The following is a 112,372-nucleotide window of genomic DNA, read 5'->3' as shown; positions in this document are numbered from 1 at the left end:
AGGCCATGCTGATCACGAGGGACGCGATGGCGAGGGTGGGGACGATCATCCCGGCCCACCGGATGAGGTGCACGGCCGTGGCCTCGTTGGGGGAGTTCTGGATGGCGCGGCTGAGCAGGACGATCGCGGTGAGCGCCATCATCAGGTAGACCCAGCCGCTCGGCCCCAGAGTGAGCGTCAGGCAGCTCGGTGTCGTTTCGATGACGTTCCCGGATGAGTCGATGTACTCGCCGTCCGCGTTGACGCCTCCGACGCACGCGATCTTGGTGGCGCGGGTGAACAGCCCGTAGATGAGCCCCGCGGCCACCGAGGCGACGAGCAGCCGCATGATGCGGTCCAGGATCTGCCCGCCGGGCAGGACAGTCGAGTGCTTCGACGGGCGGTTCTTCAGCTTCACGGGGTCCCCTCCGGTTGATGAACCCAGTGTGCCAGAAACCGGCATGGCCCCGCGAGCGTGCGCGGAGAGTCAAAAACTGTGCCGCACGTCACAATGCGAGGCTGCGGTGCGGGAGGAGAGTCGAGATGAGACTCGTCGACGCACGCAGAGAGGAGAGGACACGCATGCCCAGGACAACAGCCATCATCGTCGGGGCCGGCTCGGCCGGATCCGTCGTCGCCCGCCGGCTCGTCGACGCCGGAGTCGACGTCACCCTGTTCGAAGCCGGGGGAGAGGACTCCAATCCGGCCATCCACGACGTCGGCCGGCTCGGGGAACTCTGGCACAGCCCCGACGACTGGGACTACTACACCGTTCCCATGGCGGGCACTGCGAGCAAGCCGATGCACCTGCCGCGCGGCAAGGTCCTCGGCGGATCCCACGCACTCAACGCGACCATCTGGGTCCGTTGCGCGCCCGAGGACTTCGACGGGTGGGCCGAGACCTGCGGCGAGGACTGGGCGTGGAAGAACGTCCTGCCCGTCTACCAGGCCATGGAAGACTTCTCCGGCGGCGCCACCGAACTTCACGGGACCGGCGGGCCGATCCCGGTCGACAACGACTACCCGCTCGAGGAGATCCACCAGTCCATCCTCGACGCCGCCGTCGAAGCGGGCGTCCCGTTCAATCCGGACTACAACGGCGAGACGCTCGACGGCGTCTCCAAGGAGCAGGTCAACATCCGCGGCGGCGAGCGCATCAACACGTGGAAGGCCTACCTCAAACCGGTGCGCGAGAAGCTGCGGATCGTGACCGGAGCGGAAGTGCATTCGCTCATCGTGGAGGGCGACGCCGTCGTCGGAGTCCGCTACCGCGCCGACGGCGCGATGTTCAAGGCCCGCGCGGACCGTGTGGTCCTCGCCGCCGGCGCGCTCGGCAGCCCGCAGATCCTCCTGCGCTCGGGCATCGGCCCGGCGGGTGAACTCGCCGAGGCGGGCGTCGACGTCGTGCTCGATTCCCCGCAGGTCGGCAAGAACCTGCACGACCACCTGCTCGCACCCGTGATCGGCGCGACCGCGCGGGACATCCCGCTGCCACCAGCCGGCACCTCGGTGTCGCAGACGCACCTTTTCGCGAAGTCGTCCCCGGAGAAGACCGTGCCGGACACGCAGCCGATCTTCTTCTCGGTGCCGATGTACTCGCCGGGCATGGAGCCCGTGGACGGGCCCGCGTTCACGCTGCACTCGGGCATCGTGTCCCCGACGAGCCGCGGCGAGATCCGGCTCACGGGGCCCGGGCTCGACGACGCCGTCAGCATCGACCTTGGCGCGCTGACCGACCGGGAAGACATCGACGCGTTCCTCTTCACGCTCAAGCAGTGCCGCGACATCCTGGCCCGGCCGGCGCTCGCCGACGGGTGGGGCGCCGTCGAGGTGTACCCGGGACCGGAGGTGCGCAGCGACGAGGAGCTGGTCGAGTACATCCGCAACAACGCGGTGACCTATCACCACCAGGTCGGCACGTGCCGGATGGGTGCTGACGATGGCGCCGTCGTGGACCCGCGGCTGAACCTGAAAGGGTTGGACGGCCTGAGCATCATCGACGCGTCGATCATGCCGAAGATCACCACCGGCAACACGAATGCGCCGTCGATCCTCATCGGCGAGAAGGGTGCGGAGTTCCTGCTCGAGGACCTCGGGCTGGCCGCGGGAGCCGAGCGCGAAGCGGTGGCGCAGGCGTAGCGACGGCCTGCTCTCAGACCGCCCTGCGATCCGGTCCCGCGGGGCGGTGCCTCCGCGGCAGGGCGTACAGCCAGGGTGTCCACGGCCGGGCCCACACGAAGAACAAGGTGATCCCCAGCGTGGCCGCTGTCAGCACGAGCACGTGGGCCGCCTGCGGCAGCGTGACCGCGGACAGCACGGTGTCCCGCAGCAGCACCAATATCGGGAAGTGCGCCACGTAGACCACGATCGAGCTGCGCCCGCACCACGTCACGAAAGAGTAGAAGGCGGATCCGGGCAGGCGCGGGGCGAACCAGACGATCACGGCGATGCCCAGGAGGGACAGGCCCGCGCCGACGGGGCTGCCGAAGATCAGGTCGCCCCGCGGCACCGCTGCGATGGACGCGAAAGCCACGAGGACCAGTACCGGGACGGAGAGCAACGCGGGGGCGTTGATCCACCGTGGGATGTAGTGCCGGGCCCACGCGCCCAGGAAGAAGAACGCGCCGAACCAGAGCGTGTTGCCGACCAGACCCGGCTCGATGCCGCTCACGGCGCACACGGCGACGAGGCCCGCGAAGACGGCGAGATAGAGCCAGTGGTGGATGACGGGAAGGGCCGGGATCAGCGGCTTGAAAACGATCGCGGCGGCGTAGCAGGCCAGAAGCGCGATGAGGAACCAGAGGTAGTTGCCGTTGAGTATGTAGGCGCTGAGGTCCGCCGGAAGGCCGAACCCCTGGTCGACGAACACGCCGTAGAGAACCAGCCACACCAGCAGGGGCCAGCCGATGGCGGCGATCTTGCCCCACGCGTAGGTCGGAATCGGCTTGGCCAGGGAACGGTCCAACAGCACGCCTGAGAGGAACATGAGCAGGGGCATGCGGAAGGGCGCGAGGTACTCGTTGGCCTCCGCCCACCCTTCGAGTGGCACCCCGCTGTGCTCATTGGTGTGCATGACCACCACGAGCAGCACCGCGATGCCCCGGAGGAAGTCCATCCAGTGGAGTCGTGGGGCCGTCTCTGTTCCGTGCATCCAGTCCATCGTAGATGCCACGGCTTCCGGGTGCAGGTGCGGGCCCGGCTGCTCGGAGCGTCGCGAATGCCGCCGGGCGGCGGGACCCGGATGCGGGCGATGCGGGTACCATCGATGCAATCCGCACTTCAGACGCCGCCCCACGAAGCGGCCCCGAGCCTTCGAGGACCACGATGAATCTCGCCCACCACGCCGACTCCGCCGAACTGCCCACCAAGGAGGTCCTGACCTGGGACCTGTTCGGCACCGCGTCGCGCGAGCTCGCCCAGCAGATCGCTGACAGCGACTTCCGTCCTGAGATCGTGATTGCCGTCGCGCGCGGGGGGCTGCTCCCGGCCGGCTCCCTGTCCTACGCGCTGGGCCTGAAGCTGGCCGACGCCATCAACGTGGAGTTCTACACCGACGTCCACGAGACCCTCCCGGACCCGGTCTTGTTGGCGCCGATGCTCGACGAAGACGCGATCAAAGGCAAGCGCCTGCTGGTGGTCGACGACGTCGCAGACTCCGGTCGGACCCTCGCGCTCGTGTTGGATATTCTCCGCGGGCAGGGTGCTGAGGCTCGCAGCGCCGTGCTCTACTCGAAGTCCGCGTCGGTCGTCGACCCGGACTTCGTGTGGCGCCGTACCGACGAGTGGATCGTTTTCCCGTGGTCGGCCGAGCCGCCGGTCACCCCCAGCCGGGCCTGACCCGGGACGTCCGGGGGGCGGTATCCGCAGCTGCGGGATCTACCGGCACATGCCTGGTTCGCACGCTATCCATGAGGTGATGGCTAGGCGTTACTCAAAACGGAAGTGCACGGCATGATGAGTAAGTCAGTTACTCATAATGCGGAGGACGGTCGTTTTGGGCAGCGAACGAGTTTGGCGGGCCGAAGTCGCGTGGCCACCCATCGCCGCGCAAGAGCTGGGAGCCCGGACCCCGAGCATCTATCCCGCTCTGCAGGTCCTGACGCAGAGCGTGTGATCGTTACTCTGCGAGATTTTGTGGCTTTCGTCGGGGACAGCGAGTCGATTGGTGAAGCGTGGTCGTGTCGCCTACGACGGCGATGAGGCGCTGCAGTTGGCATCCGAGGCGATCGTTCACAAGTTGGGTGAGGCTGTCTCGCGCCTGCCGGACAGCTTCATTGTGGCTTACCCCGAAGTGCGCTGGCGTTCTATGAAAGGCATGCACAATCTCGTGGCGCATGAGTATCACGCTGTTGACTACAGCATCATCTGGCAGGCGCTCGAGGCGGAGATTCCCGCCGAGGCCGAACGCGTCCGCGACGTTCTACGAGAGCTCGACGCAGAGTAGAGAGCCTTCGGCGGCTACGGGGCAGTGTTTTCGATGAGGCCAAGTGCGCCAGGGTCGGCCTCTAGAAGTGTCGGGTGGGGTCCACACGTTGGTGGAGAATTCGGATGACGTCGATTCCGCCGGCGTTCTCGGTGAAGAACACCAGATGACTCCCTGCCGAGTAGCGAAGGTACCCCTGACGTATGTCATCTACGCGACGCGCCCGTGAGGGATCCTCGGCAACACGTTCGATCGCTACCCGGAGATCTTGGATGTCGATCTCGGCTTGGCGTGCATCCCAATGGTCCTCGCTGTAGTCCCAGATATTGGCGAGATCGTTTTGGGCGGCTGGAGTGAGTCGGTAGCGATTCACGATTTCTTGGAGGCGATGAATGCGTCGAAATCGAAGGTCTCGGCATCACCGCTCTGCTCGCCGGCAACGAGCGCTGCGCGCAGGGTGGCCATCTGAGTCTCCTGGTCTTCGAGGAGCCGGAGGCCGGCGCGAACAACCTCGCTCGCGGACCGGAAGCGCCCCGAGGCGACTTCGCGCGTGAGGAATTCTGTGAAGTGCTCATCGAGGCTGATGGATGTGTTTGACGCCATGGAGCAAGAGTACCAATTATTGGTAATGACCTGAAGAGTGCCACTAATCGGAGCGGGCCAGCGGATTGATACGCTGACGCACATGTCGCATCGTCGCATCCCACTCCTCGTTGCAGCTGCACTGGCCGTCTGCCTGGTGTCCTGCGCTTCGCCCGACGAGCCCGATTGGGAGACGGCCTCGGGCCAGGCGGGCGACTTCGTCGAGGCAGCAGAGGACGACGACGGGTACCTCGGGTCGGGTTGGCTGCGCGTGAGCCCGGAGGATTCGCCGCCGGGCGACGAGGACGGCGTGACGCTGGACTATCCGTCCGGGGCCACGATCGAGGGCCTGAACGTCGTCTGCTTCGGCAACGGAACGATCAGTTTCGACTTCACCACGCAGAGTGGATCTTCAGGAGACCGCGGCGCATCCGCAGATGTCGAATGCGACGGGACCGTGAAACCCGTGGAACTTGGCGAACCCCTCGAAGGCGTCGACGCCCTCCGGTTCAACGGCATCGTCGCGGACGGTACCGGGGCCGTCGTTGCGGCTTCGGTCACGGGCACGGCCGAGTAGTCGTGGCCGACCCTGCGCGCCCGGGATGGCGCGCAGGATCGGCGAGCGACGACGTCGTGCTCTCTTCGCCGTCCTGAGCGGCGGGCGCCTCAGCGCCAGCCGAGTTCCGGCGCGACGTGCTTGAGGATCGACTCGATGACGTGGGCGTTGTAGTCGACGCCCAGCTGGTTCGGGACCGTGAGCAGGAGGGTGTCGGCGGCGGCGACGGCCTCGTCCTCGGCCAGCGTGGCGACGAGCTCGTCCGGGGTGCCCGCGTAGGAGCGGCCGAAGATGGCACGCGTCTTCTCGTCGATGTTGCCCACCTGGTCCGAGCTGAACCGGTCGCGGCCGAAGTACTGCCAGTCGCGCTCGTCGGTGAGTGCGAAGATGCTGCGGCTGACCGAGACGCGCGGCGTGCGCTCGTGGCCGGCCTCCTTCCATGCCTGCCGGTAGACCTCGATCTGCTCAGCCTGCTGCACGTGGAAGGGCTTGCCGTTCTCGTCGTCCTTGAGGGTGGAGGACTGCAGGTTCATGCCCAGCTTCGCCGCCCACTTGGCGGTGGCCGTGGAGCCGGAGCCCCACCAGATGCGATCGCGCAGCCCAGGGGAGTGCGGTTCGACGCGGAGCAGCCCGGGCGGGTTCGGGAACATCGGCGACGGATTCGGCTCGGCGAAGCCCTTGCCGGTGAGTACCTCCAGCAGGCGCTCGGTGTGCGCGCGGCCCATGTCGGCGTCCGACTGACCCTCGGCCGGCTCGAAGCCGAAATAGCGCCAGCCGTCGATGACCTGCTCGGGTGAGCCGCGGCTGATGCCGAGCTGCAGGCGCCCGCCCGAGATCAGGTCCGCGGCGCCGGCGTCTTCGGCCATGTAGAGCGGGTTCTCGTAGCGCATGTCGATCACGCCCGTGCCGATCTCGATCCGGCTGGTCTTCGCACCGATCGCCGCGAGCAGCGGGAACGGGGAGGCGTACTGCTGCGCGAAGTGGTGGACGCGGAAGTACGCGCCGTCCGCGCCGAGCTCCTCAGCGGCGACCGCGAGATCGATCGCCTGCAGCAGCGCGTCCGAGGCGCTGCGCGTGCCGGATTGCGGGTGGTCGGTCCAGTGACCGAAGGACAGGAAGCCGATGTTCTTCACGCCTGCGTCAACTCCGGAGCCCGCCCCGATATTCCGAGAACGGTTCGACGGGTCGCGGGCGCATTCCGGCCGCTTCCGCAGCGGTCAGGCCGAGCGCTGGTCCCCACGTCTTCCCAAGGCGGTGACTGCGGCCGCTAGGCCGCACATGCCCGCCGCGGCGGTGAGCGGCAACCAAGCGGAACCTGTGATCAGGGTGCCGGCAACCGCGGTGCCGGCAGAACCCGCAGCGATCTTGAGCGCGCCCACCCAGATGAACACCTGGCCGCGCGAGAGCACCGGCGCGTACTCGCTGCGGGCGGCCAGGGTTGCAGCGAAGAACAAGGAGTTGGCGATCCCCGCCAGGGTGAAGACTGCGATGGCCGTCGCAAGGCTCTGGGCGGGGATGACGAGGAGTAGGGCGCATGCGACGGCGGCGGCGAGGAGCACGGTGAGCCGATCGGCGTCGCCGCGCAGGGGCCAGATCATCAGCAGCGCCGAGCCGGCGAGGCTGCCGACGCCGTAGCCGGCGACCAGTGTGCCCGCCAGTGCCGGCGCGCCGAGGTGCGGCGCGATGGACACGGCGTAGATCGGCAGCATGGCGACGGAGAATGCGACCACGACGGTCAGCCCGAGCGTGCGCCGCAGCGGCCCCGACCGCACGATCAGCCCGAGGGTCCGCAGGGGAGACGGGACATCGGTGGCGACGACGTGTTCCTGCTGCCGGGGCAGGGCCATGACCGCGCCGGCGCCGATCACTGCCGCGCCGGCGAGCATGAGCGTCGCCGGCAACGGCCCGCTCAACGCAGCGACGGATGCGACGGCCGCTGGCCCCAGCGTGCCGCTGATGCCGTAGCTGGCGACGTCCCAGCTCTGTGCCCTGCGTTGGCTCCTTTGCGATGGACCTGCGATCGACGGGAGCCGGCTGCTGACGCCTCCCGTAAGCATGGGGCCGAACAGCCCCGAGAGGACCAGCAACACCGCGGGGATTATCGGCCAGGTCACGGGCAGTGCAAGCGCTGCCGCACCGAGGAGGAGGCCGTGAGCCAGCGCAGAAACGGCGATGACTTTCCGCCCGTCGTGGGCGGTGTCGAGGCGGCGCGCGATGAAGGGGCCGAGCAGGTGGGGAGCGGTGATCGACGCGCCCAACAGGCCGGAGACCCAGCCTGGCTGACCCGCGGCATGCGAGAGGAGCACGATCGCCACCACCGCGCCACCGTCGGCAGAGCGCACTAGAGTCGCGGCGAAGACGTAGCGCACCACCGCCCACGACCGCCCGCGGGAACCGGGCGGTGTCCCGTCGCTACCCAAGACCGAGCTCGTCGAGCACGTCGATGACTCGTGCACGTTGGGTGCTCGTGAGGCCCTGAATCGGCAACGGCAGGCACTGCGCGGATGCGAGACCGAGGTGTTCGGCGATCGCGGCGACGACGCGGAGGGAACCGCCGAGTTCAGCGAACAAACCCCACAACGGCGCGAGGCGCTCCGATGTGGTCCTCGCCTCGTCCGCCCGGCCTTCACGCGCGGCGCGGGCGATCGCCACGGCTGGATGCGGGAGGGTTCCGCCGATGACCGAATACCAGGCGTCGCAGCCGGCGTTCAGCCCCGCAGCAGCGGACGCGTCCCCGGAGATGCCGATCGTGACGTGGTTCGGTAGCGCGGACCGGATGGCGGCGACATGTTCGCGTGCCTGCCCGGGGTCGGCGGGGCAGGCGGGGATCTTGATCGACGCCACACCGGCGAGTTGCGCGATCCGGGTGTAGAGCTCGGTGGTGAACGTGAAGTGCGTGGTACCGGGATTGTCGTAGACGATGACGGGCAGGTCGGTGCGCTCGGTGACGGTGCGGAACAACTCGAACACGTCGTCGTCCGTGAGCGGCTGATAGCTCATGGGCGCCAGCAGGACGCCTGCGGCGCCCGCCGCCTCCGCACTTTCAACGTGCGTGAGGACGTGTGCGGTGCGCAGGGCCCCGACGCCCACGAACACCGGCGTATCTCCGGCGTGCTCGACGGCGAGGCGGGCGACCCGGGCCCGCTCTTCGGACGTGAGATAGGCGTAAGAGCCCGTTGATCCAAGCGCGGTGATCGAGTCCACTCCGGCTGAGGCGAGGTGCTGGACCAGGTGGACGAACGCGGCCTCATCGACGACGTCGTGGTGCAGCGGGGTAAGCGGGAAGGCGCTGAGGCCAGTGAAGAGGCTGTTCATGAGTGTTCCTGTTCAGTTTTCTGGGGGCGCGTGCACGACGACGTGCCTGGTGGGAGGAGTGGGCAGGAGTTAGTGAATGGCGTGCTCGCGCAGCCAGCGCAGGACCTGCCGCGCGTGCTCGTTCGGCGGGAAGATCGGGTAGAAGACATGCTCGATCACCCCGTCGCGAACGATCAGCGTGAGGCGTGCGTACAGGCGCTCGTGCCCGGCAGCGGCGAACGTTGGCAGATCGAGCGCATCGGCGAGGGCGAAGTCCTCGTCGGAGATCATGGCGAATGGCAGCCGCAACCTCTCCACGACCTCGGCCTGGTAGTCGGCGTCCTGGCTGGACAGGCCGAAGACCTGGTCCACTCCGGCTGCACGCAGCTCATCGAAGTGGTCGCGGAAATCGCAGGCCTCGGTGGAGCAGCCGCGAGCTCCAGGGATCGCGTCCCACCCGTCCGGCAGGTCGACCCCCGGCCGGCCCGTCAGGGGGTACAGATAGATCACGGACCGCCCCGCGCCCAGCGTGCTTAGCGGCGCGCTGCGGCCGTCGCTGGTGGGGAGCGTCAGATCGGGCAGCAGCATCCCCGGCAGGTGGGCCGCGCCGCCGTCGTCGTCGGGAACCGGGAGACCAGTGGGAAGAGTCGGAATGTCGGTCACCGGAGCGTTGTCCCGAAAGCCCAGCCCTGCACTGCGGTCGAGGCGTTGCTGCAACGCGTCACGACGCCGCGCCAGGGCGCCGATCATCTGGTTGAGGTCAGCGATCGTGTCGCGGTACACCGCCAGTGAACTCACACATTCATCGCCGCGCTCGTGCCCGAGGTCCAAGCACTCGAGGAACGGTCCGGCTTTCTGCGGTGGGATCCCGAGAGCGGAGAGCTCGCGGATCTCGGTGACCGCACGTAGATGGTCCTGGTCGAACGAGCGGTACCCGTTGACCATGCGAGCCGGTTCCAACAGACCGATGCTCTCGTAATAACGGACGGCTTTCACCGTCACCTGCGCCCGACGCGCCAGTTCTCCGATCAGCATGTCCACCTCCTGCTGCCAACGCTAAACCTTGCCCTGGGGGTCAAGGTCAAGTTCGGGGTCAGGGTCACGTCCCGGGGCGCGCTGACGTCGCGGATGTGGACACCGCAAAAAAACTTTGCGAATTCTCCAATCCGATTCCCCGTCCGCTCCGAATTGTTCATGTGACCGCGCAACGGCGGTGACAACACATCGACAAAGGAGCACACGATGAACAGTTCCGCAGCTCAGGTGACGCGACGGTCCGCAGTTGCACTCGCAGCTCGCACGGTCGGCGTGGTCTTCCTGCTGGTGGGCGTTCTGGGATTCGTTCCCGGCATCACGAGCAACATCGGCGACCTCACGTTCGCCTCCCACCACTCCGAGGCCATGCTTCTGGGCCTCTTCCAGGTCTCCGTGCTCCACAACGTGGTGCACCTGCTCTTCGGTGTTCTCGGCATCGCCGCAGGGCGCGGAAACGCGGGGGCCATTCGCTACCTCGTCTGGGGCGGCGTCGTCTACCTGGTCCTCGGCGTCTACGGCGTCCTGGTGCCGCACGGCAGCCCCGCAAACTTCGTTCCGGTCAATGGTGCCGACAACGTCCTGCACTTCGGACTCGGCATCGGCATGGTCGCCCTAGGACTGATCCTCGGGCGCCGGAAGAACCTCCACGCCGCTACGGCCTGAGGTCCCAAGCTCGGGTACCGGCCACAGCACGGTCGGTACCCGTCGAGAAATTCGCACACGCCATTGTTTGGCACACAACCAAGGAGAAATGTCATGAAGAACAATCGCTTCCTTCCCGTCTTCGGCGTCCTCGCCACCGCTGCTTTCGCCCTCGCCGCCTGTTCCTCGGGCGACACTCCGGACGACATGTCGTCCTCCAGCCCGATGGCGGAGGACATGAGCTCTTCGGCTCCCGCCACGGAGGAGGCCGAGGAGATGGATCCGGCGGCCAACCTGGTCGGCCCCGGCTGTGCGGCCTACGCCGAGCAGGTTCCCGAGGGTGACGGCTCGGTTGCCGGCATGGCTCAGGACCCGGTGGCCGTCGCGGCCTCGAACAACCCGCTGCTGACGACCCTGACCGCGGCCGTCTCCGGCGAGCTGAACGAGGATGTCAACCTGGTTGACACGCTCAACAGCGACGAGTTCACCGTGTTCGCCCCGGTCGATGACGCCTTCGCGGCCATCCCCGAGGACGACCTGAACGGTGTTGTCAGCGACGCCGACACCCTCACCACGATCCTGACCTACCACGTGGTCCCCGGGCAGATCGCTCCGGACGACATCGTCGGCGAGCAGACCACGGTTCAGGGCGGCACCGTCGAGGTCGCCGGAGAGGGTGACGAACTCACCGTCAACGGCGCCAACGTCATCTGCGGCGGAGTCCAGACCGCCAACGCGACCGTCTACCTGGTCGACGAAGTCCTGATGCCGGCCTCGGACGACATGTAGGAACTCGCGAGCGGCACGGGTCCCGGGGTGCATGCTCCGGGACCCGTGGTCTCCGCCCAGTCAGTACGTGACGTGGGCGACACGGACAGAAGTGGAGAGGGGTCGGAGCGGTCATGAACGCCTCATATGAAACTATGGGGGTAATGAAACTGCCCGGTACTGCGCGGAACGACTCCGAGCCCGCGACGTTGAACGATCTTCTCGCCCGCGTTTCGCTCGGCGACGAAGACGCCTTCGAAGCGCTCTACGACGACTCCGCCGCTCTGGTCTTCGGTCTCATCAAACGGGTCGTCCGCGACCCGGATCTCAGCGAAGAAGTCCTCCAGGAAGTCTTCGTCGAGGTTTGGCAGCACGCGACGCGCTACGACGCCGACCGGGGCTCCGCGAGATCCTGGATCTGCACGGTGGCCCATCGCCGGGCCGTCGACAAGGTCCGCGCGACGGTCTCGAGCAACAAGCGGGACCTCGCCCAGGGCATCAAGGAATTCCAGGAGACCACGGACGATGTCGCAGATGTCGCCGTGTTGAGGGCCGACGTCGACCGCGTGCTCAAAGCGCTGGAGACGCTGACTGAAATGCAGCGGGACGCGATCCGGCTGGCCTATTACGGGGGTTACACGCACCGGGAGGTGGCGACCCTGCTTCAGGTACCGCTGGGAACCGTAAAAACTCGCATACGCGACGGAATGATCATACTGAGAGACAGGTTGGGGGTGGCGTAATGAGCGATCACAAGCATTCATCGACGGGCGCCTGGGCCCTCAACGCCCTCGAGGACGCCGAGCGGGCAGAGGTTGAGGCCTACCTCGACGAGAACCCTGAGGCCGCCGAAGAAGCGCGGAGTCTCGCCGAGACCGCCACGCATCTCGCGGCTGCCGCTGGTTCCGAGACCCCGCCGCCGCGTCTCAAGAAAGACATCATGTCCGCGATCAAGCAGACGCGGCAGCTGCCGCCGATGCCGAAGCAGGACGACGGCGTGGACGAACCGGCGGCGGCAGAACACGCCGCTCCCGCCGCCTCGCCAGCGCCCCTGGAACAGCGGGAGATCGCGCCCGAGCAGGAATCGCCCGGGGACGACGTGGTCTCACTCGACGCTTTCCGTCGCAAGCAGCAGTCCACGCGGATTCTCGCCGCGGCGGCCACGGTACTCCTGCTCTCGAGCGGGGTCCTGACCGGAGTCGTCATGGTCCAGCAGAACGAGCTGGACGAGACGAAGCAGCTGCTGGCGGACACGGCCCGCTACCAGGAGATGGTCGGCCAGATCATGACCGCCTCCGACGCCAAGATGACCAACGCCCCGTCCTCGAGCGGCGGCATGATTCATCTGAGCTACTCCGCTGAAGAGGGCGTCATGGTCCTTGCGTCATCCAACCTGCCAGAACTCCCTGAAGGCCGCGCCTACGAGCTGTGGCTGATCTCGGACGACGGGGCAGCACCCGCCGGCATGCTATCCGAAGCGGAAGCATCCGGCGCTGAAAGCAAGATCCTCGAGGGCCCCATGGAGGGCATCACCCACATCGGCATCACTGTCGAGCCAGCGACCGGGTCAGAGCAACCGACCACCGATCCGATCGTGCTCAGCGAACTCTAGTCCGCACCGGTGCCGACCCACTGACATCGCAAGGGGTCATCGACATGGCACACGTATTTCGCTCCGGATGGCGTTACATGCTCTCGGGCATCGCCGCCGCCCTCGTCCTCCTCGGTACGGCCGAGGCACTCTCCGTCTTCTTCGCCGCGGCGTCGGCGCCGCTCGTCTCCATCGGCGGGGCCTTCATCGACATCATCCCGCCGTGGGTCAAGGACGCCGCGATCGCGCTGTTCGGCATCTACGACAAGATCGCGCTCTTCGCGACGATGTTCCTGGTGGTGCTGATCCTGGCCGCCGGGATCGGTCTGCTCGCGCGCAAGCACCGCTCGGCGGCGCTCGGCGCCGTCGTGATCCTCGGCATCGGGTCCTCCCTGGTGGTCGTCTCCCGCTCCGGCACCACGCTGATCGACGTCGTCCCGACCTTGGTCGGCACCGTCGCCGGTGCGGTCGTCCTCTGGGCCCTCGCGCGCCTCGCGCAGCGGGCAGCTGGCGGGAGCGTCGAGGCAGCCGCCGACGACGCGACCGGCCGTCGCCGCTTCCTGCTCGGCACCGCCGGCGCCGCCGTCGTGGGTGTGGCACTTCTCGTCGCCGGGCGCGCCGCCTCGAGCGCCCGCAGCGGCATCGCCGCGGTTCGCGACGCGATCCGGTTGCCCGCGCCGGCGGTCGCGGCCCCGGCGCTGCCGGACGGGGTCTCCAGTCCGGTGCCCGGCATGCCGCCGTTCGTCTCCCCGAACGACGACTTCTACCGCATCGACACGGCCCTGTCCGTGCCGCGGATCGACCCGTCCACGTGGCGCCTGCGGATCCATGGGCTCGTGGAGCAGGAGATCGAGATCGGCTTCGACGAACTTCTCGCCGAGGACCTTGTCGAAGCAGACGTCACGCTCACCTGTGTCTCGAACCCCGTCGGCGGCGACCTCGCCGGCAACGCGCGGTGGCTCGGCGTGCCGGTGAGACGGCTGCTCGAGCGGGCCGGCGTCGACCCGTCCGCCGACATGGTGCTCTCCCGCAGCGTGGATGGCTTCACCGCAGGGACCCCGATCGAGGCGCTGACGGATGAGAGGAACTCCCTGCTCGCCGTGGGCATGAACGGCGAGCCGCTCCCGGCCCAGCACGGCTTCCCCGTGCGGATGGTGGTGCCCGGGCTCTACGGCTACGTCTCCGCGACCAAGTGGCTCGAAGACCTCAAGGTCACCCGCTTCGCCGACGATTCGGCCTACTGGACGGATCGCGGGTGGTCGGCGGAGGGGCCCATCAAGCTGGCCTCGCGCGTAGACGTCCCGCGTTCCTTCGCCTCGGTTCCGGCCGGGGAGGTCATGATCGGCGGGACGGCGTGGGCCCAGCAGCGGGGGATCTCCGCGGTGGAGGTCCAGATCGACGACGGCGAGTGGCAGGCCGCGACGCTGGCCGCCGACGGCGGCGCCGACTCGTGGCGGCAGTGGTCCTTCGCGTGGGACGGCGCGACACCGGGGCGGCACAGCGTCACGGTGCGCGCGACCGACGGCGACGGGGAGCTGCAGACGAGCGAACGCGCCGACCCCGTGCCGGACGGTGCCAGCGGCTGGCACCGGATCGAGTTCACCGTCCAGGACGGCTGACCCGGACCGACGCCGGCTCGGGCTACTCGGCGGCCGCCTGCTCGCTCCTGACCTTGTCGCTGATCTGGCGGGCGTCCGGCGCGAACGCGTAGAGGTTGCCGTCCTCCTGCGACACCCACCAGCGTCCGCACAAGTGGGTCGTCTTGGCTTCCTGACCGGCGGGCCACCAGTCGGCGGTCAGCGTCGGCTTCGTGTCCAGGTCCGCGAGGTCAATGTCCTTCACGCGGTTGTCGGTGCCGTAGCTGGCCTCGAGCTCGGCGTCGGTCGGCTCACCCGCGGTCGCGATCGCGGCGCACGTGTTGGGCAGGTCGCCGTCGTACGCCATGGTCATGAGCCGTTCGTGGCCGGTGGAGCGCTGTTCGACCTTCACGTCGGTGCCGCCGTCCGGGACCCAGCCGGCGAGCAGCCCGTCGGACTTGCCCTCCTCGCTCGTGGGGGCTGTCTTGGAGGCGGCGTCGTCGTACTTGTCGTTCAGATCGAACGATCCGCACGCCGAAAGCGCGAGCGGCAGGACGGCCGCCAGCGCGAGCAGCGGCAGCACTCGGCGCGGACGACGCCGGCCCGTGCCGGCGGGGTGGGCGGCGCGGGCGCTGATGTCGGAAGCGGTGGTGGTCTGGGTCGAGGACTGGTTTTTCATCATGCCTCAACGCTATGGAAGCGCACCGGGTGTGCGCGTCCTCCGGTGGGCTCGAATGCCGGGCTCCGGTTGTCAGCCCGCCGGTCGTGCCGGTGACGCGCGGCTCATCCCGGGGGAGGGGCTGACCCTGAGGCCGGCCTGGGGGATCGCCCGGAGCTGGCGGGATCAGGCCTCGCTCGGCAGGCCTGCCTCGACGCCGGCGAGGAGCCGTTCCAGCCCCCAGTCGAAGCTCGCGTCCGCAGAAGGCGTGCCCGTGGCGGCCTGGGCCCGGCGCGCCTCGTCGAAGGACGGAGTGGGCCGGGGATGCCCGGAGGTGTCGAAGATCGTCTCGGGGGCGTTGGTATCCATCGCCGAGCCGAAGACGAGGGATTCGAACGCGACGATCGTGGGCATGACGTCGGCCGCCGGGAATCCCGCGGCGATGAGATGCTCGGCGACGAGCTCGTACATGTCCACCGTGCGCGGGGAGCCGGTGACCGGCAGGACCGCGATGATCGGCACCATCGCCTCGTGCCGGGCGAAGACCTGCCGGTAGCTCTCCGCCCAGCGGCGCAGTGCCACGACGACGTGGCTCGTGCCGAACCCGGAGACGTCCACGTGGCCCATGAGCTCGTCCTGGACGAGTGTGAGCAGCCCGTCACGCCCGGCCACGTGGTTGTAGAGGGCCGACGGGGCGACGCCGAGCGCGCGCCCGAGCGCCGTCATGCTGAACTCGGCGCCCTGCACCTCGATCAGCCGGATCGCAGCGGCGGTGATGCCCGCCGGGGTGAGCACCGCCGTCGTCGGGCGCCCGGCCCGGCGCGCAGGCTCGACGCCGGGCGCCCGCCCCGCCCCGGCGGGTCGCGGCGAATCCTTCGACGGCGTCATTAAAACTCCCTACGATGGCGTGAACGGGTTCACAAGCGGCCGGTGGACACGGTACATTCGTATCAGTAAATGAATAGGCTTCATTTTAGTGGCCCGGCCACCCCGGATGGCAAGGGGGCGGCGCAGTACCCGCCCGGGCCGGCCCCCAGCAGCGAGAAAGGAACTCTCATGACGGACTCCACCGCCTTGCAGTACAAGATCCTGAACCCGGCCACCGGCCAGGTCGAGGAAACCTTCGAGACCGCGACCGACGCCGACGTCGCCGCCGCTCTCGAGACCACCCAGGCCGCCTACGTCGAGTGGGCCGCGCGCCCCATGGCGGAGCGCGTCGCGATCGCGCACAAGATCGCCGAACTCTTCTACGAGCGCAAGGAAGAACTCGGCCGCATCGCGACCCGCGAGATGGGCAAGCCGCTCTCCGAGAGCATCGGCGAGGCCGAGTTCTGCGGCGACATCTTCAAGTACTTCGCGGACAACGGCGAGAAGTTCACGGCCGATCAGGAGATCGAGTCCTTCATCGGCGGCAAGGCGATCATCCAGCGCCGCGCGGTCGGCCCCCTGCTGGGCATCATGCCGTGGAACTACCCGTACTACCAGATCGCCCGCTTCGCGGCGCCGAACCTGGTGCTCGGCAACACCATCCTGCTCAAGCACGCCGAGACGGTCCCGGGCTCCGCCCTGGCCATGCAGAAGCTGCTCGACGACGCCGGCGTCCCGGCCGGCGTCTACCAGAACCTGTTCGCGACGCACGAGCAGATCGCCGACATCATCGCCGACCCGCGCATCCAGGGCGTCTCGGTCACCGGCTCCGAGCGCGCCGGTTCCGCCGTCGCCTCGCTGGCCGGCAAGCACCTGAAGAAGTCCGTCATGGAGCTCGGCGGGTCCGACCCGTTCGTGGTGCTCGACAGCAACAACGTCTCCGAGATCGTCGACACCGCGTGGGCCACGCGCATCGAGAACACGGGCCAGGCCTGCAATTCGAACAAGCGCATGATCGTCGCCGAGGGCATCTTCGACGACTTCGTCGCCGGCCTCGTGGCCAAGGCCAAGGGCCTGACCCCGGGCGACCCGGCCGACGAGGCCGAGGGCACGTTCGCCCCGCTGTCCTCCCGTGCCGCCGCCGAGAAGCTGCACGAGCAGGTCCAGGACGCCGTCTCCAAGGGCGCCACGCTGCACGTCGGCGGCGAGCTGCACGACGGCCCGGCCTCCTACTACTCGCCGGCTGTGCTCACGGGGATCACCCCGGAGATGCGCGCCTATAGCGAGGAGCTGTTCGGTCCCGTCGCCGCGGTCTACAAGGTCGCCGACGACGCCGAGGCGCTCAAGCTCGCCAACGACACCGAGTTCGGCCTCGGCGGCAGCGTCTTCTCCGCTGATACCGAGCGCGCCCGGAAGATTGCCGAGCAGCTCGAGGTCGGCATGACCAACGTCAACGCCCCGGGTGCGGAGTCCTTCGAGATGCCGTTCGGCGGCGTCAAGCGCTCCGGCTTCGGCCGCGAGCTCGGACCGCTGGGCATGGACGAGTTCGTCAACAAGCGCCTGCTCTACATCGCCGACTAATCCGTTCCGACGGAAAAGCCTGAGTTGCAGACCTGAGCCTAGAGATCATCCTCCGGCTCACGTCAGTAGCTCAGGCTTTTCTGCGTCGCCGCCGGGCGCGTGCGCCTCAGGCGTCGTCGACCACCGAATGGCCGTCGACGGCGTCCACGAAGATCCGCACGTCGCGGCCGCCGACGACGCCGTCGAGCACCCAGCCCGGCTTCCATACCGTGGGGTGCCCGAGGCGCTCGTCGACCGGTCGCGAGGAAGCGGCGGGTGCCTGCCGGGGCGGGGCTGCAGCGGCGAGGGCCTTCAGTGCCCGTCGGCGGGCCTCCGCGAAGGAGAGCGAGCCCCACTGGGGCTCATCGAGCCTGCGGCCGCGAGGATCCAGGGCTGCGGCGGTCTGCCACGGGCCGGTCACGGAGGCCTTGCCGTTGAAGCGGTCGACAAGCGTGTGGACCCGGCGGGAGCGGCCCCGCGGAAGGTCGAGGCGGTGCACGAAACCGCTGTAGGGGCGGTACGTCAGCTCCGAGCGCACCAGCCGGAAGGACGGGGCCTTCGTGCGCACCAGTCTCTGGGCATCGGACTCGCCGATCATCGTCTCGAGGACCACTTCGGTCATCTCTCAATCCTTCCTGCGGTTGCGGCGCGGCCGGGGCCGGACCTGGTGTGGAATCACGCCCGGCGAAGCTCGACGCGCCCGCCCGGCGGGCGCACAACGGCCCGGAAGGAGAACGCCACCTCGTCGTGGCAGAGGAAAAGCATCCCATACGGGACGACGCCGGCCGAAACGACACGGTCGCAGATCTTCGGGAGCGCTCAACCCGGCGTCTCAGGCCACGCTAGCGGGGCGAGGAAGCGGCGGGCTGAACCGCGGATTAACTGCGTGCGACGGCCCCGCCGGAAGACTCCGGTGGGGCCGCCGCACGCCGCGTCTCAGGAGTCGAAACCCATCCCGACCTTGTCCATCGTGCGCAGCCAGAGCCCGCGCCGGCCCTTGTTCCGATCGGAGCGGATCATGGCGGCCGTGGTGGCCTTCACGCCCAGCCAGGCCAGCGGTTCCGGCGGGAACGGCAGCGGTTTCTTCTTCACGATCTCCAGCTCCGTGAGCTCGGTGCGCTCGCCCGAGAGCTGATCCAGCATGACGTTCGCCGCGAAGCGCGTCGCCGCCACGCCGAGGCCCGTGAACCCGGCCGCCGACGCGACCCGGCCCCCGTGGGACAGGTCGAAGAAGCTGAAGAACCGGCTGCACGTGTCGATCGCCCCGCCCCAGCTGTGCGAGAACCGCACGTCGGAAAGCTGCGGGAAGATCGCCGCGAAGTGCTGAGCCAGCCGCCGCGCGGTCTCCGGTGAGTGCTCGTACCGCTCGCTCATGTTCCGGCCGAAGTGGTAGAGCGCGTCGTACCCGCCGACCAGGATGCGCAGGCCCTCCGGGGTGTCGATCGGGCGGATGTAGTGGAACCGGCTGTTCATGTCCGCCAGTCCTTCGCGCCCCGCCCACCCGATCGACGCTTCCTGCTCCGGAGTCAGCGGCTCGGTCACGATCGCGTGGTCGTAGACCGGGACCGTGTACCAGCGCAGCCGCTTGATCAGCGCGGGGAAGACGTTGGTGGCCAGCACCACCTGGCGTGCGACGACGTCGCCCCCGTCCGTGCGCAGCCGCACCGGCTGGTTCCCCCGCCCCGTCGAGGCCTCGAGCGCGCGCACCGGCGTGTGCTCGACGATCCGCACGCCCGCCTCGAGCGCGGCGCGCCGCAGCCCCCAGGCCAGCCGGGTCGGGTGCACGATCGCCGACCCGTCCGGGTCGAAGAGCCCCGCCCGGTAGAGCGGCGTGTCGAGCCGGGAGCGCAGGGCTCCGCCCGTGAGCAGCTCGCCCCCGGTCGCGGCGGCCTCGGCCGCCAGTTCGTCGACCTGATGCGGTTCGGAGGCGAGGATCAGCTCGCCCGTGGGCTGGTAGTCGGCGTCGATCCCGTAGCGCTCGATCGTCTCGGCGATCTCGCGTGCGTTGATCGCGCCGAGCTCGGCGAGCCGGGCGTTCTCCGCCGGCGCGTGCTGTTCGCCGTTGGACTCGCCATGCGTCAGCGATGGTTCGAGGAACCCGCCGTTGCGTCCGGAGGCCGCCCAGCCGCAGCGGTGCCCCTCCAGCAGCAGCACGTCCTTCTCCGGGTCGCGCTCCTTGGCCATGAGCGCGGCCCAGAGGCCCGTGTAACCGCCGCCGACGACGGCGAGGTCCGCCGTGTTCGCCGCCGGGGACGCCATGGCACCGGGCTTACCGAAGCCCGGCAGCGCGTCGGGCGCCTCGGCCGTGTCCCACCAGTAGACGTCCTCGCGCGCGCCGGCCAGATTGCGCTCGGCCACCGCGGCCGGCACGTCCCGCTCGGCGGCGTCGAACGCGGTCACGTGCGGCCCGCGCAGCCAGCCGCCCAGCCTCGCGCGCACCCCGGTGCGGGGCGCGCGCGAGGCGCGGGCGACGTCGTCGTGTTCCGAAGTCACGGTCACGGCAGGCCTACAACCGTGCCCAGGCTTCGGTGAGCACGCCGCGCAGGATCTGCTCGATCTCGTCGAACTGCGGCTGGCCGATCGTCAGCGGCGGCGCGAGCTGGATGACGGGGTCGCCGCGGTCGTCGGCGCGGCAGTACAGTCCGGCGTCGAAGAGCGCGTGGGAGAGGAACCCGGCGAGCAGGTGCTCCGACTCGGCCTCGTTAAAGGTCTCCTTGGTCTTCTTGTCCTTGACCAGCTCGATGCCGTAGAAGTAGCCGGTGCCGCGCACGTCGCCGACGATCGGCAGGTCGTTGAGCTTCGAGAGCGTGGCCTTGAAGGCGGGGCCGTTGTCCTTAACGCGCTGGTTCAGGCCCTCGCGCTCCATGATGTCCAGGTTGGCCATCGCGACGGCGGCCGAGACCGGGTGCCCGCCGAACGTGTAGCCGTGCAGGAACGTCGTGTCGCCCTTGGAGAACGGCTCGAAGAGGCGGTCGGAAGCGATCATCGCGCCGATCGGCGAGTAGCCGCTCGTCATGCCCTTGGCACACGTGATGATGTCCGGCGTGTAGCCGAAGTCCTCGCACGCGAACATCGAGCCGATGCGGCCGAAGGCGCAGATGACCTCGTCGGAGACCATGAGCACGTTGTGCTCGTCGCAGATCTCGCGCACACGCTGGAAGTAGCCGGGCGGGGGCGTGAAGCAGCCGCCGGCGTTCTGGACCGGCTCCATGAACACGGCTGCCACGGACTCGGGGCCCTCGAACTCGATCGCCTCGCGCACGCGCTCGGCCGCCCAGAGGCCGAACGCCTCCTCGTCGTCGGCGAACTGCTCGGGGCCGCGGTAGTGGTTGGTGTTCGGGACGCGGAACGTGCCGGGGACGAGCGGCTCGAACGGCGTCTTCATGCCCGGGAGCGAGGTGATGGCCAGGGCGCCCTGCGGGGTGCCGTGGTAGGCGAGTGCGCGGGAGATGACCTTGTACTTGCCGGGGTTGCCGGTGAGCTTGTGGTACTGCTTGGCCAGCTTGAAGGCCGACTCGACGGCCTCGCCGCCGCCAGTCGTGAAGAAGACGCGGTTCAGGTCCCCGGGCGCGTAGTTCGCCAGGCGTTCGGCGAGATCGATCGCGGGCTCGTGCGCGTAGGACCACAGCGGGAAGAAGGCCAGCTTCTCCGCCTGCTTGCGCGCGGCCTCGGCGAGCTCCTCGCGGCCGTGGCCGACCTGGGCGACGAACAGCCCGGCCAGTCCGTCGATGTAGCGTCGGCCGCTGTCGTCGAAGACATGGTGGCCCTCGCCGCGCACGATCGTCGGCACGGACCCGCCTTCGATGAGCGGGGAGTGCTTGGCGAAGTGCATCCAGAGATGGTCGCGAGCGGCCTGCTGGCGGTTGGTCCCGCGTGGAGTGGTGTTGGTGGCAGTGTCTGCGATGGTCATTTGGTACCCCAGTCGTATTCCTGTTTGCGGAGGGAGAGGTACGTCAGCGTCTCCGATGACGCGACGCCCTCGATCTGTCGGATGGTGTTGATGGTTTCGAGCAGGTCCTCGTCGTCCGTGCAGACGACCTCGGCGAGGATGTCGGTACGGCCGGCGGTGACGACGCAGTAGTCCACGTTGGGCAGTTCTGCGACGCGGTCCGCGGTGGCCGTGAGATCGCCGTGGCTCCGGATGAGGACCATGGCCTGCCGCGTGAAGCCCAGCTGCATCGGGTCCGTGACGGCGACGATCTTCATGACCTGCGCTTCGATGAGTTTCTGGATTCGCTGTCGTACCGCGGCCTCGCTCAGCCCGACCTCTTTGGCTACGGCGGCGTAGGACTGCCGGCCGTTGCGCTGGAGCTCCTCGATGATGGCGCGGGAGATCCCGTCCTGGACCAGGAGCTCGGCGTGGGACTGCGTGGCGTCGCGATTCACGTCTTTATCACCTTCTCGTCAGTTCGACGGCGGGCGCGGACGCCGCGGTGGTCGCACCGGGCGGGCCTGCCGGCCGTCGAGGTTCATGTACCGACCATAAGCACTGACGAGGCCGTTTGGGAAGGGAAAACGATAGTTAATCCCAGATACACGACTGAATCAGTCGTGAAATACAAAGTTTACGAGCGAAACCCTTGTCCTCAGAGCGGGGTGCTGGCATGATGTGTGTCACGTCACATTGCACCGCAACTACGTATTACAGAGGAGCCGCATCATGGCACCGAACGCCAATCGCCGCCGCAAGCCAGCCGACCCGCGACTGCAGAGCCTCATCTCCGCGCAGGTGAGCCGCCGTCGTCTCCTGGGAGGAGCGGGCGGCCTCGGCCTCGCCGGACTCCTGGCCGCCTGCGGCACCTCCGGCACGGGTGCCGGCTCTAGTGGTTCCGCCGCCGCGCTGACTCCGGCCGAAGACGTCTCCGCCGACGAGGCCGTGGTCAACTGGGCCAACTGGACGCTCTACCTCGACTACGACGACGCGACGAAGAAGTACCCGAGCCTCGAGGCGTTCATGGACGATTCCGGGATCAAGGTCAACTACTCCGAAGACGTCGACGGCAACGACTCCTACTACGGCAAGGTCCAGGCGCAGCTCTCCCGCGGCCAGGACATCGGACAGGACATCGTGACCCTGACCGACTACATGGCCTCGCGCCTCATCCGGCAGGGCTACACGCAGGAACTCGATCGGGCCAACATCCCCAATGCCGAGAACCTGCTGGCCAACCTGAAGGACGTCGACTTCGATCCGGGCCGGACGCACTCCCTGACCTGGCAGTCCGGCTTCGCCGGCATCGCCTGGAACAAGGAGAAGGTCCCCGGCGGGCTGGCCTCGGTCTCCGACCTGTGGAAGCCCGAGCTCAAGGGCCGCGTGGCGGTCCTCGACGAGATGCGCGACACCATGGGCCTGCTCATGCTCGAGCAGGGCGTCGACATCTCGGGCGACTGGGGCGCCGACGAGTTCGGCAATGCCGCGGACGTGCTGGCCGAGCAGATCGCCAACGGGCAGATCCGGCAGGTCAAGGGCAACTCCTACAAGGAGGACCTGGTCTCTGAGGACGCGCTGGCCGTCATCGGCTGGTCCGGCGACATCACCCAGCTCAACTTCGAGGAGGGCGACAAGTGGGAGTTCGCCATCCCGGAGGCCGGCGGAACGCTCTGGAGCGACAACATGCTGGTTCCGATCGGGGCCACGCACAAGTCCAACGCGGAGCAGCTCATGAACTACTACTACGACCCCGAGGTCGCCGCGACCGTCGCCGCGTACGTGAACTACATCTGCCCCGTCGAAGGCGCGCGCGAGGCCATGGAGGGCATCGATCCGTCGCTTGTCGACAACCCGCTGATCTTCCCGACCGACGAGTTCCTGTCCAACGTCAGCATCTTCCGCACCCTCGACTCGGGTGAGGAGAACGAGTTCTCCTCGATCTTCTCCGGGGCGATCGGAGTCTGAGCGTGATCACGACGCCGGAATCGTTGAACCAGCAGAACACCCAAGACGCGGGAGGCGGCCACATGAGCACCGAAGCAACCAGGCCGGAAGCGGCCGACGAGCGGGGCGGCCGCGCCGGCGTCGTCCCCGGGGCGACCGGCGGAGCCGATCTGATCATCGAGAACGTGAGCAAGCGGTTCGCGACGTTCACCGCCGTCGACGACCTGTCGCTGACGATCCCCTCCGGCTCCTTCTTCGCCCTCCTCGGCCCCTCCGGCTGCGGCAAGTCCACGACCCTGCGCATCGTCGCCGGGCTCGAGCAGCCCTCCGAGGGCACGCTGCGCATCGGGACCGAGGACGTCACCGATCTGCCCTCGCACCGGCGGCCGGTCAACACGGTCTTCCAGTCCTACGCGCTGTTCCCGCACATGACCGTGCTGGACAACGTGGCGTTCGGGCTCAAGCAGCGCAAGGTGGCCGACGCCGTCGCCCGCGCCAAGGAGGCCCTCGAGCTCGTCGAGCTCGCGCACCTGGCCAACCGGAAGCCCGCCCAGCTCTCGGGCGGTCAGCAGCAGCGCGTTGCGCTGGCCCGCGCCGTGGTGAATCGCCCGCAGGTCCTGCTGCTCGATGAGCCGCTCGGCGCCCTCGACATGAAGTTGCGCCGGCAGATGCAGGTCGAGCTCAAGCAGATTCAGACCGAGCTGGGGCTCACGTTCGTGCACGTCACCCACGATCAGGAGGAGGCCATGACCATGGCCGACGTCGTGGCCGTCATGAACAAGGGCCGGATCGAGCAGATGGGCGCCCCGCGCGAGCTCTACGAGCTGCCGAAGACGGCGTTCGTCGCCAACTTCCTCGGCAAGTCGAACCTCATGCGCGGGAAGGTCGTCGGCCGCGATGGCGAGTACCTGCTCGTCGAGGCTGCCGGGGGCGTGCAGCGCCTACGCGCCGACCGCGCCGTCGCCGATTCGGGTGAGGTCGTGCTCGGTGTGCGCCCGGAGAAGATGCGCATCTTCACCGCGGGTGAGGAGTCCGTGCCTGAGGGGCACAACCGGCTCGACGGCACGATCGTCGACGCCTCCTTCACGGGCGTGTCGACCGAGTACCTCATCGATGTGCCCGGAGTGGGCATCGTGGGCACGTTCACGCAGAACATGGGCCAGGTCACCGGCGAAGCCGGCGATTCGGCGGTCATGTGCTGGGATCCGGATTTCACGTTCGGTCTGGCCGGGGACGACGACGTCGCCGCCGGCGCCGCGGAGCGAGAATCATGAGCGCGGCCGCCACCCGGCGCCCCGAGCCGGCCGAGGACCTGTCCGCGGCCGAGCAGCAGGCGGAGAAGGCCCGCGGGCGCGTCGGCGTCGGACTCATCGTCCCCGGGTTCGTGTTCCTGCTGCTCTTCTTCGCGGCCCCGGTGTTCGTGCTGTTGGCGATGTCGCTGTACGCGCGGCCACCCGGAGCTGAAACCGGCGTGTTCGTGCCCGCGTTCGAGGTCTCCAACTACGTCGTGGCCCTCAGCGAGTACTGGGTGCCGCTGCTGCGGTCGTTCCTCTTCGCGGCCATCGCGACCGTCCTAGCGCTGTTCATCGGCTACACGATGGCGTACCTGGTTGCAGTGCGGCTGCGCCAGCAGAAGCTGCTCGCCTCGATCCTGCTGGTCATCCTCATCGCCCCGTTCTTCTCCAGCTTCGTGCTGCGCACGCAGGCGTGGAAGCAGATCCTTTCCGACGAGGGCTTCGTCGTCGAGGTCCTGCGGTTCGTGGCGATCCTGCCGGAGGACGGGCGGCTGACCGCGACGGCGTTCGCCGTCGTCGCCGGCTTGACCTACAACTTCCTGCCCTTCATGGCGCTGCCGATCTACGCGAGTCTCGAACGTCTCGACACGCGCCTGCTGGAGGCGGCCGGTGACCTCTACGCCTCGCCCATGACCGCGTTCCGCAAGGTCACGCTGCCGCTGTCGATGCCGGGAGTCTTCGCCGGGACGCTGCTGACATTCATCCCCGCCTCCGGCGACTACATCAATGCCACGATCCTCGGCAACAACCGGGACACCGCCATGATCGGCCAGGTCATCGACTCGCGCTTCTTCAAGATCGTCGACTACCCGACGGCTGCGGCGCTCTCCGCGGTGCTGATGGTCATTATCCTGATCCTGGTCATGGCCTACATCCGCAAGTTCGGGACGAAGGAGCTGTTCTAGATGCGCCTCAAGCAGCACATGGGCCGCTGGCTGGTCCCCGTCCTCGGCGGGCTGGCGTTCGTGTACCTTCTGGTCCCGATCGCCTACATCTTCGTCTTCTCCTTCAACGACGCCGGCCGCACCAACCTGACGTGGCAGGGCTTCACGTTCTCCAACTGGCAGAACCCGTGCGGGGCGCCGAACATCTGCGACGCGCTCGGCAACTCGCTGTCGATCGCGTTCGTCGCCACGATCATCGCGACCGTGCTCGGCACCGCGATCGCGCTCGGACTGGCCCGGTACAAGTTCCGCTTCCGCAAGCTCGCCGACATCCTCATCATCCTGCCGCTCGCGACCCCCGAGGTAGTGCTCGGCGCCTCGCTGCTCGCGCAGTTCCTGAACCTCGGGTGGCAGCTCGGTTACTGGACCGTGGTCATCTCGCACGTCACGTTCTGCATGGCGTTCGTCGTCGTCACGGTCCGGGCCCGCGTCTCCTCGCTCGACGGGCGGCTCGAGGAGGCCGCCGGCGACCTGTACGCCTCCCCGCGCACGACGTTCTGGAAGGTGACGTTCCCGCTGCTGCTGCCCGGCATCATGGCGGCGGCCCTGCTGAGCTTTGCGATGAGCTTCGACGATTTCATCATCGCGAACTTCAACTCGGGCACGTTCGACACGTTCCCGAAGTTCATCTACGTCGCGGCCACCCGCGGCATCCCGGCGCAGGCCAACGTGATCGGGTCCGGCATCTTCCTCATCGCTTTGGCGATCGTGGTAGTCGGCACCGTGATCTCCTACCGGCGGCAGAAGGCGCTCGCCGCACGGTAGGAGACCGGGCGTCCCGGAACGACGACGGCGGGGAGCCGTCCGCGGCCTCAGATGCGGACGCGGACGGCGACCTCCTGCAGGTTCTGTTCCACGCGCGTGTACGCGTCGGTGGCCACGGCCTTCCACAAGGCCAGCGCGAGCGCGGTGTTGTCGCGCTCGATCTTCTCGATCGCGTCCGCCGTCAGGACCAGGAGGTTCACCTGGCCCTCGGCGCGGACCCGGACGGGAGCGCCGCCGCCCAGAGCGATCTCGCCGAACGTCATGCCCGGGCCGAGCGTCGCATGGCGGACGTGGTGTCCGCCGTGCGCGGTGCTCGCGGCCACGTGGCCCGAGGTGATGAAGTAGATTCCGCCGAACTTCTGGCCCGACCGGCGGATCAGGTCGCCGTCCTCGTAGACGCGCCGCTCCATGGCCGCGTCGAGGTCGGCGATCTGCTCGTCCGTCAGGGGCGCCAGCGCCACGAAGTCGGGCAGGGCCACGGTCTCGGGCACCAGCGAGCTGCAGCCGTGCTTGCGCAGCAGCAGCTCCTCGGCCCACTCGATCGCCTCGGTGCTGCCGGAGAACAACGGTGTCCCGTCGGTGCACAGGACCTCGGAGATCCGGCCGGGGCTGTCGATCACGGCCACTCGCCGGCCGCTCTCCTCGAAGCCGTCGCACAGCTCGTCCATGAGCCGCAGGGCGACGTCGTTGACCTCGTCCACTTTGCGCACGTCCAGCAGCAGGATCTCGACCTCGTCGGGCATCGAACTGACGTGCCGGGACGCTGACTCGGCGCCCGCGAACAGCAGATCCCCGTGCAGCTCCACCAGCTGGGCCCGGTGCCCGTGTTCGGTGAGGACGTCGGTGGCCTCCTGGTTGCGGCGGACGCCGGAGGGAGAATCGGTGATGGGGTAGTGCTCGCGGATGGCTGAGCGGCCGATCCGCGCGGCCTGGACGAAGTGCAGCCCCATCTCGGCGGCGAGGCGTCGGACGGCGGCGATGCCGCGCACCGACGAGCCGTGCTGGTCGAGCGGCGGGGAGTACACGGAGATGCCGAGCTGGCCGGGGAGCACCGCCATGAGCCCGCCGCCCACTCCCGATTTCGCAGGGAGGCCGACGGCGCTCGTCCACGCGCCGGCGTCGTCGTACATCCCGCACGTGAGCATGACCGAGAGCATGCGCTGGACCGTTTCCAGGCCCACGACCTGCTGACCGGTCACGGGCTGCTGGCCGCCGTTGGCCAGCGTGGCGCCCATGAGGGCCAGATCGCGCGCGGTGACCTGGACCGAGCACTGGCGGAAGTAGTTCTCGACCGGCCCGTCCGGATCGTCCTCGATGATGCCGAAGCTGCGCAGCAGGTCGGCCAGGGCGCGGTTGCGGAATCCCGTGGCCGATTCGGACGCGAAGACGTGCTCGGAGACAGAGAGCGGGCGGCCCGCGAACTTCGAGTAGACGTCGAGGATCCGGGCGAAGCCGTCGCGGCCCCCCGAGCCCTTGATGAGCGAGGTCGCCGCGATCGCGCCGGCGTTGATCATGGGGTTGGCGGGCCGGCCGGTGTCGTGGGCCAGGGAGATCTCGTTGAACGCGTCGCCGGAAGGTTCGACATCGATCTTCCGGTCGACGGCGTCCAAGCCGTGGTCTTCAAGGGCGAGCCCGTAGGTGAAAGGTTTGGAGATGGACTGGATGGTGAACTCGGTCTGGGAGTCCCCGACTTCGTAGACGTAGCCGTCCACGGTGGCAAGGCAGATGGCGAAATCATCGGGGTCTGCACTCGCCATGGCCGGGATGCCCTGGAAGGGAAGACCCTCCGTCAGGCCCGACAGTTCGCGATGCAGATCCCGCAAGTACTGTTCGATCGGTGAACGCATGGGGACGAGCCTACTGCGAGGGCGCGGAGTCGCGGATTCGGTGAAGGAACCGCACAGCGCGAGCGTCTACTCTGGGTCGGTGATGACAGGATTAGAGACGTGGTGGGACGCGCTGCGGGACGGCTTCGACCGGGCAGCTCCGGTGCATTTGGACGCGCAGTTGGTGGTGCTCGTGATCGGGGCGGCCGTGGCTCTCTCCGTGCCCCGGGTGACGAGGCGGTGGTTCGGGCTGTACGTGACGTTCGTGCACGAGCTCGGGCACGCCCTCGCGGCGCTCATGACCGGCCGGGTCGTGCGCGGGATCCGGCTGCGGCTGGACCATTCCGGCGAAATGGTCAGCGCCGGTCGCGGGCGTGCCGGGAGCATCTGGTCGGGTTTCTGGGGCTATCCGGCGCCCGCCGTGGCCGGGGCGCTGATGATCTGGTCGGCTTCGGCTGGGTGGGCCGGCGCCGCGCTCTCGCTCGGTGCCGCGATGCTGCTCGTCTCGCTGCTCTTCATCCGCAACTGGCTGGGGGTCCTGATCGCGCTCGTGTGCGCCGGCGTCGCGCAGGGCCTGGTCGTATTCGTCCCGCAACGGGGCGTGGGTGTGGTCGTGCTGGTCCTCGGGATCGGTCTGCTCGTTGGCGCGGTACGCGACTGGTTCAAGGTGGCCGCGGTGCACCGCGGCCGCGGCGACCGGAGGAACTCGGACGCCTACCTGCTCGCGCGGATGAGCGGCGTGCCGGCCCTCGTGTGGCTGAGCGGCTTCGCGCTGGTCATCGGGGCGTCGTCGTACTGGGCCCTGCTCGCGCTCGCGCGCATCGCGACCTGACCCGCCGCGGCCGGGCTACCGCACCGGAGCCAGGCCCGAGGATTCGCGCAGGATGAGTTCCGTCGGCAGCGTGATCCTCTCGTTGGGCGGGTCGGTCAGCGTGCCGCGCCGCTCGGGTTCCTCCGCGATCGACCGCAGCAGCAGGTCCACGCCGCGTCCGCCCACCTCCGCGCCGGGGCCGTCGAGGGTCGTGAGGGGCGTCGAGACGAGCGCGGCGGCGAAATTGTTGTCGAATCCGACGAGGCTCATGTCATCGGGCAGGGTGACCCCGCGGCCCTTGAGTCGCTGCATGATGCCCAGGGCGAGCATGTCGTTGTGCGCGACGAGCGCCGTCGGCTTCGAGCGGAGAGCCGCGTCCGCGGCGACCCCGCCGGCGGCGACGGTGGGGGCGTACGGGCCGATGCGGTGCGGCTCGAGCCCGTAGTCGGCCGCCCCGTCGCGCAGGGCGGCCCAGCGCGTGGCGCCCATCCAGGAACCGGGCGGCCCCGCACAGTAGGTGAACTCCGTGTGGCCGAGCGAGGCGAGGTGCTCGAGGATCTGCCGGCAGCCCATCTGCATGTCCAGGACGATGCTGGAGAGCCCCTCGACCTCGCGGTTGAGCAGGACCGTCTTGTGTTCGCGTGCGACGTGGAGCAGCTCGTGGTCCGGAAGGCGGCTGGAGGCGATCACGAAGCCGTCGACCTTCTGCGCCAGCCCGCGGATCTGCGTCAGCTCGATCTGGGCGGATTCCTCCCCGTTGACTACCACCAGCGTGAACTGAGAGGACTTGGCCCGCAGCTCCGCGCCGCGGATGATCTTGATGAAGTGCGGATTGGCGATGTCCGGCAGCACCATGGCGATCGTCTGCCGCGGCTCGCTGCGCAGCGGCCGCTGCCGCTCGTAGCCGACCTCGCGCGCCGCGGCCTCGATCTTCTCCCGCGTGGACGCGTGCACGCGATCGGGGTTGCTCAGCGCCCGCGACACCGTCGACGGCGCGACGCCGGCGCGCTCGGCCACGTCGTAGATCGTTACCTTCTTCACAACCCCAGTGAATCAATTCTGGCAATTTTTGGCAACTTGTTTTCCGTGTTTCAGCCAGGTTGCTAACTTCGTTGAATCATGTGATGCGAGCCACAAGAGGTGGCCGCACCGGACAACGTTTGAGGAGGCGTCGTGGCTGAGAACGATGCTGACACCCGCCGCGGCTTCTGGCCGCGCCTCGTCCGCGCAGCGACCGCCGTAGAACTCGGACTGGCTGCCGCGGCGGCAGCGACGATCTTCGTCCTCGTCCTGCTGCAGGCGTTCCAGCGCTACCTGCCGGTGGACGGCTGGTCGTGGACGGGCGAGCTGGCGAGGTTCAGTCTGGTCTGGTTGACGTTCGTCGCCGCCGGGGTCCTCGTGACCCGAGACGGGCACATCGCACTGCAGGTCGTCGACACGATCCGGCGCCCGCTGCTCGTGCGGACCGTGCACGTCATCGCCAACGTCGTGCTGATGGTGATCGCCCTGCTCTTCGCCCGCGAGTGCCTCGCGCTCATCTCCGGGTCTGGCGTGATCAAGTCGCCGGCGATGCGCATGCCGATGTCCTGGCACTACATCCTCCCGTTCATCGGGTTCGTCAGCACCGCGATCCGCGCCGGCGCCGTCGCCTGGATCGTCATCCGCCGCGGCGTGGCCGAATCGCACGACACCGATTCCCTCGCCCTCAACGTCAACCGTGAGGTCCAGTCATGACCGTCGTCCTGATGCTGCTCGCCATTGCGGCGCTCCTGCTGCTGCGCGTGCCGGTGGCCTTCGCGTTCCTCGGCCCCGGGCTCGTCTACCTCATCGCCACCGGCCAGTCGGTCGGACTCGCGATGCGTCTCGTCGCGGAGGCCACGGCGAGCTTCCCGCTGCTCGCCGTCCCCCTGTTCGTGCTCCTCGGCACGCTCGCCGCGCACGCCGGCATCGCCGAGCGGCTCTTCGACTTCGCGCTGGCCATCATGGGCAAGGTGCACGGCGGACTCGGCTACGTCAGCATCGGCGTGAGCCTCGGCTTCTCCTGGATGAGCGGGTCGGCCGTCGCCGACGCCGCAGCCCTCGGCAAGGTCCAGGTGCCGCAGATGGTCCGCCACGGCTACAGCCGGCGCTTCAGCCTCGGCGTGGTCGGCTCCTCGGCCCTCATCGCACCGGTCATGCCCCCGAGCATCCCGGCCGTGATCTTCGCCGGACTCGGCGCCGTGTCCACGGGAGCGCTCTTCGCCGCGTCCGTCCTCCCGGCCGTGCTCATGGCCGTCGGCCTGACGATCGTCGTCTTCATCCTGGCCCGGCGGCAGCCCGGGCTCACCCACGTGGGCTTCTCGTGGGAGCTCGTCCGCAAGACGGGCAAGCGCGTGATCGCACCCCTGGCCGCCCCGGTCATCATCCTCGGCGGCATCCTCGGCGGCTACTTCACCCCGACCGAGGCGGCGGCCGTCGGCGCCGCTTACATGCTGATCCTTGGTCTCTGCTACCGGACGCTCTCGCTCAAGGACTTGCCCAAGGTCTTCATCGAAACCGTCATGACGACGGCAGCGATCATGCTGATCGTCGCCTCCGCCGCCCTCATCGGCTACGTTTTCGCCCGCGAACGCGTTCCGCAGGACCTGGCCTCCCTCATCCTCGGCATCACGGAGAACCCGATGTTCTTCCTGGCGCTCGTCGCGGTCCTCATGCTCGTGCTCGGCACGGTGGTCGACGCCGTCGCCGTGCTGGTGCTGACCGTGCCGATGCTCATGCCCATCGCCACCCAGATCGGCGTGGATCCGATCGTCCTCGGCGTCCTCATGATCGTCTCGCTCATGATCGGCCTGCTGACGCCGCCCGTCGGCACCGTGCTCTTCGTCCTCGCCTCGACCCTCAAGGTCCCGGTGGGCGAGGTGTTCCGCGGCTGCCTGCCCTTCATCGTCCCGCTCGTCGCGGTCTGCGTGCTGATCATCGTCTTCCCCGACATGGTCATGTGGCTGCCCGCCCGCTTGGGCCTCTGACACCCATTCCGCTCGACAACCCATCACCCGGCCCGCGATTTCGCAGGCACCGACACGGAGGTACATCATGAAGAACAAGTTCAAGGCGCTCGGCGCCGCAGCCGCCATCCTGCCCGTCGGGCTCATGACGGCCTGCTCTGGCTCCGAGGGCGGAACCGGCGACGGGGCGGTCGAGCTCACCCTCGCCCACTCCTACACCCAGGACCAGCCAGCGCATCTGTGCGGCGCCCAGGTGATCAAGGACGAGGTCGAGGCCGCCGACGCTGGCCTGACGGTCGAGATCTACGATTCGAGCCAGCTCGGCGGCGACGCGGACCGCATCGCGTCCGTCAGCTCCGGCGACATCGACATCGACCTGCAGGGCGCGTCGGCCCTGTCCGCCGTCTATAACCCTGTCGGCATCGTCGACGGAGCGTACGTGTTCGACGACGAGGCCCACGTCTCCGAGTTCTTCCGCAGCGAGGACGCCGCCGAGCTGAAGGAGAACTTCAAGGAGGCCTCCGGGGTGAGCGTGCTCGGCGCCTGGTCGATCGGACCACGCACCTTCACCGCCAACGACCCGATCCGGACCCCCGAGGACCTCGACGGGCTGCGCATGCGTTTCCCGGGTTCGCCCCAGTTCCTGCAGAACGCCAAGGCGCTCGGCGCCTCCTCGACCGAGGTCGCCTACGAAGAGGTCTACTTGGCCCTGCAGCAGGGCATCGTCGACGGCCAGGAGAACCCGCTGACGAACATCGACGCGCTGAACCTGGCCGAGGTGCAGGACTACCTCTCCCTGTCCCGCCACTCCCAGAACAGCAACCTCATCGTCGCGGGGCCGGTCTTCGACGACCTGAGCGCCGAACAGCAGACCGTGCTGCAGGACGCCGTCGCCGCGGCCGAGGACGAGATGCTCACGTGCGTCGCCGATGCGGAGGCGGAGCTGCTGGCCGCCTTCGAATCGGATGCGGCCATCGAGGTCGTCGACGACGTCGACATCGACGCGTTCCGCGCGCGGACCGAGGAGTACTTCCGCGAGAACCTGGACGAGGAGTCGCTCGCGGTCTACGAGTCGATCCGCGGCTCCGCCGAGTGATGGCGAACCCCGTCTCCGAGAACGCGACGCGATCCGCCGGGGAGACGCCGCGCTACCGCGTGGCGCTCATCGGCGACGGCATCGGCCCGTCGTTGACGCCCCCCATGCACGAGCGCGAGGGCGGCGCGCTCGGTCTCGACTACACCTACGAGCGCGTCGACCTCGCGGGGGAGGACGACGCCGACCTGGCCGCGGTGCTCGCCGACCTCGAGGCGCGGGGCTTCGCCGCGGCCAACGTGACCCACCCCTACAAGCAGCGGGTGCTCGCGCACGTCGACGAGACCAGCGCGGAGGTCAGCCGGATCGGGTCGGCGAACCTGATTCTCTTCGGCGGGGGCCGCGTCGCGCACAACACCGACTGCACGGGGTTCCGGGCCGGCCTCGAGGAGTTCCTTGGCTCCCGTCCCCGCGGCCGCGTGCTGCAGGTCGGCGCCGGCGGGGCGGGGCTGGCCACCGCCTACTCGCTCGTCTCCATGGGCTTCGAGGAAGTCGTCATCCACGACCTCGATCAGTTCGCCGCGGAGGCCCTGGTGGAGAGGTTCTCCGGCGCCGCGACTGGCGTGCGGCTGCGTTCCTCCGACGGCGACCTCGGGCACTGGTTGGCCGAGGCCGACGGCGTCGTGCACGTGACGCCGGTCGGCATGGCGGAGCACCCGGGGGCGGCCTTCGCGCCTGAGGCCCTCGCCGCGGGCGCGTGGGTTGCCGAGGTCGTCTACCGCCCGCTCGAGACCGAGCTGCTGCGCCGGGCCAAGGCCGCCGGGCATCCCGTGCTCGACGGCGGCCGCATGGCCGTCGGCCAGGCCGCGGACAGCATCGCCCTGATCACCGGTCTGACGCCGGACCGCGAGCGGATGCTCGCCCACTTCCACGAACTCATCGGCGCGGCCTGAACGCCACCCGATCCGCCGGCGTCGTACCCCTGACGCCACGACCACCCCAGGAGAGACACCATGCGAACCTCCATCGCCACGGTCTGCCTCAGCGGCAGCCTCGAAGAGAAGATGAGCGCGTGTGCGCGGGCCGGATTCGACGGGATCGAGGTGTTCGAACCCGATCTCGTTGCCTCCGACCTCACTCCCGAGGAGATCCGGGCCCGGGCCGAACGGCTGGGCCTGTCGCTGGACCTCTACCAGCCGTTCCGCGACTTCGAGGGCGTCACCGAGGAGCTGCTCGAGGCCAACCTGCGGCGCGCCGAGGCGCGGTTCCGGGTCATGAACCGGCTGGGCATCGACACCATCCTGGTGTGCTCCAACGTGGCCACCGCGACGATCGACTCGGACGAGGTCTCCGCCGCGCAGCTGCGCCGACTCGGCGACCTGGCGGCCGACTACGGGGTGCGGGTCGCGTTCGAGGCCCTCGCGTGGGGCCGCTACGTGAACGACTACCGGCGCGCATGGCGGATCGTCCAGCTCGCCGACCACCCCCACATCGGCACGTGCCTGGACAGTTTCCACATCCTCTCCCGCGGTCACGATCCCGCCGGAATCGAGGAGATCGACGGGGAGAAGATCTTCTTCCTCCAGCTCGCCGACGCCCCTGAACTCTCGATGGACGTGCTCTCCTGGTCCCGCCACCACCGGCTCTTCCCGGGCGAGGGCGAGTTCGATCTCGCGGCCTTCCTGGCGCACGTGCTGCGCACCGGCTACGACGGCGCCGTCTCGCTCGAGGTCTTCAACGACACCTTCCGGCAGACCGCGTCGGGGACGACGGCGGTGCAGGCGCACCGCTCGCTGTACACGCTCGCCGACGAGACAGCACGCCGCTTCCTCGACGCGGCGCCGTCGTCGTCGGTGGCCCCGGTGCAGGCGCCCGCCGGGATCGACTTCGTCGAAGTCCAGGCCGAGGACACGCGCGACGTGGAGGAGGCCCTCGAGCAGCTGGGATTCGTGTTCCGCGGGCAGCACCGGACCAAGCCGGTGCGGCTCTGGAGCGCGGGCGGGGCTCGGATCGTGCTCAACGAGCAGTACGCGCGCGGCGACGAACCGCACCTCTCCGGGCTCGGGCTGCTGTACGCGGACGTGGAGCGGGCGGAGCGCCGGATCTCCGATCTGGACGTTCCGCGGATGCCGCGACCCATGCAGGCCGGAGAGCAGCGGCTGCCAGCGTTCGCGACGCCGCACGGCCCGCAGCTCTTCCTCGCCTCGGCCCCGGCGAACGGCGCCGAGCCCGGGTGGGTGGGGGAGTTCGAGCACGGGTACGCGCCGGATGCACCGTCCCATCTGGGGGCCTTCGACCACGTGAATCTGGTGAGCTCGTGGGAGACGCACGACGAGACCGTGCACTTCTACGGCAGCGTCCTCGGCTTCGAGAAGGGGTCCGTCAACCAGGTTGCGAGCCCGCACGGGCTGGTCCGGAGCCGCGTGCTGCGCACCCACGACGGGACGGTCCGCCTGCCGTTCAACGTGCTGCCCGCCGTGCACGAGGAGAAGACCGAGCACGTCGCGCTCGTCTCGGACAACGTGATGGCGGTGGCCCACCAGGCACGCAACCGCGGCATGCGCTTCCTGCCGGTTCCCGCCAACTACTACGACGACGTCCGGGCGCGCTTCGACCTGGACGACCGCTACGTGGACCTGCTGCGCAGCCACCAGGTCCTCTACGACCGCGACGAGTTCGGCGAGTTCCTGCACTTCTACACGCGGCGGATCGGCGGAGTGTTCTTCGAGGTCGTCCAGCGGATCGGCGGTTACGACGGCTACGGAGCCGACAACGCGCCGGTCCGCCTCGCCGCCCAGTCGCGGCTGGACGGAGCGCGGCGGCAGGGCTGACCCTCAGGCTCGGCCGCCAGCTCAGGCTTCTTCGGCGATGCGGCCGGCCCAGTTCGTGAGGAACTCGGCCCCGGCCTCGTCGTGGATCGCGCCGGTCGCCGAGGTCAGCACGGGGTACGGCGTCTGGGGCACGCCGTCGGCCGGGCGCACGTCGACGTGGGAGACCTCGTGCCCGTGCTTGTGCAGCCACTCGGCCATCGCGTAGTCGGTGCGGGAATCGCCCATCGTGAACCAGGAACCGGCCGAGATCCCGCGCTCGGTGAGCAGCTTGAGCGTCCGCGCCGCACCGAGATCCTTGCCGAGCAACTCGTGCTCGATGTCGGTCGAGATGATCGTCGGATCGATGCGGACGTCCTTGAGCCCGTGCTTCTCCAGCAGCGCCGGAATCGCCTCGTCGAAGTGCTTCTGCGCGGCCAGGTACGCATGCGGGTCGGCGCCGACGGTCATCTCCACGGAGACCATGGCCCGCTTCGTCTCGTCGTGGAACATCAGCGCCGCGTACCGCTCGGCGACCAAGGCACGGACGTCGTCGTACAGGGCCGCCGGCAGGCGCAGCTCGGGATCGATGCTGATCTCCCCGAGTCCCGCGGGTGAGACGGACGCCCACACCGCTCCCTTCTCGCTGATCGTGAAGACGGGTGCGCCCTCGCGCAGGCCCGCGGCGCGCAGCGCGGGAACCACCTCGGCGGCGATGAACGCATCCGAGCGGCCGGTGTTGAAGACGACCGGGATCCCGGCGTTCGCCATCGCGGCGAGGTCGCGGCCGATCGACTCGATTGCGACGGTGCGGGTCACCGGGGACGCGATCGGCCCGTCCACGTCGAGCAGGAGCCCGAACGGCGGGGCCGGGTCGAAGGTCGCGGTGTCGGCGGGCGCGGGCGCTGGTTGGGAAGTCACCGGTCCATTATGTCGCCGCGGGCGCAGTACGACGACGCCGCGCGCCTAGATTGCGCGACGTGAACGGCGCGCCTGCGGCTCCCGCGCTCCGCCAGAGGCCAGGTCGCCGGCCAGTGCGACGAGGTCCGCGGCGGTCGCGTCGGGCCAGCCGTGCAGGTCGCGGGTCCACTCCGGGGGCAGGGCGCTCGCTCCGTGCGCGGCACCCAGCAGGGAGCCGGCGATGGCCCCGACCGCGTCGGTGTCGTTCCCTGCGCGGACGGCCGCCTCAAGCCCGGCACGGACCCTCTCTGCTGCGGCACCGATGGCGAAGTCTCCCGTGGCGGATCGGTGGATCGCCGACCAGGCGGCCTGGAACGCGTGCACGACCCAGCCGCTCTCCGGGAAATCCTCCGGGCGCGCTCGCTCTGCTTCCTCGATGAGCCCGAGCCAATAGGTAGTGCTGTTCGACGGCAACCACTCGAGGCCGGCGCGAATGTCCGCGGAGCCGGTGTGAATCGCGTGGTGCACGGCTGCGGTCCAGATGCCGCACGCCTCGTTGGCACGCTGGTCGACGTGGGTGAGGGCGCTGATGCGGACGGCCGCGTTTGCCGCGCGGGAGGGTGGTTGCGCCAGATGCGCGAGGGCGACCGGCGCGGTGCGCACGAGGGAGCCATTGCCGCCGGTGAGGTCCGTCATCTGCGCGTACTGCTGACTCGCGACCAGGGCGTCAGCCGTGGTGGGGGTCTTGCGCCCGTCGTTGGCGGCGATCCGTGCCGCAGAGGCGAGGACCTTGCGTGTTTGCGCGCCGAGCGAGCGGGCGTGCTGGGCGCGTTCCCACCATCCGGCCACCATGAGATCCTGTGCGCGGCGGCTCGATTCTCCGCGGGCGTCCACGAAGGCCAGCGCCGTGACAATCGCCAACGCGGCGTCGTCGGTCCACTCTCCGGGGGCGAAGCCTGCCGGCCCGCCGCCGATCATCTCAACGGCGGACTCTGCGGGGTGGGGCGGCGCAGCCGCGTAGCCGGCACCGAGCGCGTCGCCCGTCGCGAGCCCGAGCACTGTTCCCGCCGCGCGATCAAGCAGTTCGTTTTCGAAATCCATCGTCGTCCCCGACCCCAATCCTTTGGCCCCCACCGTAGATTCGCTCACTAGAGTATCCGGCGGTAGGTGGTTTCGGAGCGGCGAAGTTCAAAGGCTCAAGTAACGATCAAGAGAACATGTTCTCTCAGGGTGCTGGCAACGAAGAGCGGCCCACGGCAAGGCTGCCGTGGACCGCTCGTCGGTGGAAAGTAGTGGCGCTTTAGCGCATGGACTGCATGGGGCACTCGAACGGGTCGCGGGCCGAGAGGCCGACCCGGTTCAGGTACTGGACCACCTGACGGTAGGACTCGGTGAGGGAGACCTCCGTGTAGGAGATGCCGCGCTCGGCGCAGAAGTCGGCCACGATGCGCTGGGCGGCGGCGAGGTGTGGCCGCGGCATCGAGGGGAAGAGGTGGTGCTCGATCTGGAAGTTCAGTCCGCCCATGAGGGCCGTGTTGAACCGGGTGCCCCTGATGTTGCGCGACGTCAGGACCTGGCGCTTGAGGAAGTTCAGGGTCCCGCGCTCCTGCAGCAGCGGCATGCCCTTGTGGTTCGGCGCGAACGAGGCGCCCATGTAGAAACCGAAGACGGCCAGCTGCACGCCCCAGGCGGCCGCGGCGATGCCGGGCGGCAGCAGGAGGAAGAGGACCACCGGGATGCCGACGAGGCGGATGGCGAGCGTCGCGATCTCGATCGGACGGCGCTTCACGGCTCCGCGGCCGAGCACGGTCTGCAGGGCGTCGCGGTGCAGGTTCAAGCCTTCGAGGAGAAGCAGCGGGAAGAACAGGTAGCCCTGGCGCTCGGCGATCCACTTGAACAGTCCGCGGCGCGTGGCCATCTGCTGCGGAGTGAACGCGACCACGGGATCCTCGATGTCGGGGTCCGAGCCGATCGTGTTCGGGTTGGCGTGGTGCCGGTTGTGCTTGTTGTTCCACCAGGCGAAGGACAGGCCCGCACCCAGATTGGCGAGGATCAGCCCCACCCATTCGTTCGTCTTGTGGCTGTGGAAGACCTGGCGGTGCGCGGCCTCGTGGCCTACGAACGCCAGCTGCGTCAGGAGGATGCCGACGATGCCGGCCACCAGCAACTGGTACCAGGAGTGGCCGATGAGCACCGAGGCCACGCCGCAGGCGGCCAGCGCCGTCACGAGACCGGCGAGCAGCCACAAGTAGAAGCCGCGCCGCTTGCTGAGCAGGCCGGCCGCGCGGACCTGGCCCATGAGCTGCGAGTAGTCACTCGTGGCGCGGGTGCGTGCGGAGGGAACTGGGGTATCGCCGGAGGCGAGCGTGGAAGTCGTCATGCGGGTTGCGTCCTGAGGTGAAGAAAACCGAAGGCGTATCCGACGCAGACGATCTTGTATGAAACAGCCCGCCGCGGGGGTAGACGAGAATTCGCGACTGAAAGGCTTCAGTACACCAAGACTACGGGAGGGCTGGGCCTTCGCCTACGAGGAGAGACCTTTCTGCCCACTTTCATGGCCCGTGCACACTCAATACAAGCCGACAGCATTGTGCAGGCCCGAAATGTGGGGTGAAGTTGGGCAGGATTTCACGTAGCGCCATGCAGCGAAGTCAGCCGACGATTTCGCCGATGGCCGCCGGGAGGTCCGGGTACCGGAACTCGAAGCCGGCGTCGGCGAGTACCCTCGACGTCACGTGCCTTCCGGTCAGCCCGAGCGCTGGGTCCGTGCGCAGGGCCACGGCGCCCACATGGAGCAATGGGGCGGGCGTGTTGAGGGAACGGCGTTTGAGCGGCTGGGGAGCGAGCGCGCCGCGCAGGATGCGCATCAGCTCACGGTTCCGGACGGGCTCGGGCGCCGCAGCGTTCACGACCCCGGCCGGGACGTCGAGCCCCGGCGTCAGCCCCAGCAGGCCGCGCACGATCGACAGCCAGTCGGCCAGGTGGATCCACGAGAACCACTGCCGGCCGTCGCCGACGGTACCGCCGAGGCCAGCCCGGGCGAGCATCGCGAGCCGGTCGAACGCAGGGCACTCCTGTTCCAGCACGATCGACGTCCGCAACAGGTGCAGCCGCTCGCTGCGGGCCTCGGCCGCAGCGGCCTCCCATGGTTCGGCGACGCCGGTCATCTGCGGCAGGGCGGTCGTGCCCGTCGGAATCGCCGAGCCCTCGGTCAGCAGCTCCTCGCCGGCGTCTCCGTAGATGGCGGTCGTGCTCGCCTGCACCCAAGCGGACACGGGATTCTCGAGTTCCCGACTCGCTTCGACGAGGGCTGCCGTCGAGTCGACCCGGGAGGACCGCAGGGCCGCGATGTTCTCCGCGGTGGGACGCACATCCACGAGCTTTCCCGCCAGATTCACGACGGCAACGCGCTGCCCTGGCGCAGCGGCCAGCTCGCCGGCCCATTCGGCCACGGTGCGCCCGTCCCACACCGCCTGTCGGAAGGGCAGGGTCGGCTCCGGGTTGCGGGTGAGCAGCACGACGTCGTGTCCCCGGCACATCAGGTCGGCCGCGAGTTGGCGGCCGAGGAAGCCGGTGCCGCCGGCGATGACGATCTTGACCTGTCCCGCTGGGGATCCTGAGGCGGCAGGGTCCGGGGCGCCGGCGTCCGCCGACGGGACGGTCGCGAGGTCCGGTGTAGCATCCTGGGCCAGAGCGTAGAGGCGGGCGCAGTTCTCCGGGAAACGGGAGGCGAGGGGTCGGGCCGCGGTCTCGGCGAAGACTCCTGCGAGCAGCCCGTCGACCGAGACTCGTTGGCGCACAAGCGTGCCGGCGACCTCGACTGGTTCGCCGGCCGCGCCCGTGGTCCGCTCCGTGGAGGGGATGAGCTCCCAGCGCACGAGGAGGCCGCCGCCCGGCTGGGTCTGGCGCCAGGCCAGCGATGCGGCGGGAGCCCCGGGGGCGAGGGGTGCGGCCGCGTCGTCGTGCTCCGCGGGTGGGGAGAATTCGGTGACGACGGCGGGTGGGGCCAGGCGAGCGTGGATCGCACCGACGAGCGGAGGCAGCGGCACGAGGTCGAGCCGGGAACCGCGGGCGATGCTCTCGTCCTCGCTTGCCGGGCGCATCGCCGCGACGGCGGCGTTCCACTCGGGCAGCCGGGTGAGGTCGCTGAGGACCGGCCACAGCTGTTCAGGTGAGAGGGCCAGGAAGTGTTCTTGGGTTCGCATCCACGCCATGGACTCAGCGTAGCCTGCGCTGCGGTGCGTCGCCGTTTCCCCGGCGCGCCCCGGAACGGCAGTGGGCGGCCGTCCCGAGAGGGACAGCCACCCACTGGCGGTGAAGCGAGCTGTTAGGCGCGCTTCTTGGTCACGAGGCCCCAGATGGCTAGGACGATGAGGGAGCCGATGACAGCCCAGAGCCAAGACGAGAAGCTCCAGAACTTTGACATGTCGACGTCGAAGAGCGCGCCGCCGATCCAACCGCCCAACAAGGCGCCCACGACGCCGAGCAGCATGGTGACGATCCAGCCGCCGCCCTGCCGGCCTGGAAGGATCGCCTTCGCGATGGCGCCGGCAATCAAACCCAGAATCAGAAGTGGAATGAAACCCATGACGTTCCTTTCTCGCGTTCGACCTCCGACACGCTGCCTGAGGTGCTACTTGCGAGAGTACAGAATTGAGGCTGATCTGGGGAGATCTGCTGGCCAGTACTTGAGGATCCGTGGCGGATCGGACCTCAGGCGGCGGCGAGCAAGCCCGCGCGGATCGGCTCGGCGGGCGTGTGCAGGGGGCTGCGGCGCAGAACAAAAACGTTGAAGAGATCTCCGTGCAGCATCGCGCGGCAGCCTGTGAGGTGATCGCGAACCCAGGCGACACCCAAGCGCTGGGCGACGGCGTCGACGTGGCCCCGGTAGAGGACGTCGTCGAAGCGGCGCACCTCCACCATGTCTCCGAGGACGAGGGAGGCGACGTCGCTGATGCGGTTGGCCGATTCGTTCATGATGGTGCTCCTGTCATCGTGGGGACCCGTCCCGCGGAACGATTCCGCGAGGGGGTGATTCCAGATAAGCGCCCGGGTGTTTCGGATCGGTTTCGCCGCGGTTAGCAACTCATGAGACGCCGAAGGGGCGCCCGTGATACTTCTCACGGGCGCCCCTTTTGGCTGTGAGGTCACGCCGCCAGGGAGAAGACCTCGGTGCGGAGGATCAGTTCTTGATCTGCTCCATCTCGTTGGTCATGGTCTCGAACTCCTGGAAGATCTCCTTGTCCTTCTGCGGAGTGATCGAGGAGACGATGAACGCGGTGAGGGTGGCCAGGGCGAAGCCCGGGACGATCTCGTAGAGATCAAAGATGCCGCCCTCGAGGTAGCTGCCCCAGACGAAGGAGACAACAGCGCCGACGATCATGCCGGACAGGGCGCCCGCGCTCGTGAGCTTGTTCCAGAACAGCGCCAGGATGATGATCGGTCCGAAGGCTGAGCCGAAGCCGGCCCACGCGAAGCCGACCAGTTCGAGGATGTTGCTGTCGGTGTCGAGGGCGATCAGGCCGGCGATGACGGCGATGATCAGCACGCCGAGGCGGCCGTAGATGACCTGCTGCTTCGGCGTCAGAACCTTGCCCGTCATGAGGAACAGGTCCTCGACGAGGGCGGAGGAGGAGACGACGAGCTGCGAGGAGATCGTGGACATGATGGCCGCGAGCACGGCCGCCAGAACGAAGCCGGCGACGAGCGGGTGGAAGACCACCTGGGACAGGCTCAGGAAGACCGTCTCCGGGTTGTCCAGCGGGATGCCCTCGCGGGTGAAGTAGGCCAGGCCGATGAAGGCGACGGCCACCGCGCCGAGGGCGGTCAGGATCATCCAGCTGATGCCGATGCGGCGGCCGACCTTGGCGTCCTTGGCCGAGCGCAGGGCCATGAAGCGGACGATGATGTGCGGCTGGCCGAAGTAGCCAAGGCCCCAGGCGACAGCCGAGACGACGCCGATGACCGAAGCCCCGCCAAAGAGCGACATGTGGTTGATGCCGGCCTCGGCGTCCGCGGCCGCGATGCCCTCGGAGACACCGGCCGGGCCCATCATGACGAACGCGATGATCGGCACGAGGATCAGGGAGATGAGCATCAGGATGCCCTGGGCGACATCGGTGAGCGTCGCACCGAGGAAGCCGCCGAAGAGGGTGTAGCTCAGGGTCGCGAGGGCGACGATGAGCATGCCCCAGATGTACGGCAGGCCGAAGGACGCCTCGAAGAAGGTGCCGCCCGCGACCATGCCGGAGGAGACGTAGAACGTGAAGAAGACCAGGACGATCGCGCCGGCGATGATGCGCAGCAGGCGGGACTTGTCGCGGAAGCGGTTCTCCAGGAAGGAGGGGACCGTGATCGAGTTGTTGGAGATCTCCGTGTAGGAACGGAGTCGGGGTGCGACGAACTTCCAGTTCAACCACGCGCCGACGGTCAGGCCGATCGCGATCCACGCTTCGACGAGGCCGCTCGCGTAGATCGCACCCGGAAGGCCCATGAGCAGCCATCCGGACATGTCGGATGCGCCGGCGGACAGGGCCGCGGTGCCCGGGCGGAGTCGACGGCCGCCCAGCATGTAGTCGTCGAGGTTGGCTGTCTGCCGGTAGGCGTACACGCCGATCGCGATCATCGCCGCGAAGTACACGACGATCGCAATGGTCTGGAACGTTGTATCAGTCATTGTGTCCTCAGTAGGCGGAGAGTGAACAGCTTCTGAGTATGACACCCCGGCAAGTTGCCTGAATCACATCGTGATCGAACCGTTACATATTTGAGATGATGTCGGCGTCGCTCGAGAGCAGTGAAGCCTCCTCCTCGAGCGCGGCCCGCACGGCGGCAACCGCAGGGTGCGAGGCGGTCGAATCCCGGATCGAAGTGAAGACTTCGCGGCGCGGGAGTTCCTGCAGGTCCAGGAGTCGGGCGGTGGTGTCCCGCTGGGTCCAGATGAGGTCCGGCAGCAGCGCGACGGCGTTGCCCGACTCGACGAGCCGGACCTGCGCCTGGAGGTCGGCGGACTCGTAGCGGATCTCGGGCTCGAATCCTGCGATCCGACAGGCCTGCGTGGCCCAGTGCCGCACGGCCGATCCGCGGGGCTCCATGACCCACGGCAGGTGCGCGGCATCCTCGAGTCGGTCCACCCGGAAGAACTCCTCGGGGGAGTCGGGATTGCCCGGCACCGCGAGTCGGATCACGTCGCGCAGCAGCGGGCGGCGATCGAGGCCGGGATGATGTCTGGCCGCGTGTCCCGGGTACTGTTCGGCGACCACGAGGTCGAACTGCCGTGCCCAGGTATCGCGCAGGGCGGTCTCCGGCTCGTGCTGGAACATCATGACGCGTACGTCCGGATAGTTCAGCCGCAGTCGACGCAGCGCACCGGGCATGAGGGCGAGCGTGGCCGTTTGGAAGACTGCGACCCGCACCGTGCCGGTCACCTCCGTCTGGCTCGCGGCGAGGGCCGCCTCCGTGAGTTCCAGGGAGGCCAGGAGCTCCTCCGTGTGGGCCACGAGAACCTGCGCCTGGGGGGTGAGCTGGAGCTGCCTCCCGACGCGGCGCAGCAACTGCACGCCGGCCTCCTTTTCGAGGGCTGACAACTGCTGGGAGACGGACGAGGGTGAGTAGTTGAGCTCCTCCGCAACCTCGATGAGGGTGCCCCGGATGCTCAACTCCCGGAGCAGCCTGAGACGGCGAATGTCGAGCACCTGAAACCTCCAAGAAATCGTTCGGTTTTGCTTAACGGAATCGTTCTGTTTTCTTCGTTTTTGCTGTATGAAATCTTGCCTCATACTCGACTCCATGACCACTAACTCCCTCCCTGAGGCGGACGCACAGCAGGTGCGTCCGCAGGACCTCGCAAACGAGGCCATTGCATTGGTTCGTCGCTGGCTCACCGAAGCCTCGACTTTTCCCGTCGACCCCGCCGCTCAGCGGCTCGCCGGTGTGCTCAAGGATCCGAACGGGCTCGGCTTCTCCGTCGGCTTCGTCGACGGAGTCGTGCGCCCGGAGGGCAACCGGGCGGCCGCCCGCAAGCTCGCGGAGCTCACCGAGATCACGCCGGATTTCCTGCCCTGGTACCAGAAGTCGGCCCTGAAGGTCGCGGCACAGGTCGCCCCGGTCGTTCCGGACATCGTTGTCCCGATCGCCCGCCGCGTGCTGCGCCAGATGGTCTCGCACCTGATCGTGGACGCCACCGACCGCAAGCTCGGCCCGGCCATCAACAAGATCCGCCGCGAGGGCACGCGCCTGAACGTCAACCTCCTCGGCGAAGCCATTCTGGGTGAGCGCGAGGCCGAGCGCCGCGTCAACGGCACCGCCAGGCTTCTGGCGCGCGACGACGTCGACTACGTCTCCATCAAGGTCTCCTCGACCGTCGCGCCGCACAACCACTGGGCGTTCGATTCCGCCGTGCTGGACATCGTCGAGAAGCTCGCCCCGCTCTACCGCCAGGCCGCGAGCTACAGCCCCGCCAAGTTCATCAACCTGGACATGGAGGAGTACAAGGACCTCGAGCTGACCATGGCCGTCTTCGGCCGCCTGCTCGAGCGCGAAGAGTTCAAGCGCCTGCCCGCGGGCATCGTGCTGCAGGCCTACCTGCCGGACGCCCTCGGCGCGATGCAGCGCCTGCAGGCCTGGTCCGCGGCCCGCGTGGCCGACGGCGGCGCCCCCATCAAGGTCCGCCTCGTCAAGGGCGCGAACCTGCCGATGGAGATCATGGAAGCCGACGTGCACGACTGGCCCGTGGCCACGTGGGACTCGAAGCAGGAGTCCGACGCCTCCTACAAGGCCGTCCTGGACTACGCGCTGACCCCCGAGCACGTGAAGAACGTGCGCATCGGCGTTGCCGGCCACAACCTCTTCGACCTGGCGCTGGCGCACCTGCTGGCCAAGGCCCGCGGCATCGACGTGCACTCCGACGCCGCCCCGCTCGAGTTCGAGATGCTCCTGGGCATGGCCACGGGCCAGGCCGAGGCCGTCCGCCGCGACGTCGGCAGCCTGCTGCTCTACACCCCGGTGGTCCACCCGGGCGAGTTCGACGTCGCGATCGCCTACCTGATCCGCCGCCTCGAGGAGGGGGCGAGCCAGGAGAACTTCATGTCGGCCGTGTTCGAGCTCGACAAGAACGAGGCCCTGTTCGAGCGCGAGAAGAACCGCTTCCTCGCATCGTTGGCCGACCTCGACGGCGAGCACTTCGCCGAGGGTGCCGTGCCGTCGTCGAAGCGCACGCAGGACCGCTCCCTCGAGAACCACGTGTACGACGACGAGGCGGCCGCCGCCTTCGAGTCCGGCTTCACCAACACCCCGGACACCGACCCGGACCTGCCGGGCAACCGGGTGTGGGGCGCGGACATCCTGGAGCGCGCGCAGGAGTCGAAGCTGGGCTACGACCTCATCGCCGAGCACACGCTGGAGACTGAAGAGCAGGTCGAGGCCGCCGTCGAGACGGCCGTGAACGCTGCCTCGTCGTGGGCCGAGCTCTCCGGTGCCGAGCGCGCCCGGGTCCTGGACCGCGTGGGCGTCAAGCTCGCCAACCACCGCGCCGAGCTGCTCGAGGTCATGGCCTCCGAGTGCGGCAAGACCATCGACCAGGGCGATCCCGAGGTCTCCGAGGCGATCGACTTCGCGCACTACTACGGCAAGCTCGCCCGCGAGCTCGACGAGGTCTCCGGCGCTCAGTACCAGCCGAGCAAGCTGATCGTCGTGACCCCGCCGTGGAACTTCCCGGTGGCGATCCCGTGCGGCGGCGTGCTCTCCGCGCTGGCCTCCGGCTCGTCCGTCATCATCAAGCCGGCCAAGCAGGCCGCGCGCTCCGGCTCCGTCATGGTGCACGCCGTGTGGGAGGCCCTGGACGAGGCCGGCATCAGCCGGGACGTGCTCCAGCTCGTGCAGCTCAGCGAGCGCGACCTCGGCACCCAGCTCGTCAGCCACCCGAAGGTCGACCGCCTGATCCTCACCGGCGGGTACGAGACCGCCGAGTTGTTCCGCAGCTTCCGCAAGGATCTGCCGCTGCTCGCCGAGACCAGCGGCAAGAACGCGATCATCGTCACCGAGTCCGCCGACCTGGACCTCGCCGCCAAGGACGTCGCCTACTCGGCGTTCGCCCACGCCGGCCAGAAGTGCTCGGCCGCCTCGCTCGTGATCCTCGTCGGGTCGGTGGCGACGAGCCAGCGCTTCCGCAACCAGCTCGTCGACGCCGTCGGCTCCATGCAGGTCGGCTACCCGTGGGAGTCCCAGACCCAGATGGGGCCGATCATCAGCCCGGCCGAGGGCAAGCTCAAGCGTGGCCTGACCCAGCTGGCCGAGGGCGAGCGGTGGATCTTCGAGCCGCAGCCGCTCGACGATTCCGGCAAGCTCTGGAGCCCCGGCGTGCGTGTCGGCGTGCGCCCGGGCAGCGAGTACCACCTGACGGAGTACTTCGGCCCGATCCTCGGCGTCATGACCGCCGACACCCTCGAGGAGGCCGTGGAGTACGTCAACGCGACCGACTTCGGCCTGACCTCCGGGCTGCACTCGCTCGAAGTGGAGGAGCTGGAGTACTGGCTCGAGCACGTCGACGCCGGCAACCTCTACATCAACCGTGGCATCACCGGCGCGATCGTCGAGCGCCAGGCGTTCGGCGGCTGGAAGAAGTCGGCCGTAGGCGCGACGACGAAGGCCGGCGGCCCGAACTACCTCGTGGGCCTCGGCGAGTGGACGGACGTTCCGCTCGAGTCCATGGCGGCCCCCGTCGTCGGGGCTCCCGCCGCGCTGCTCGACGCCGCCCGCGACGTCCTGAGCGAGGACTCGGCGACGTGGCTGGCCAACGCCCTGGCCGACGATGCGGACCAGTGGGCCTCCGAGTTCGGGGCCACCCGTGATCCGTCCGGGCTGAAGGCCGAGCGCAACCTGTTCCGCTACCGCCCGGTCCCGGTCACGGTCCGACTCGGCGGCGATCCGAGCGACCGACTGGTCGCCGAGCTGTTCCGCGTGGTCGGCGCTGGTCTCACGGTGTGGCAGGGCAACGGCTTCCCCGCCCCCGACGCCCGCGTGACCGTCTCGGTCGAGGCCGTCTCCGATGAGGTCCTGGCGATCCTGCGCGACTCCGGCGTGCTGGTGGTCGAGGAGAACAACGAGGACTGGGAGCTGCGCCTGGCCCAGCTCGGTGCGGCCGAGGGCCCGCACGCCTCCAGCCGCATCCGCCTCATCGCCGAGGACCTCGCCGGCGCCACCCGCGCCGCCTACGAGGCCGCGGAGGGCGCGCCGATCGTCGCGATCTACTCGCACCCGGTGGTCTCCGCCGGTCGCGTGGAGCTGCTGCCGTTCGTGCACGAGCAGGCGGTGTCGATCACGACGCACCGCTTCGGTACACCGGACCACCTCAGCGACGACATCATCTAGTCGGCTGCTGAACCGCGAAGCGCCCCGGAACCTCGATGAGGATCCGGGGCGCTTCGTCGTCTCGGGGAGGAATCAGATGCGCTCGAGAGCGCTTTCGAGCGTCGGTTCGACGGCGGCGCGGTTCCACGGCATGCGCCCCAGCAGGTCCGCCATGGGGCAGATGTTCGCTAGCGCGGTTCCCGCGAGCGCGCCGGCCACGCCGCCGGCGAGCAGCCGCAGCTTCGGCGAGACGAACCGGCCCGCTGCGAGTCCGGTCAGCACGAGCGCGCCGGCCGTGAACCGCACCTGCCGGTCCATGGCCCAGCGCTCGGCGCCGCGCACGACCTCGCGGCCGGGGGCATAGGCGCTCACGCCGCCGGCGAGCACACCCGCCTCGACACCCTCCGCCGCGAGCCGTTCGCGCGCCTGGTGGGCCCGCGGGCCTGCCTGGCAGGTCAGGACCACGCGGCGCTCGCCCAGCCGCTCCGCCACACGGGACGGGTCCGCGCCGAGCAACGGCAGCGGAACGTTCACGGAGCCGGGGATGTGCACGGTCTCGAATTCGGCGGCCGAGCGCACGTCCAGCACGACGACGTCCTCGCCGCGGTCACGCTGTTCGGCCAGTTCGGAGGGGGAGAGTTCTAGCACCTGGGTCATGATCCGAGGATCCTGCACCGCGCGGCAGCGGCGCAAGGGCGTACGTCACGCGGGGTCGCGGAGCCGCGCCCCGTGCTCCCGGGACAGGAGAACTCAGGCGGGCTCCGCCGTCGTACTGCCTTCTTCTGCCGCGTCGGCGAGGTGGCGCTGGCCGCCGCCGTCGTGCCGGCCGCGCTCGCGCCATGAGAGCGCCAGATACAGCGCGAACGTGAGCGCGAAGGTCGGCAGCGTCGCGCCGATTGGCAGCGGGTAGACGTACGTGAGCACGAGCGAAGCGGCCGCCCCGAGCGCCCAGACGCCGAGCGCGATGGGATTGAAGCCGCCGGTGTACCAGTAGCGGCCGCCGCGCGAGGAGAGGATGTCGGCGCTGTAGGAGCGGCGCTTGAGCAGGTAGTAGTCCACGACCATGACCGCGAAGACGGGCACGAACAGTGAGCCGATCATGATCAGGAAGTCCGTGAACTGGTCCAGGAGGGCCATCCACGTCGCGCCGACGATGGAGATCGCGCCGAGCACGAGGGCGGTCGGCAGGAACTTCAGCCGGCTGCCCGGGACGGTGTTCACGGTGGTGGTGACCATGCCGTAGACGACCATCGTGTTGGTGGCCATGACGGAGAGGAAGACGACGATCGCGATCGGAGCGCCGAAGTGCTCGACGAGCAGGGTCGGGTCGAAGACGCGGGCGTCGCCGCCGCCGAGCACGACGTAGGCGAGCGCGACGGCGCCGAGCGACATCGCGATGATCGTCGACGCGGAGTAGCCGAGGCCGGCGCCCAGGAAGTTCGCGCGGCTCGATCGGCCCATGCGGTTGATGTCGGCGGAGAGGACCGTCCACGAGATCGCCGTCGCCACGACGATGTCCAGGACGACGGAGCCGGTCAGGCCGAGCTCGGGCTCCGGGGCGATCGCCGCGTACTCCGCGGGGGCGAAGGCGGTGAAGGCGGTGTAGAAGATCGTGGCGATGACGATCAGCATCGCGACCGCGAGCCACGGCTCGACCTTGGCGATGCCCTCGTGCCCGAAGATCGCCAGCAGGACCACGATCAGCTGGCAGAGCACGGAGAAGAGCACGGGATTGGAGAACCCGGTGGTCTGCGCGATCAGCGCATCGACCGTGATCCCGGCGAGCATCGCCTGCACCCAGCTCCAGCCCATGAGGACCACGACGTTGGCCGCGACCGGAACGTAGCTGCCGCGCGTGCCGAACGGGGCGCGGGTCAGCGCCATCGTGGGCAGGCCGGTGCGCGTGCCGATGTTGCCGACGAGGGTCAGCACGACGGCGCCGAGCAGCGTGCCGACCACGATCATCGCGAACGCCGTGCCCATGCTCACCCCCGGCACGAACAGAGTGCCGGTCAGCAGGGTGGTCACCACGAGGTTGGCGGCCAGCCAGATCATGCCGAGGCGGGGCGCGGAGGCCGTGCCGCGGACCGGGCCCGCGTTGTCGGCGTGGGCTGCGAGGTAATTGTCGAGGCGGCGGTAGAGGTTCATGGTCTTGTCCTGTCTCGGCCGCGTCAGGCGGCGTCAGGGGCGGGGGAGAGATGCTCGTGAATGGCCACGAGCCGCTCGCCGTCGACGCGGAAGACGATGGATTCGCGCTCTCGGTACGAGTCGTCGCCGTCAGGGGTGGAGACGGCGGTGGCGACGTCGTGCGCGAACACGGCGCCGCCGGGGAAGGTCTGGACGTGCGGGTTGGCCGAGTTGCACGAGGTCACGCTCCAGCCGGAGCGCAGCCACGAGTCCCACAGCGCCTCGTAGGCGGCGCGGGAGTCGAGCCGGTCGTCCTCGGGGTGGAAGACGAACGTCGCCTCAGGGGCGAAGTGCGCGAAGTATCGGGCGGTGTCCGTCGCGGCGAAGGCGGCCACGATCTCCGCGGCGACCGCAAGCACTTCGTCGGTGCTCGGCTCGCGTGCGGTATCGGCGGGGGTACCCGTCTCCGTCATGTCGGCTCCTGTTGTCCTCGGTTGCGTTGTATTGAAGCAAACGCATGTTTCGCTGCGGTAAACAAAGGAGATGTTAAGCGCGTCACACTCGAGTGTCAATGATCGTGGCGCCCGCCGACGGCTCCGACTCACGAGGTGACCCGGCGGAGGGGCCCGCGCGTCGTTGAACTCGGCTGTCGCGGGGTCGACTCGTAGATTTGCGTCGTCGCGCCCGGTCGACTCGTTGCTCCGGGTTGCAAATTCCCCGTTTGGTCGCAGAACTCAACGACTCGACAAGCGCCCCGAGCGCTTCGGCAGGTCGTCCGCTGCGAAGTCGTCGACTCACTGTCGTCCCCGCCTCAGGATGCACAGACGCCGACGGCCGCCCTCCGGTGGGGAGGACGGCCGTCGTTACATGGCACGCAGAGACTACTTAGGCGTCGTGGTCCGTCTCGAGGATCTGCACCAGGGTCTCCAGGGCGGCCTCGGCCCCGTCGCCCTCGGCGCGCAGCACGACCTTCGCACCGTGCTCGGCACCCAGGCCCATGAGCGAGAGGATGCTCGACGCGTCGAGCGCGTCCTCGGCCGGTTCGCCCTCGAGCGCGATCGACACCTCGACCGACTGCTCGGCCGCGGCCTCGGCGAAGATGGACGCCGGGCGGGCGTGCAGCCCGACGCGGCTGGCGATGGTGGCAATGCGTTCTGCCATGGGGTTCTCCTTCTGGTTGGTCGGCGCTGCCCCGCGGGGCGGCACCGGGTGGTGTCGGGGTCTAGAGTCCGAAACGGTCCAGGTCGGGCAGCTCGGCGCGCACGTGCGCCTTCGCCTCCGCCGCGGAACCGGCCTCGAGGGCGAGCGTTGCGATCCTGCGCGCGTCGTCCATGCTGACAGTCTTCAGGATCGCGGCCACCGCGGGAAGAGCCCGCCGGTTCATCGACAGCGTCGCGACGCCCAGGCCCACCAGTACGACGGCGAGGGCCGGGTCCGCGGCCGCCTCGCCGCACACGCCCACGGGCTTGGGCGAGCCGTCACCACCGGCCGCGGCCCCGCCGTCGGCCGTCGCCTTGATGAGGTGCAGCACGGCCGGCTGCCACGGGTCGTTCAGCTCGGCGAGGGCGCCGAGCTGGCGGTCGGCGGCCATCGTGTACTGGGTCAGGTCGTTGGTGCCGATCGAGGCGAAATCCACCTCGGCCGTCAGCTGCCGCGCGAGCACGGCCGCCGAGGGCACCTCGACCATGACGCCCGGGGTCTTCAGCCCGGCCTCGGCGCACATCGCGGCGAAGCGGGCGGCCTCGGCCGGCGTCGAGATCATCGGGGCCATCGTCCAGACATCGGCCTCCGAGGACTCTGCGGCCTCGGCGATCGCGGCGAGCTGGCGGCCCAGCACGCCCGGGGTGGCGGTGTCGCAGCGGTAGCCGCGCACGCCGAGCGCCGGGTTCGGCTCCGAATCGTCCGTCAGGAAGGGCAGCGGCTTGTCGGCGCCGGCGTCGAGCGTGCGGACCACGACCTTGCGGCCGCCGAATGCATCGAAGACGGCTTTGTAAGCGGCGACCTGCTCGTCGTGGCCGGGCTCCTTGTCGCGGCCGAGGAAGCAGAACTCGGTGCGCAGCAGCCCGACGCCCTGGGCGCCGGCCTCAGCCGCGGCGACCGCGTCTTCGCCGCTGCCCACGTTCGAGAGCAGCGGCACGAGGTGCCCGTCGGCCAGGCGGCCGTCGCCGTCGAACGCCGGCAGCTCGACGCGCGAGGCGTACGCCTCGGCGAGCAGGGCCTCAGCCTCACCCGGGTTGCGCACGACCTCCCCGTTGATGCCGTCGACGAAGACGACGTCGCCGTCGACCAGCGCGGTGGTTTCCGTGGCGGCGACGATGGCCGGCAGCCCCAGCGAGCGGGCGATGATCGCGGTATGCGACTGCGGCCCGCCGTCGGAGGTCACGAGGGCGAGGACCTTCGCCGGGTCCAGGGTCGCCGTGTCGGCGGGAGCCAGGTCCACGGCCCAGAGCACAAACGGCTCGTCCGCGTCGGGGATGCCCGGCGCGGGCACGCCGCGCAGCTCGGCGACGATGCGGGAGCGGACGTCGAGGACGTCGGTAGCGCGCTCGGCCATGTAGCCGCCGAGTGCGGCGAGCTGGGTCGCGACGGCGTCAGCCGCCTCCCAGAGGGCCGACTCGGCGCTCGTGCCGGAGGCGACGAGCTTCGTCGCCGACTTCAACAGCGAGCGGTCCGAAGCCATGAGCGCGGTCGCCTTCAGGACGGCAGCCGCGTCGCCTGTGGCCTTGGACGCGCGCTCCTTGAGCGTCGCGGCGACGGCCTGGGTGGCCTGCTTGAGGCGCTCCGACTCCTCCTCGATGCTCACGCCGTCGGCGATGGGCGCACCGTCGGCCGGCGGGGCGACCGGATCGGGCATCCGCTTGACGGCGCCGATCACGCGGCCGGCGCTGACGCCGACTCCGCTGAAGGTGCGGACGGCGTCGTCGTGCTGGGCGCTCTCACTCATGCTGCCACCTCTGCCGGAACGGACTTGCGGGCGAACTTCTTCAGGGCCAGGACGGCGGCGGCGGAGATCACCGTGCCGACCAGGGTCGCGACGATGAACATCGGCCACGTGCCGTCCATCGCGAAGAAGACGAAGATGCCGCCGTGCGGGGCCTGGCTGACGACGTCGAAGCTCATGATCATCGCGCCCGTGGTGGCTGCGCCGATCATCGAGGCCGGGATGACGCGCAGCGGGTCGGCCGCGGCGAACGGGATCGCGCCCTCGGAGATGAACGCGGCGCCCAGCAGCCAGGCGGCCTTGCCGTTCTCGCGCTCGGCGAGGGAGAACTGCTTGGGCGAGATCGCGGTGGCCAGGGCCATCGCGAGCGGCGGGACCATGCCGGCGGCCATGACGGCGGCCATGATCATCAGCGGGGCGGAGTTAGTCGCCAGCGATCCGGCGCCGAGGCCGGCGACGGCGAACGAGTAGGCGACCTTGTTGACCGGACCGCCGAGGTCGAACGCCATCATGAGGCCCAGGATCAGGCCGAGCAGGGCTGCTGCCGTGCCGGTCATCCCGGAGAGCCAGTTGTTCAGGCCGTCGGTCAGGGAGGCGATCGGGCCGCCCAGGAAGAGGAACATCAGGCCGGAGGCGATGATCGAACCGAGCAGCGGGACGATCACGACCGGCATCAGGCCGCGCAGCCAGCGCGGGACGGACCACGAGGTGATCCAGCGGGCGGCGAGGCCGGCGATGAGACCGCCGACGATGCCGCCGAGGAAGCCCGCGCCCATGAAGCCCGCGACGGCGCCGGCCGTGAAGCCCGGCGCGATGCCCGGGCGGTCGGCGAACGCGAACGCGATGTAACCGGCCAGCGCCGGGACGAGGAAGCCCATCGACAGGGCGCCGATCTTGAAGGCGACCGCGCCGAGGTAGGCGGCCAGACCGCCCTCCGGCAGGTTGAAGAGGGTGTTGGCTCCGAGGATGTCGTCCGCGACGTCGGTGATGTCGTAGCCACCGAGCAGGAAGCCCAGGGCGATGAGCAGGCCGCCACCGGCGACGAACGGGATCATGTAGCTGACACCGGTGAGCAGCGCGCGCTTCAGGGCCGCACCGACGCTCTCCTTGCCGCCGGACTGCTCCGACTCGTTCGCGCCGGAGCCGGAGTCGGACGGCACGCGGCGGGCGTTCGGGTCGGAGGCGGCCGCGACGGCCCGCTTGATGAGCTCGGCGGGCTCGTCGATGCCGCGCTTGACGGGCACCTGGATGACGGGCTTGCCGGCGAAGCGGTGGCGGTCGCGCACGTCGACGTCGACTGCGAAGATCACGGCGTCGGCGGCGGCGATGACGGCCGGGTCCAGCGGGGTCGCGCCCGAGGAGCCCTGGGTCTCGACGGCGATCTCGACGCCGGACTCCTCCGCGGCCTGCGCGATCGAGTCGGCGGCCATGTAGGTGTGGGCGATGCCGGTGGGGCACGCCGTCACGGCGACGAGCTTCGGCTTCGTCGACGGCGCCGCGTCGGCGACCGGCTCATCGGCGGCCGCGGCGGGAGCGGCGGCTGCGGGAGCCGCCGTCGTGCCGGATTCCGCCGGAGCGACGACGTTGCGCACCAGCTCGACGATCTCGGCCGGGGACTGCGCGGCGCGCAGGGCGGCGGTGAAGTCCTTCTTGACGAGGGCGCGGGCGAGCTTGGAGAGCAGCTTGAGGTGGTCCTTGTCGGCGCCGTCCGGGGCGGCGATGAAGAAGACCAGGTCGGCGGGGCCGTCCTTCGCGCCGAAGTCGACGGCCGGGTCGAGCCGGGCCATGCCCAGCGTCGGGACCGTCACGGCGGCGGAGCGGCAGTGCGGGATCGCGATGCCGCCGGGCACGCCCGTGGCCGTCTTGGCCTCGCGCGCCTTCGCGTCCGCGGCGAGATCCTCGGCCGTGGTCGCGCGGCCGTTCTCCGCGACGACGGCGGCGAGCGCGTCGATCACTGCGGTGCTGTCGGAGCCGAGGTTCGCGTCCAGGCGGACGAGCTCCTCGGTGATCAGTTCCTGTGAACCCTTGATGTCGGTCATGGCTAGTCCTTGCCGGTGAGGGGAACGACGCGCACGGCGTCTTCGGTGGTGTGAGCGGGGGTGGGGATGGTGGAGCCGGGCAGCGAGGCCGCCGCGGCGCCGTAGGCGACTGCCCGCCTCAGGCAGTCGGGACGGGCCAGGCCCGCCTGGTCGGCGAGCACGAAGCCCGCCAACGACGAATCTCCGGCGCCGACCGTGCTGCGGGCGGTCACCGGGGCATGGGAGCCCTGCCACGCGCCGTCGGCGGTGACGAGGACGGCGCCGGCCGCGCCCAGGGTGGCGAGCACGGCCTCGGCGCCGGCGGCGATCAGCTTCCGGGCCGCTGCGACGGCCTGAAGGGGGTCGGACTCGAGCTCCGCCTCGGTGGTCTCGCCCACGAGCTCGGCGAGTTCCTCCGCGTTCGGCTTGAGCAGCGTCGGGACGGCCGCGGCGCCCAGGCCGTGCCCGCCGTCGAACAGGGCTGAGAGCGGGGCGCCGGACGTGTCCACCGCGATCTTGGGGCAGAGATCCCCGAGGTCGCGGCGCAGCGTCGCCGTCAGGCGCGCGTAGAAGTCGGGCTCGACGCCGGGCGGCAGCGAGCCGGCGAGCACGAGCCAGTCGGCGCCGTCGCTCGCTTCCTCGACGAGCGCGCACAGCTGATCCTGCGCCTCGGCGCCCAGCAGCGGGCCAGGCTCGTTGATCTTGGTGGTCGTGCCGTCCGGCTCCGTCAGCGTGATGTTGCTGCGCAGGCCCGCCCCGATCGGCAGCGCTCGGTGGGGCAGGGAATCGGCGCCGAGGCCGAGCACGAGGGGGTCGGTCGCGTCACCCGGCAGGACGGCGAGCGTGTCCTGTCCCGCGGCGGCGACGGCGCGCGAGACGTTCACGCCCTTGCCCGCGGGCTGGGCGTGCGTTGCCGTCGCCCGCTGCACGCCGCCGCGGGCGAGCTCGGACGCCAGCTCGATGGTTCGGTCCAGGCTGGGGTTGGCGGTCAGCGTGACGATCATGCGAGCACCACCTCCACTTCTGCGGCGTCGAGGGCCGCGGTCAGGTCGGCATCGGGCACGGCGTCGGTCACGAGCGTGTCGATGGCGTCGAGTCGGGCGAAGCGGACGAGCGCCTCGGTGTGGAACTTGCTGGCGTCGGCTAGGACGACGACGCGGCGGGCCGAGTCGACGATCGCCGATTTCACCGCGGCCTCGAGATCGTCCGGGGTGCTCAGGCCGAAGGTCGGGTGCAGGCCGTTGGTTCCGACGAAGGCGATGTCGGGGCGGAGAGACGCGTAGTGCTCCATCACGCGGGGTCCGATCGCCGCGCTGGTCAGGCCGCGGATGCGCCCGCCCACGAATTCGAGCTGCAGGGCGCCGGAGGCCGAGAGGCGGGTCGCGACGGGCAGGGCGTGCGTGATGGCGAGGAGCTCGGTCACGCGGGAATCGGCGTACTCCTCGGTCAGGCGGGTCGCGAGCAGCTCCGTCGTCGTGCCGGCGTCGAGCACTGCGGAGACCTGCCCCGCGGGGAGCAGAGCGAGCGCGGCCTCCGCGATGCGCTGCTTCGCGTCGGCGTGCAGCGTGGTGCGGGTGACGTGGCTCTGCTCGCTCGTGCTAGCGGTGGTCGTCGCGACCGCCCCGCCGTGCACGCGGCGCAGAACGCCCTCCTGCTCGAGCTGGGCGAGGTCCCGCCGGACGGTCTCGCGGGTGATGGAGAAGCGGTCGGCCAGGGCGGAGACGGTCACCTTGCCGTGCTCGCTGATCAGCCCCGCGATGAGCTGGTGGCGTTCCTCCGCGAACATCGCGCCTCCTTCTGCCTCAGGTGGGACCGCCGGCTCCGTGTGACGAAGTAACGGGCATCACATTGTTTCTGTGTTTGCATGACTTTATGCCCGTTCATGTGGGAACGTCAAGACGCTTAACGGAAATCCGCCCGAAACTGGGCGTTCATTCGCGGGTCGATGTCCGTTTGGAAGGGCGCGTTGACGGGAAAGAGTGAGGTCAGCGGCGGGTACTTGGTGTCGTGTCCGGTTCGTTGGCTGGTACGAACTTTTTTCAACGAACACGGACCGGAGGGTTGAGGAGGGTTCTTGAGGATTCGGTGCGAGTCCGCGGCGCGGGATTCGCACACGACAGCACGAAATCCCGTGCTTCCGGCTGCCCGGGAAACACTCCCGAAACACGCGGTGGGCCCATTGCGGAAACGGGACTGGCAAGTTCTTGCATCGGGCCCCGTCCTGCTGTTGTCTGGTGCAATGGCATCTCCCATTGAGGACTACGCACTGCTGTCCGACCTTCACACCGGCGCCCTCGTTTCGCTCCACGGAAGCGTCGACTGGCTCTGTTTCCCGCGCTTCGATTCCGGGGCCCAATTCACCGCACTGCTCGGCGACCAGTCGCACGGGCGCTGGCTGCTGGCCCCGGCCGGCGCGCCCGACAACTGCGGTGAGAACGCCGGCGTCGGCGCGAACGACGAGGACACTCCCGTCGTCGTCGAGCGCAGCTACCTGAATTCGACGTTCGTGCTGCGCACCCTGTGGCAGACGCCGACCGGACACGCCCTCGTCACGGACTTCATGCCGATCGGCGCGCACCGGGCCTCGCTCATCCGCCGCGTCGAGGGCCTGGCCGGCAGCGTGCGGATGCACCAGGAGATCACCTTCCGCCTCGACTACGGCGGCGTCGTCCCGTGGGTGCGCCGGCACGGCATCTCCACGCGCGGCGGAAAGTCCATCGTCGCCGTCGGCGGCCCCGACGCGCTCGTGCTGCACGGCGACCGGCTGCCGCGTGCCAACGACCTCAAGCACGAGGGCGACTTCCTGATCTCCGCGGGTGAGGTCGTCGACTTCGAACTCAGCTGGTACCCCTCGCACCGGCAGGTCCCGGACCGGATCGACGTCGGCGCCGCCCTGCAGGACACGGCCTCCTACTGGCGCTCCTGGGCACGCGACTTCCCGGAGCAGAATGAATACGGGCAGATGGTCCAGCGCTCCCTGCTGGTGCTGCGCGCGCTCACGCACGAGACCACGGGCGGCATCGTCGCGGCGCCGACGACGTCGCTGCCGGAGGCGTTCGGCGGGGAACGCAACTGGGACTACCGCTTCTGCTGGCTGCGCGACGCCGCCCTGACGCTCGAGGCGATGATGACCCACGCCTACCAGCAGGAGGCGGTGCAGTGGCGCAACTGGCTGCTGCGCGCGATCGCCGGCGACCCGGACGACCTGCAGATCATGTACGGGCTCGCGGGCGAGCGCCGCCTGCCCGAGCGCGAGCTGCCGCACCTGCCCGGTTACGAGGGGTCCACCCCGGTGCGCGACGGCAACGGCGCGGTCGACCAGTACCAGGGCGACGTCGTCGGCGAGGTCATGGTCGCGCTCGAGAAGCTGCGCAATATGGGCGGGCTCGAGGACCACTTCTCGTGGCCGCTGCAGAAGGCCCTGCTGACCTACGTCGAGCGCAACTATGAGCGACCCGACCACGGGATCTGGGAGATGCGCGGAGAGAAGAAGCACTTCACGCACTCGCGCGTCATGATGTGGGCCGCGTTCGACCGCGGCGTTCGCGCCGTGCGCGAGCACGGGCTCGAGGGCGACGTCGAGCTTTGGGAGCAGCGCCGGGACGAGCTGCGCGTCGAGATCATGGAGCGCGGTTTCAACCGGGAGATCAATTCGTTCACGCAGACCTACGGCGGCACCGAGGTTGACGCGTCGCTGCTCGTGCTCCCGCAGGTCGGGTTCGTCGCCTACACCTCCGACGAGATGCTCGGGACCGTGGCGCGCATGGAGCGCGACCTCGTCGACGAGGAGGGGCTCATCCTGCGCTACCGGACCGACGCGGGCCTGGACGGGCTGCCGCCGGGGGAGCACCCGTTCCTGGCGTGCTGCTTCTGGCTCGTGGAGCAGTACGCGCGCTCCGGCCGGCTCGACGACGCTCGCCGGCTCATGGACAAGCTCATGAGCTACGCCAACCCGCTCGGCCTGATGGCGGAGGAGTACGACACGGAGCAGAAGCGGATGGCGGGCAACTTCCCGCAGGCGTTCTCGCACCTGGCCCTGATCCGTGCCGCGGACGCGATCAACGCGTCAACTCCGGTCTGAGGCGGCGGGCGACGCCGTGACGTCCTCCGAACCGGAGCTGCCGGCCCCCGGTGCGTGCTGCACGCCGGGGCGCTCCGGCGCGTCCGCTCCGTCGTCGTCTGAGCCCGCGTCCGGCGGCGGGGTGCACCGCGTCCCCCAGGCGGCTGTGCCGGCCGGCGTCTTCCGGATGGGCGACTCCCGCGGCGACCGCAACGCCGCCGACGGCGAGGGGCCGGTGCACGAGGTGGACCTCGGGGCCTTCTCGATCGATTCGACGACGGTCACGAACGCCGACTTCGCGCGCTTCGCCGACGCCACCGGGTACCGGACGCAGGCCGAGCGCGACGGGTTCTCGGCGGTCTTCCATCTCGTCGTCGCCCGCGGGGCGGAGGTCGTCGGGCAGGTGCCGGGGCTGCCCTGGTGGCTCGCGGTGCGGGACGCGGACTGGCGGCGCCCGGGCGGCCCCGGCTCGTCTGTGGAGGACCGTCTCGACCACCCGGTCGTCCACGTGAGCTGGGACGACGCCGAAGCCTACTGCCGCTGGGCCGGCCGGCGCCTGCCTACCGAGGCCGAATGGGAGCGCGCCGCCCGCGGCGGGCTCGAGGAGGCCCGGTACCCCTGGGGCGACGCCGAGGTCGACGACGGCGGCTGGCGGGCCAACATCTGGCAGGGCGAGTTCCCGACGTCGAACACCCTCGGCGACGGCTGGCTGGACACCGCCCCCGTCCGGGCATTCGAGCCCAACGGTTTCGGCCTGCACCAGTGCGTGGGCAACGTGTGGGAGTGGTGCGCCGACTGGTATGCCGCCGACGCCTACGCGGGCGGCGTCGGACGGGACCTGCGCGGGCCCGCGTCGGGGCAGGCGCGAGTCTTGCGCGGCGGCAGCTACCTGTGCCACCCGTCCTACTGCAACCGCTACCGCAACGCCGCGCGCTCCTCCAACACGCCCGACTCCACGATGGGCAACGCCGGCTTCCGCACGGTCGCCCTCGAGGCCTAAGGCCCGCCCCCTACACGCTGCGCAGGGGGTGGGCCAGCTCGTCCTCGCGCATGCGGCCCGCGAGCCAGGCGATCACGCCCACGACCGGCGACACGAACGCCGCCACGAAGAAGAGCACCCACAGCGGCACGATCTCGCCCAGTGGACCGGCGACGGCCATCGACACCGGCATGAGCGCGAGCGAGACGAAGAAGTCCAGGCTCGAGATCCGCCCGAGCATGCGCGCGGGGACGCGCCGCTGCAGCAGGGTGCCCCAGATGACGTTGCCGACCGCCCCGGTCACGCCGACCACGAAAACGGCCGCGAAGAGATGCCAGACCTCGGTGACGAATCCGACGACGGCGAGCGGCGCCGTGCCGAAGCCCCAGACGAGCACCATGACACTCAGGTAGCGGCGCGGCAGCCGGAGGGACGCCGTGATGATCGAACCGACCGCAGAGCCGATGCCGAAGGCTGCGAGGACGAATCCGAAGGTCTGCGCGTCGCCGTCGAGCCGGTCGCTGACGATGAAGGGGAGCAGCACCTCGATCGGTCCGATGAAGCTGACCACGGAGATCACCGCGAAGATCAGCGTCCACTTCAGCCACGGGGTGGCCAGGGTGTAGGCGAAGCCCTCCCTCATGTCGCCCAGCATGCTCGGCCGGCGTGCGGGTTCCGCGTCCGGCTCCGCAGCGGGCTCCTCTGCTGGACCGGAGCCCGGTTCGGGGCCCGATTCGGTCCGCGCGGAGGCCACCACCGGCAGGGCGCCCGTGGACGGGGCCACGACGGGCAGCGCGCCCGTGGACGGGGCCGCGCTGACGGCCGTGGCCGGCTGCTCGGCCCCGCCGTCGTGCTGGTGCTCGGCGAGCGTGTGCTCGCCGTGGGTGTCGTACGCGGGGTTGCGGCTGATGAAGCGCAAGCCGACGAGCGCGACCAGATGGCAGGCCGCGATCCCGACGATCGCGTGGCCCGGGCTGAGCGCGGCGACGATCATGCCCGCGGCCGCCGGGCCCGCCGCCGTCTGCAGGACGGGGCGCATGGTGCCCTCGACGCCGTTGGCGGCGAGCAGGTCGGCCGCCGGCAGCATGCGCGGCAGCAGCGCCGAGTAGGCAGGGTAGAAGAACGCGGCACCCGCGCCGCCGAGGAAGCCGACGACGGACAGGTGCCAGAGCTGGATCGCCCCGGTCACCGCGAGCACGGCGGCGGTGGTCATGACGACCAGGCTCAGGGCTTCGACCGCGATGATGATGCGCCGGCAGGAGAGTCGGTCCGCGGTGATGCCGCCGAGCAGCACGAGCGTCACCAGGCCCAGGCTCGAGGCCGTCGCGACAATGGAGAGCTGGGCCGGTCCACCGCCGAGCTCGCGCACTTGATAGACCATGGCCACCGCCCACATTCCGTGAGCGAAGACGGAGGCGATCATGGCACTGACCAGGATGGAGTAGTCGCGGTGCGCAAACGGGCGCAGCGGTCGGGGCAGGGGCATGAGTAGATTCTCCGGTCACCAGTTGGCAGTTGTCAATCGGTGCGCGGTGAGCGCCGAACGCGCAGGTCTGGCGGCGTAAGTTACCGAGTAGTAATGTGGGTCACATGCACATGATCTTCCGTCTGTTTCTGCTCATGTTCACGTGGCGCTCGCGCTCGCGGATCGGACTCTTCGATGTCGGCCGGATGCCCATGCGCGCGACACTGACCGACATCGACTACGCCGGTCATATCAACAACGGCATGTACTTCTCGATCTTCGACCTCGGCCGCTTCGACCTGCTGTTGCGCGCCGGCGCGTGGAACGCGATCTGGCGGCGGCGCTGGCTGCCGGTCGTGCAAGCCGAGACGATCCGCTTCCGCAAGTCCGTCACGCTCGGGACGAAGTTCGAGATCGAGTCGCGCATCGTCGGCTTCGACGAGCGTCACGCCTTCCTCGAGCAGCGCATCGTTGTCGCGGGCGAGGTCTACGTCTCCGCGCTCATCGCCGCCCGGTTCAAGGGCCCGAAGGGACCCGTGTCGATGTCCGACGTCGTCGAGGTCCTCGGAGCCGAGCGCCCGGCGGACCTCCGCGAGCCTGACTGGGTCGCCGAATGGCTTGAGAGCACCCGCCTGCCGAGCACCCGCCGCCCGGCGCCCAGCACCTGGTGACACCGGCGCTCAGGCGTTGACGGCCAGCTTCGCTGCGACGTCGGCGTTGATGAGGTCCATGTTCAGCTGGGCGCCCGCGGTGACCCCCGCGGCGGCGGCGTGCGGAACGCTCGCGCCGACATCGGCGCTGTTCCCGGCAGCCCAGACGCCGGCGATCGCGGTCGCCCCGCGCGGGTCTGTCTCGATGAACTCACCCATGGGGTTCTCGCTGACCTCGCCGCCGAGGCCGGTGTAGAGCTCGCTGCGGGCGATCATCCGCGACTGCACCGCCAGTGCGTCGAAGGGCATCCCCGTCCCATCTTCCAGCACCACGCCGGTCAGTCGGCCGCCCGTGCTCACCGCCCGCTCGATCCGCGCGTCCACCACCTCGACGCCGGCGGCCGCCAGCTGCCCACGCTGCTCGGCGGTCACCTCGGCGTCGTGGGTGATGAGCGTGACGTGGCGGCTGAGTTGGGAGAACAGGAGCGCCTGGTGTGTCGCCATGACCGAGCTGCCGATGACGCCGATCCGCTGCCCGCGCACCTCCCAGCCGTGGCAGTACGGGCAGTGCAAGACGGACGTGCCGCAGTGCTCCGCCAGGCCGTCGATCGCCGGCAGGCCGTCCACAAGCCCTGTGGCCAGCAGCACCCGGCGCGCGGTCAGGCGCTCCCCTGAGCCGAGGTGGACGCCGAAGAACTCGCCGGGTGCATCGGTGCAGTTCTCCAGGGTGCGGACGTCGGCGGAGCGCAGTTCCACCCCGTACTTCTCGGCGTCGCGGCGCGCGCGGTCGAGGAGTTCGGCGGGCGATGCGCCGTCGTTCGCGAAGACGTTGTGCGCGGCGGGGGAGGGCGCGTTGCGCGGCTGTCCGGCGTCCAGGACGACGACGCGGCGCAGCGAGCGGCCGAGCGCGGTGGCCGCGGCCAGTCCGGCGACGGAACCGCCGACGATGGCGACGTCGTATTCGGCGTTCTTCATGTTTCCTCCTGAGTTGAGAATGGTTCGCATGACCAGTGTGCGCCGGGTGGTGCGTATTGGCAAGTCCATTTGCCGTTATGGCAAGCTAGTCGCATGAGCGAATGTTCCGACCCCTCCCACGACCGCGACACCCTCGACGCCGTCGCGTCCCGCCTGCGCCTCATCCGCACCTCCCGTGACCTGACGCTCGCGGCGGTCGCGGAGTCCACCGGGATCTCGGTCAGCACGCTGTCCCGGCTCGAGTCCGGCGGGCGCAAACCCACCCTGGAACTCCTGCTGCCGCTCGCGCGCCACTACCGCGTCCCGCTCGACGACCTCGTCGGGGCCCCGCCTGTCGGTGATCCGCGCGTGCACATCCGGCCCATTCGCCGCCACGGCCGCACGATCCTGCCGCTCAGCCACGGGGTGGTCGGCGGCGGGAACGACGACGGCCCGGGCCTGCGCGTCTACAAGCAGATCCTGCCGGGCGTCGCGGCGCGGCGGGCGCCGAAGCCGCGCAGTCATCCGGGGCACGAGTGGATGTACGTCATCGCCGGCCGGCTGCGTCTGGTTCTCGGTGTCGGCGCGGACGCGCGGGACTTCGAGCTCGGCCCGGGGGAGGCCGCTGAGTTCGACACTCGGACCCCGCACTGGTTCGACGCCGCCGGGCCCGAGGCGGTCGAGCTCGTCGCCCTCTTCGGTGCCGACGGGCAGAAGGTGCACGTCGCGCAGGTGTGAGCAGGCGGGGCTAGGATCGGGCTATGGCCAACTCGCGCTCGGGGGACAAGTTGCTGGACCGCGTGGTGCGGATCCTCGAGTCGTTCACGGCCACCGAGCCGCGGCTGAGTATCGCCGAGATCGCCGACCGCGCCGGGCTGCCCGCGGCCAGCGCCTACCGGCTCGTCGACGACCTTGCCTCCCAGGGACTGTTGCTGCGCGAGGACGGCGGCGTCCGTCTGGGCATCCGGCTGTGGGAGCTCGCCAACCGGGCCTCCGCGGCGCGCGATCTGCGCCAGATCGCGCTGCCGTACCTCGAGGACCTGAACCAGCTGCTGCGCCAGCACACCCAGCTCTCCGTCCTGCATCAGGACGAAGTCCTGATCCTGGAGCGACTCTCGCGACCCGGCGCCGCGGCCAATCAGGCCCACGTGGCCGGGCGGCTGCCGGTGCACAGGACCTCGATGGGCATGGTGCTGCTCGCGTACGCACCCGCTCACGTGCTCTCCGGCTATCTCGCCCGGCACGAAGAGGCCGTCGTCGAGCGGCACGGCGACATCAGGCGCGTGCTCGCGGAGATCCGCCGCACCGGGCACGCGACCTTCGACGGCTTCCTCGACGACACGACGACGGGCGCCGCAGCCCCGCTGCTCGACCGCTCGGGTCATGCTGTCGCCGCGATGGGCGTCGTCGTCCCGCGCGGGTCGGATGCGCTCCCCGCTGTCGTGATGGCCCTGATGACCGCCGCGCGCGGCGCCTCGCGCGACCTGCAGGCGATGGGGGACCCCCGGATCTCCCATTGAATGGGAATGCCGTGGATCGGACTGTGGCCCAGGGCACAGACTGGCTCGAGTACACAACGTTCGAGCGAGGGAGAACCATGGCGCAGCCGTCCACCGTGATCGCCACCCGCGTCGGCATCGTCGGCGGCGGGCCCGCAGGGCTCATGCTCTCGCACCTGCTCTCGTCCGCCGGGATCGAGAACATCGTCGTCGAATCCCGCGACCACGAGACGATCCGCACGACCCACCGCGCCGGCATCCTCGAAGCCGGCTCCGTCGCACTCCTGACGGACACCGGCGTCGACTCCCGCGTGCTCACGCACGGCGACGAGCACGCCGGCATCGACCTGCGCTTCGCCGGCGAGTCCCACCCACTCGATTTCAAAGACCTCGTCGACGCCACCGTCACCCTCTACGCGCAGAACGAAGTCTTCACCGACCTCGCCGCGGCCCGCACCCGCGACGGCGGCGACGTCCGCTTCTCCGCCGAGGTCACCGAGGTCTGGGACCTCGAGACGGCGACCCCCAAGTTCCGCTTCACCCAGGGCGGGGACGGGGACGACGCCGGCGCCTCCTATGAGGTCCATGCCGACATCGTCGTGGGCGCCGACGGCTCCCGCAGCTTCTGCCGCCGGGCCGTCGCCGGCGAGCGCGAGTACCGGTTCGAGTACCCTTTCGCGTGGTTCGGCATCCTCGCGGAGGCCCCCAAGTCAGCTCCGGAGCTGATCTACGCGAACTCGCCGTCCGGGTTCGCCCTGATCTCGCAGCGCAGCGAGTCCGTCCAGCGCATGTACTTCCAGTGCGATCCGTCCGAGAACGTCGACGACTGGAGTGAGGACCGCATCTGGTCCGAGCTGGCCGGCCGCGTTGCCGGTCCTGACGGATTCGAGCTGAAGACGGGCCCGATCTTCGACAAGACCGTGCTCGGCTTCCGCTCCTTCGTGCGGGAGCCGCTCTCCCACGGCCGGCTCTTCCTCGTCGGCGACGCCGGGCACACCGTCCCGCCAACCGGGGCGAAGGGGCTGAACCTGGCCCTCGCCGATGTGAAGGTCCTCTTCGAGGCGATCGAGAGCTTCTGCGCGAGCGGTTCGGACGCCCTGCTCGAGTCCTATTCGGACACCGCCCTGCGCCGGGTCTGGAAGGCCCAGAACTTCTCGAGCTGGATGACTTCGATGCTGCACACCCCGCCCGGGCAGGACCCGTTCGTGGCGCGCCGCGCGCTCGGCGAGCTCGACGCCGTCGTCTCCTCCCGGTACGGGCGGCAGTACCTGGCCGAGGCCTACACCGGCTGGCCGCACGGCTGAGCCGGCACCACGTGAACCCGATCACCCCAGACCACGCACCAGACAAGGAGCGCACATGAGCCAGCCACCCGTCGGCGGGCAGCAGCCCGCCCTCGACCCCGCCGCCACCATGGACTCGCAGGAGAAGCTCTCCGGCGAGATCGAGGCCATCGGCGCGGAGTACGCGGCCGCGGGCCGTCTCGAGACCCAGCCGCGCCTGGACTACCCGCCCTACCGGTCGTCGCTGCTGCGCCACCCCACCAAGGACCCGCACCACGTGGACCCGGAGACGATCGAGCTCTGGGCCCCCGCGTTCGGCGAGCGGGACGTGCACCCGCTCGAAGCGGACCTGACGATCCAGCACAACGGCGAGCCGATCGGCGAGCGCATCGTGGTCGCCGGTCGCGTCCTCGACGGCGACGGCCGCCCGGTGCGCAACCAGCTGATCGAGCTGTGGCAGGCCAACGCGGCCGGGCGCTACATGCACAAGCGGGACCAGCACCCGGCGCCGCTGGACCCGAACTTCACCGGCGTCGGCCGGGCGATCACCGGACCGAACGGCGAGTACCGCTTCACCACCATCAAGCCGGCGCCCTATCCGTGGAAGAACCACCACAACGCGTGGCGCCCGGCGCACATCCACTTCTCGCTCTTCGGCACGGACTTCACCCAGCGCATGATCACCCAGATGTACTTCCCGGGCGACCCGCTGTTCGCGCTGGACCCGATCTACCAGACGATCGTGGACCCGAAGGCCCGCGAACGGCTCGTCGCGACGTACGACCACTCGATCACGAGCCACGAGTGGGCGACCGGCTACAACTGGGACATCGTGCTGACCGGCAGCAACCGGACCTGGATGGAAGACGACGCGCAGGATGAGGAGCACTAGATGAGCCACGCACCGGAATTGAAGCTGGTCCCCACCCCCGGGCAGACCGTCGGCCCGTTCTTCGGGTACGCGCTGCCGTACGACAAGGACTCCGAGCTGCTGGCCCCCGGCCACCCCCGCTCGATCCGCCTGCACGGCACCGTCGTCGACGGCGACGGCGCGCCCATCCCGGACGCGCTGCTGGAGATCTGGCAGGCGGACGAGGCCGGCACGATCAGCCGGGAGACCGGATCGCTCGTGCGCGACGGTTACACGTTCACCGGGTTCGGCCGCGCCGCCGTCGACAACGTCGGGCACTACACGTTCACGACCGTGAACCCGGGTCCGACCGAGCCGGGCAAGGCGCCGTTCATCGCGCTGACCGTGTTCGCGCGCGGGCTGACCAACCGCCTGTTCACACGCATCTACTTGCCGGAAGACACCGAGGCGCTGGCCTCCGACCCGCTGTTGGCCTCCCTCGACGCTGAGCGCCGCCGGACCCTGATCGCCGAGCGCGAGGCGGACGGCTCCCTGCGGTTCGACGTGCGCCTGCAGGGCGGCGACGAGACCGTCTTCCTGTCCTACCCGCGCGAGTCCTAGGCACCCCCGACACGGCCGGGCTAAGTTGAGGAGCATGATGGATCCCCGAGAGGTGAGCCTGCTGGACCCTGTGAGCGCCGGCGGTGCGGCTGCACGCGCGACTGGTGACACGGCATTCGTGCAGGCGATGCTCGACGTCGAGTCCGCCTGGGCCGGCGTGCTGTCCGACGCCGGGCTGATCGAGCCCGCGGCGGCGGAGGCCGTCGCGGAGGCCGCCGACGCCCGCCGGTACGACCTCGCGTCCCTGACCGCGCGCACCCGCGACGGGGCCAACGCGCTCATCCCGCTGCTGGCCGATCTCCGCTCGACCACGCACGAGGTCGCGCTGGCCGCCGGGGCCGACCGGGCCGGCGCCTCAGCCGCGGCGGCGGCCGTGCACCGCGGGGCCACCAGCCAGGACATCATCGACACGGCCCTCATGCTCGTCGCCCGCCGTGCCGGAGCGGCACTGACCGCCGACCTGGCCTCCGCCGCCGATTCGCTCGCCGGCCTCGTGGACGCCCACCGGGGCACGCTCGCTGTCGCCCGCTCGCTGACCCAGCACGCCCTGCCGACGACCTTCGGGCTGCGCGCCGCCGGCTGGCTCTCCGGAGTGGTCACCGCCGCGGACCGCATCCGCGGTGCGCTCGACGCCGCGCCGCTTCAGTGGGGCGGTGCAGCCGGCACGGCGGCCGCGCTGACCGACGTCGTCGCCGGTTCCTCCGCGACGCCGGCCGGCCTCGCCGCGAGCCTCGCGGACCGCCTCCGGCTCGCCGACCCGGGGGCGCCCTGGCACACCCAGCGGCTGCCCGTGACGTCGCTGGGAGCCGCGCTCGCCGACGTCGTCGTGGCCGCCTCCAAGGTCGCCAACGATGTGCTGCTCGGCGCCCGACCGGAGGTCGGCGAACTGCGCGAGGCCGCGAGCCAGGGCCGGGGCGGCTCCTCGGCCATGCCGCAGAAGCAGAATCCGGTCCTGGCTGTCACGATCAAGCAGGCCGCGATCGCCGCGCCCGCCCAGCTCGGGCAGCTCTACGCCGCGGCCGCGGCCGCCGGCGACGAGCGGCCCGACGGCGGCTGGCACGCCGAATGGGCCGCCCTGCGGGCCCTGATCCGCACGGCCGGCGCGGCCGCCGAACAGCTCGCCGCGCTCACCGCCGGGCTCGAGGTCGATAAGCAGCGGATGCGGGCCAACCTCGAGCTTTCCGGCGGGCTCGTGCTCAGCGAGCGGATCATGGCGCGGCTCGCGGCGCACGCCCGACACGGAGACCTTCGGGGCAAAGAGGCCGTCACGGCGCTCGTCCGCGCGGCGCAGACGAGCGGCGCGTCACTGCGCGAACTCCTGCGTGCCGGCATCGACCCGGCCGTCGTGAGCGATGCCGAACTCGACACCCTGCTGGACCCCGACGACTACCTTGGCGCCACCGACGCCTTCATCGACACACACCTCGCCACCTACCGAAAGCTGCACCCGGATGACTAGCCCCGCACTGCGCCCGATCCTGCTCACCGCGGCCGCCGACGCCGCGACCGGTTCCGGGCGGTCCAAGCCCACGATCGTCGTCGGGCCCTCCCTCGGCACGGGCGCGGCTGCGCTGTGGGGGAGCACGGCGGCGCTGCTCGCCGAACGGTTCACCGTGATCGGCTGGGACCTGCCCGGGCACGCCGGCGCCGAGGCCTCCGAGGCCGACTACACGATGGCCGAACTGGCCGACGCGGTCGCCGCCCTCATCGCAGCCCTGCGCGCCGAGGGCGCCATCGCGGAGGCAGGGGAGGTGCCGCTCTTCTACGCGGGCGTCTCGATCGGGGGCGCGGCCGGCGCGCAGCTGGGGCACGACCACCCCGGCCTCTTCGACGGGATCTCCATCATCTGCTCGGCCGCGAAGATCGGGACCCCCGAGGGGTGGGCCGAGCGCGCCGAGCTCGTGGCGGCCGCCGGCACTCCGACCATGGTCTCCGGCTCGGCCGAACGCTGGTTCGCCCCCGGTTTCCTCGAGGAACACCCACAGGCCGGCACCGCGTTGCTGCACGTGCTGCAGAACGCCGACCGGCACTCCTACGCCCACGCCTGCCGGGCGCTCGCCGGCTACGACCTGCGCGAGGAGCTGGGCTCGATCACGGCCCCGGTGCTGGCGATCGCCGGCGCCCACGACGCGGTCTGCCCGCCCGCGGACGCCGAAGCGCTGGCGGCCGGCGTTGCGGACGGGCGCGCCGCCGTCGTGCCCTCGGCAGCCCACCTGGCGCCGGTCGAGGATCCCGAGGCGACGGCGGAGCTGCTGGCGGCCTTCTTCGGGTCCCTGACTCCGCGCAGCGGATCCGCTCCGGCTCCCCGCCTGCCCGGCGACCCCTACGACGCGGGCATGGGCGTGCGCCGACAGGTGCTCGGCGATGCCCACGTGGACCGGGCCAACGCGGGAGTCGACGACTTCACCGCTGAGTTCCAGGAGATGATCACCCGCTACGCGTGGGGAACGATCTGGACGCGGGACGGCCTCGACCGGGTGACCCGCAGCGCCATCACGCTGACCGCGATGATCGCCGGGGGCTATTGGGAGGAGCTCGAGATGCACGTGCACGCGGCCGTGCGCAACGGTATGAGCGCCGAGCAGATCAAGGAGGTCTTCCTGCAGTCGGCGATCTACTGTTCGGTGCCCGCGGCGAACGTGGCCTTCAAGATCGGCCAGCGGGTGCTGGCGGAGTACGAGTAACCCGTTTTCAAGGAGGTTCCCGACGCGAGAGAGCCGGTTGGGCCGGCCGGAGAGGGCCCGAAACGGGTCACTCGTCGAGTCGCGCCGGCTGTGCGCTCACTACCTCGGTGATGTCCGCGCGCAGGGAGGGCCCGGGGGCCGCCCAGGCGGGGTTCCGGTCCTTATCGACGACCTGTGCCCGGATGCCTTCGGCCAGGTCCGGGTGTTCCATGAGGAACGCGGCGACGCGAAGCTCCCGGGCGAACGCGTCCGGCAGGAAGTCCTCGGCGCGTGCCGCCCGCACGGCGGCCAGCGCCGTCTCCACGGACAGGGGCGAGTTCGCGCGCACCGCGGCGGCCGCCTCGCGCGCGGCCGGGTACGGCATGGAGTCCAGGGCAGCGAGAATCACCGGCAGCGACTCCTGACCGTAGGCCGCATCGATCCACGGCTGGTTGGCAAGCAGCGTCCGACTCTCGCGCGGCGGCGCAACCGCGAGCAGGATCTCGAGGGCGGACGCGATCGTTCCGGCGTCCGGGCCCGCGCCGAGGCCGGACGTGACCTGGTCGCCGGCGAGGTCGTGCAAGGTGGCGAGCAGGTCGTCGAAGCCGTCCTCGCTCATGCAGAAGTCCGCAAAGCCGGCGTCGATCGCGTCGCCGGCGCCCATCGCCGAGCCAGTGGCCGCGAGGTGCTCGCCGATCCGCCCCGGGGCGGCGCCGAGCAGATGGGTGCCGCCGACGTCGGGGCTGTAGCCGATCTTCGCCTCCGGCATGCCGACCTGGGAACGCGGCGTCACGATCCGCACCCCGGCGTGCGCGGCCAGACCGACGCCGCCGCCCATGCACAGCCCGTCCATGAACGCGACGACGGGCTTGGGGTAGGCCGCGATCTGCTGGTCGACCTCGAACTCGCGGGAGAGGAAGCGCAGGAAGTCTCCGTGGCGGCCCTGAGTGATCGCCTCGTAGAAGACCTTGATGTCGCCGCCGGCGCAGAACCCGCGCTCGCCGGCTCCGTGCAGGACCACGATCCGCACCCCGTCGTCCGCGCGCCACGCGTCCAGCGTGCGCCCGATCGCGTCCACCATGTCCTCGGTCAGCGCGTTGATCTTCTCCGGCCGGTTGAGCGTGATGATCCCCAATCCGTCGGCGATCTGCGCGATGATGCGGTCCTCTGTGTCCGTCACATCTCCTCCTGAGCTGCTCGACTGCACGGCGGTGTCCCGTCGAAACCACCCTAGCGCTGCTGCCGCACGTGGATCGCGCGCCCGGCCCGTGACGAGGCCGGCGGCACCGGGTTCAGCCGAGCACATGGCGGGCGATCAGCCCCGCGATCGTCTCCGGCGCCTCGAGCGGCGTCAGGTGGGCGGCCCCCGGTACGACGGCGGAGTGCCCGTTCGCGACGCCCGTCGCCAGCGCCTCGGCGGCGGATGGAGGGCAGACGCCGTCGTGTTCGCCGGCGACCGCGAGCAGCGGCGCGGTGATCCTTCCGAGCTCATCCGTCAGGTCGTAGTCCGCGAGCGCGTCGCATGCGAAGGCATAGGAGCCCGCGTCGGTGGCGCGCAGGGAGTCCAGCGCCTCGGCGACCCGGCCGGGGTGCGCGTCGACGAATCCGGGACCGAACCAGCGCTGCTTCGATCCTTCCTCGAGCACGTCGGTGCCCTGGTGCCGGACCAGCTCCGCGCGGTCGTGCCAGGTCTCGGGGGTGCCGATCTTCGCGGCCGAGCAGATGATCGATATCGAGGCGAACGCATCGGGGTAGTCGTGGCCGAGCTGCAGGCCGACCGCGCCGGCGATCGATACGCCCGCGTAGTGCACCTCGCCGGCGACGGTCTCATCCACCATGGCCTTGACGCCCGCGGCGAGCTCGCCCATCGAGAAGGACTCCACCGCGGCCGCAGCCTCCCCGTGCCCCGGGAGGTCCCAGCCCAGCAACCGGAGGTGCGGCGCGAGGTGCGGGGCGACGAGATGCCAGATCGACGCCGAGGTACTGCCCAGCGACGGGCCGAGGACGAGCGTCGGAAGCGCCGCATCGGCGTCATTGAGGCGGATGGGGGAGATGCTCGGGACGGCCATGTTCACTCCTGAAGCGCTCGGTCGGTGCGACCGCGCCCGCCGGCGGATGTTGGGGCGCGGTTCATGCGGGCCTTGCCCTCACGTTACCGCGAACGGGTCCCATAGAGGGATGGCCGGAGCGGAACATCGCGCCGGCCGCAGTCCACGCGTTGGGGGACCAGAGACGAGGAGAATCCCATGAAGCACACCCGAGTCCGCGTACTCGCCGCGCTCGCCGCCGGAACGTTCGCCCTGACCTGCGCCGCGCCGGCTCACGCCGACACCGCTGCCGAAACCGGGCAGCCGGTCATGATCGGCCACCGCGGTGCCGCCGGCACCGCACCCGAGAACACCGTGGCCGCCTTCAAGGACGGTCGCGCCTCGGGAGCCGACTTCTTCGAGATCGACGTCCAGCTCTCCGCCGACGGCGTCCCCTTTCTCTTCCACGACAACACGCCGAAGCGCACGACCGACGCCGCCGAGGTTTTCCCCGGGCGCGAGGACGACCCGATCACGTCCTTCACGTGGGACGAACTGCAGCAGCTCGACGCCGGCTCCTACTTCGGGCGCAAGTTCGCCGGCGAGAAGATCCCGCATCTGCGTGACGCGGCGCGGATCGCCACGGCGAATACCGGCGTCTACGTCGAGATCAAGTCCCCGGTGAACTCGCCCGGCATCGAAGCCGTCGTCGCCGACGCGCTGCACTCCGAGCCTGCCTGGCACGAGCTGGTGGCAGCGGAGAAGGTGGAGGTCATCGGATTCGACGCCGTCTCCAACATCCGCTTCGCCGCGCTGGCCCCGGAGATCCCGTTGCAGCAGCTCGCGGGGACCATCCCGTCGGCCGCGGAGATCGAGGCCATGTCCGCGTACGTCGACTCGTTCGGCACCAACTGCCGTGCGCTGGACCAGGCAGGGGTCGACCGCGTGCACGACGCCGGCCTCGAGATCGGCGTCTACACGGTCAACGCGGTCAGCGCGCTCGAGCACGTGATGGATCTCGGGGTCGAGCGGGTGACGGGCGACTTCCCGATCCAGCTGGAGCGTCACCTCGACGGCCTCGATCCGTTCCCTGGCGGGCGCGGCGTGCGCATCCTCGAGTCCAACAACGACGTACCCGGCTCGGACACCCAGGACGAGCATGGCGAACACCTGGTGCTCGTCAACGACGGCCCGGCCGCTGTCGACGTCTCCGGCTACTACGTCCGCGACGCCGCTAACAACATCCTGAATGTCGGCGACGGCTACGTCCTGCAGCCGGGCGCCACTCTGCGCGTCTACTCGGCGTCGGGCACGAACTCCGAGGACGCCTACTACAACGGCGGGGGAGCGGTGCTGAACAACGGCGGCGACTCCCTCGGCCTCTGGAGCGCGCAGGGCAAACTGCTGGACACTTTCGCGAACTAGACCTCTAGTGCGCGGAACCTGGGCGTGATCTGATGGTTCGACGAGAATTCGAATGACTCACTGGAGGATGATGAACATCAGGAAGATCACGATCGGGACCATCGCGCTCGCCGCCCTCGCCCTCGCGGGATGCGCTCCCGCCGGGGACGAGGGCGAGGCGCCGGCGGCTGACGAGTGCGACGTCGTCGAGCACGCGATGGGCCTGCGCTGGCAGCAGCAGAGCGCGGAGGCCAGGGCGCTGCAGGGGCAGGTCTATCGTTTCGCGGAGCAGCGGCTGGAGGAACTCGTCGCGGAGGCTGACGAGGGCGCCGATCTCGCGATCATCACGGACCTCGACGAGACGGCGGTGGACAACACTGAGCTGCTCGCCCGCGACGTCGCCGAATGCCACGACTACAGCGTGTGGGACACGTGGGACCACTGGGAGCGCGAGGGCGAGGCGACCCTGATCCCCGGCGCGCTGGCGTTCTTCGAGCGGGCCGACGAGCTCGGGGTCAGTGTCTACTACGTCTCCGATCGCACCGAGGAGAACCACGGCGACACCGTCGCGATGCTCGAGAAGCTGGAGCTGCCGCAGGTCGAGGACGACCGGGTCCTGCTGCTGGGTCCGCCGAAGGAGGAACGGCGCGCCGCCGTGCAGGCGGAGCACGAGGTGATCATGCAGCTCGGCGACACCCTGCACGACTTCGACGCGTCCTTCGCCGGCGCGGATCTGGAGACCCAGCGCGCGCTCGTCGAGGAGCACGCCGACCGGTTCGGCAACGACTGGATCGTGCTGCCGAACGCCACGTACGGCTCGTGGGAGGACGCCGAGCTGCGCGCGTGGGACGCGCCGCTCGAGGTCGAGGAGTAGCGGGTCGCCCGAAGGTTCACCCCTCCCCGGGGAGGACGGGCTGTCGTAGGCTGTGGACATGGTGAAGCCGTCGAATGTGTCCGCCATCGAGAAGGTCACGGACCGGAGCTGGGAGGCGTGGGTCGCGCTGCTCGACGACGCCGGAGCGCGAGAACTGGACCACGGCGGGATCGCCGTGATCGCCCAGCGGAATCTCGACGTCGAGGGCGGCAACAACGGGTGGTGGGCGCAGTCCGTCGCCGTTGCCTACGAGCAGCACATCGGGCGCCGGCTGCCCGGGCAGCGGCCCGACGGCACGTTCGAGGCGTCGGTCAGCCGGACGGTTGAGGGCCGCCGCGAGGACGTCGCCCGCGCCTGGGCAGAGGTGCTTCTGGACCAGCTCGCCGCGCACGGCGGGGTCGGCGGCGTCGCACTCGAGGGGGACGCCCGCGCGAACGACACGGGGAAACGGTCCTACTGGCGGGTTGGCCTGACGGACGGGACCCGCGTCGCGGTCGCCTTCGAGGACAAGGGCGCGGACAGGGTGACCGTCACCGCCACGCACGAGCGGATCGCTGCCCCGGACCACGTCGCCGACTGGAAAGCGGACTGGAAGGAACTGCTCGGGCGCCTCTGACCGGCCGGCTGAGGCGCCCGTCAGCGCCGGGCCGTGCCCCGCGAATCGCGGGCGGACAGCACCTGCAGCGCCAGGTGAGTCTCCAGACGGCGAGGCGACCGGTTCCAATCGGGCCCGAGCAACGCGGAGAGACGATCGAGCCGCTGCCGCACGGTGTTGCGGTGGACATGCAGCAACTCGGCGGTTCGAATCACGTTGGAGTCCGCGTCGAGATAAGTCAGGGCGGTGCGGACCAGGTCCGTGCCACGCCGCCGGTCATAGTCGACGAGCGGTGAGACGCTTGAAGTCAGCGGCCGCGGCAAGTCTCCCCGCTGGTCCAGGTCGAGCAGCGCACCCAAGAAGCCGAGGTCGGTTCCCTCTGCGACGCCGCCTCGGTCCAGATTCACCAGCGTCCCGAGCGCCAACTCGGCGGTCCGGTGGGTGTCCGGAAGCCCGTCCGGCCCTGCAACCGTGGCGGCGGCGCCCGCCTGGAGGCGCCAACGGTGATCGTCGAAGACGCGCCGGACGGCCGGTTCCCAGCCGGCGTCCGTTGTGACGAGGCAGATGTGGCTCCCGTGGTCGATGGCGACGCTGCGGGCCGACGCGCCGCGCAGCGCACGGAGGCAGGGGCGTCGATCTTCGAGAGGCGGCGTCAACATGACGACGTGGACGGGTTTCGAGGGGTCCAGCCCCCAGCGGCGCATCCGGCGTTCGACGTGCTCGCGGGGCAAATTTCGTTGTGAGAGCAGGTCGTCGATCAGCTCGGACTGACGCCGCAGATCGGCGTCCTCTGCGGCCCGGGAGAAGAGCAGGGCCAGAGCGGCGTGCACTGCGACGCGTTCCAAGAGGAGGAGGTCGGCTTCGCTCGCCGGCCCGGGGGACACGAGGTGGCCGATCTCGTCCGCGCCGGCGCGCAGCGGGACAACCGCTTCCGGGTCGCCGGAACCGACGGACGACGACGTCCTGCCGTCCGGTGCGGCGCTCACCTCGATGCCGTCCGTCGAGACAACCCTCAGCTCGCGGCCGAGCGCGGCTGCGCCGACGCACAGGAGCTCCTGGACATCCGGCGAGACCATGACGACGTCCATCAGCTCGCGGTCGAGATCACGCACCGACTGCAGGTGCTCGATGTCAACGGTCATCTGCCGTTGCCGCGCTTCGAGCTCCCGGGTGAGGCGTTCGGTGGCCTCGAAACGCATCGAATTGTCGAGGGCGACGGCGGCGTGGGTGCCGATCGAATCGACGAGATCGATCTCTTCGGTCGTGAATCGGCGGGAGTGCCGCTCGGCGACGACGAGGGCTCCGATGACGCGGCCGTGGATCGTCAGCGGGACGCCCATGATCGCGCGGACGCCCTCGGCGCGGACGATCTCGTCGACCCGCGGAACGTGCTTGAGGTCCTGATCCTCCAGGTAGTCGGCCGACTGGTACGGCGCGAGCCCGGTCGCGATCTGCCCGAGGATGCCCGTGCCGAGGGGCATCTTCAGTGTGCGATAGGCCGCGGTGGCGACGCCGTCCGACTGCCGGATGGACGTTTCGCGCCGGTCGGGGTCGTTGAGGCTCACGTACGTCATGTCGGTGCCGGTCAACGCCCGCGTCCGCCGGACGATCGCCTGCAGGACGTCCTCGACGTCCTGCAGCGCGGTGAAGTCCGCAGCGGTGTCCAGCAGGGCGCGGAGGAGTCGCTCCTGGGATCGCCCGTGCATGTCACTCATGCACATAAGAGTCCCAGAATAATGTACTTGAGTCCATGGTGACCGACCTCACGGCACCCATAGCATGGCAACGGCCACGAGGAGGCAAACATGAAAATCACCGGTGCAGTACTGGAAGACTGCGGGCGGCAGCGCCCCTACGCGGAGACGAAACCGCTCCGGATCGAAGAGCTCGATCTCGCGGCGCCGGGCCGAGGCGAGCTTCTCGTTCGGATCGAGGCCGCGGGTCTCTGCCATTCGGATCTCTCGGTCGTCGACGGAAAACGTGTCCGCCCCACGCCGATGCTCCTCGGGCACGAGGCCGCAGGTCGAGTGGTCGCCGTCGGCGACGACGAGGCGAGCCTCCGCGTCGGGCAACGCGTCATCATGACGTTTCTGCCGCGCTGCGGAGCCTGTCCCGCATGCGCGACGGACGGGCGGCTCCCGTGCGAGAAGGGTAGCGCCGCCAATGAGGCGGGCACGCTGCTGGGCGGTGAACGTCGACTACTCCGCGACGGCGAGCCGGTCCATCACCACCTCGGGGTCTCGGCGTTCGCGACGCACGCCGTCGTCGACCGCGCCTCCGTCGTTCCGGTGGACGACGACGTGCCACCCGATGTCGCAGCGGTGCTCGGCTGCGCCGTCCTCACGGGGGGCGGAGCCGTGCTCAACGCCGTTGACGCGGCTCCGGGGGAGAGCATCATGATCGTCGGCTTGGGCGGCGTCGGGATGGCAGCGCTGCTCGTCGCCGTCGCCAGGGCAGCCGGCCCGGTCATCGCCGTCGACACCGTGCCCGAGAAACTCGAACTCGCCCGGGCCTGGGGTGCGCACGAAGCGTGGACTCCGGCGGAGGTGGCGGAACGCGGTATCAGGGCCCACCACGTCATCGAGTGTGCCGGGCACCCGCGGGCCTTCGAGGCCGCGTTCGAAGCGACGCGTCCCGGCGGCCGCACGGTCACTGTCGGCCTGCCCGACCCGGCGGCGCGCAGCACGATCTCGCCGCTGGTCCTGACGGCGCAGGCCCGGACCGTCATCGGCAGCTACCTCGGCTCGGCCGTCCCATCGCGCGATATCCCGGAGTTCGTCCGGTGGTGGCGCGAGGGTCGGCTGCCCGTCGAGAACCTCATTACGAGCAGGATCCGGCTCGACGGACTCAACGCGGCGCTGGACGAACTTGCGGACGGCCGCGCCGTGCGACAGATCGTGCACTTCGACTGAGTCAGCCCAGGAACTTCCACCCTCATCCGCGTCGGCATCGTCGCCACGCCAGCACCCTAGAGAGAAGAAACCATGTCCCAGAACACTCACATACCGGAGGCCCGATCGCCTCACTGGAAGGCGGGGCCGTTCGCCATCCGGCTCCCGTTCGTGCACTACCGGTTCGAATGGCAGGACTACACACAGGGACTGCTCATGTGCGCGGTCGACCTCGCCGCGATTCCGTTGCTGCAGGAGCTGCTCGGCATGCCTTTCGAGGCCGCGCTGGCGATCGTCGCCCTCAACGGCCTGCTCTACCTGCTGCACCACCTGCTCGGGGACCCCGTGGTCCCGGGATGGATCACGCCCGCCATCCCGCTGATCATGCTGTACATCATGGCTTTCCCCGAAGATCAGCGAGTGCACGCGCTCATCGCTTTCCAACTGCTCTTCGGTCTGTTCTCGGTCGTCCTAGGAATTACGGGGCTCGCTCAACGGATCGTCCTCTTCATTCCGCACGCGCTCCGTGCCGGCATCGTCGTCGGCGCCGGCATTGCCGCCGTGCAGAGCGTCTTCGCGGCCGGTGGCCGCTTCGAGTCCTTCCCGTGGACCATTTCGATCGCCGTGGGGCTCGCCTTCCTGCTCCTGTACTCCAAGCAGTTCCAGCGCCTGCAGACCCGCAGCCGGGCCGCGGCGTTCATCGGTAACCTGGGCATCCTGCCCTGCATCCTCGTCGCGGTGGTCGTGGCCCCGCTCGCGGGCGAGGCCGCCTGGCCGAGCATCGAGACCGGGTTCAGCAGCCCGGATTTCGTGACGATGTTCACCGAGTACACGGTCTTCGGGGTCGGCCTTCCGCCCTTGATGATGTTCGTGACGGCCGTGCCGACGGTGCTGGCCGCGTACGTCGTCGTCTTCGGCGACGTACTCCAGGCGAAGGCCGTGCTCAAGGAAGCCAGCGACGTTCGCCCGGACGAGGCGGTCGTCTACAACCCGGACCGCGCTCACCTGATCTTCGGCGCCCGCAACGCGCTCATGAGCATCATCGGCCCGGACACCACGATGTGCGGCCCGCTTTGGGCGGCAATGCACGTGACCACCACCGAGCGCTACAAGAAGGGCCCGCAGGCGATGCCCTCGATCTTCGGTGGCGCGGGCTGGTTCAGGTGGGGGACGAACACTGGCCTGTGGCTGCTCCCGGTCATCTCCTTCGTGGAGCCCATCCTCGGGGTCGCGCTGGCGCTGACCCTGCTCATCCAGGGATTCGTGAGCATCAAGGTCGGCATCCTCGAGGCGCGGAGCCGGACGGATCTGGGCATCGCCGGGGTGACGGCGGCCGTGCTGGCGACGAACGGCGCGTCTTGGGGATTCGTCGCGGGCATTCTGCTGTGCCTGCTCGTCTATGGATCCCGCTTCTTCACGGGCGAGGATGATGGCCTCTTCCGCGCCGAGGGTGCCCCAGTTTCCGGCATCGCCGGGACTGACGCGACCGCAGGGGGATCCGGGCCCGAGCCAGGCGGTGCGGGGGCGCGACGCCCGATGGAAGCCCCCGAATAGCGGGAGCGCCTCTGAGCGCCGAATCGTACGGGTCAGGCGCCCGTCGACGCGCGCGCCACGAGCGACGGCGCGGCGACTTCGCGTCCCGGCTCGCCGCCTCCGATGAGCGCGGCGAGCTGTGCCATCGCATCCCGCCCCATGGACGTGCGCGGCTGGTCGATGCTCGTCAGGGACGGTCGCAGCAGTCCCGCCAGTTCGGTGTTGTCGTAGCCGACGATGGCCAGGTCGCCGGGCACCGTCAGGCCCGCGTCGATCGCGCCGCCGAGTAGGCGTGCGGCCACCCGGTCGTTCGCCGCGAACACCGCTGTCGGACCGTCCGCGCTGCGCACGTCCGCGAGGAGGGCTTCGACGCCCCCGGTGCGCGCGTCGTACTCGCGCGGACGAGCCGCGAGTTCTGCGATCCGCTGGCGGTAGGAGTCGCGTCGAGCGGCGGCTGCGGGCCGGTCCGAGGCGGTCAGGTACGCGATCCGCTCGTGCCCGCGGGCGGCCAGATGGTCGACGGCGAGCCGGGCGCCCGCCTCGTCGTCGTTCGAGACCCAGCCGACGCCGGCCGGCACGGCGGCGGGGCGGCCGACCACGACGACGGGCGCGCGATCCGCGAGGCGTTGGAGGTCCGCGGGCGTGAGGTGGGACGTGATCGCGACGACGCCGTCGACGCCGACGTCGAGCAGCTCCTCGGCGTGGGTGAGCAGTACATCCCGATCGCGTCGGCCGTGGCTGAGCAGCACGCCGTAGCCCGCGGCCGCCGCGGCATCCTCGATGCCGTTGACGATGTCCGTGTGGTAGGCGTTGCGCAGGTCGGTGAGCAGGACGCCGATCAGGTTGCTGCGGCCGCTCACGAGCCGCTGGGCCCACCCGTTCTTGCGATAGCCGAGGCGGCCCGCCGCGGCCAGGACGCGCTCGCGGCTCGCCGCGCTCACGCCGGGATCCCCGCGCAGGGCCGAGGAGACCAGCGACTTGGAGACGCCGGCGGCGCGGGCGACGTCGATGATCGTGGGGCGGGCGGATTCGAGGGTCATCGCCTACTTTCTATCAGGTTCCTGCGCCAAGCGGCGTGAGGTGGACGCGGCAGTTCTGGAACGTTCCGGATTCGTTAACCTGCTGTTGTCCCCGTGGACGCGGCCCCCGCATAGCGTCGACGGCATGAACAACGAACACGCTCTCCGGAACGTTCCAGATGCCTTGCTCCTCGACTTCGGCGGGGTCGTCTTCGAAACCCGGAAACACCCCGACGGCCGCGACCGCATGGCCGCGTCCCTCGCTGCCCGCCTCGAACGCGCCCACCTGCCGGCCGACCGGACGGACCTGCGCCGGTCCCTCGACGCCGGGCTGACCGCGCTCAAGCACTGGAAGCACGCGCAGAGCCGCCGGCTCGCCCCGACGGAGATGGGCCCACGCGAAGTCGTCGCGGACTTCCTCGCCGCAGACCTCCCGGCACCCGCCCGCGCGCTCCTGACCGCCGAGGCCTCCGACGTGCTGGCCGAGCTGAATACGACCCTCTCCGCGCACGACCTCCGGCCCGGCATCCGCGAGCTGCTCGACATCGCCGACGCCCGGGGCATCCCCGTCGGCATCGTCTCCAACGCGCACTCGGGCCGCAGTCACCGCCGCATTCTCGCCGATCACGGCCTCGAGGGCCGGTTCGGTATCCAGTGCTACTCGGACGAGGTCGGCCTGCGCAAGCCGCACCCTGGCATCATCGAGCTCGCCGCCCGCGGCCTCGGCGTCGAGCCCGCGCGCTGCTGGTACGTCGGCGACACCCAGGACCGCGACGTCGTCGCCGGGCGCCGAGCGGGCGTCGCCGCCGTCGTACTCACCCGCAGTCACCACACGGACGAGCCGCCGTTCGCCGTCGCCGACACCGCCGACGCCGTCTTCGACACCCCTGAGGGCCTCGCCCGGGCCCTGCGCACGGCCCAGGGCACGACGACGACGGCGCCGTCCCCGCGCGCCCCCGCGGTTCCGGGCTCTGCGCGCGAGCCCGGAGTAGTCGACCCTGTGCGGGGCGCCCTGCTCATCGACCACGGCGGCGTCATCTCGGCCTCGGCCGCGGACCCGCAGGCGATGGACCGGTTCGCCGGCTGGCTCGCCGATCTGCTCGCGGGGACGGAGGCCGGCCCCGACACCGCCGGCGTGCTCACACGCGTCGAGGCGGCCCGGTCGGTGTACCGGGACTTCAAGCGGGACGCTCGCACCGGTTCCGGCCCGGGGGCGGGGATCCCCGAGGTCGACGCGCCCACGTTCTGGCGCGACTGGTTCGGCGCCGGCCTCAGTGGCCGCCAGCGCGCCGTCCTGACCGCCGAGGCGCACGACGTCATGGCCCGCTACGGTGCGGCCAAGTCACGCCGCGAACTGCGTACGGGGGTGGCGGCGCTGCTCGAGGCGTGCGCGGCCGCGGGCCGCCCCGTCGTCGTGGTTTCCAACACCGTCAGCGGGCGGGCCGTGCGCGCCGTGTGCGCGGAACACGGGATCGACCATCTGATCGCCGCCTACGTCTGCTCCGACGAGGCCGGCGCCCGCAAGCCCGACCCTGCGCTCGTGCGCGAGGCGCTTTCGATCGCCGCCGCGGACCCGGGCCTGAGCTGGTTCTACGGGGACAAGCCCCAGAACGACGCCGTCGCCGCCCACACGTGCGGCATCGGGCGCCGGGTCCTGGTGCGCGGCGGCTCCACGGCAGACCCCGCGCTCGAGGCGGCCCTCGCCGAGGGGCTCGTGACCGACGTCGTCGACGACGCCGACGGGCTCGCGCGGCTCATGGGCGCCGTCCCCGCCTTGGCCCGATGACCATCCATCACTCACCACACCTGCGAAAGAGAGATACGGATATGAGCACCACTCTTGGAACCGACGAGCGCCGCGGCGAGCTGCGCGGCACGGGAGGGGCCGGCGCCTCGACGCCGCAGAACCTCATGATCTTCGTGCTGTCGATGGCCCTGTTCGGGCTCTCGAACATCATCCTGGAGGTCGTCCCCGACGTGTCGATCGGACCGGTCGAATTCTCGGTCAGCTACTTCGTCTTCATCCCCCTGACCCTCGCCGCCCTGGTCAGCCCCTTCTGGGTGGCGCTCGGCGCGCCGCTCGGAGAGATCGTCTTCACCGACCTGCTGATGGGCGACTTCTCCGGCCTGGCCGAGGTGGAGGGGTTCATCCAGATGTTCCTGGCGATCTTCGTCGCCGGCTCGATCATCCGCAACCCGCGCAGCCGGGGGCAGATCTTCCTCGGGGCACTGCTCATCGTGGGTATCGACAAGTTCCTCTCCGCCGTCGTCGACCTCGCGAAGGTGTGGATCGGCGTCGAGGACGCCGAATTCGTCGAGGGCCTGCCGCAGTCGATCCTCTTCCTCGAGTCCCTCGGATTCGGCGTGGACGTGATCATCTCCGGCATTCTCTTCGGCGCGATCCCCGCGCTCTGGCTGATCCCGGAGCTCTACGGCCGGCTCGAGCCGCTGCTCGGCCTGCAGCCCCGCGAGCCCGGCAAGCCGTTCCCGGGAGAGGCTCCGAAGGCGTTCTGGTTCGTCGCGGTCGCCGTGCTCGCGGGCCTCGGCTCCTTCGTGTTCGCCTTCCTCGAGGCCGTGGACCTGTCCTTCGGCGTCTTCGAGCCGGACTTCCTCGACGCGTACGGCGACGTGTTCCTCTGGGTGGGCGCCGGCGCCGCCGTCGTCGTGCTGGCGATCGCTGTGATCCTGTTCGCGGTCTGGCGCAAGCGCCGGGCAGGGCGCGGGGACCTGCGATGAGCACGCCGATCATCGAGGTCGAGGAGCTCAGCTTCCGGTACCCCGGCGCGGACGCGGACACGCTGCGCAACGTGAACCTCACGATCGAGCGCGGAGACTTCGTGGCCGTCGTCGGCGGCAACGGATCCGGCAAGACCACGCTCTGCAAGACGTTCAACGGGCTGGTCCCGCACTACTGGTCCGGCGAGTTCGCTGGATCCGTCCGGGTGGCCGGTGTCGACAGCTTCGGCTCCTCGGTCGCGGCCCTGTCGCAGACGGTCGGCTACGTCTACCAGGACTTCCAGAACCAGCTGGTGCGGCCGACCGTGCGCGACGAGGTCGCCTTCGGCCCCATCAACTACGGGCAGTCCGACCACGCGGAGCGCACCGCGGAGGCGATGGAGTTGCTCGGCATCACCCACCTGGCCGACAGGTTCGTGTGGCAGCTCTCCGGCGGTCAGGCCCACCTCGTGGCCCTGGCCTCGGTGCTCGCGCTGCGACCCGAGGTGATCGTGGTCGACGAGCCCGTTGCCGAGCTGGACCCGGCGGCCGCCCAGGAGATCTACCGCCGGCTCGCCGTCCTCAACGAGGAGCACGGGCTGACGGTGATCACGATCGAGCACCACGCCGAATTCATCGCCGCCCACGCCAAGTCCGTGCTGCTCATGAGCGAGGGTGCCCCCGTGTGGCACCTGCCCGTCCGCGAGGCGCTGGGCCGGGCCGGCGAGCTCGTCGAGCACGGCATTCCCGCGCCCCAGATCGTCGACGCCGTCCGCCGGCTCGGGATCGACGGCACGCCCCGCTCCGTCGCCGAGGCGGCGGCCCTCGTGGGCGGCCGGCGCGCGGCCGCCGTCGTGCCCGTCGTGAGCGACCCGGACGCGGCACACGACGACGGCGCCCGGCGCGTCGTCGCGAGCGTGCGCGGCGTGGATCACGGCTACCGCGGCGTGCACGGGGACCTCCAGCCGGTCATCGCCGGGCTGGATCTGGACTTCTCGGCCGGCGACCGCGTCGCCCTCATCGGCGGCAACGGTGCCGGGAAGACGACGCTCATGAAGCTCCTCGCGGGCATCGCCGTCCCGCGTCAGGGCGACGTCCTGCTCGAGGGCGACAACACCCGCAGCAAGCGCGCGCACCGGCTCGCCGACCGCGCCGCGTATCTGTACCAGCAGCCCGAACGGATGTTCCTGAAGGCGTCGGTGCGCGACGACGTCGGGCTGTTCCCGCGGGGACGCCGCGCGCACGACGTCGAGCAGCTCGTCGAGGGCATCCTCGAGCGGGTCCGGCTCGCCGGGTTCGCGGACCGCGACGGGCGCACGCTCTCCGGCGGCCAGCAGCGCCGGGCGACGCTCGCGATCGGCCTGGCCATGCGCCCGAGCCTGCTGCTGCTCGACGAGCCGACCGCCTCTCTCGACGTCGCGAGCCGGGACGACGTGATCGGCATGCTCGCCGACCTCTCCGACGTGATCTCCTGCTCCGTCGTCGCGACCCACGACATGCATCTGGTCGCCGAATGGGCGACCCGGGTCATCGCCCTCGAGGGCGGGCGAGTCGTCGCCGACACGACGCCGCGCGAGCTCTTCGCCCGCGCGGACGTACTCGAGCGGGCCCGTCTGGTCCCGCCCCAGATCACCCAGTTGGGCGCGGGGCTGGGCATGGATCCGCTGCCGCTCACGGTGGACGAGTTCGCGGCCGCGTTCGCCGCCGAGCAGACGGAGGTCGTCGCGTGAAGCTCGCACGCAAGCAGCGCGACGTGCTCTCGGTCGAGTGGGTCAAGCTCGAGCTGATCCGAACGGCCTACGCGACCCGCGGCGGGCTGATCTCGCGCATGGACCCGCGGGTCGTGATCGGCTGGTATGTCCTGTTCGCGATGGCCCCGTGGTTCACGCACAACCTGACCACGCTGGCGTGCCTGTTCGCGCTCGCGAGCGTGTTCGTCGTGATCTCCCGTGTGGGCCCGCTCGTGCTCGGCCTGTTCGTCATCGGGCTCGGCTTCGAGCTCGTCTACCTGGTGCTCGCGGCGACGCTCTTCGGGGGCGACTTCACGACCTTCGTCGCCCTGACCGAAGTCACGGTCAAACTGGGCGTTGTCTCCCTGGTCAGCCTCGCCGCCTTCGTCTCGCTCGATCCGGAGAAGCTCTCCGACGCCCTGCTGGCCCTGCATTTCCCGCCTGCGGTGGCATTCGCCGTGAGCTACGGCTACCGGATGATGCCGATCCTCGTCGAGGAGTTCTCCACGGTCATGGAGGGCTACCAGCTGCGGGAGGCTCCTCCGATCAAGGGCGGAGTCCTGGGCTGGCGGCACCTGGCGCACTGGGCGAAGATCGTCGTCAAGGCGTTCTACCCCATCTTCCTCAACACGGCGAAGTCCGTCCGGACCACCGTCGAGGCGCTCGAGGCCCGCGGCTTCACGTTCGCGACGATCGATCCGCGCGGTCGCGAAATCCGGCTCGGTTCCCTGCGCGTGACCGGACTCGACATCGCAGTCGTCGCGGCGACCGTCGTCGCGATCACCGGGTGCTACGCCATCGGCGCCGCCTGGCCGTTGCACCGGACCTGACCGGCCCGCGGTGCGCAACGACGAGTGGTCGTCTGGATTCGTTCCAGGCGACCACTCGTCGTTGCGGATCTGAGTCGTTGGCCTTCCGCAGCCGTCTTCCATCCGGTAAAGTGTTCGCTTAACGTACAGAAGTTCATATAGCGTACAACCGAGGGAAGTTCACATGGCCCAGGCCTACATGTACGACGCCGTCCGCACGCCGTTCGGGAAGATCGGCGGTTCGCTGTCCGGTCACCGCCCGGACGACCTCGCCGCCCACGTGGTCAAGGAGCTCGTGCGGCGCGCGCCCGGCCTCGAGGCCGGTGCTGCGGAGGGGGATATCGACGAGGTCGTCTTCGGAAACGCCAACGGCGCCGGCGAGGAGAACCGCAACGTGGCCCGCATGGCCACGCTGCTCGCCGGACTGCCGACGTCGATCCCGGGCACCACCGTCAACCGGCTCTGCGGTTCCTCGCTGGACGCGGCGATCTCTGCCTCCCGCCAGATCGAAGTCGGCGAGGCCGACCTCGTGCTGGTCGGCGGCGTCGAGTCCATGTCCCGCGCGCCCTGGGTGCTGCCCAAGACCGAGCGCCCGTTCCCCATGGCTAACCTCGAGCTCGCCAACACCACGCTCGGCTGGCGGCTGGTGAACCCGGCGATGCCGGCCGAGTGGACCGTCTCCCTCGGCGAGGCCACCGAACGGCTGCGCGAGAAGCACGGCATCTCCCGTGCCGCGCAGGACGAGTTCGCCGCGCGCTCGCACCGGCTCGCCGCCCGCGCCTGGGATGAGGGGCGCTACGACAACCTCGTCGTGCCCGTGGCGGCGGCAACGAAGCGCGGGAGCGACGTCGTCCGCGACGAGACCGTCCGGCCCGACTCCACCCCCGAGACCCTCGCCGGCCTGCGCACCGTGTTCCGCTCCGAGGGTGGCACTGTCACGGCCGGCAACGCCTCGCCCATGAACGACGGCGCCTCCGCTGCCTGGCTCGGTTCGGAAGCCGCCGCGGGCGTGCTCGGACGCGATCCGATCGCGAAGATCATCGGCCGTGGCACCTCCGCCAACGACCCGCAGTACTTCGGCGAAGCCCCGGTCGAGGCCGCCGACCTGGCCGTCCGCCGCGCAGGTCTCTCCTGGGGCGACATCGCCGCCGTCGAACTCAACGAGGCTTTCGCCGCGCAGGCCATCGCCTGCATCGAGCAGTGGCAGGCGCGCGGGCTGGCCTCGGCCGAGGTCGTCAACGCCTGGGGCGGGGCCATCGCCATCGGGCACCCGCTCGGCGCCTCCGGCCTCCGGGTGCTCGGCACGCTGGCGCGCCGCCTCGAGACCTCGGGCGAGCGGTACGGCGTGGCCGCCCTCTGCATCGGCGTGGGGCAGGGCATCGCCGTCGTCATCGAGAACGTCAACGCGAAGTAGGAGAAAGAACATGGCACCACGGATCGCACAAGACGCCGCCGACGCCGTTGCGCAAGTGGGGGACGGTTCCACCGTGCTCATCGGCGGGTTCGGCAACGCCGGCCAGCCGATGGAACTGATCGACGCGCTGCTCGAGTCGGGCGCTAGAGGCCTCACGGTGGTGAACAACAATGCCGGCCAGGCCGATGCCGGGCTCGCCCTGCTCATCAAGGAGCGGCGCGTCGCCAAGATCATCTGCTCGTTCCCCCGCCAGTCGGACTCGTGGCACTTCGACGCCGCCTACCGCGCCGGCGAGATCGAGCTCGAGCTCGTCCCGCAGGGCAACCTGGCCGAGCGCCTCCGCGCAGCCGGGGCCGGGATCGGCGGGTTCTTCACGCCGACCGGCTACGGCACGATGCTCGCCGAAGACAAGGAGACCCGCGTGATCGACGGCGTCGGCCACGTCTTCGAGACCCCGATCAAGGCGGACTTCGCCCTGATCAAGGCCCTGCGCGCCGACACCTTCGGGAACCTCGTCTACCGCAAGACGGCGCGGAACTTCGGGCCAGTCATGGCGACGGCGGCGGCCCACGCGATCGTCCAGGTCGACGACGTCGTGCCCGTCGGCGGCATCGACCCGGAGGTCGTCGTGACGCCGGGGATCTACGTGGACACCGTGGTCCGGATCGATTCCGGGCCCACGCCGGCGCTGGCACCGAAGACGAAGTGAGGAACCCGGACATGACGACATTCACCACCACCGAGGCACACCTGAGCCGCGACGAGATGGCGCGCATGGTCGCTGCCGACATCCCCGCCGGCGCGTTCGCGAATCTGGGCATCGGCCAGCCGACCAACGTCTCCAACCACCTCACGCCCGAACAGGGGGTCACCCTGCACACGGAGAACGGCATGCTCGGGATGGGCCCGGCCGCGGTCGGGCAGGAGATCGACGGCGACCTCATCAACGCGGGCAAGGTCCCCGTCACCGAGCTCGCCGGGGCCAGCTACTTCCACCACGCCGACTCGTTCGCGATGATGCGCGGCGGGCACCTGGACGTGTGCGTGCTCGGCGCGTTCCAGGTCTCCGCCGCCGGCGACCTCGCCAACTGGCACACGGGCGCCGCGGACGCGATCCCGGCCGTCGGCGGCGCCATGGACCTGGCCACCGGCGCCAAGGCCACGTGGGTCATGATGAACCTGTTCGCGAAGTCGGGTGAGCCCAAGCTCGTCGAGGCGCTTACCTACCCGGCGACCGGCCTGGGCTGCGTGTCCCGCATCTACACCGAGCAAGCCGTCTTCCTGCTCGACGGCGGCCGCGTCACGGTCCGCTCGACCCACGGCACGAGTTTCGAGGAGCTCGCCGCCCGCGTCCCGATCGGGCTCACGCGCGCCTGATTCGGTAGCCTGAAGTCCCATGACCGAGTCAGCGAACACCGGTGCGCCGGCAGCGGCGGGCGAGAGTCCGTCGTCGTACTACGTCCAGTCCCTCGAGCGCGGCCTCGAGGTGATCCGCGCGTTCGACGCCGAGCACCCCTCCATGACGCTCACCGACGTCGCGCGGGTGACGGGCCTGACGCGCGCGACGGCCCGCCGGTTCCTGCTGACCCTGACCGACCTCGGCTACGTGCGCACCGACGGAAAACACTTCGAGCTGACGGCGCGCGTGCTGCGTCTCGGCTACGCGTTCGTCTCCAGCCACGACCTGCCGCAGCTGGCCGAGCCCGTGCTCGAGGAGCTCTCGGGGGCGGTCGGGGAGTCCGCATCGGCGTCCGTGCTCGACGGCGACCAGGTGGTCTACATCGCGCGCGTGCACACCCGCCGCATCATGCGCGTGGGCATCTCCGTGGGCACCCGGTTCCCCGCGTACGCCACGAGCATGGGCCGGGTGCTGCTCGCCTTCTCCGCTGAGCCGCGTGGCAGCACGGGCGGTCCCGGAGGGGAGTACGACGTCGTGGCGCGCCTGAGCGCCGGCGGCGAACTGGCCGCGCTGACCCAGAAGACGATCACCGAGCCGGAGGCGCTGCGGGCCGAGCTGGCGCGGGTGCGCGACCAGGGCTGGTGCCTGGTCGACCAGGAGCTCGAGCGCGGGCTGAGCTCGCTGGCTGTGCCGGTCCGCGGGCCTGACGGGACGGTGGTCGCCGCGCTCAACGTGTCGATGAGCGTCGGCGGGCCGGGGGCCGAGGCCTCCGCTGAGGAGCGGGCAGTGGACCTGCTCCCGCACCTGCAGGCCGCGGCCGCGCAGGTCGAGGAGGCGCTGGCCCTGCGGCGCTAGACTGCCGCGACGCCCACGGCCGCGGCCGTGATGCGCAGAGAGTTCAGCCGGGCGTCCGCCTCGATCGGCGATTGCACGGTGATCAGTTCGTCGGCGCCGGCGGTCTCAGCGAAGCGCGTCAGGTAGTCGCCGACGGCGTCCGCGTTCCCGACAGCCGTGTACTTGAGCATCTTCAGGACCTGCTCGCCGCCCGGGGAGTCCATGACCATGTCCAGCTCTTCCTCGGTGAACGGCTCGGCGCGGTTGCGCCCCAGGAACTTCTGCACGCGGTCGCGGCGCACGGCTTCCATCATCTCTTGCGCTTCGGCGTTGGTGTCGGCCGCGACGACGCCGACGCCCGCGATCACGTAGGGCTCCGAGAGCTGGGCGGAGGGCTGGAAGTTCTCCCGGTACACTCGCACGGCCTGCTGCAGGGAATCCGGGGCGAAGTGCGACGCAAACGAGTACGGCAAGCCGAGCTGGGCGGCCAGCTGAGCGCCGAAGAGGCTCGATCCCAGGATGTACAGGGGGACGCCGGTCCCGTAACCGGGGTAGGCGTTCACGCCCCGGATGCGCGACTCCGTGCCGAAGTAGGCCTGAAGTTCCAGGACGTCGTGCGGGAAGGACTCGGCCGAGGCGGGGTCGCGGCGCAAGGCCTGGAAGGTGAGCTGGTCGCTGCCGGGCGCCCGGCCGAGGCCGAGGTCGATGCGATCCCCGTAGAGCGTTGCGAGCGTGCCGAACTGTTCCGCGATGACCAGCGGGGAGTGGTTCGGCAGCATGATGCCGCCGGCCCCGAGTCGGATGGTCGAGGTTTTGGACGCCACGTGCCCGATCAGCACGCTCGTCGCGCTCGAGGCGATCGAGGGCATGTTGTGGTGTTCTGCGTACCAGACGCGGCGGTAGCCGAGCTCCTCGGCCGCCTGCGCGAGGGCAACGGATTCGGCGAAGGAGGCCGCGACGTCGCCGGGGGCGGAAGCGGAGCTGGAGCGAATGGGGGCCAGATCAAGGACAGATAGTGTTGGCATCACTCTGGTGCCAACCGCCCGGCGCCCGACTTCATTCCCGGAGTTGCCCTATTCCGGGACGAATCCCGATGAGAGGCTGGTCATGTCCATCACCGAGCACGCTGTACTGCCCGTGGTTCCGGGCCGTGAGGTCGAGTTCGAAGCGGCGTTCGCCGAAGCTCGTCCGATCATCTCGTCGATGCCGGGATGCCTCGAGGTACGCCTCCTGCGCTGCTTCGAGGAGCCCTCGAAGTACCTGTTGCTGGTCGAGTGGGAGAGCATCGAACATCACACGGAAGGTTTTCGCGGATCGGACGGGTACGGGCGGTGGAAGCAGCTGTTGCACCGCTTCTACGAGCCGTTCCCGCTCGTCGAGCACTTCGGCGAAGTCAGGGGTTAAACGCGTCAGGCGCCCCACCAGCTGGTGGGGCGCCTGAGCAGCCGGCGCGGACGGATCCGCGTTCTCGGCGAAAGCTAAACGAGGGCCGTGAGGCCGTTCACTTAGACCGGGCGGATGTTCTCCGCCTGCAGGCCCTTCTGGCCCTGGGTGACGTCGAACTCGACGCGCTGACCCTCGTCCAGCGAACGGAAGCCGTTCGACTGGATGGCCGAGTAGTGAGCGAACACGTCGGCGGAGCCGTCCTCAGGAGCGATGAAGCCGAAGCCCTTTTCCGGGTTGAACCACTTGACAGTACCTGTTGCCATGATTTTTTGTCCTTTCAAGACATTGCACGCGAGACAAAGCACGCTGGTGCGCGGGTTGTGTGACCGCAAGGTGCGCGGCCTACGCGTAGCTGTGCGGGAAGTTCACCGCGAATTACAACGGTCAAGCCTGCAAAGGACATGGCACTGCAAATACTGCGTGAAAAACTACGACTACTACAAGTGCAACAGTACGCGATAAATCCCGAGGAATATACCCCCTAGGACGAATCGGTTCGTTTTTCTTTGCTCCGACCCCTCGCAGCAGGCCCGACCGGGGGTGCTCCGGACGCGAAAAAGCGGCGTCGGACCGCCCTTCCGGACGGCCCGACGCCGTGTCGATTGCTGCCGCAGACGCTACGGCGCGGGCTACGGCTGGTCGTACCGTTCCAGGACGATCTCAACCAGCTCATTGGGGACGGGCAGCCCGGGGACCAGCAGCGGCTGGGCGACGACGTCGGCGTCGGAGCCGGCGACGCGGGCCGCGAAGTGGCCGGGCGCCATGAGGAATGTCGAGACGACGACGCGGCCGGCGCGCCGGCGCGGCGAGAACCAGCCGCGCTGCTTTCGTTCCTGGGCCCGGGCGACGGCGGTTTCGACGGAGGGTTCGGCGGCCGAGACGAACGCGGCCTCGACCTTGGCGCCGATTGTCTGGGAGAGCAGCTTGGCCATCGTGTGGCAATCGGCGACGCCCTGGGCATCGGTGGACCCGGCGCAGGCCATGATGACCTGGTCTCCCTTGCGCAACCCGGCCTCCTTCAAGCGCAGGGCGAGAACGTCGGCAAGGCGCGCATCGGGACCGAGCGCCCGGGACACCGTCGTCCCCTGGGCCCCGGCGGCGGCCTCGGCGAGGTCGTGTCGGGTGTGGTAGCCGGTCGAGAGCAGCAGCGGGACGATGCGCGGGCGCAGCCCGGCGCTGGAGAGCACCGCCGGGACGTCCGGGGTCTGCACGTCCACGAAGGCCTCGGCGACACGCAGACCGGGGCGGGCGGCGTCGACGGCCTGGACCAGGGCGCGGATGGCACGCTGGCCGACCGGGCTGCCCGTGCCGTGCGAGGCGGCGACCAGCGTGCCGGCCTCGACGGGCGGGATCCATCCGGTCCAGGCGTCGTTCGACGCCGGCGAATGGTTGGCGTCGGTTCGCGACATCAGTGCGGCTCCCATCGTTATCCCAGTCCGACCATGACGCGGGCGGACTCGACGCGTACAGGGTAGACCAGCAGGTCGACGTCGTCCGCGTTCAGGCACTCGCCCGTGTCCAGTCGGTAGACCTCTTTGTGCAGCGGGCTGGCGATCGTCTTGACGAGTTCCCCGTCGATGTTTCGGCTGCCCATGATGCCGCGAGACATTACCTGAGCGCCGGTCCCCGGGCACTTCTGCGTTACGGCGAACAACGCGTCGTCCGCGAAACGCAGCAGGGCGATCTGCTGGCCGTCGATCCAGGCGGCCTCGCCCCAGCCGGGCTTCAGGTCATCCAGCCAGCAGGCCTCGACCCAGGTGGTCACGTTTGTTGCTTCGTCGATCAGAGTCGTCATGGTCCGCTCCTCATGTGTTTGCGGTGGCGTGATTCGTTCGGGTTCGGCATCAGCCTAGGGAGCGCGTGTTACAGGTGTGGAGCGGAACCAATATCGCTGCGGTAAATCGCGCCTCACAGGCCGACGGACCGGAGCGTGAGGCGGAGCAGCCCCGAGATTCCGGGCGAGTTGGCATGTTTCGACGGGGTTTCGCGGTGCTCACCGGCGCGGCAGGGGCAGGAAAAAAAGATGTTTCCCCGGCGTGACACCACGGACACTGCAGGGCAAATCCCGCTCCCTAGGTTTGGGGGCAGAGAAACAGCAGGCGCACCGGCTCGCCAGGCCGCGCCGCACCACGAACCCCAACCAAGCGAGGCAACCATGAGCAACGCCACCACCACGGGCACCCGCCGGATCGTCGTCGTCGGAGGCGGCCCCGCGGCGCACCGATTCACCGATGCCATGTCCGCTCGCGGTCTGGCCGGCTCGCACGTGACCGTGCTGACCGAGGAGTCGCACGTACCCTACGACCGAGTGGCCCTGTCCAAGGCGCTCACGGATACCGGCGTCGACCTGACGTTCGACAAGGATCTGTGGGAGAACGAGGGCATCGAGTTGGTGCGTGACGCCCGCGTCGTCGACCTGGATCTGGAGACCAAGGAAGCCGTCACGGCCGACGGCCGCCGCTTCGCCTACGACGAGTTGGTCCTCGCGACCGGTTCCAACGCCGCGACGCTGCCGATCCCGGGCAACGAGCACACGCACGTGTATCGGTACCTCGAAGACGTCTGGGCCATCAACCAGCAGATCGAAGAGCTCACCGAAAAGTACGGACGCACGATCAACGCCGTCACCATCGGCGGCGGCCTGCTCGGCCTCGAGGCCGCGGCAGGCGTGAAGTCCCTCGGCGCCAACCCGATCGTGATCGACGGCGGCAAGTGGCTCATGGGAACGCAGCTCGACGAGGGCGCCGGGCAGGCGATGGGCCGGCTCATCGCCGAGAAGGGCCTCGAGGTCCACGGCGGCGTCTTCCCGTCCAAGGTCCTCACCACCGAGGTCGACGGCGAGGAGCGCGTGACCGGCGTCGAGATGGCCGACGGGCGCATCATCGACGCCGACATGGTCATCGTCTCGATCGGCGTGCGTCCCCGTGACGAGCTGATCCGCACCATCAACCAGAGCGCCAAGGCGATCGCCGCACAGGCCGCGGGCAAACCGGTCGACGAGCTCGAGGGCACCGACCAGGAGCCGGCCGGCGACTACTCGCCCGTGTTTCGGATGGGGCCGCGCGGCGGCGTCGTCATCGACGAGACGTGCGCGACCGACGTCGAGAACGTCTGGGCCGTCGGCGAGGTCGCCAACTTCGGCGGCTTCTGCATCGGCCTCGTCGCCCCCGCCAACACGATGGCCGAGATCGTCGCCGACCGCCTCTCCGGCGGGGAGGCCACGTTCGAGGGGTTCGACACCGCGACCAAGCTCAAGCTCTCCGGCGTCGACGTCGCGAGTTTTGGCGACGCGTTCGCCAAGGCCGAGGGCGCCCTCGAGGTCGTCTATGCGGACCCGGCCCGCGGCGTCTACCAGAAGCTCGTCGTCAGCGACGACGCGAAGACGCTGCTCGGCGGCATCTTCGTCGGCGACGCCGCCCCCTACACCTCGCTGCGCCCGCTGCTCGGCCGCGAACTGCCCGGCGAGCCCGGCGCTTACCTGTCGGCGGCCGGCGGCGGCGACGCCCCGGACACCGAGCTGCCCGACGACGCGACCCTCTGCTCGTGCAACAACGTCACGGCCGGGGCCATCCGCGACACCGTCGGCGGCTGCGGCACGTGCGAGGGGCAGGATCCGGTTCAGGACCTGGCCGGAGTCAAGGGCTGCACCAAGGCCGGCACGTCCTGCGGCTCGTGTGTGCCGATGCTCAAGAAGCTCATCGAGAAGGAGCTGGCCAAGAGCGGCGTCGAGGTCTCCAAGGCCATCTGCGAGCACATCTCGTTCTCCCGCGCCGAGCTCTTCGAGGCGATCCGCCTGGCCGACCTGCACTCCTTCGAGGCCGTCATGGAGCGCTTCGGCACCGGCCTCGGCTGCGACATCTGCAAGCCCGCCATCGCGAACATCCTCGCCTCCCAGCACAACGCCCACCCGCTCGACGGCGACCTCGGCGGCCTCCAGGACACCAACGACCGCGCACTGGCGAACATGCAGAAGGACGGCACCTACTCGGTCGTCCCGCGCATCCCCGGCGGTGAGATCACCCCGGAGAAGCTCGGCGTGATCGCGAACGTCGCCCAGAAGTACGGGCTCTACACGAAGCTCACCGGTGGCCTGCGCATCGACATGTTCGGCGCGCGACTCGAGCAGTTGCCGGATATTTGGAAGGAGCTCGTCGAGGCGGGATTCGAATCCGGTCAGGCCTACGGCAAGTCCCTGCGCACGGTCAAGGGCTGCGTCGGCTCCTCCTGGTGCCGCTACGGCGTGCAGGACTCGGTCAAGATGGCCATCGATCTGGAACTGCGCTACCGCGGCCTGCGTTCGCCGCACAAGCTCAAGATGGGTGTCTCCGGTTGCGCCCGCGAATGCGCGGAGGCGAAAGGCAAGGACGTCGGCGTCATCGCGACGGAAGCCGGCTGGAACCTGTACGTCGGCGGCAACGGCGGCGCGAACCCGGCCCACGCCAAGCTGCTGGCCAAGGACCTCGACGACAAGACCCTGCTGAAGTACATCGACCGCTTCTTCATGTATTACATCCGAACCGCCGATCGCCTGCAGCGCACGGCACACTGGATGGATGACCTGGATGGCGGCATCGAGCACGTGTACTCCGTGGTGGTCGAGGATTCCCTCGGTCTCGGCGAGGAGCTGGAAGCTGCCATGAATCGCCACGTGGAGGGCTACGAGGATGAGTGGGCGGCCACGCTGAAGGATCCGGAGCGCCTGCGCCGCTTCCGTTCCTTCGTGAACGCACCCGACCAGAAGGACGAGTCCCTCGCCTATGTCGAGGAACGCGGTCAGAAGCGTCCGGCCGGCCCGGTCCCGCTCGGGGCCTCGATCCCGGTCGGCGCCCCCGCCGGCGGTGCGGCGTCATGACCGCGAACGCGCCGTTCATCGGAACGACGCAGCTCTCGGGCCACGTCGTGGTGGTGTGCGGCACCCAGCGCGCCGCGCGCCGCGCGGTCGCGCGCTACCGCAGCCTCGGCGCGGCGGTGACGACCGCCGTCGTGCCCTCGGAGATGGCCGCGCTCAGCCCCGCATTGTCCCGTGCCAGCCTCATCGTCGCGGTCGACGACGGCAATCCCGGCTGGGACTTCCTGCCCGCGTTGGCGCGCGAACGGCGCGTCATGCTGGTGCAGGAGGAGGCGGCGCCCGAGCACGGCACCGTGACCCTCGTTGGCGGCGGACCCGGCGAGGCCGACCTGCTGACCGTGGCCGGCCGCAAGGCGCTGGCCCAGGCTGACGTCGTCTACTACGACCGGCTGGGCCCGGTCGGCATCGTCGGCGAGCTGGCACCCGGTGCCGAACTGATCGACGTCGGCAAGACGCCCGGCCACCACAAGGTGCCGCAAGGGCGGATCCAGGACATGATGGTCGCTTCCGCGCTGGAGGGGAAGTCCGTGGTCCGGCTCAAGGGCGGGGATCCGTTCGTGTTCGGGCGGGGCGGCGAGGAGGTCGATGCCTGTGTCGCGGCCGGCCTGCCCGTGACCGCGATCCCGGGCATCACGAGCTCGATCTCCGTGCCCGGCACGGTGGGCATCCCGGTCACGCATCGCGGTGTCGCGAAGATGTTCACCGTCGCCTCCGGGCACCAGCCGTTCAGCGACGACGAGCTGGAGCACCTGGCCGGCCTCGGCGGGACGATCGTGGTGCTCATGGGGGTGGCCACGCTGCCGCAGACCGTCGCGGGCCTGATCCGCAACGGCCTGGATCCCAAGACCCCGGCGGCCGTCATCGAGCGCGGGTACACCGACACGCAGCGCTCGACCGTGGCGGCGCTGGATAAGCTGGTCATGGCGGCGGCCGAAGCCAAGTGCGCTTCGCCCGCGGTGGTTGTCATCGGCGACGTGGTCGCCGTCGGAAATGATTGGAAAGAACTGGTCGCGCACGTGGGTGCGGCGGCCGGTTCGAGGGAGGACTCGCGCGCGTGACGGACAAGAGCGAACAGGCCGGCCAGGCCGCAGGGGGCAGCCCCGGCGCGGACGGTTCGGCCTGCAGCCCGGCCAAGCCCGACGACGCGGCCATTCCCGAGACGGCCGGCGGGTCCCTGACCGGATTCCGGATCGGCGTGACGAGCGACCGGCGTTCGGCCGACCTGATCGACGCGCTCGAACGGCGAGGGGCCGAGGTCCTGCACGCACCTGTCCTGAAGATCGCCCCCATCGCCGAGGATGCCGAGCTCGTCAGGGAGACCCGGGAACTGATCGCCGCCCGGCCGGACTACCTTCTGGTGACGACGGCCTACGGCATGCGTCGCTGGGTCGAATCGGCGGACGCCCACGGTCAGGGCGAGGCTCTGACCGAGGTCCTCGAGAATGCGTCGATCTACGTGCGCGGACCGAAGGCCCGGGGCGCCGTGCGCGCCGCCGGCTTCACCGACGACGGCATCAGCGAGGACGAGCGCACGTCCACGCTGGTGGACTCCGTCTTGGAGACCGGCGTGGACGGATGCACCGTCGCGATCCAGATGCACGGCCACGCCGATCTCGACGACATCGCCCGGCTCGAGGCCGCTGGCGCCACCGTCATCACCGTCTCGCCCTACCGTTGGGTCGTTCCCGAGGGCAGTGCGGAGAAGGTCGAGAAGCTGATCGACGCCGTCGTGAGCGGCGGCCTCGACGTCGTCACCTTCACCGCCGCTCCCGCGGTCGACGCGCTGTGGAGCGCGGCGCACGAGCGGGGCCGCTACTGGGAGCTGGTGCAGGCGTTCCAGACCAACGTCGTCGCCGCGACCGTCGGCCCGGTGACCGCGCAGCCGCTGCAGGACGTCGGTATCGATCCGCTGGTCCCGGAGCGCTTCCGAATGGGCGCGATGATCCGGCAGATCGTCGAGTACCTCTCCGATCGCGGGACGCAGCGCTGCACGACGGCGTTCGGCGAGCTGAGCATCCGCGGCAGCCAGGTCACGCTGGGGAAGGAGAGCGCGGAACTCGGGCCCTCCCAGCTGGCGCTCTTCCGGGCGATCGCCGACGCAGAGGGGGCTGTGCTCTCCCGCGCCGACCTGATCGAAATCCTGCCCGAAGGGCAGGGCGATCACGCGCTGGACATGGCGGTCAGCCGGCTGCGCCAGTCGCTGCCGAATGCGAAGCTCGTGGCCACGGTGATCAAGCGCGGCTACCGGCTCAACGTCTGAGGCGCGCCGCTGCCGTCGACCGCGCTGGACGTCCGTCGAGAAGCGGAGTCAGCCGATGTTGGAGATCGCGCTGCGCGTCCGGGCCTGGGTGGAGGTCGCTGTCTCGTCGTTGGTCTCAAGGGTCGAGCGGACGAGCGCGATGATGTTCTTGACCTCGGCTGACGCGTTGCGCCAGCGGGTTTCGACCGCCTGGTACTCGGCGTCCGCGCCGTCCATCTGGAAGTCGCTCATGGCTGCGCTGACCTGCTGGTCGCGCTCGCTCATGAGGGACTCGAGGCGGCTGACGATCTGGCTGATGTCGGACTGCACCTGCGAGGAGGCGCCGGTATCGAAGGAAATGCGATCCATGGACATGGGGTCTCCCTAGCGGTTGATGGTGACGTTGCCCGGCAGTGTCTGCGCGGGCTCCGAGGGGTTGAGGACGGTGGCTGAGGAGGCACCGGAGCCATCGCCGCCGCCGGCGAAGCGCGCAGCGTCGAAGTTCGCCGCGCCCTGGTTGCGGCTGGCGTTGTCAGCGGCCTCCTGATCGCCGGTCTGGGTGGCGATGTTCATGGCCTGCTGGCCCTCGGCGATCTTGGCCAGCGACTGGTTCAGGTCGGCGGAGATCTCGTCGGCGCGGGCCTTGAAGTTGTCGAAGGCCGCCCGTCCAGCGCCGTTGAACTTGCCCTGCAAGGGGGCGACTGCGTCCACCAGCTGACGGACCAACGAGCCGAGCTCGTCGTTGGATCCGGCCGTCTGCTGATTCAGCGTCGACAGCGTCGACGCTCCCATATCAAACTTCATAACCGCCACTCCTTGTATTGGCTTCAAGATCGGATGACCAGCTCTCGTCAAGGGGCTTGACGAACCCTGATGGGCACGACGCTATCAGCCGCGAAAGGCCCGCATCACCCGATGCTGTCAACCTGTGGATAACTTCGAAGGGCTTCGGTTCGGCATGACAATATGGGAGTGTCGCCGCCGCTGACGTGCCCCGTCACAGCGCATTGGTCGATGGGCACGGAAGATCGAACGGCGGTACGAACTGATGACAAAGCACTCTCCGAGAGCGCTTCCCGGCCGAGAGGAAGTCCGTGGCCTTCGATTACGACCAGCAGATTCTGGAGTCGGTGTCGGTCCGGCGCGACCGCCTGCTCAAGTCCCTGCTCTTCGGCGCCGAGCGCACCCGCCGCACCTACAGTGACGGGGCGAAACTCCTGCTGATCGGCATCGTCATCGCGGCCATCGTCTGCGCCGGCTGCATCGGCTACTCCTTCGTCGTGGACCTCTTCGCCCAGCAGCAGAACCGGAACGGGCTGGCTCTGCCGGCGGCCGGCCTCGCCCTCGGTGGCCTCGCATGAGCGCCGGCTACACGCGCGTCACGATCGCCACCTCCACCTCCAACATCGAGACGCTCCTGCCGTCCGACCAGGAGCTCGGCGCGCTGATGCCCGACATCCTGCGCATCGCCGGCGCCGCGCCCGGAGCGGGCGGACCGCGCGAACTCACGCTGACGCCCGTGGGCGCGGCCAGCCTCGCCCCGCAGGTGACGCTGTCCGCCGCGGGAATCCGCGACGGCGCCGTCCTCCGGCTCGACCGCCGCGACGAGGCCGTGCCGAACCCGGTCGTCTACGACCTCGCCGAGGAGACGGAGCACTTCGCCGCAGACTCGCCCGATCGATGGACCTTCGAGGCGTCCCGCCTGGTCAGCACGGCCGTCGTCGCCGTTCTCGGGATCGCGGCCCTGATCCTGGCGACCGGGGCCGCGGAGCCGTCGGCACAGCTCGCCGGGGGCGTCACCCTGGCGGCTCTCGCCCTGCTCGGCGTCCCCGTCGTCCCGCGCGGGCGGCTCGCCTGCGACGTCGAACTCCTCGCGCTGAGCGCCGGCGCGATCGTCGCGATCTACGCCCTCGCCCCCGTTTCCTCTCCGTGGGCCGCGTGGCTCGCGCCGGCCTGGACCGCGCTCGCCCTGATCGCGTGGCAGGCGGGGCGCCGCAGTCCGGGCGGCGCGCTCGTCACGTCGGCAACCGCCGTCGTCCTGGGCGTCCTCTGGGCGGGCGGGCTGCAGATCTGGCCCGAGCCCGGAGCCGCGACCGCGGTCGCGGGCGTCGGCACCGCGTTCCTGCTTGGGTTCGCTCCGCGCCTGGCTCTCGGGCTCTCCGGCATGAATGCCCTGCACGACGCCGTCGCCCGCGGTGAACGCCCGGGCGTCGCCCGCGCGCGCCGCGCCTACCGCGACGCCCACCAGGGGCTCGTCGGGGCCGTGGTGCTGTGCGCGTTTTCGCTCGCGGCGGCGTCGCACGGAATGCTCACGCGTGACGTCAACGGGTGGGGGATCGCGCTCGCGGTCCTCCTCATCGTCGTGACCGGGCTGCGCGCCCGCAATCTTCCGCTGGCCCTCGAACGGGCCGTGCTGCTCGGCGCGGCGGCCTTCGGCACGGCGGTTCTCGCGTACTGGATGCGCGACGCGGTGCCGGTGTGGCTGCTCGGCGTCGCCCTGCTCGCGTTCGCCCTCCTGCCGCTCGTGCTGCGCCCACTCGAGGTGCCCGAGCACGTCGCGGCCAGCCTGCGCCTGAACGCCCGCCGCGCCGAGGCCATCGCCACGGTCGCCCTGCTGCCCGTGCTGCTGGGGGTCTTCGACCTCTACCCGCAGCTCGCCGAGATGTTCTAGGCGGTGCCCATGAATGAGGACCAGACTCCCCGGCGCTCCCCGGAACAGCGCTTCCCCGGCGGCTGGACGCCCGCCGCGCCGCCGCGAGCCCGTTCGCAGCAGCCGGCCGCGGCACCCGCGCCGGAACCTTCGGAACCACGTCACGTTCCACGGTCGCGGCCGCAGCACGACGCGTACGACGACGATCTGATCGACCTGCCCGAAGCCCTGCGCGGCCGGGCGAGGCGCCACGGCGACCCGCTCTGGCTGCGCCTGCTGCAGACCCTGCGCCGCGCGGCCGGGTCCGACTCGTTCCCCGGCGACTTCGCGAACGCGCTCGACGCCTGCCAGCGCCCCGTCACGACCGGCCGGCGCATCGGCGTCGTGGGGGCGACCGGCGGAGCCGGAACCTCGACGCTCGTCGCCGCGCTCGCCCTGCTCCTGGCCGACGTGCGCGCCGACCACATCGCCGCCGTCGACACCGTCGGCCGGCCGAGCGGGCTGCTCCCGCGGCTACCTGCCCAAGCGCCGGCCGGCGGTCTGGCGGCCCTGACGGGCCTCGCAGGGCGGACCGGCGACATCGGGCTGCACGAGCTGCGCGCCCACGCCGCGACCCTGCCCACGAACCTGCACCGGCTCACCCTCGACGAGCGCGACCACGCGCTCACGGCCCTCGAACGCCAGGGTCTCTACCAGGGGCTCAGCCGGACCTGCGCGGTCTCCCTCGTCGAACTCGACGCCCACGCCGACGTGCAGCATCTGCACGCGCTGATCGTCGCGGTCCCGGCCGCGCCCGGGGCGGCCGGCGCCGCCGCGAGCCTGCTGGCCAGGGTCCGCGCGGCCCGCCCCGGACTGCCGGTGCTGCCCGTCGTCGTCAACGCGCACGGCTGCCCGGCCGCCGACGTCCGCCTCGCCGAGGCGGGCCTCGACGAGCAGCTCGCCGCACGCGGCCGGCGCAGGACGACGCCGGCGCACAACCTCGACTACGACCGGCACCTCGCCGCCGGCCTCGCCATCGACCTGCGCCTCGTGGGCGAGGAGCGCCGCCTGCAGGTCGCCGCGCTCGCCGCCAACGCCCTTTACGCCGCGAGCGGCGAACCGGGGGGTCACGCGTGAACCCGGCCCCAGACGAGAAGCCAGCGGACGGCGTCGTGCTGGTGCACCGTCCAGCGCGGACCACGAGTCCGGCGCGCGAGGCCGAGGCGTCTCTCGTGCAGCGGCCGCCGCACGTCGGCGACGCGGCCGGCTCGGGCACCGGATTCCTCGGGCTCATCCCGCTGCTCGGCGCGGCCGGGTCGATGACCGTGATGATGCTCTTCCGCGGCTCCCCGTTCGCGGCTGTCGGCGCCCTGATGATGATCGTGACGGTCACGGGCGCCGTCGTCATGTTGTTCTCCCAGCGCGGCAAGGCCGGCCGGCAGCGCCGCCACCAGCGCGACCGCTACCTCGAGTACCTCGAGGAGCGCCGGCACGACTTCCTCGCCGAGGAGCGCGCGCACCGGCGCCAGGCCCAGGCGAGCGACCCGGCCCCGGCCGCGCTGCACGAGGTGATCTGCGACCCGCACCGGTTGTGGGAGCGGAGGCGCCACCACCAGGACTTCCTGCGGGTCCGGCTCGGGACGGGCACGACGCCGGCCCGCGAGCTCAAGCTCGAGGGGGAGACCGGGCAGGGTGAGCGGCCCGACCCGCACATGCAGCAGGAGATGCAGTCCCTGCTGCGCCGGTTCGCGACCGCCCCGGACATGCCCGTCACGCTCGGGCTTGCCGCGCACCACACGGTCTCCGTTGTCGGCGACGAGGAGTTCGGGCACCACGTGGTGCGCAACCTGCTGCTCTCCGCCACCGCCCTGCACAGCCCCGAAGACCTGCAGGTCGCCGCAGCACTGCCGCCCCGGTACCGCCCCGGCTGGGAGTGGCTGAACTGGCTGCCGCACGTGCTCGACCAGTCCCGCCCCACCGACCACGGCCCGCTGAACCGGCTCGCGCCGACGCGCGAGCAGCTGCGCGACCTGCTCGACGACGCGATCCGCGAGCGCTACCAGCGCTTCACCGCGGCGCGGAAGAACTTCCTCGTCGGGCAGCGCACCCAGGTGCAGCCGCGGCTCGTCGTCGTCGACCTCGAACACACCGGGCGCGCCGGCAACCTCGCCCTGCCGGACGCGAGCCTGACCTCCGACGACCTGGCCATCACCTCCGTGCACCTCGTCGCCCGCCAGCAGGACGAGCCCGACGAGGTCTCGCTGCGCATCGTCCAGACCGCGGAGGGGTTCCGCCTCGAGGACTACTCGGCCGACCCGCTCGAGCCCGCCACCTGCGAGGGCGTGCTCGCGCCCTCCGACGCGGCGACGGCGGCCGGCCTCGCGCGCATGCTGGCGCCCCTGAGGCTCTCTCCGGATTCGCGCGAGTACGACGACGGCGCCGACGCCGGCCGCTTCACGGCCCACCTCGGTCTCGACGACTTCACGGCGGCCGACGTCGAGCGGCTCTGGGCCCCGCGGGAGAACCCCGACTTCCTCAAGGTGCCAATCGGCGTCGACGACCGCTCCCGCCCCGTGCACGTGGACCTGAAGGAATCCGCCCAGCACGGCATGGGCCCGCACGGGCTGTGTGTCGGGGCGACGGGTTCGGGCAAGTCCGAGCTGTTGCGCACGCTCGTGCTCGGCCTCGCCGTCACCCACCCGCCCGAGCTGCTGAACATGGTCCTCGTCGACTACAAGGGCGGCGCGACGTTCGCGCCCTTCGCCGGGATGCCGCACGTCGCCGGCATCATCACCAACCTCTCCGACGAGGCTTCACTCGTGGACCGCATCTACGCGAGCCTCGAGGGTGAGGTGCTGCGCCGGCAGCAGGTGCTCAAAGATGCCGGCAACATCGCCAACATCACGGACTACCAGCTGCACCGGGCCGAGCGCGGCGACGAGCTTGACCCGCTGCCGCACCTCTTCGTCGTGATCGACGAGTTCGGCGAGCTGCTGGCCGCGCAGCCTGACTTCATCGACCTGTTCATGTCGATCGGCCGCATCGGCCGCTCGATCGGCGTGCACCTGCTGCTCTCCTCGCAGCGCATCGAGGCCGGCAAGCTGCGCGGCCTCGAGACGCACCTGTCCTACCGGCTCGGGCTGCGCACGCTTTCCGAGGGGGAGTCGCGGACCGTGCTCGAGACCCCGGACGCGTTCCATTTGCCGCCCCTGCCGGGCTACGGCTACCTCAAGGTCGACACGACGACGTACTCGCGGTTCAAGGCCGGCTACGTCTCCGGCCCGCTCGCCGCCGAGACCGAGGAGCCGCAGCAGCGTGATCGCACCGCCCGCCTGCCGGTGCTGGCCGAGGCGTTCTACGCCGAAGACGCCGCACGGCAGAACACGGCCGCGCCGGAGCCCGACGCCGACGCGGATGCCGCCTCCGGCACCCGGCGCACCACCGGCGCCACGGTCATGTCGACGCTCGTCGAGGTGATCCGCGGGTTCGACCGGGTCACCGACGAGATCTGGCTGCCGCCGCTGCCCGACGCGGTCGCGCTCGACGTCGCGGCCGGCAACGCTGGAGGGGTGCCCGCCCGCAGCCGACAGCTGCGCGTTCAGATCGGCCTGCTCGACGATCCCGCCCGCCAGTGGCAGGGAGCGTGGAACCTGGACCTCACCCGTTCCGGCGGCAACGCGATCCTCCTCGGCGGCCCGTCGACCGGCAAGTCGACGGCGCTGCGCACGATCGGACTCTCGCTCGCCGCGACCCACACGGTGCGTGAGGTCGCCCTGTTCGGCATCGACCTCAAGGGCTCGGCCCTGCTGCCACTGGCCGAGCTGCCGCACGCGGCGGGCATGGCCGGGCGCACGTCGCGGGAGGCGCTGCGCCGCACGGTCGAGGAAGTGCACGACCTGATCGCCGAGCGCGAGCGCCTCTTCGAGGTGCGCGGAGTGGACAGCCTCGCCACGATGCGGCGGATGCACGCCGCCGGCGAGCTCGAGGAGCTGGACGTGGCCGACGTCGTGCTGCTAATCGACGGCTGGGGCGCCCTGGCCGAGGAGTACGAGGAACTGCAGGACATGGTGAACTCGATCCTGCGCCGCGGCGGCGGGTACGGGGTGCACGTCGTCGCGACGGGGAACCGGTGGAACGAGGTGCGCATCGCGCAGCAGTCGTTCTTCGGCACCCGGATCGAGCTGCGGCTCTCGGACCCCTCCGAGTCCGGCCACGGCCGCAAGAGCGCCGAACGCCTGCCGAACGACCGGCCCGGCCGCGGCATCAATCACGACGGACTCATCGGACAAATCGCCCTGCCGCGCCTGGACGCGGCGGCCGAGCCCGACACCGGCAACGAGGGACTGCGCGCCGCCGCCGCCCGCGTCGCGGAGCGCCAGCCCGAGCGCAGCCCGCGCCGGGTGCGGATGCTGCCGACCGTCGTCGCGCCCGACGCTCTGCCGGCTCCCGCGCGCAGCGGGCTGCTTCGCTTCGGCCTGAACGAGCGCGACCTGGGGCCGAAGCTCCTGGACTTCGACGGCAGCGAGCGGAACCTGCTGGTGCTCGGCGACGAGCAGAGCGGGAAGACCTCGCTGCTGCGCCACCTGATGACCGAGCTCGCCGCGCAGTACAGCAAAGACGAGCTCGTCTTCGCGGTCTTCGACCCGCGGCGCGGCCTGAAGAACGTCGTCGACCCGGACCGGGTCGGCGGGCAGGCGACGTCCGCCGTGCTCGCCCAGCAGCTGACCGCCGCGATCGTGGGGGAGCTGCGCAAACGCATCCCGGAGAATCCGCTCGCTGCCGGCGAGGACGAGGGGTTCGAGGGCCCGCGGATCGTGCTCGTCGTGGACGACGACGACGTGCTCGCCTCCAGCGGAGCCAGCCCGCTGACCCCGTTCGCCGAGTACCTGGCGATGGGTGCCGAGATCGGGCTGCACGCGATCGTCGCCCGCAAGGTGCGCGGTGCCTCGCGCGGGTTGTTCACCCCGTTCGTCTCCGCGCTGCGCGACGCCGGCGGGGCGACGTTCATCATGGACGGCGATCGCTCCGAGGGCCCGCTCGTGAGCGGGGTCCGCGCCCGCCGCCAGCCTCCCGGGCGCGGCCTCTTCCTGCACGCCGGCCGCCAGCCTGCGACGATCCAGGCGGTGCACGTCCCGGCCGCGGACGGCTAGCGGCGGTTCAGCGGGTGAGCAGCTTGTCGAGCGTGTTGATGTTGCGCGTCGTGCTGTGCTCCTTGAACCGGGCCCGGTTCAGCGCCTTCGCTATCGGGTTCTCGAGCGAGCTGCCCTTCGGCGTCTGCCAGAAGAGGACGTCGCCGGCGCCCGAGACACGGTCGGCGCCGGCGGCCTCGGTGAGGACCTCGTCCACCGTCTGCGCGCTGGAGGCGAACGTGACGTACGTGTGGAGGTCGGCGCCGTCGTGCTGCTCCTGCCGCCCGAACGGGCAGGCCGCCAGCAACGAGCGGATCTCCGGGACGGTCTTGACGAAGACGCGGGCGTCAAATCCGAAGCGGTCGGACACGGCCGCGGCGAACCGGGAGGCGACCTGCTCGCGCGGGGCGTCCGCGGTGAGCAGGACGTTGCCGGTGGCCAGCACCGTGCGGACGTTCGCGAAGCCGGCCCCGGCCACGCACTCGGCGAGGTCGGCCATCGCCAGGCGGCGGCCGGAGACGTTGATCCCGCGCAGGAACACGGCGTAGTCGCTCATGCGACCAGTGTGCCCCACGCGGCACCCCCGCGTCAGCCGCGCTGCGGGGACATCCGCAGCGCGCGGTGGATCACGACGGCGGCGGCCAGTGCCAGCGCCGCACCGATCCCGGCCGTGAGCATCACGCCGGAATCGAAGGCGGACGCCGCATTCTCGAGCAGCTCCGCGGCCTGGGAGGCCGGCAGCGACTCGGCAACCTCGTGGGCGCCGCCGAGGGTCTTCGACGCATCCGCCTCCTGGCCCGCGCTCATCCCGCCTGGCAGGATGAGCCCGCGCGTATAGGCGGCGTTGAGCAGGCTGCCGAGGACGGCCGTGCCGAGGACAGCGCCGGTCTCGTAGGCCGTCTCGGAGATGGCCGAGGCCGCTCCGGCCTTCTCCGGTGGGACCGCCGAGAGCGCCAGGTCGTTCGAGAGCGTCTCCGCCAGACCGACGCCTGCGCTGAGCACGCAGAAGGACGCCATGAGCAGCAGCACCGAGCCCGACTCGCCGACGAAGAAGACCATCGTGTAGGCAGCCGCGTTGAGCAGCAGGCCGACCACCATCAGGGTGGAGACGCGGAACCGCTTGGCGAGGTTCGCGGCCAGCAGGCCGGACGCGATCGCCAGGCTCAGGCCCGGGATCATCATGAGGCCGGCCTCCAGAGGCGAATAGCCGGCGACGAGCTGGACGTGCTGGGTGAGGAAGTAGATGAAGCCGACCAGCGCGAACACGCTGAGCAGGTTGACGGTCAGCGCGCCGGAGAACATCGGGTTCTTGAACAGGCGCACGTCGAGCATCGGCTCGGTGCCCGGCCGCGCGGCGCGGGCCAGCTGGCGGCGCACGAAGACGACGCCGGAGGCGATGCCGAGGGCGATGGCGACCGCGGGAACCACCAGCCCGTCGCCCTTCGCGAGCACCTTGATGCCGAAGACGAGCGGCGTCAGGGCGGCGACGACCAGGACGATGCTCAGTGGATCGATCGGGCCCGGGTTCGGGTCCTTCGACTCGGGCACGAGCGCCGGGCCCGCGATGAGGATCGGCAGGAGCATGGGAACGGCGAGCAGGAAGATGGAGCCCCACCAGAAGTGCTCGAGCAGCCAGCCGCCGAGGACCGGGCCGAGCACCGCGCCGCCGGAGAAGCCGGAGGCCCAGATCGCGATCGCGCGCCGGCGCTCATGCACGTCGGTGAAGATGTTCCGGATCAGCGACAGGGTCGCCGGCATGAGCATCGAGCCGAACAGGCCCAGCAGGGCGCGGGCGGCAATCAGCAGCTGGGCGTTGGGTGCGAAGGCGGCGAGGGCGGAGACCGCGGCGAAGCCGATGGAGCCGATCAGCAGCAGGCGCTTGCGCCCGATCCGGTCACCCAGGCTGCCCATCGGCACGAGCAGGCCGGCCAGAACCAGCGGATAGATGTCGATGATCCAGAGCAGTTCGTCCGAGTCCGGAGCGAGCGCTCGCGAGAGTGCGGGCACGGCGAAGCTCAGCACGGTGTTGTCGATCGAGATCAGCAGCACCGGGAACATGAGTACCGCCAGAGCGAGCCAGCGGCGCGTGCCGGAGAGCTCGGTGTGGGTGGCGGCGGTCTGCACAGACATGACACGTCCTTGGTAGGAGTTTGGAGGGCGGGGAACTCCGCCACACACTTAACTGTACCGTCTGGACGGTTTAATGCAAGGGGGTGTGCGTGAGGTCACCGGGAGGCGGGGCACCGGCAACTCTCGCTAGAGTGTCATCCATGCCCAGACCCCCCGCCGCCCGAGAGAAGATCCTCGCCGCCTACTGCGAAATCGTCGCCGGCGACGGCGAACGCGCCGCGACAATGGACGCCACGGCGGCCCGCGCCGGAGTCTCCAAGGGCGGGCTGCTCTACCACTTCAAGAGCAAGGACGCTTTGGCGGATGGCGTGATAGAGCGCCTGGCGGAGGCGGCCGAGGCGGACCTCGCCAGGATGAAGTCGTTTGCCGAGGGGCCCTCGCGCTACTTTGTGCGCACGTCCGTGGAGACCGGGACGGAACTCGACACGTTCCTCGTGGTCGTCATGCGGCTGGCTGCGGCCCAGCACCCTGGCGCCGTCGAGGCGCTCTCGGCTGTTCACGGGTCCTGGTGGAAGCTCATCCGGGACGAGGTCGGAGACGACTCCGCGGCGGACGCGATCATGCTGCTCGGCGATGGCATCTACCACCATGCCTCACTGCCCGGGGCGAGCGCTCCCGGCTCGACTGCCAGTTACTTCCGGTCCCGCCTCGAGTCGGTGCTGGAGCAAGTGGACCGGCTGAAACCCGGAGCGTAGCCGCCGGTCGGCGTCTCCTCAGACGAGTGAGGCGGCAGCTTCTTTCAGCACGTCGGCTGCCACTTCGAGGCCCTCGATGCGGCCGAGCTCCACATCTTCGTGCTCGATGTTGCATGCCATCTCCGGGTCCACCTCCTGCAGCGCGCGCAGGAACTCGGCCCAGAAGGCGGTGTCGTGGCCGCGGCCCAGGGCAACGAAGTCCCACGCGGAGTCCTTCGGCCATTCGTTGGCCCATTCGGCGCCGCCGAGGTTGGTGCGTTCCTCGTCGGGTGAGAGTCGTCGGAAGCTGTTGTCCAGGACGCCGTAGAGCGCGGCGTGCTCGGCGTTGATCCGCACGTCCTTGGCCGCGGCGTGGAAGATGAGCGGACCGAGTTCGCGGACGACGGCGACCGGGTCCATCTGCTGCCAGAACAGGTGCGATGCGTCCAGCTCGACGCCCACGTTGGTCGCGCCGGTCAGTTCGATCAGCTTGCGGACGTCAGCTGTGTTGAAGACGACGTTCTGCGGGTGGAGTTCGAGGGCGACTTTGACGCCGTGGTCCGCTGCCAGGCGGTCGGTCTCCTTCCAGAAGCCCGCGACGATGCCCCACTGGTAGTCGAGCACGTCGAGTGCGGCCGAGTTCCAGGCGTTGACGATCCAATTCGGCACGGTCGCACCGGGTTCGCCGCCGGGCAGCCCGGACATGGTCACGACGCGGTCCTGTCCCAGACGGTGGGCCAGCCGGATGGAGCGGCGGATGTCTTCGGCGTGCTTCTCGCCGATCTCCCGCTTGGGGTGCAGCGGATTGCCGTTGCAGTTGAGGCCTGCGATCGAGACTCCCGTTCCCTCGAAGACGGCCAGATAGTCGTCGCGGGCCGCATCGCTTGTCAGAATCTGGTCCATGGTCGGGACATGCACGGGTGGCAGGAAGCCGCCGGTATTGAGTTCGATGCCCGTCAGCCCCAGATCGGCGATGACCTTCAGGGCTTCGGGAAGCGGCCGGTCGTGCAGGATCGCGTTGTAGACGCCGAGCTTCACAGGGAGACCTTCTTTCCGTTGTCGGCGGCGGAGTCGACGACCGCCTGGAGGATGCGCATGTTGCGGACGCCGTCGTCGAACGTCGCGTTCGGGGGGAGCGCGTCGTCGAGGTCGGCGACCTCGTCGAGGAACGCCCGGGCCTGGTAGCCGAAGGCGTCGTTCTGCCCGAATCCGACCCCGGGCGCGTCCATCGGAAGGCCGCCGGCCAGATAGGCGTGGTCGGCCCCGAGGTTGACGGTCCGGTAGCCGTTGGTGGCGTGCGGACCGTCCGCGATCATGATCTCGATCTGGGTCGGTACGAGCTGGTTGAAGCGGGCCGCACCCTTTTCGCAGAACACTTCGAAGGTCAGCGTGTTGGGATGACCGGCCGCGACGCGGGAGACTTCGAGGCTGCCCGCAGCGCCGGAGAACTGGACGTTGAACGCTGCGTAGTCGTCGTTCTCGACGGGTTCCGACTCATCGCGCAGCTCCACCAGCTCGTGTCCCGTCACGGTCCCGGCCGGAAGCCGGCGCTCGGCGATGACGGTCGACAGCTGGCCGCCGCTGACCGAGAGGATGTCCCCGGCGAGGAACTCTGCGACGTAGGACAGGTGGCTGCCGACATCGGCGAGCGCGCCGCTTCCGGGGCTGCCCTTGTAGCGCCAGCTCATCGGAGCCTGCGGGCTGTGGCCGTAGTCGGTCCAGTAGCGCCCGGAGAAGTGCAGCACCTTGCCGAGCGTCCCATCTTCGACGAGGTCGCGGATCGCGGCGATTCCGGGGGTGCGGCGGAACGTGAAGCCGACGCGGGCGATCGATTCGGCCCCGCGGGCCGCGGCAGCCATGGCCTCGGCTTCTTCGAGGGTGTCCGCCAGCGGTTTCTCGCACAGCACGTGCTTGCCGGCGGCGAGCAGGCCCTCGACGGCCTCGCGGTGGAAGCGATTTGCGATGACGACCGAGACGACGTCGATGTCGGGATCGGCGGCCACCTCCTGCCATGACCCCAGGGACTTCTCGTAGCCGTAGCGGGCAGCCACCCGGGCGGCGAGGCCGCGGTTCACGTCCGCGACGGCGACGTAGCGCAGGGGTGGCAGGTCCGGTGCGTACAGCGTGGGTGCCGTGCGGTACCCCGCGATATGGGACAGGCCGGCCATGCCGGCGCCAATAACGGCGATCCCGATGCTGTTCTTCATGGCCCCTCCTCGGGTGTTGGTCGGGTGGATATCTCTTCGACGGGTGGAGCGCCTTCCGTGGTGGTGTGACACACACCTTTATGGAGCGCTCCAATGGAGCTTAGGGCGGTACATGATTCGGGTCAAGGGTGCCAGGGGTGCTGGAATGTGTCAGTTTGACAAGACATATGTAGCGCTCCACAATGTGATGCAGGCCACGAATTCACGCCACGCAGAGGAGTTCCCGATGTCCAGCACGACGACCCCCCGCCAACCCCCGCCAACCCCCGCTTCCGCCGTTGACCGACGGTCCGCACCGCAAGCGGATCGGCCTCATCTCGATCGTCGCGTGTTTCGGCGGCCTGCTCTTCGGCTACGACACCGGCGTCGCCAACGGCGCCGAGGGCCCCATGGCGCAGGAACTCGGCTTGAGCCTGATCCAACTCGGGACCGTGATCAGTTCGCTGGTCTTCGCGGCTGCGGTCGGCGCGGTCGCCGGCGGCAGTCTCTCGGATGCGATCGGTCGCCGTCGGACCATCATCATTCTCGCGTTGCTCTTCTTCTTCGGCACCGTGCTGGTCGTCGCCTCGCCGAGCGGGCCCGAGCCCGGCACACACTCGACGCTCGGATTCGGCGTCCTCGTGGCGGGCCGCATCATGCTCGGTCTGGCCGTCGGCGGCGCATCCACGGTGGTTCCCGTCTACCTGGCCGAGCTGGCTCCGTACGAGATTCGCGGCTCCATCACGGGCCGCAACGAACTCGCGATCGTCACCGGCCAGCTCGCCGCCTTCGTCGTCAACGCGATCATCGCGTCGCTTCTGGGCGGCCACGTCGACGGCATCTGGCGCATCATGTTCGCCGTGTGCGCGCTGCCCGCCGTCGCGCTGTTCTTCGGCATGCTGCGCATGCCCGAATCGCCCCGTTGGCTTGTCGAAAAGGGGCGGTACGACGACGCAGCCGCGATCCTGCGGACCGTCCGCTCGGTCGAACGCGCCGACGCGGAGCTGCGCGACGTCGAGCGCATCGCCGCCGAGGAGGCGAACCACAGCGATGTCGGCTGGCGTGCGATCCTGAGCAACAAGTGGCTCCTGCGCATCGTCCTGATCGGGATCGGCGTCAGCATGACCCAGCAGCTCACGGGCATCAACTCGATCATGTACTACGGCACGCGCGTCCTGGAGGAGTCCGGGATGAGCGAGCAGCAGGCCGTCCTGGCCAACATCGCCTTCGGTGTGGTCGCCGTCGTCGGCGGTCTCATCGCCCTGCGGAACATGGATCGGCTTGACCGCCGCATCACCTTCCTGATCGGGCTGACGCTCACCACCGTGTGCCACTGCCTGGTCGGCGTCGCGTCGATGCTGCTGCCGGACGGGAACCCGCTGCGGCCGATCGTCATCCTGATTCTCGTCGTCGCGTTCGTCTTCTCGATGCAGACGTTCCTCAACATCGCCGTCTGGGTCTGGCTGGCCGAGATCTTCCCGCTGCACATGCGCGGCCTCGGCATCGGCATCTCCGTCTTCTTCGGATGGACGACCAACGGCTTCCTCGCGCTGTTCTTCCCGAGCCTCGTCTCGGGGATCGGAATCACCGGCTCGTTCTTCCTCTTCGCCGGAATCGG

The 112,372-nt window shown here is 69.9% G+C and carries 102 protein-coding genes (2 of these 102 only partly in view); 54 read left to right on the top strand and 48 right to left on the bottom strand.

Going from position 1 to position 112,372, the window contains the following annotated elements:
• Positions 1-397: the 5' portion of a hypothetical protein gene (locus tag EV380_RS11125; RefSeq protein ID WP_130451193.1), read on the bottom strand. It extends 116 nt beyond the left edge of the window; 397 of the gene's 513 nt are visible here — the first part of the coding sequence; it begins with the start codon at positions 395-397; its stop codon lies off the left edge, out of view.
• A gap of 164 nt (positions 398-561) precedes the next feature.
• On the opposite strand from EV380_RS11125, the gene EV380_RS11120 reads away from it, so the two are divergent.
• Complete coding sequence (locus tag EV380_RS11120; protein WP_130451192.1) at positions 562-2,118, top strand: GMC family oxidoreductase; 1,557 nt, start codon at positions 562-564, stop codon at positions 2,116-2,118.
• A 13-nt stretch (positions 2,119-2,131) separates the two neighbouring features.
• Here EV380_RS11120 and EV380_RS11115 read toward each other — a convergent pair whose 3' ends face one another.
• Positions 2,132-3,130, bottom strand: a complete 999-nt coding sequence (locus EV380_RS11115; RefSeq protein ID WP_165391941.1) for an acyltransferase family protein — start codon at positions 3,128-3,130, stop codon at positions 2,132-2,134.
• 173 nt (positions 3,131-3,303) lie between these two features.
• On the opposite strand from EV380_RS11115, the gene EV380_RS11110 reads away from it, so the two are divergent.
• Positions 3,304-3,816, top strand: a complete 513-nt coding sequence (locus EV380_RS11110) for a phosphoribosyltransferase (protein ID WP_130451190.1) — start codon at positions 3,304-3,306, stop codon at positions 3,814-3,816.
• 328 nt (positions 3,817-4,144) lie between these two features.
• Positions 4,145-4,423 (top strand): HepT-like ribonuclease domain-containing protein, encoded by a 279-nt coding sequence (locus tag EV380_RS11105; protein WP_165391940.1) that lies wholly within the window; start codon positions 4,145-4,147, stop codon positions 4,421-4,423.
• 61 nt (positions 4,424-4,484) lie between these two features.
• On the opposite strand, the gene EV380_RS11100 is transcribed toward EV380_RS11105, so the two are convergent.
• Entirely contained in the window at positions 4,485-4,775 is a 291-nt protein-coding gene (locus EV380_RS11100) for a type II toxin-antitoxin system RelE/ParE family toxin (RefSeq protein WP_130451188.1), read from the bottom strand.
• Positions 4,772-5,005, bottom strand: a complete 234-nt coding sequence (locus tag EV380_RS11095; protein WP_102159380.1) for a type II toxin-antitoxin system ParD family antitoxin — start codon at positions 5,003-5,005, stop codon at positions 4,772-4,774. Before EV380_RS11095 ends, EV380_RS11100 begins: the two co-directional genes overlap by 4 nt.
• A gap of 82 nt (positions 5,006-5,087) precedes the next feature.
• On the opposite strand from EV380_RS11095, the gene EV380_RS11090 reads away from it, so the two are divergent.
• Positions 5,088-5,561 carry a hypothetical protein gene (locus EV380_RS11090; RefSeq protein ID WP_130451187.1) on the top strand — a complete coding sequence of 158 codons (474 nt, stop codon included), beginning with the start codon at positions 5,088-5,090 and terminating at the stop codon, positions 5,559-5,561.
• An 89-nt stretch (positions 5,562-5,650) separates the two neighbouring features.
• Here the strand turns inward: EV380_RS11090 and EV380_RS11085 are convergent, their stop codons facing one another.
• From EV380_RS11085 to EV380_RS11070, 4 genes are all read right to left on the bottom strand, one after another.
• Positions 5,651-6,673: an LLM class flavin-dependent oxidoreductase gene (locus tag EV380_RS11085; RefSeq protein ID WP_130451186.1), complete on the bottom strand. Its 1,023-nt coding sequence runs from the start codon at positions 6,671-6,673 to the stop codon at positions 5,651-5,653.
• 84 nt (positions 6,674-6,757) lie between these two features.
• Positions 6,758-7,996: an MFS transporter gene (locus EV380_RS16905; RefSeq protein ID WP_242607590.1), complete on the bottom strand. Its 1,239-nt coding sequence runs from the start codon at positions 7,994-7,996 to the stop codon at positions 6,758-6,760.
• The gene (locus EV380_RS11075; RefSeq protein WP_130451185.1) at positions 7,953-8,855 is read right to left on the bottom strand and encodes a dihydrodipicolinate synthase family protein; all 903 of its coding nucleotides are present in this window, start codon (positions 8,853-8,855) and stop codon (positions 7,953-7,955) included. The genes EV380_RS16905 and EV380_RS11075 overlap by 44 nt, the downstream gene beginning before the upstream one ends.
• Positions 8,856-8,924: 69 nt before the next feature.
• Complete coding sequence (locus EV380_RS11070) at positions 8,925-9,869, bottom strand: redoxin family protein (protein ID WP_130451184.1); 945 nt, start codon at positions 9,867-9,869, stop codon at positions 8,925-8,927.
• Positions 9,870-10,076: 207 nt separating this feature from the next.
• Between EV380_RS11070 and EV380_RS11065 the strand changes: the two genes are divergently transcribed.
• From EV380_RS11065 to EV380_RS11045, 5 genes are all read left to right on the top strand, one after another.
• On the top strand, positions 10,077-10,532 hold the full coding sequence (locus EV380_RS11065; protein ID WP_130451183.1) for a DUF4383 domain-containing protein: 456 nt from the start codon (positions 10,077-10,079) through the stop codon (positions 10,530-10,532).
• 93 nt (positions 10,533-10,625) lie between these two features.
• A complete protein-coding gene (locus EV380_RS11060; protein WP_130451182.1) occupies positions 10,626-11,300 on the top strand; it encodes a fasciclin domain-containing protein in 675 nt (224 codons plus the stop codon).
• A gap of 143 nt (positions 11,301-11,443) precedes the next feature.
• Positions 11,444-12,022 (top strand): ECF RNA polymerase sigma factor SigK, encoded by a 579-nt coding sequence (sigK, locus tag EV380_RS11055; RefSeq protein WP_207219405.1) that lies wholly within the window; start codon positions 11,444-11,446, stop codon positions 12,020-12,022.
• Positions 12,022-12,891, top strand: a complete 870-nt coding sequence (locus tag EV380_RS11050) for an anti-sigma factor (protein WP_130451180.1) — start codon at positions 12,022-12,024, stop codon at positions 12,889-12,891. The genes sigK and EV380_RS11050 overlap by 1 nt, the downstream gene beginning before the upstream one ends.
• A 44-nt stretch (positions 12,892-12,935) precedes the next feature.
• Positions 12,936-14,489 (top strand): molybdopterin-dependent oxidoreductase, encoded by a 1,554-nt coding sequence (locus EV380_RS11045; RefSeq protein ID WP_130451179.1) that lies wholly within the window; start codon positions 12,936-12,938, stop codon positions 14,487-14,489.
• A 22-nt stretch (positions 14,490-14,511) separates the two neighbouring features.
• On the opposite strand, the gene EV380_RS11040 is transcribed toward EV380_RS11045, so the two are convergent.
• Together EV380_RS11040 and EV380_RS11035 are read right to left on the bottom strand one after the other, a co-directional pair.
• The gene (locus tag EV380_RS11040) at positions 14,512-15,129 is read right to left on the bottom strand and encodes a hypothetical protein (RefSeq protein ID WP_130451178.1); all 618 of its coding nucleotides are present in this window, start codon (positions 15,127-15,129) and stop codon (positions 14,512-14,514) included.
• 162 nt (positions 15,130-15,291) lie between these two features.
• Positions 15,292-15,993 carry a TetR/AcrR family transcriptional regulator gene (locus tag EV380_RS11035; RefSeq protein WP_130451177.1) on the bottom strand — a complete coding sequence of 234 codons (702 nt, stop codon included), beginning with the start codon at positions 15,991-15,993 and terminating at the stop codon, positions 15,292-15,294.
• 168 nt (positions 15,994-16,161) lie between these two features.
• Between EV380_RS11035 and EV380_RS11030 the strand changes: the two genes are divergently transcribed.
• A complete protein-coding gene (locus tag EV380_RS11030; protein ID WP_130451176.1) occupies positions 16,162-17,553 on the top strand; it encodes an NAD-dependent succinate-semialdehyde dehydrogenase in 1,392 nt (463 codons plus the stop codon).
• Between the two features lie 106 nt (positions 17,554-17,659).
• Here the strand turns inward: EV380_RS11030 and EV380_RS11025 are convergent, their stop codons facing one another.
• The 4 genes from EV380_RS11025 to EV380_RS11010 all read right to left on the bottom strand — a co-directional run bounded on the left by EV380_RS11025 (position 17,660) and on the right by EV380_RS11010 (position 21,918).
• Positions 17,660-18,154 carry a hypothetical protein gene (locus tag EV380_RS11025; protein WP_130451175.1) on the bottom strand — a complete coding sequence of 165 codons (495 nt, stop codon included), beginning with the start codon at positions 18,152-18,154 and terminating at the stop codon, positions 17,660-17,662.
• Between the two features lie 314 nt (positions 18,155-18,468).
• Positions 18,469-19,932 carry an NAD(P)/FAD-dependent oxidoreductase gene (locus tag EV380_RS11020; protein ID WP_423219047.1) on the bottom strand — a complete coding sequence of 488 codons (1,464 nt, stop codon included), beginning with the start codon at positions 19,930-19,932 and terminating at the stop codon, positions 18,469-18,471.
• A 106-nt stretch (positions 19,933-20,038) separates the two neighbouring features.
• Entirely contained in the window at positions 20,039-21,442 is a 1,404-nt protein-coding gene (locus tag EV380_RS11015; RefSeq protein ID WP_130451174.1) for an aspartate aminotransferase family protein, read from the bottom strand.
• Positions 21,439-21,918 (bottom strand): Lrp/AsnC family transcriptional regulator, encoded by a 480-nt coding sequence (locus EV380_RS11010; RefSeq protein ID WP_102159368.1) that lies wholly within the window; start codon positions 21,916-21,918, stop codon positions 21,439-21,441. The genes EV380_RS11015 and EV380_RS11010 overlap by 4 nt, the downstream gene beginning before the upstream one ends.
• 274 nt (positions 21,919-22,192) lie before the next feature.
• On the opposite strand from EV380_RS11010, the gene EV380_RS11005 reads away from it, so the two are divergent.
• The 4 genes from EV380_RS11005 to EV380_RS10990 all read left to right on the top strand — a co-directional run bounded on the left by EV380_RS11005 (position 22,193) and on the right by EV380_RS10990 (position 26,411).
• Positions 22,193-23,428 (top strand): ABC transporter substrate-binding protein, encoded by a 1,236-nt coding sequence (locus EV380_RS11005; RefSeq protein WP_130451173.1) that lies wholly within the window; start codon positions 22,193-22,195, stop codon positions 23,426-23,428.
• A gap of 62 nt (positions 23,429-23,490) precedes the next feature.
• Positions 23,491-24,681, top strand: coding sequence for an ABC transporter ATP-binding protein (locus EV380_RS11000; protein WP_130451172.1), 1,191 nt, complete (start codon positions 23,491-23,493; stop codon positions 24,679-24,681).
• On the top strand, positions 24,678-25,607 hold the full coding sequence (locus EV380_RS10995; protein ID WP_130451171.1) for an ABC transporter permease: 930 nt from the start codon (positions 24,678-24,680) through the stop codon (positions 25,605-25,607). The genes EV380_RS11000 and EV380_RS10995 overlap by 4 nt, the downstream gene beginning before the upstream one ends.
• Positions 25,608-26,411, top strand: coding sequence for an ABC transporter permease (locus EV380_RS10990; protein WP_130451170.1), 804 nt, complete (start codon positions 25,608-25,610; stop codon positions 26,409-26,411).
• A gap of 47 nt (positions 26,412-26,458) precedes the next feature.
• Here EV380_RS10990 and glsA read toward each other — a convergent pair whose 3' ends face one another.
• Positions 26,459-28,258, bottom strand: a complete 1,800-nt coding sequence (gene glsA / locus EV380_RS10985) for a glutaminase A (RefSeq protein ID WP_130451169.1) — start codon at positions 28,256-28,258, stop codon at positions 26,459-26,461.
• An 82-nt stretch (positions 28,259-28,340) separates the two neighbouring features.
• Between glsA and EV380_RS10980 the strand changes: the two genes are divergently transcribed.
• Positions 28,341-29,069 (top strand): M50 family metallopeptidase, encoded by a 729-nt coding sequence (locus EV380_RS10980; RefSeq protein WP_130452201.1) that lies wholly within the window; start codon positions 28,341-28,343, stop codon positions 29,067-29,069.
• Positions 29,070-29,084: 15 nt separating this feature from the next.
• Here the strand turns inward: EV380_RS10980 and EV380_RS10975 are convergent, their stop codons facing one another.
• Positions 29,085-30,089, bottom strand: a complete 1,005-nt coding sequence (locus EV380_RS10975; protein WP_130451168.1) for a LacI family DNA-binding transcriptional regulator — start codon at positions 30,087-30,089, stop codon at positions 29,085-29,087.
• 132 nt (positions 30,090-30,221) lie between these two features.
• On the opposite strand from EV380_RS10975, the gene EV380_RS10970 reads away from it, so the two are divergent.
• From EV380_RS10970 to EV380_RS10950, 5 genes are all read left to right on the top strand, one after another.
• A complete protein-coding gene (locus EV380_RS10970; protein ID WP_130451167.1) occupies positions 30,222-30,782 on the top strand; it encodes a TRAP transporter small permease in 561 nt (186 codons plus the stop codon).
• Positions 30,779-32,053, top strand: a complete 1,275-nt coding sequence (locus tag EV380_RS10965; RefSeq protein ID WP_130451166.1) for a TRAP transporter large permease — start codon at positions 30,779-30,781, stop codon at positions 32,051-32,053. The genes EV380_RS10970 and EV380_RS10965 overlap by 4 nt, the downstream gene beginning before the upstream one ends.
• Positions 32,054-32,120: 67 nt before the next feature.
• On the top strand, positions 32,121-33,128 hold the full coding sequence (locus tag EV380_RS10960) for a DctP family TRAP transporter solute-binding subunit (RefSeq protein ID WP_130451165.1): 1,008 nt from the start codon (positions 32,121-32,123) through the stop codon (positions 33,126-33,128).
• Positions 33,128-34,018, top strand: a complete 891-nt coding sequence (locus tag EV380_RS10955) for a shikimate dehydrogenase (protein WP_130452200.1) — start codon at positions 33,128-33,130, stop codon at positions 34,016-34,018. Before EV380_RS10960 ends, EV380_RS10955 begins: the two co-directional genes overlap by 1 nt.
• A gap of 60 nt (positions 34,019-34,078) precedes the next feature.
• Positions 34,079-35,896, top strand: a complete 1,818-nt coding sequence (locus EV380_RS10950; RefSeq protein ID WP_130451164.1) for a sugar phosphate isomerase/epimerase and 4-hydroxyphenylpyruvate domain-containing protein — start codon at positions 34,079-34,081, stop codon at positions 35,894-35,896.
• A 21-nt stretch (positions 35,897-35,917) separates the two neighbouring features.
• On the opposite strand, the gene EV380_RS10945 is transcribed toward EV380_RS10950, so the two are convergent.
• From EV380_RS10945 to EV380_RS10910, 8 genes are all read right to left on the bottom strand, one after another.
• Positions 35,918-36,793 (bottom strand): Cof-type HAD-IIB family hydrolase, encoded by an 876-nt coding sequence (locus EV380_RS10945; RefSeq protein ID WP_130451163.1) that lies wholly within the window; start codon positions 36,791-36,793, stop codon positions 35,918-35,920.
• A gap of 45 nt (positions 36,794-36,838) precedes the next feature.
• Positions 36,839-37,873, bottom strand: coding sequence for an ADP-ribosylglycohydrolase family protein (locus tag EV380_RS10940; RefSeq protein ID WP_130451162.1), 1,035 nt, complete (start codon positions 37,871-37,873; stop codon positions 36,839-36,841).
• 199 nt (positions 37,874-38,072) lie between these two features.
• Positions 38,073-39,152, bottom strand: a complete 1,080-nt coding sequence (locus EV380_RS10935; RefSeq protein WP_130451161.1) for a fatty acid desaturase family protein — start codon at positions 39,150-39,152, stop codon at positions 38,073-38,075.
• A 271-nt stretch (positions 39,153-39,423) separates the two neighbouring features.
• Entirely contained in the window at positions 39,424-40,986 is a 1,563-nt protein-coding gene (locus tag EV380_RS10930) for a DUF1731 domain-containing protein (protein ID WP_242607588.1), read from the bottom strand.
• A gap of 113 nt (positions 40,987-41,099) precedes the next feature.
• Positions 41,100-41,360 (bottom strand): GlsB/YeaQ/YmgE family stress response membrane protein, encoded by a 261-nt coding sequence (locus EV380_RS10925; RefSeq protein WP_130451160.1) that lies wholly within the window; start codon positions 41,358-41,360, stop codon positions 41,100-41,102.
• 125 nt (positions 41,361-41,485) lie between these two features.
• On the bottom strand, positions 41,486-41,749 hold the full coding sequence (locus EV380_RS10920; protein ID WP_130451159.1) for a hypothetical protein: 264 nt from the start codon (positions 41,747-41,749) through the stop codon (positions 41,486-41,488).
• Positions 41,750-41,954: 205 nt separating this feature from the next.
• Positions 41,955-43,448 (bottom strand): sodium/proline symporter PutP, encoded by a 1,494-nt coding sequence (gene putP, locus EV380_RS10915; RefSeq protein WP_130451158.1) that lies wholly within the window; start codon positions 43,446-43,448, stop codon positions 41,955-41,957.
• Positions 43,449-43,530: 82 nt separating this feature from the next.
• Complete coding sequence (locus EV380_RS10910) at positions 43,531-44,466, bottom strand: LysR substrate-binding domain-containing protein (RefSeq protein ID WP_102159352.1); 936 nt, start codon at positions 44,464-44,466, stop codon at positions 43,531-43,533.
• A 94-nt stretch (positions 44,467-44,560) separates the two neighbouring features.
• Here EV380_RS10910 and EV380_RS10905 point away from each other — a divergent pair, with 94 nt between their 5' ends.
• Complete coding sequence (locus EV380_RS10905; protein ID WP_130451157.1) at positions 44,561-48,139, top strand: proline dehydrogenase family protein; 3,579 nt, start codon at positions 44,561-44,563, stop codon at positions 48,137-48,139.
• A 72-nt stretch (positions 48,140-48,211) separates the two neighbouring features.
• Here the strand turns inward: EV380_RS10905 and EV380_RS10900 are convergent, their stop codons facing one another.
• The 8 genes from EV380_RS10900 to EV380_RS10865 form a co-directional block, all read right to left on the bottom strand.
• Entirely contained in the window at positions 48,212-48,775 is a 564-nt protein-coding gene (locus EV380_RS10900) for a rhodanese-like domain-containing protein (protein WP_130451156.1), read from the bottom strand.
• A 93-nt stretch (positions 48,776-48,868) separates the two neighbouring features.
• On the bottom strand, positions 48,869-50,266 hold the full coding sequence (locus tag EV380_RS10895; RefSeq protein WP_130451155.1) for a purine-cytosine permease family protein: 1,398 nt from the start codon (positions 50,264-50,266) through the stop codon (positions 48,869-48,871).
• 23 nt (positions 50,267-50,289) lie between these two features.
• The gene (locus EV380_RS10890) at positions 50,290-50,718 is read right to left on the bottom strand and encodes a nuclear transport factor 2 family protein (protein WP_130451154.1); all 429 of its coding nucleotides are present in this window, start codon (positions 50,716-50,718) and stop codon (positions 50,290-50,292) included.
• A 412-nt stretch (positions 50,719-51,130) separates the two neighbouring features.
• Positions 51,131-51,406 carry an HPr family phosphocarrier protein gene (locus EV380_RS10885; RefSeq protein ID WP_102159347.1) on the bottom strand — a complete coding sequence of 92 codons (276 nt, stop codon included), beginning with the start codon at positions 51,404-51,406 and terminating at the stop codon, positions 51,131-51,133.
• 61 nt (positions 51,407-51,467) lie between these two features.
• The gene (ptsP, locus tag EV380_RS10880; RefSeq protein WP_130451153.1) at positions 51,468-53,189 is read right to left on the bottom strand and encodes a phosphoenolpyruvate--protein phosphotransferase; all 1,722 of its coding nucleotides are present in this window, start codon (positions 53,187-53,189) and stop codon (positions 51,468-51,470) included.
• Positions 53,186-55,225 (bottom strand): PTS fructose transporter subunit IIABC, encoded by a 2,040-nt coding sequence (locus EV380_RS10875; protein ID WP_130451152.1) that lies wholly within the window; start codon positions 55,223-55,225, stop codon positions 53,186-53,188. Before EV380_RS10875 ends, ptsP begins: the two co-directional genes overlap by 4 nt.
• Positions 55,226-55,227: 2 nt before the next feature.
• Complete coding sequence (locus tag EV380_RS10870) at positions 55,228-56,208, bottom strand: 1-phosphofructokinase family hexose kinase (protein ID WP_130451151.1); 981 nt, start codon at positions 56,206-56,208, stop codon at positions 55,228-55,230.
• Complete coding sequence (locus tag EV380_RS10865; RefSeq protein ID WP_102159343.1) at positions 56,205-56,990, bottom strand: DeoR/GlpR family DNA-binding transcription regulator; 786 nt, start codon at positions 56,988-56,990, stop codon at positions 56,205-56,207. The genes EV380_RS10870 and EV380_RS10865 overlap by 4 nt, the downstream gene beginning before the upstream one ends.
• Positions 56,991-57,443: 453 nt before the next feature.
• Here EV380_RS10865 and EV380_RS10860 point away from each other — a divergent pair, with 453 nt between their 5' ends.
• Both EV380_RS10860 and EV380_RS10855 read left to right on the top strand, forming a co-directional pair.
• Positions 57,444-59,285, top strand: coding sequence for a glycoside hydrolase family 15 protein (locus tag EV380_RS10860; protein WP_102159342.1), 1,842 nt, complete (start codon positions 57,444-57,446; stop codon positions 59,283-59,285).
• Between the two features lie 16 nt (positions 59,286-59,301).
• On the top strand, positions 59,302-60,264 hold the full coding sequence (locus EV380_RS10855) for a formylglycine-generating enzyme family protein (protein WP_423219026.1): 963 nt from the start codon (positions 59,302-59,304) through the stop codon (positions 60,262-60,264).
• Positions 60,265-60,274: 10 nt separating this feature from the next.
• On the opposite strand, the gene EV380_RS10850 is transcribed toward EV380_RS10855, so the two are convergent.
• Positions 60,275-61,729 carry an MFS transporter gene (locus EV380_RS10850; protein ID WP_130451150.1) on the bottom strand — a complete coding sequence of 485 codons (1,455 nt, stop codon included), beginning with the start codon at positions 61,727-61,729 and terminating at the stop codon, positions 60,275-60,277.
• Between the two features lie 104 nt (positions 61,730-61,833).
• Here EV380_RS10850 and EV380_RS10845 point away from each other — a divergent pair, with 104 nt between their 5' ends.
• On the top strand, positions 61,834-62,379 hold the full coding sequence (locus EV380_RS10845) for a thioesterase family protein (RefSeq protein WP_130451149.1): 546 nt from the start codon (positions 61,834-61,836) through the stop codon (positions 62,377-62,379).
• Positions 62,380-62,388: 9 nt separating this feature from the next.
• On the opposite strand, the gene EV380_RS10840 is transcribed toward EV380_RS10845, so the two are convergent.
• On the bottom strand, positions 62,389-63,333 hold the full coding sequence (locus EV380_RS10840; protein ID WP_207219403.1) for an NAD(P)/FAD-dependent oxidoreductase: 945 nt from the start codon (positions 63,331-63,333) through the stop codon (positions 62,389-62,391).
• A 93-nt stretch (positions 63,334-63,426) separates the two neighbouring features.
• Between EV380_RS10840 and EV380_RS10835 the strand changes: the two genes are divergently transcribed.
• The 7 genes from EV380_RS10835 to pcaDC all read left to right on the top strand — a co-directional run bounded on the left by EV380_RS10835 (position 63,427) and on the right by pcaDC (position 70,249).
• Entirely contained in the window at positions 63,427-64,050 is a 624-nt protein-coding gene (locus EV380_RS10835; protein ID WP_130451147.1) for a helix-turn-helix domain-containing protein, read from the top strand.
• Between the two features lie 23 nt (positions 64,051-64,073).
• Positions 64,074-64,832 carry an IclR family transcriptional regulator gene (locus EV380_RS10830; RefSeq protein ID WP_130451146.1) on the top strand — a complete coding sequence of 253 codons (759 nt, stop codon included), beginning with the start codon at positions 64,074-64,076 and terminating at the stop codon, positions 64,830-64,832.
• A gap of 77 nt (positions 64,833-64,909) precedes the next feature.
• Positions 64,910-66,115, top strand: coding sequence for a 4-hydroxybenzoate 3-monooxygenase (locus EV380_RS10825; protein ID WP_130451145.1), 1,206 nt, complete (start codon positions 64,910-64,912; stop codon positions 66,113-66,115).
• Positions 66,116-66,170: 55 nt separating this feature from the next.
• Positions 66,171-66,986, top strand: coding sequence for a protocatechuate 3,4-dioxygenase subunit beta (gene pcaH, locus EV380_RS10820; RefSeq protein WP_207219402.1), 816 nt, complete (start codon positions 66,171-66,173; stop codon positions 66,984-66,986).
• Entirely contained in the window at positions 66,987-67,565 is a 579-nt protein-coding gene (pcaG, locus tag EV380_RS10815; protein WP_130451144.1) for a protocatechuate 3,4-dioxygenase subunit alpha, read from the top strand.
• 34 nt (positions 67,566-67,599) lie between these two features.
• Positions 67,600-69,024 carry a lyase family protein gene (locus EV380_RS10810; protein ID WP_242607587.1) on the top strand — a complete coding sequence of 475 codons (1,425 nt, stop codon included), beginning with the start codon at positions 67,600-67,602 and terminating at the stop codon, positions 69,022-69,024.
• Positions 69,017-70,249 (top strand): bifunctional 3-oxoadipate enol-lactonase/4-carboxymuconolactone decarboxylase PcaDC, encoded by a 1,233-nt coding sequence (gene pcaDC / locus EV380_RS17040; RefSeq protein WP_130451143.1) that lies wholly within the window; start codon positions 69,017-69,019, stop codon positions 70,247-70,249. Before EV380_RS10810 ends, pcaDC begins: the two co-directional genes overlap by 8 nt.
• Before the next feature lie 67 nt (positions 70,250-70,316).
• On the opposite strand, the gene EV380_RS10800 is transcribed toward pcaDC, so the two are convergent.
• Both EV380_RS10800 and EV380_RS10795 read right to left on the bottom strand, forming a co-directional pair.
• Positions 70,317-71,408, bottom strand: coding sequence for an enoyl-CoA hydratase/isomerase family protein (locus tag EV380_RS10800; protein WP_207219401.1), 1,092 nt, complete (start codon positions 71,406-71,408; stop codon positions 70,317-70,319).
• Positions 71,409-71,520: 112 nt separating this feature from the next.
• Positions 71,521-72,297: an alpha/beta fold hydrolase gene (locus tag EV380_RS10795; protein WP_130451141.1), complete on the bottom strand. Its 777-nt coding sequence runs from the start codon at positions 72,295-72,297 to the stop codon at positions 71,521-71,523.
• Positions 72,298-72,474: 177 nt separating this feature from the next.
• Here EV380_RS10795 and EV380_RS10790 point away from each other — a divergent pair, with 177 nt between their 5' ends.
• The 3 genes from EV380_RS10790 to EV380_RS10780 are packed head-to-tail and all read left to right on the top strand — an operon-like array spanning position 72,475 to position 75,149.
• Complete coding sequence (locus EV380_RS10790) at positions 72,475-73,680, top strand: glycerophosphodiester phosphodiesterase family protein (RefSeq protein WP_130451140.1); 1,206 nt, start codon at positions 72,475-72,477, stop codon at positions 73,678-73,680.
• A gap of 52 nt (positions 73,681-73,732) precedes the next feature.
• Positions 73,733-74,533: a 5'-nucleotidase, lipoprotein e(P4) family gene (locus EV380_RS10785; protein ID WP_130451139.1), complete on the top strand. Its 801-nt coding sequence runs from the start codon at positions 73,733-73,735 to the stop codon at positions 74,531-74,533.
• Between the two features lie 58 nt (positions 74,534-74,591).
• Positions 74,592-75,149: a hypothetical protein gene (locus EV380_RS10780; protein ID WP_130451138.1), complete on the top strand. Its 558-nt coding sequence runs from the start codon at positions 74,592-74,594 to the stop codon at positions 75,147-75,149.
• A 20-nt stretch (positions 75,150-75,169) separates the two neighbouring features.
• On the opposite strand, the gene EV380_RS10775 is transcribed toward EV380_RS10780, so the two are convergent.
• Entirely contained in the window at positions 75,170-76,843 is a 1,674-nt protein-coding gene (locus EV380_RS10775; protein ID WP_165391939.1) for a helix-turn-helix domain-containing protein, read from the bottom strand.
• 90 nt (positions 76,844-76,933) lie between these two features.
• Here EV380_RS10775 and EV380_RS10770 point away from each other — a divergent pair, with 90 nt between their 5' ends.
• Both EV380_RS10770 and EV380_RS10765 read left to right on the top strand, forming a co-directional pair.
• Entirely contained in the window at positions 76,934-78,040 is a 1,107-nt protein-coding gene (locus EV380_RS10770; RefSeq protein ID WP_130451136.1) for an alcohol dehydrogenase catalytic domain-containing protein, read from the top strand.
• Positions 78,041-78,112: 72 nt separating this feature from the next.
• The gene (locus tag EV380_RS10765) at positions 78,113-79,573 is read left to right on the top strand and encodes a hypothetical protein (RefSeq protein ID WP_207219399.1); all 1,461 of its coding nucleotides are present in this window, start codon (positions 78,113-78,115) and stop codon (positions 79,571-79,573) included.
• Positions 79,574-79,605: 32 nt separating this feature from the next.
• On the opposite strand, the gene EV380_RS10760 is transcribed toward EV380_RS10765, so the two are convergent.
• Positions 79,606-80,592: a LacI family DNA-binding transcriptional regulator gene (locus EV380_RS10760; protein ID WP_207219397.1), complete on the bottom strand. Its 987-nt coding sequence runs from the start codon at positions 80,590-80,592 to the stop codon at positions 79,606-79,608.
• Between the two features lie 124 nt (positions 80,593-80,716).
• Here EV380_RS10760 and EV380_RS10755 point away from each other — a divergent pair, with 124 nt between their 5' ends.
• The 8 genes from EV380_RS10755 to EV380_RS10720 all read left to right on the top strand — a co-directional run bounded on the left by EV380_RS10755 (position 80,717) and on the right by EV380_RS10720 (position 89,493).
• A complete protein-coding gene (locus EV380_RS10755; RefSeq protein WP_130451135.1) occupies positions 80,717-82,357 on the top strand; it encodes an HAD family hydrolase in 1,641 nt (546 codons plus the stop codon).
• A 41-nt stretch (positions 82,358-82,398) separates the two neighbouring features.
• Positions 82,399-83,307 carry a DUF8171 family membrane protein gene (locus EV380_RS10750; protein ID WP_102159327.1) on the top strand — a complete coding sequence of 303 codons (909 nt, stop codon included), beginning with the start codon at positions 82,399-82,401 and terminating at the stop codon, positions 83,305-83,307.
• On the top strand, positions 83,304-85,016 hold the full coding sequence (locus EV380_RS16895; protein ID WP_130451134.1) for an ABC transporter ATP-binding protein: 1,713 nt from the start codon (positions 83,304-83,306) through the stop codon (positions 85,014-85,016). The genes EV380_RS10750 and EV380_RS16895 overlap by 4 nt, the downstream gene beginning before the upstream one ends.
• Positions 85,013-85,846 (top strand): energy-coupling factor transporter transmembrane component T family protein, encoded by an 834-nt coding sequence (locus EV380_RS10740; protein WP_242607586.1) that lies wholly within the window; start codon positions 85,013-85,015, stop codon positions 85,844-85,846. The genes EV380_RS16895 and EV380_RS10740 overlap by 4 nt, the downstream gene beginning before the upstream one ends.
• A 163-nt stretch (positions 85,847-86,009) precedes the next feature.
• A complete protein-coding gene (locus tag EV380_RS10735) occupies positions 86,010-87,239 on the top strand; it encodes a thiolase family protein (RefSeq protein WP_102157265.1) in 1,230 nt (409 codons plus the stop codon).
• A gap of 10 nt (positions 87,240-87,249) precedes the next feature.
• Entirely contained in the window at positions 87,250-87,948 is a 699-nt protein-coding gene (locus EV380_RS10730; protein WP_130451133.1) for a 3-oxoacid CoA-transferase subunit A, read from the top strand.
• 11 nt (positions 87,949-87,959) lie between these two features.
• The gene (locus tag EV380_RS10725) at positions 87,960-88,616 is read left to right on the top strand and encodes a CoA-transferase (RefSeq protein WP_130451132.1); all 657 of its coding nucleotides are present in this window, start codon (positions 87,960-87,962) and stop codon (positions 88,614-88,616) included.
• 19 nt (positions 88,617-88,635) lie between these two features.
• Entirely contained in the window at positions 88,636-89,493 is an 858-nt protein-coding gene (locus EV380_RS10720) for an IclR family transcriptional regulator domain-containing protein (protein ID WP_130451131.1), read from the top strand.
• Here the strand turns inward: EV380_RS10720 and EV380_RS10715 are convergent.
• The gene (locus EV380_RS10715; protein WP_102157269.1) at positions 89,490-90,497 is read right to left on the bottom strand and encodes an LLM class flavin-dependent oxidoreductase; all 1,008 of its coding nucleotides are present in this window, start codon (positions 90,495-90,497) and stop codon (positions 89,490-89,492) included. The two genes, EV380_RS10720 and EV380_RS10715, sit on opposite strands and share 4 nt — an antisense overlap.
• Before the next feature lie 82 nt (positions 90,498-90,579).
• Between EV380_RS10715 and EV380_RS10710 the strand changes: the two genes are divergently transcribed.
• A complete protein-coding gene (locus EV380_RS10710; protein WP_130451130.1) occupies positions 90,580-90,876 on the top strand; it encodes an antibiotic biosynthesis monooxygenase family protein in 297 nt (98 codons plus the stop codon).
• Between the two features lie 101 nt (positions 90,877-90,977).
• Here the strand turns inward: EV380_RS10710 and cspE are convergent, their stop codons facing one another.
• From cspE to nirD, 3 genes are all read right to left on the bottom strand, one after another.
• Positions 90,978-91,181: a transcription antiterminator/RNA stability regulator CspE gene (gene cspE / locus EV380_RS10705; RefSeq protein ID WP_102157271.1), complete on the bottom strand. Its 204-nt coding sequence runs from the start codon at positions 91,179-91,181 to the stop codon at positions 90,978-90,980.
• A gap of 366 nt (positions 91,182-91,547) precedes the next feature.
• Complete coding sequence (locus tag EV380_RS10700) at positions 91,548-92,327, bottom strand: sirohydrochlorin chelatase (protein ID WP_130451129.1); 780 nt, start codon at positions 92,325-92,327, stop codon at positions 91,548-91,550.
• Positions 92,328-92,344: 17 nt separating this feature from the next.
• On the bottom strand, positions 92,345-92,713 hold the full coding sequence (gene nirD / locus EV380_RS10695) for a nitrite reductase small subunit NirD (RefSeq protein WP_130451128.1): 369 nt from the start codon (positions 92,711-92,713) through the stop codon (positions 92,345-92,347).
• 360 nt (positions 92,714-93,073) lie between these two features.
• On the opposite strand from nirD, the gene nirB reads away from it, so the two are divergent.
• The 3 genes from nirB (at position 93,074) to EV380_RS10680 (ending at position 98,027) form a co-directional block, all read left to right on the top strand.
• Complete coding sequence (gene nirB / locus EV380_RS10690; RefSeq protein ID WP_130451127.1) at positions 93,074-95,770, top strand: nitrite reductase large subunit NirB; 2,697 nt, start codon at positions 93,074-93,076, stop codon at positions 95,768-95,770.
• Complete coding sequence (cobA, locus tag EV380_RS10685) at positions 95,767-96,825, top strand: uroporphyrinogen-III C-methyltransferase (RefSeq protein ID WP_130451126.1); 1,059 nt, start codon at positions 95,767-95,769, stop codon at positions 96,823-96,825. Before nirB ends, cobA begins: the two co-directional genes overlap by 4 nt.
• A 92-nt stretch (positions 96,826-96,917) precedes the next feature.
• A complete protein-coding gene (locus tag EV380_RS10680; RefSeq protein WP_130452193.1) occupies positions 96,918-98,027 on the top strand; it encodes a uroporphyrinogen-III synthase in 1,110 nt (369 codons plus the stop codon).
• Positions 98,028-98,075: 48 nt separating this feature from the next.
• Here EV380_RS10680 and EV380_RS10675 read toward each other — a convergent pair whose 3' ends face one another.
• Both EV380_RS10675 and EV380_RS10670 read right to left on the bottom strand, forming a co-directional pair.
• Positions 98,076-98,375, bottom strand: coding sequence for a pore-forming ESAT-6 family protein (locus EV380_RS10675; protein ID WP_242607583.1), 300 nt, complete (start codon positions 98,373-98,375; stop codon positions 98,076-98,078).
• 15 nt (positions 98,376-98,390) lie between these two features.
• Positions 98,391-98,810, bottom strand: coding sequence for a WXG100 family type VII secretion target (locus EV380_RS10670; RefSeq protein ID WP_308409768.1), 420 nt, complete (start codon positions 98,808-98,810; stop codon positions 98,391-98,393).
• 290 nt (positions 98,811-99,100) lie between these two features.
• Here EV380_RS10670 and EV380_RS10665 point away from each other — a divergent pair, with 290 nt between their 5' ends.
• From EV380_RS10665 to eccCa, 4 genes are read left to right on the top strand one after another with little or no spacing between them, the layout of a single operon-like run.
• Positions 99,101-99,367, top strand: a complete 267-nt coding sequence (locus tag EV380_RS10665; RefSeq protein ID WP_180967213.1) for a hypothetical protein — start codon at positions 99,101-99,103, stop codon at positions 99,365-99,367.
• Positions 99,364-100,677: an EsaB/YukD family protein gene (locus tag EV380_RS10660; protein WP_130451125.1), complete on the top strand. Its 1,314-nt coding sequence runs from the start codon at positions 99,364-99,366 to the stop codon at positions 100,675-100,677. The genes EV380_RS10665 and EV380_RS10660 overlap by 4 nt, the downstream gene beginning before the upstream one ends.
• Before the next feature lie 9 nt (positions 100,678-100,686).
• Positions 100,687-101,772, top strand: coding sequence for a hypothetical protein (locus EV380_RS10655; RefSeq protein WP_130451124.1), 1,086 nt, complete (start codon positions 100,687-100,689; stop codon positions 101,770-101,772).
• Positions 101,769-105,785, top strand: coding sequence for a type VII secretion protein EccCa (eccCa, locus tag EV380_RS10650; protein ID WP_207219393.1), 4,017 nt, complete (start codon positions 101,769-101,771; stop codon positions 105,783-105,785). The genes EV380_RS10655 and eccCa overlap by 4 nt, the downstream gene beginning before the upstream one ends.
• Before the next feature lie 7 nt (positions 105,786-105,792).
• Here eccCa and EV380_RS10645 read toward each other — a convergent pair whose 3' ends face one another.
• Positions 105,793-106,320, bottom strand: coding sequence for a DUF1697 domain-containing protein (locus tag EV380_RS10645; RefSeq protein WP_130451123.1), 528 nt, complete (start codon positions 106,318-106,320; stop codon positions 105,793-105,795).
• A 32-nt stretch (positions 106,321-106,352) separates the two neighbouring features.
• A complete protein-coding gene (locus tag EV380_RS10640) occupies positions 106,353-107,894 on the bottom strand; it encodes an MFS transporter (protein WP_102157279.1) in 1,542 nt (513 codons plus the stop codon).
• A 140-nt stretch (positions 107,895-108,034) separates the two neighbouring features.
• Here EV380_RS10640 and EV380_RS10635 point away from each other — a divergent pair, with 140 nt between their 5' ends.
• Entirely contained in the window at positions 108,035-108,589 is a 555-nt protein-coding gene (locus tag EV380_RS10635) for a TetR/AcrR family transcriptional regulator (RefSeq protein ID WP_130451122.1), read from the top strand.
• Between the two features lie 18 nt (positions 108,590-108,607).
• On the opposite strand, the gene EV380_RS10630 is transcribed toward EV380_RS10635, so the two are convergent.
• Together EV380_RS10630 and EV380_RS10625 are read right to left on the bottom strand one after the other, a co-directional pair.
• Positions 108,608-109,606: a sugar phosphate isomerase/epimerase family protein gene (locus tag EV380_RS10630; protein WP_130451121.1), complete on the bottom strand. Its 999-nt coding sequence runs from the start codon at positions 109,604-109,606 to the stop codon at positions 108,608-108,610.
• On the bottom strand, positions 109,603-110,775 hold the full coding sequence (locus tag EV380_RS10625; RefSeq protein WP_130451120.1) for a Gfo/Idh/MocA family protein: 1,173 nt from the start codon (positions 110,773-110,775) through the stop codon (positions 109,603-109,605). Before EV380_RS10625 ends, EV380_RS10630 begins: the two co-directional genes overlap by 4 nt.
• A 278-nt stretch (positions 110,776-111,053) precedes the next feature.
• Here EV380_RS10625 and EV380_RS10620 point away from each other — a divergent pair, with 278 nt between their 5' ends.
• On the top strand, positions 111,054-112,372 hold the 5' portion of the coding sequence (locus EV380_RS10620; protein WP_242607582.1) for a sugar porter family MFS transporter. It continues 124 nt past the right edge of the window; 1,319 of the gene's 1,443 nt are visible here — the first part of the coding sequence; the start codon lies at positions 111,054-111,056; its stop codon lies beyond the right edge, outside the window.

It is taken from the genome of Zhihengliuella halotolerans, from assembly GCF_004217565.1.
GTDB lineage: Bacteria > Actinomycetota > Actinomycetes > Actinomycetales > Micrococcaceae > Zhihengliuella > Zhihengliuella halotolerans.
The sequence above is the reverse complement of the archived record's forward strand: the minus strand, read 5'-3'. Positions and strand labels throughout refer to the sequence as shown.

What these genes read in the sequence shown, in the direction of transcription:
- EV380_RS10870 (WP_130451151.1), bottom strand. Translation starts at nt 56,208, where the DNA reads ATGATCGTCACGCTGACCGCCAACCCCAGCCTGGACCGAACCATCGAG.
- EV380_RS11005 (WP_130451173.1), top strand. Translation starts at nt 22,193, where the DNA reads ATGGCACCGAACGCCAATCGCCGCCGCAAGCCAGCCGACCCGCGACTG.
- EV380_RS10710 (WP_130451130.1), top strand. Translation starts at nt 90,580, where the DNA reads ATGTCCATCACCGAGCACGCTGTACTGCCCGTGGTTCCGGGCCGTGAG.
- EV380_RS10920 (WP_130451159.1), bottom strand. Translation starts at nt 41,749, where the DNA reads ATGAACGAATCGGCCAACCGCATCAGCGACGTCGCCTCCCTCGTCCTC.
- EV380_RS10925 (WP_130451160.1), bottom strand. Translation starts at nt 41,360, where the DNA reads ATGGGTTTCATTCCACTTCTGATTCTGGGTTTGATTGCCGGCGCCATC.
- pcaH (WP_207219402.1), top strand. Translation starts at nt 66,171, where the DNA reads ATGAGCCAGCCACCCGTCGGCGGGCAGCAGCCCGCCCTCGACCCCGCC.
- EV380_RS11120 (WP_130451192.1), top strand. Translation starts at nt 562, where the DNA reads ATGCCCAGGACAACAGCCATCATCGTCGGGGCCGGCTCGGCCGGATCC.
- EV380_RS11040 (WP_130451178.1), bottom strand. Translation starts at nt 15,129, where the DNA reads ATGATGAAAAACCAGTCCTCGACCCAGACCACCACCGCTTCCGACATC.
- EV380_RS10660 (WP_130451125.1), top strand. Translation starts at nt 99,364, where the DNA reads ATGAGCGCCGGCTACACGCGCGTCACGATCGCCACCTCCACCTCCAAC.
- putP (WP_130451158.1), bottom strand. Translation starts at nt 43,448, where the DNA reads ATGACTGATACAACGTTCCAGACCATTGCGATCGTCGTGTACTTCGCG.
- EV380_RS11060 (WP_130451182.1), top strand. Translation starts at nt 10,626, where the DNA reads ATGAAGAACAATCGCTTCCTTCCCGTCTTCGGCGTCCTCGCCACCGCT.
- EV380_RS10785 (WP_130451139.1), top strand. Translation starts at nt 73,733, where the DNA reads ATGACTCACTGGAGGATGATGAACATCAGGAAGATCACGATCGGGACC.
- nirB (WP_130451127.1), top strand. Translation starts at nt 93,074, where the DNA reads ATGAGCAACGCCACCACCACGGGCACCCGCCGGATCGTCGTCGTCGGA.
- EV380_RS10770 (WP_130451136.1), top strand. Translation starts at nt 76,934, where the DNA reads ATGAAAATCACCGGTGCAGTACTGGAAGACTGCGGGCGGCAGCGCCCC.
- EV380_RS10965 (WP_130451166.1), top strand. Translation starts at nt 30,779, where the DNA reads ATGACCGTCGTCCTGATGCTGCTCGCCATTGCGGCGCTCCTGCTGCTG.
- EV380_RS10730 (WP_130451133.1), top strand. Translation starts at nt 87,250, where the DNA reads ATGGCACCACGGATCGCACAAGACGCCGCCGACGCCGTTGCGCAAGTG.
- nirD (WP_130451128.1), bottom strand. Translation starts at nt 92,713, where the DNA reads ATGACGACTCTGATCGACGAAGCAACAAACGTGACCACCTGGGTCGAG.
- glsA (WP_130451169.1), bottom strand. Translation starts at nt 28,258, where the DNA reads ATGCGTTCACCGATCGAACAGTACTTGCGGGATCTGCATCGCGAACTG.
- EV380_RS10735 (WP_102157265.1), top strand. Translation starts at nt 86,010, where the DNA reads ATGGCCCAGGCCTACATGTACGACGCCGTCCGCACGCCGTTCGGGAAG.
- EV380_RS11065 (WP_130451183.1), top strand. Translation starts at nt 10,077, where the DNA reads ATGAACAGTTCCGCAGCTCAGGTGACGCGACGGTCCGCAGTTGCACTC.
- EV380_RS10995 (WP_130451171.1), top strand. Translation starts at nt 24,678, where the DNA reads ATGAGCGCGGCCGCCACCCGGCGCCCCGAGCCGGCCGAGGACCTGTCC.
- EV380_RS10845 (WP_130451149.1), top strand. Translation starts at nt 61,834, where the DNA reads ATGCACATGATCTTCCGTCTGTTTCTGCTCATGTTCACGTGGCGCTCG.
- EV380_RS10780 (WP_130451138.1), top strand. Translation starts at nt 74,592, where the DNA reads ATGGTGAAGCCGTCGAATGTGTCCGCCATCGAGAAGGTCACGGACCGG.
- EV380_RS10795 (WP_130451141.1), bottom strand. Translation starts at nt 72,297, where the DNA reads ATGGCCGTCCCGAGCATCTCCCCCATCCGCCTCAATGACGCCGATGCG.
- EV380_RS10790 (WP_130451140.1), top strand. Translation starts at nt 72,475, where the DNA reads ATGAAGCACACCCGAGTCCGCGTACTCGCCGCGCTCGCCGCCGGAACG.
- EV380_RS10640 (WP_102157279.1), bottom strand. Translation starts at nt 107,894, where the DNA reads ATGTCTGTGCAGACCGCCGCCACCCACACCGAGCTCTCCGGCACGCGC.
- EV380_RS10760 (WP_207219397.1), bottom strand. Translation starts at nt 80,592, where the DNA reads ATGACCCTCGAATCCGCCCGCCCCACGATCATCGACGTCGCCCGCGCC.
- EV380_RS10980 (WP_130452201.1), top strand. Translation starts at nt 28,341, where the DNA reads ATGACAGGATTAGAGACGTGGTGGGACGCGCTGCGGGACGGCTTCGAC.
- EV380_RS11000 (WP_130451172.1), top strand. Translation starts at nt 23,491, where the DNA reads ATGAGCACCGAAGCAACCAGGCCGGAAGCGGCCGACGAGCGGGGCGGC.
- EV380_RS10875 (WP_130451152.1), bottom strand. Translation starts at nt 55,225, where the DNA reads ATGACCGACATCAAGGGTTCACAGGAACTGATCACCGAGGAGCTCGTC.
- EV380_RS11075 (WP_130451185.1), bottom strand. Translation starts at nt 8,855, where the DNA reads ATGAACAGCCTCTTCACTGGCCTCAGCGCCTTCCCGCTTACCCCGCTG.
- EV380_RS10930 (WP_242607588.1), bottom strand. Translation starts at nt 40,986, where the DNA reads ATGGCGTGGATGCGAACCCAAGAACACTTCCTGGCCCTCTCACCTGAA.
- EV380_RS11025 (WP_130451175.1), bottom strand. Translation starts at nt 18,154, where the DNA reads ATGACCGAAGTGGTCCTCGAGACGATGATCGGCGAGTCCGATGCCCAG.
- EV380_RS10835 (WP_130451147.1), top strand. Translation starts at nt 63,427, where the DNA reads ATGAGCGAATGTTCCGACCCCTCCCACGACCGCGACACCCTCGACGCC.
- EV380_RS10960 (WP_130451165.1), top strand. Translation starts at nt 32,121, where the DNA reads ATGAAGAACAAGTTCAAGGCGCTCGGCGCCGCAGCCGCCATCCTGCCC.
- EV380_RS10825 (WP_130451145.1), top strand. Translation starts at nt 64,910, where the DNA reads ATGGCGCAGCCGTCCACCGTGATCGCCACCCGCGTCGGCATCGTCGGC.
- EV380_RS10950 (WP_130451164.1), top strand. Translation starts at nt 34,079, where the DNA reads ATGCGAACCTCCATCGCCACGGTCTGCCTCAGCGGCAGCCTCGAAGAG.
- EV380_RS10645 (WP_130451123.1), bottom strand. Translation starts at nt 106,320, where the DNA reads ATGAGCGACTACGCCGTGTTCCTGCGCGGGATCAACGTCTCCGGCCGC.
- EV380_RS10885 (WP_102159347.1), bottom strand. Translation starts at nt 51,406, where the DNA reads ATGGCAGAACGCATTGCCACCATCGCCAGCCGCGTCGGGCTGCACGCC.
- EV380_RS10850 (WP_130451150.1), bottom strand. Translation starts at nt 61,729, where the DNA reads ATGCCCCTGCCCCGACCGCTGCGCCCGTTTGCGCACCGCGACTACTCC.
- EV380_RS10765 (WP_207219399.1), top strand. Translation starts at nt 78,113, where the DNA reads ATGTCCCAGAACACTCACATACCGGAGGCCCGATCGCCTCACTGGAAG.
- EV380_RS11115 (WP_165391941.1), bottom strand. Translation starts at nt 3,130, where the DNA reads ATGCACGGAACAGAGACGGCCCCACGACTCCACTGGATGGACTTCCTC.
- EV380_RS10860 (WP_102159342.1), top strand. Translation starts at nt 57,444, where the DNA reads ATGGCATCTCCCATTGAGGACTACGCACTGCTGTCCGACCTTCACACC.
- EV380_RS10720 (WP_130451131.1), top strand. Translation starts at nt 88,636, where the DNA reads ATGACCGAGTCAGCGAACACCGGTGCGCCGGCAGCGGCGGGCGAGAGT.
- EV380_RS10900 (WP_130451156.1), bottom strand. Translation starts at nt 48,775, where the DNA reads ATGACCCAGGTGCTAGAACTCTCCCCCTCCGAACTGGCCGAACAGCGT.
- EV380_RS10840 (WP_207219403.1), bottom strand. Translation starts at nt 63,333, where the DNA reads ATGAAGAACGCCGAATACGACGTCGCCATCGTCGGCGGTTCCGTCGCC.
- EV380_RS10670 (WP_308409768.1), bottom strand. Translation starts at nt 98,810, where the DNA reads ATGAAGTTTGATATGGGAGCGTCGACGCTGTCGACGCTGAATCAGCAG.
- EV380_RS10830 (WP_130451146.1), top strand. Translation starts at nt 64,074, where the DNA reads ATGGCCAACTCGCGCTCGGGGGACAAGTTGCTGGACCGCGTGGTGCGG.
- EV380_RS10895 (WP_130451155.1), bottom strand. Translation starts at nt 50,266, where the DNA reads ATGAACCTCTACCGCCGCCTCGACAATTACCTCGCAGCCCACGCCGAC.
- EV380_RS11095 (WP_102159380.1), bottom strand. Translation starts at nt 5,005, where the DNA reads ATGGCGTCAAACACATCCATCAGCCTCGATGAGCACTTCACAGAATTC.
- EV380_RS10655 (WP_130451124.1), top strand. Translation starts at nt 100,687, where the DNA reads ATGAATGAGGACCAGACTCCCCGGCGCTCCCCGGAACAGCGCTTCCCC.
- EV380_RS10890 (WP_130451154.1), bottom strand. Translation starts at nt 50,718, where the DNA reads ATGACGGAGACGGGTACCCCCGCCGATACCGCACGCGAGCCGAGCACC.
- EV380_RS10700 (WP_130451129.1), bottom strand. Translation starts at nt 92,327, where the DNA reads ATGTCGCGAACCGACGCCAACCATTCGCCGGCGTCGAACGACGCCTGG.
- EV380_RS11015 (WP_130451174.1), bottom strand. Translation starts at nt 21,442, where the DNA reads ATGACCATCGCAGACACTGCCACCAACACCACTCCACGCGGGACCAAC.
- EV380_RS10865 (WP_102159343.1), bottom strand. Translation starts at nt 56,990, where the DNA reads ATGTTCGCGGAGGAACGCCACCAGCTCATCGCGGGGCTGATCAGCGAG.
- EV380_RS11035 (WP_130451177.1), bottom strand. Translation starts at nt 15,993, where the DNA reads ATGACGCCGTCGAAGGATTCGCCGCGACCCGCCGGGGCGGGGCGGGCG.
- EV380_RS11110 (WP_130451190.1), top strand. Translation starts at nt 3,304, where the DNA reads ATGAATCTCGCCCACCACGCCGACTCCGCCGAACTGCCCACCAAGGAG.
- EV380_RS10935 (WP_130451161.1), bottom strand. Translation starts at nt 39,152, where the DNA reads ATGACGACTTCCACGCTCGCCTCCGGCGATACCCCAGTTCCCTCCGCA.
- EV380_RS11045 (WP_130451179.1), top strand. Translation starts at nt 12,936, where the DNA reads ATGGCACACGTATTTCGCTCCGGATGGCGTTACATGCTCTCGGGCATC.
- ptsP (WP_130451153.1), bottom strand. Translation starts at nt 53,189, where the DNA reads ATGAGTGAGAGCGCCCAGCACGACGACGCCGTCCGCACCTTCAGCGGA.
- cspE (WP_102157271.1), bottom strand. Translation starts at nt 91,181, where the DNA reads ATGGCAACAGGTACTGTCAAGTGGTTCAACCCGGAAAAGGGCTTCGGC.
- cobA (WP_130451126.1), top strand. Translation starts at nt 95,767, where the DNA reads ATGACCGCGAACGCGCCGTTCATCGGAACGACGCAGCTCTCGGGCCAC.
- EV380_RS10955 (WP_130452200.1), top strand. Translation starts at nt 33,128, where the DNA reads ATGGCGAACCCCGTCTCCGAGAACGCGACGCGATCCGCCGGGGAGACG.
- EV380_RS10905 (WP_130451157.1), top strand. Translation starts at nt 44,561, where the DNA reads ATGACCACTAACTCCCTCCCTGAGGCGGACGCACAGCAGGTGCGTCCG.
- pcaG (WP_130451144.1), top strand. Translation starts at nt 66,987, where the DNA reads ATGAGCCACGCACCGGAATTGAAGCTGGTCCCCACCCCCGGGCAGACC.
- sigK (WP_207219405.1), top strand. Translation starts at nt 11,444, where the DNA reads ATGAAACTGCCCGGTACTGCGCGGAACGACTCCGAGCCCGCGACGTTG.
- EV380_RS11090 (WP_130451187.1), top strand. Translation starts at nt 5,088, where the DNA reads ATGTCGCATCGTCGCATCCCACTCCTCGTTGCAGCTGCACTGGCCGTC.
- EV380_RS10775 (WP_165391939.1), bottom strand. Translation starts at nt 76,843, where the DNA reads ATGAGTGACATGCACGGGCGATCCCAGGAGCGACTCCTCCGCGCCCTG.
- EV380_RS10750 (WP_102159327.1), top strand. Translation starts at nt 82,399, where the DNA reads ATGAGCACCACTCTTGGAACCGACGAGCGCCGCGGCGAGCTGCGCGGC.
- EV380_RS10715 (WP_102157269.1), bottom strand. Translation starts at nt 90,497, where the DNA reads ATGCCAACACTATCTGTCCTTGATCTGGCCCCCATTCGCTCCAGCTCC.
- EV380_RS10810 (WP_242607587.1), top strand. Translation starts at nt 67,600, where the DNA reads ATGATGGATCCCCGAGAGGTGAGCCTGCTGGACCCTGTGAGCGCCGGC.
- EV380_RS10635 (WP_130451122.1), top strand. Translation starts at nt 108,035, where the DNA reads ATGCCCAGACCCCCCGCCGCCCGAGAGAAGATCCTCGCCGCCTACTGC.
- pcaDC (WP_130451143.1), top strand. Translation starts at nt 69,017, where the DNA reads ATGACTAGCCCCGCACTGCGCCCGATCCTGCTCACCGCGGCCGCCGAC.
- EV380_RS10990 (WP_130451170.1), top strand. Translation starts at nt 25,608, where the DNA reads ATGCGCCTCAAGCAGCACATGGGCCGCTGGCTGGTCCCCGTCCTCGGC.
- EV380_RS10725 (WP_130451132.1), top strand. Translation starts at nt 87,960, where the DNA reads ATGACGACATTCACCACCACCGAGGCACACCTGAGCCGCGACGAGATG.
- EV380_RS16895 (WP_130451134.1), top strand. Translation starts at nt 83,304, where the DNA reads ATGAGCACGCCGATCATCGAGGTCGAGGAGCTCAGCTTCCGGTACCCC.
- EV380_RS11030 (WP_130451176.1), top strand. Translation starts at nt 16,162, where the DNA reads ATGACGGACTCCACCGCCTTGCAGTACAAGATCCTGAACCCGGCCACC.
- EV380_RS10940 (WP_130451162.1), bottom strand. Translation starts at nt 37,873, where the DNA reads ATGGATTTCGAAAACGAACTGCTTGATCGCGCGGCGGGAACAGTGCTC.
- EV380_RS11070 (WP_130451184.1), bottom strand. Translation starts at nt 9,869, where the DNA reads ATGCTGATCGGAGAACTGGCGCGTCGGGCGCAGGTGACGGTGAAAGCC.
- EV380_RS10625 (WP_130451120.1), bottom strand. Translation starts at nt 110,775, where the DNA reads ATGAAGAACAGCATCGGGATCGCCGTTATTGGCGCCGGCATGGCCGGC.
- EV380_RS10675 (WP_242607583.1), bottom strand. Translation starts at nt 98,375, where the DNA reads ATGGATCGCATTTCCTTCGATACCGGCGCCTCCTCGCAGGTGCAGTCC.
- EV380_RS10755 (WP_130451135.1), top strand. Translation starts at nt 80,717, where the DNA reads ATGAACAACGAACACGCTCTCCGGAACGTTCCAGATGCCTTGCTCCTC.
- EV380_RS11050 (WP_130451180.1), top strand. Translation starts at nt 12,022, where the DNA reads ATGAGCGATCACAAGCATTCATCGACGGGCGCCTGGGCCCTCAACGCC.